Raw genomic sequence first — 113,143 nt, forward strand, 5'->3', positions numbered from 1 at the left:
ATGGTGCGCGACCTCGTCCCCGGGATCGTGCTCCTCGTCCTCGGCTTCTGGTTGGCGGCCAAGGGCTTCCGCCAAATGGGCGAGCATCGCGCCGAACCGGGGCAGGTGCGTGCGGGCTGACACGGTGTCCGGCTCGTGTCCAATTGGTGACACGAGACTTGCGAGCCGCGCTCGCGATGGCGTAGCGTGGCGCCCGTAAACGAATAAAACCCACGGGAGTCCGGTGCATCGGGCTGAGAGGGGACTTGGTAGTCCCGACCGTCGAACCTGATCCAGGTCATGCTGGCGCAGGGAGAAGGAGCTGCTGTGCGCGCTACTCGTCTACCTCGACTCCACGTCATCACCGACACCCGCGGCCCGTTCGCGCCGAACCCTCAGGCCCCGCCCGGGAACCCGGCCGCGCGCGTCAACGGCTTCGCCGGGTCGGCCCGCACCCAGAACGCCGCTGCAGTCGCTTCCGCTGCGCCGCTTCGCGACCCGCTCGCCGTAGTCGCAACTGCGCTGGCGGCCGGAGCGCGGCTCATCCAGGTCCGACCCGAAGACCACTACAACGACCGCGCGGCCTTCGACCTCGCCACCGCGATCGCCGCGCTGTGCGACGAGTACGGCGCGTTGTGCCTGGTGAACGACCGCGTCCACATCGCGCAGGCGGTCGGCGCCGACGGCGTGCACCTCGGCGCCGAAGACCTCCCGCTCGACGCCGCCCGGCGCATCCTCCCCGCAGCCTCGATCATCGGCGGCACCAGCCGCGACCCGGAATCGGCGCGAGCCGCCCGCCGCGCCGGGGCCACCTATCTCGGGGTCGGCCCCGTCTGGGGCACCACCACGAAGACCGGTCTCCCGCAACCGATCGGACTCGACGGTCTGGCCGCCGTATGCGAGGCGGTCGACCTCCCGGTGATCGCCATCGGCGGCATCACCGCCGAACGGGCGGCGCAGTGCCGCGAAGCGGGAGCCCACGGGGTCGCGGTCGTCGGCGCGATCGCCTCCGCCGGCGACCCGGGACAGGCCACGGTAGAACTCCTTGCGGCCGTGGGCGAAAGCCCGGCGACGACGCGACGGCCGAATCGGGCGGGAACGCCCGTGCGCGGCGGGGACCTCGGTGGGCGGGGCGACAGCGGTAGGCCCGCCGTGGGCGAGCAGTCCGCAGTCGGCCGCACCGATGACATCGCCGACCGCCGAAACGCCTCGGAACACGATGTCCGACAGGAAGATCAGGTGAGCGTCCTCAGCGCCTCGCCCGATACCGGCCCCCTGCGAGGGGTGGGCGAAGCCTGATGCGCATCGCCATCGTCGGCGCCGGTTCCATCGGGCTCGCCGTCGCGTGGCGGGCCGCCCAGGCCGGCGCCGAGGTCGTCGTCCACGACCCCGAACCCGGCTCGGGCGCTTCGCGCGTGGCCGCCGGCATGATCGCCCCCGTCACCGAAGCCCACTACGGCGAGGAAGCCCTGGGCCCCTTCATGGCCGAGTCGGCCGACGCCTGGCCCGACTTCGCCCGCGAGCTCGAAGCCGCCTCCGACCTGGAGATCGGGTTCCGCGACCTGCCCACGCTGCTCGTCGGCGTCGAGGACGGCGACCGGGCCGAGATCGACCGTCAACTTGAGCTCTATCGATACAGCGCAAGGAATGTCGAAGCGCTCACTGCGCGCGCCGCCCGGAAGGTCGAGCCGCTGCTGAGCCACCGCGTGCGCGGCGGCGTGCTCGCGCCGGAGGACCGCGCGGTCGACCCGCGCGCCGTTCATGCCGCGCTGCTGGTGGCGGCGGAACGGGCCGGTGTCGCGACAGTGGCGGAACGGGTCGAGGACCTCGCGACCCTCGACGCCGACCAAGTGGTCATCGCGGCAGGCTGCGGATCGGCGCGATTCGCGGGTGCCGCCGGCAGCCGCACTGGAACGTGCGACGAAGACGCCCTCGCCGGCAGTGCTCGGTGGACGCTTCCGGTCCGCCCCGTCCGCGGTGCGGTGCTGCGACTACGAGCGGTGGGCGACCAGCCGACCCCCCGGACCACGGTGCGCGGGTACGTGAAAGGTCACTCGGTCTACATCGTGACCCGCCAGAGCGGTGAGGTCGTGGTGGGAGCGACGAGCGACGAGCGGGGTTTCGATCGGCTGACCGGAACCGCCGGGGCGGTGCACGACCTGCTGCGCTGGTCGATCGAGCTAGTCCCGGAGATCGTCGAGTACCACCTGGAAGAGGTGAGCGTCGGCTTCCGGCCCGGAACTCCGGACAACCTGCCGCTCATCGGCCGCCTCGACGAGCGGACAGTCGCCGCTACCGGCCACTACCGCAACGGCATCGCACTCATCCCGGCCACGGCGAGATCAGTGGCGGCACTCCTCGCCGGCGAGGGGGCCGGACCGCCGAAGGCGTTCGACCCGCTGCGGTTCAGCGAAAACGGCGATCGATCGGTCGGGCGGATCGAGGGCATGGCACAGCGACCTGGGACGCCGTTCGCAGGCGCCCCCGAATCGATAGTGCCCGCCGGGTCCGACAGTCCGGACCCGCGCAGTGTGAGCGGCCCGAGTGATCCGGGCGACAAGCGACCGAACGGCAACCCTGAGGAGGGCGACTCATGAAGATCGAGCTCAATGGCGAAGCGCGCGAAGGCATCGCCACCGTCACCGACGCCGTCGCGGCCGTGACGTCCGCACCGCGAGGGATCGCCGTCGCCCTCAACGGCGAGGTCGTTCCCCGGTCCGAATGGGACCGTCCGCTCGCCGACGGCGACGCCGTCGAAGTGCTCACCGCGACCCAGGGAGGCTAGCCATGAACCAGCGCACCACCGGCCGGACCGGCGCCAACCGCGACGCCGAACTCAAGATCGCCGACAAGACCTTCACCTCACGCCTCATCCTCGGCACCGGCGGCGCCGCCAACCACGCCCAGCTCGCCGAGGCCATCACCGCCTCCGGCACCGAGCTCGTCACCGTCGCACTGCGCCGCGTCGACCCGGCCGCGTCAGGGTCCATTCTGGAAGTCATCGAACGCTGCGGCGTCGAGATCCTCCCGAACACCGCCGGATGCTTCACCGCCGAACAAGCCGTGCGCACCGCCAAACTCGCCCGCGAAGCCTTCGGCACCAACTGGATCAAGCTCGAGGTCATCGGCGACGAGGACACCCTCCTCCCCGACCCGGTGGAACTCCTCGACGCCGCCGAAACCCTTGTGGGCGAAGGCTTCACCGTGCTGCCCTACACCAGCGACGACCCCGTGCTCGCCCGCCGCCTCGAAGACGCCGGGTGCGCGGCGGTCATGCCCCTCGCCGCCCCCATCGGCACCGGCCTCGGCGTCCGCAACCCCCACAACCTGGCGCTGATCTGCGAGAACGCCGCCGTCCCCGTCATCTGCGACGCCGGCATCGGCACCGCCTCCGACGCCGCTCTAGCCATGGAACTCGGCTGCTCCGCCGTGCTCCTCGCCACCGCCGTCACCCGCGCCGCCGACCCGGCGCTCATGGCCGCCGCCATGCGCGACGCCGTCACCGCCGGACGCGCCGCCCGCCTCGCCGGACGCATCCCCAAGCGACACTTGGCCAACGCCTCGTCCAGCTTCGAGGGGATGGCCGACCTGTGAACCGCGTGAACCGCCCTCGGCGAAGCTTGCGGGACGTAGATTTGCACAGCCCGCCCGTCGCCCTCACCATCGCCGGATCCGACTCCGGCGGCGGCGCCGGCATCCAAGCCGACCTCCACACCTTCGCCGCGCACCACGTGTACGGCACCAGCGTCATCACCGCGATCACCGCCCAGAACACGCGCGGCGTGACCGCCGCCGAGTCGATCGGCGCCGATCTCGTTCGGGCCCAACTCGACGCCGTCCTCGGCGACTTCGCGGTCGCGGCAGTCAAGACCGGGATGCTCGGCGGCGCCGAGCTGCTCGCGCTCGTCGCCCGATACGGCGAGGCCGACCGGCTCCCGAACCTCGTCGTCGACCCGGTCATGGTCACGACGACCGGCGACCCGCTGTTCGCGGGCGACCCGGCCGCCTACCTCGCGCGCCTCGGCCCGCTCGCGACCGTCTTGACGCCCAACCTGATCGAAACCCGACAGCTGCTCGGCCGCGAGATCACCACCGTCGATGACATGCGGGAGGCCGCCCGCGCGCTGGCCACTTACGGGCCGCGAGCCGTGCTGGTCAAAGGCGGTCACCTCGAGGGCGAATCCGCCGGAGAGCCACACGAGGGCGGAGCGGTCGACGCCGGGGGAGTGCCGGGCGGTTCGGACTCGGCGATCGACGTACTGTGGTGCGACGGCCAGATGCTCGACCTCGCGGCGCCACGGGTCGCGACCCGCAACGACCACGGGACCGGCTGCACGCTCGCGTCGGCGATCGCGGCCCGGCTCGCGCTCGAACACCCGCTGCCGCAGGCGGTCGCGGGGGCGAAGGCGTACGTCACCGAAGCGCTGAAGGCGGCGGCAGAGTGGCGGCTCGGCCTCGGCCGAGGCCCGGTCCACCACCAGCACGGCCGCAAGAGCAACGCGCTGTGAGGAGCGGTGCCGAGAGTTCGCGGGCACGCCGAGGCGAAAGGCTGAATCGCGGCGCCCCCGATTCAAGAGTGCCTGCGGGGTACGACATTTCGGCTTCGCCCGCTTTTCGGGCACGCCGGAAGCGAAGAGGTGCCTATCCGCAGCGCCCCTGGCAACGACCCTGACAGCAGGGTCCGACATTTTCCGCGCCGCTTCTGTTCGGGGCGAGCGTGATTCGAATCATCGAACGTTACGAGGAGACACCATGAACGCCAGAACCAAGGTCTACGTCGAAGGGCCCCGGAGCGACATCCAGGTCCCGTTCACCCAGGTCGAGCTGAGCGGCGGGGAGCCGCCCGTCCGGCTGTACGACACCTCCGGGCCCGGCTCCGACCCCGAGGTCGGGCTCCCGAAGCTCCGTGAGGCCTGGATCGCCGAGCGGGCCGCCGCCGCGGCCAGCAAGATCGAGCACAACGGCACCGAGATCGACTGCCCGACCCAGCTGCACTACGCCAAGCAGGGCATCGTCACGCCCGAGATGACGTTCGTGGCCCTCCGCGAAGGCCTCGAAGCCGAGTTCGTGCGCGCCGAGATCGCCGCCGGCCGCGCCATCCTCCCCGCGAACGTCAACCACCCCGAGACCGAGCCGATGATCATCGGCAAGAACTTCCTCACCAAGATCAACGCCAACATCGGCACCTCCGCCGTCTCCGACTCCGTCGCCGCCGAAGTCGAGAAGCTCACGTGGGCCACCAAGTGGGGCGCCGACACCGTCATGGACCTCTCCACCGGCAAGCACATCCACGAGACCCGCGAGCACATCATGCGGAACTCCCCGGTCCCGATCGGCACCGTCCCGCTCTACCAGGCCCTCGAGAAGGTCAACGGCGACCCGGTGAAGCTCAACTGGGAGGTCTACCGCGAGACCATCATCGAGCAGGCCGAGCAGGGCGTCGACTACATGACCGTCCACGCCGGGGTCCTCCTGCGCTACGTCCCCCTCGCGGCCCGCCGCGTCACCGGGATCGTCTCCCGCGGCGGCTCGATCATGGCCGCCTGGTGCCTCGCCCACCACGAGGAGAACTTCCTCTACACGAACTACCGCGAGCTCTGCGAGATCTTCGCGAAGTACGACATCGCCTTCTCCCTCGGCGACGGCCTGCGCCCCGGCTCCATCGCCGACGCCAACGACGACGCCCAGTTCGCCGAACTCCGCACCCTCGGCGAACTCACCCACATCGCCTGGGAGTACGACGTCCAGGTCATGTGCGAAGGGCCCGGCCACGTGCCGATGCACAAGATCAAGGAGAACGTCGACCTCCAGCAGGAGCTCTGCGGCGAGGCCCCGTTCTACACGCTCGGCCCGCTCACCACCGACGTCGCCCCCGCCTACGACCACATCACCTCCGCGATCGGCGCGGCCATGATCGGCTGGTTCGGCACCGCGATGCTCTGCTACGTGACGCCGAAGGAGCACCTGGGCCTGCCCAACCGCGAGGACGTCAAGGAGGGCGTGATCGCCTACAAGATCGCCGCCCACGCCGCCGACCTCGCCAAAGGCCACCCCGGCGCGCAGGCCTGGGACGACGCGCTCTCCAAGGCCCGCTTCGAGTTCCGCTGGCAGGACCAGTTCAACCTCTCGCTCGACCCCGACCGGGCCCGCGAGTACCACGACGAGACCCTCCCCGCCGAGCCCGCCAAGACCGCCCACTTCTGCTCCATGTGCGGCCCGAAGTTCTGCAGCATGAAGATCAGCCAGGAACTGAAGGCGTACGCCGAGCAGGGCATGGCCGAGAAGAGCGAGGAGTTCGCCGCCTCCGGAGGCAAGGTCTACCTCCCGGTAGTGGACGCCAAGTAGCTGTAGCCGAGGTCACGGCGGCCGCCGTCAAGGGGGCCGCCACCACCGCGTAGAATAGGCAGCTGTTGTTCGAGTGCCTCCTGAGCGGGGCGCTGTCCAACGAATCCCACACCGGCCGCCTGGCGGCTGGTGCGCCATCTCAGGCCGAGGGGATTCAGGCGGTCCCGCCCTCATCTGCGGGATTCGTTCCACACCGACAACGAAAGCTAGGTAAACCTGTGCGCACGTACAGCCCTAAGCCGGGTGACATTGACCCGCAGTGGCTCGTGATCGACGCGACCGACGTGGTGTTGGGCCGGCTCGCGACGCACGCTGCCGATCTGCTCCGAGGCAAGCACAAGCCGACCTTCGCGCCGAACGCGGACACCGGTGACTACGTCATCATCGTGAACGCCGAGAAGGTCGTGCTGACCCGGAACAAGCTCCAGACCAAGAAGGCCTACCGCCACTCCGGCTTCCCGGGCGGTCTCAAGGAGAAGTCGTACGCCGACTTCATGGAGAAGGCCCCCCACAAGGTCGTCGAGAAGGCCGTCTTCGGCATGCTGCCGAAGAACAAGCTCGGTCGCGCCGTGTCCAAGAAGCTGAAGGTCTACGCGGGTCCTGGCCACCCGCACACCGCCCAGCAGCCGAAGCCGTACGAGATCAAGAAGATCGCGCAGTAGGCGCGGGCGGAAGAGGAGCAACCACCATGAGTGACGAAATCCAGGCCACCGAGGCCACCGAAGCCGCCGAGGTCGTCGAGACCGAAGCCCCTGAGGCCATTGAAGCCCCCGAGGCCATCGAGGCCCCCGTCGAGGTTCCCGAGGTTCCCGTCGAGGTCCCCGCTGACGTCGCCGCCGCGCCGTCCGTGCCGAGCATCCCCGTGGTGCCGTCCGACCGCGCGATCCAGACCGTGGGCCGGCGCAAGCGCGCCATCGCCCGCGTCCGCCTGGTCGCCGGCACCGGCAAGTACGTCGTCAACGGCAAGACCCTTGAGGACTACTTCCCGAGCAAGGTCCACCAGCAGACCGTCGCGGAGCCCTTCGTGACCGTCGAGGCCGGCGACAACTTCGACGTCCTCGTCAACATCAAGGGCGGCGGCGCCACCGGTCAGGCCGGCGCGCTCCGTCTGGGCATCGCCCGCGCGCTGCTCGAGGTCGACCCGAACATGCGCCCGGCCCTCAAGGCCGCCGGCTTCCTGACCCGCGACGCCCGCGAGAAGGAAAGCAAGAAGTACGGCCTCAAGAAGGCCCGCAAGGCGCCGCAGTACTCGAAGCGCTAGCACGCCTTCCCCGGCCACTGCGAAGCTTGCGAGCCGTAAGCTCGCACAGTCGGGGGACACGCTAGTCTGCAGAAGCGACGGGGCTGCCGAGGAGGACATCCTCGGCAGCCCCCGTTTTTTATGCCACAACGATGGGAAGCCACACCGTGTCACGACTGTTCGGCACCGACGGCGTACGGGGGCGGGCGAACGCCGACCTCACGCCCGACCTGGCGCTTCGTCTCAACATCGCCGCCGCGCGCGTGCTCGGGGCGTCGGACCGGCGCACCGTAGCCGTCATCGGCCGCGACCCGCGCGCCTCCGGGGAGATGCTCGCCGCGGCCAGCGCCGCCGGTCTCGCCGCCGCCGGCGTCAAGGTCATCGACCTGGGCATTCTTCCCACGCCCGCGGTCGCGCACCTGACGGCCCTGACCGGCGCCGACTTCGGCGTCATGGTCTCCGCCTCGCACAACCCCATGCCGGACAACGGCATCAAGTTCTTCGCGGCCGGCGGCCGCAAGCTTCCCGACGACGTCGAGGACACCATCGAGGCGGCCATGCAGGACCCGCTGCCGCTCCCGCAGGGCGACGGCGTCGGGCGCATCGCCCGCTCCGTCGATCCGGTCGAGGCCTACATCGAGCACCTGGTCGCGGTGTGCCCGAACCCGCTCGACGGCATCAAGGTCGTGCTCGACCCCGCCAACGGCGCGGCCACCGGCGCGGCCCCTGAGGCGCTGCGTCGGGCCGGAGCCGAGGTCATCACGATCAACGCGGACCCGGACGGCCTCAACATCAACGAGAACTGCGGGTCCACCCACATGGGCGGGCTGCGCGCGGCCGTCATCGAGCACGGCGCGCACGCCGGGATCGCGCTCGACGGCGACGCCGACCGCTGCCTCGCGGTCGACGCCGACGGCAACGACGTCGACGGCGACGCGATCATGGCGATCCTCGCGCTCGGGATGCGGGACGCGGGTCAGCTTCGCGGCGACACGCTCGTCACCACCGTCATGAGCAACCTCGGCCTGCACCAGGCCATGGGCGCGGCGGGGATCAAGCTGGAGGTCACCGGTGTCGGCGACCGCTACGTGCTCGAACGCATCGGTGAGGGCGGCTACTCGCTCGGCGGGGAGCAGTCGGGGCACATCATCATCTCCGACCACGCGACCACCGGCGACGGGACGCTGACGGCGATCATGCTGCTCGCGCGCATGGCGGCCACCGGGCGGACGCTCGCCGACCTCGCTTCGGTGTTCACGCCCGCGCCGCAGGTGCTCATCAACGTGCGCGTGGCCGACAAGTCCGTGATCGACCACCCCGACGTGCGCGGTGCGGTCGCCCAGTGGCAGGCCAAGCTCGGCTCTGACGGCCGGGTCCTGTTGCGCCCTTCGGGGACCGAACCGCTTGTCCGCGTGATGGTCGAGGCTTCCGAGGAACTGGTCGCGCAGTCGGTCGCGGCCGAGCTCGTGGCAGTGGTCGAGGGCGTGGCTGAGGGCGCTTTGTCCTAGATCTGACATTCGTCTCCATACGCGGGAGGGCACCTTGACGGGTGCCCTCCCGCTGGCATAGATGCACTAAGCTCACGCCCTATGGACAACCCAATCGTCTGGATCCTGATCCTCCTGTTGCTGATCGGCCTGATCCTGGTCTTCGCCGCTTTGGGCGGGCGAAACAAGCTGGTGCGCATGCGCAACATCACCCAGGAGTCTTGGGCGCAGATCGATGTCGAGCTGCAGCGTCGGTACGACCTGCTGGACAACCTGATGTACGTCGTGCAGCAGGCGGCCGGCTCGGAGAACGCCACGCTCCGCCAGGTCGCCGAGGCCCGCGCGATGGCCATGCAGACCCGCCAGGACCCGAACGCCGGCCACGGCCAGCAGGGTGCGGCCGAAGGCCAGCTCGGGAACGCCATCCGCGGCGTCATCCACATGCAGGAGTCGTACCCGGCCCTGCAGACCAACCAGAACTTCCTGCAGCTCCAGACGGAGATCACGGAGACTGAGAACCGCATCGCCGCCCCGCGTCGCTTCTACAACGCGAACGTGCGCGAGTACAACACGGCGCTGCAGGTCTTCCCCGGTTCGATCTCCGCGAAGATGGGCGGTTTCAAGCCCGAGGAGTACTTCGAGCTGGACAACCCGCAGGCCCGCACGGCTCCGAAGATGCGCGACATGGGGCAGCCCGCCTACATGCAGCAGCCTCCGGCCCAGCAGCAGCAGCAGCAGTTGCCGCCCCAGCCCGCTCCCGGCCAGATGCCCTACGGCCAGCCGCAGCAGCAGGTCGGCTACCAGCAGCAGCCTCCGCAGCAGCCCGGTTACGGCCAGCAGGCCCCCCAGCCCGGCTACGGGCAGCAGCCGCAGCAGCCCGGTTACGGTGCCCCGCAACCCGGTTACGGCCAGCAGCCCCAGCCCGGCTACCCGCAGCAGCCCCAGCAGCCGCAGCAGCCCGGATACGGCCAGCAGCCCTACGGCCGGTAGCAGCCGCTCGATCCCCCGACATTCCGCCCGTAAGAAGGAACCACCCCAGTGAACGAGACCCTGCTCGCGTCGAGCAGCAGCGGCGACATGCCTTGGTGGGCTTACGTCCTCTGCTTCATCGTCGTCGGCGCCGGCGCCTACTTCGCCTGGCGCGCTCGGCAGAAGAAGATCGCGATGTACCGGGCCTGGGCGGCCCAGTACGGCTTCCACTACGAGCCCAGTGACAACTCGGTCGTCGGACTCTCGAGTGAGGACCCGTTCAACAACGGCCACTCCCGCAAGGGCATCGACGTCTTCCGCGGCCAGTACAAGGGCACGCACATCGTGTTCTTCCAGTACCAGTACTCGACCGGCAGCGGCAAGGAACGGAAGACGTACAACCACCAGGTGGTGGCGATCGGCCTGCCGACCGCGCGGCCGCTGCTGGACATCAGCCAGGAGAACTTCCTGACCAAGCGGTTCGCGAAGGACATCGACTTCGAGAACCAGGCGTTCAACGACTTCTTCAGGATCAAGTCGCCGAACCGCCGCTTCGCGTACGACGTCATCCACGCCCGCACGATGGAGTGGATGCTGCAGGACCAGCGGGCCCGCTCGTACCCGTGGCGGTTCGAGGGCCCGTGGCTCATGACCCACCGGTCCGGGGGGCTCAAGCTCGAAGAGGTCTTCTTCTACGCGGACTTCCTCATCGACGTGCAGGCGCAGGTGCCCAGACACGTCTGGTCGAACAACTGACAACCCGCCGGGCCGCGTCGAACGACGCGGCCCGGCGGCGTTCAACCCCTCGGAACCACAGGAGGAGACACAGTGGACGTCTTCGCGGGCACGTTCGTCGGACTCTTGTTCTCGGTGCTCTGCCTCGGCGTCCCGGGCGTGGCCATCGGGTTGGCCGTCTACTATTCGCGGCGGGCGCGGCAGCGGCACATCGCCCAGATGGCGGCCTGGGCGGCGTACCACGGTTTCCAGTACTGGCCCGAAGAGCCGTCGGCCCTGGCGATCTCGCGGCAGGTGCCGTTCACGTACGGCAGCGGCCACCAGGCGCTCGACGTCCTGCGCGGCACCTTCCGCGACGTGCACCTGCACTGCTTCCAGCTCCGGTACCAGGTCAGCAGCGGCGAAAGCACGAGCACGCACGACTACCAGGTGGTCGCGATCAGCCTCCCCGCGATGCGGCCGCTCCTCGACATCGCGCACGAGAACTCGATGAGCCGCCGGTTCGACAAGGACATCCAGTTCGAGAACCGGGCGTTCAACGACAAGTTCAAGATCGCGTCGCCGAGCCCGCGGTTCGCGTACGACGTGATCCACGCCCGCACGATGGAGTGGATGCTCGCCGACGCCCGCGCGCACACGATCCGCTGGCGATTCGAGGGGGCATGGCTGCTGACCTTCCGGCGGGGGAAGCTCAATCCCCACGAGGTCTTCTACTACGCGGACTTCCTGCACCAAGTGCTCGCCCAGGTGCCCAAGCACGTGTGGTCCGATCAATAGCCAGGACGCATTCGCACCTGTGGTCGGCCTGAACACGTGCGGCGCGGCAGCCGCTCCGACCGCCGTTCGCTTACAGCCCTTCGATACCGGAGAGATCGATCTCGTTCCACGTCGGCGTCGACCAGACTTCGGGTTCGCACTCGCCGAGGTCGGTGCGGAGCGCGCCGTCGGGAAGATCGACGACCCGGCACGTGAAGTCGGCGTCGACCACCAGCGCCGAGGCGCTGCCCATGCCGTCAAGGGCCTCCAAGGGACGCACGCTGTAGAAGTCGCCCTCGCTCACCTGCGTCCAGGACTCGTTGTTGAGGCGCCACAAGCCCATCGGGGCGACTTCGGCGCACCCGTCGTACAGCTCGGCGAACACCGCGTACAAGTTGCCGCCGTTGAAGAACAGGTCCCAGGTGGCGACGCCGCCGCCGTGGCTCGCCGCCGGCAGCGCCGGCGTCTCGGTGGCGGTGAGGGCCGTGGTGTCGACGGTGGCGATGCTGTCGCTGACAGGGCAGCCGTCGGGGCTGTCGCCCTCGTACTCGACGGCCAGTTGCGTGCCGTCGGCGCTGAGCGCGGTCCGCTGCGTCCACAGGCCCAGCCCGGTGGGCAGGTCGCCGGTCGCGGCGGTCGTGCCGGTGGCCGGGTCGATCAGCCACAGGTCCACGGCGTCGGCGCGGGTCTCGGGACCCTCGTCGCCGACGAGGATCTTGCCGTCGACGCCGCCCCACACCCGGCCGCCGTGGGCCTCCGGGTCGGCGATCGTGACCGGTTCGGTCGTCGCCGACGTGTCGGCGGGGAGATGCTGGATCTCGTTGTCGTGGAACGAATAGAGCTGATCAGGATCGTCGGCGAGGTAGACGCCTTGGCAGCTGGTCCCGCATTCGTGGATGAGCGCGCCGTCGCTCTCGGGCCCGGTCCACTCCCAGAAGTCTTCGCCGGTGTTGACGGTCATGAGCGAGCCGTCGCGCGACCACAGGACCTTCTGGCCCGGTGTGGCGGAGGTGTCCTCGAGCGGGTGGGCCTGCCCGTCGGCGACGGCGATCACGGTGGTGTCCGGCTCGACGATGACGGCCCGGCTCGGCGGGGCGTCGACCGGCTCGGAGGAGGTCGGCTCGGCGGCGGTCGCTTCTGGGGCGGGCGTCGCGGAATCGGCGGCCTCGCGGCCGCCGCAGGCGGTCGCGAGGAGGAGGGCCGAGACGCCGACGACGGTTGCGGCCCAGCGACATTTGGTGCGAGTGTGCGGCATGCGGACACTCTAGGGGCCGGAGGCAAGCGCCGGAGGGCGACGGAGGCATCGGCCTCGACTGCTAGAATGGCTGCGCGCGGGCCGCCGACAGGTGTTGCCCGCGATGGCCCGTGGTGTAATCGGCAACACTACTGATTTTGGTTCAGTCATTTCAGGTTCGAGTCCTGGCGGGCCAGCCGGATTTACCCCTGCATCGCCATGCCCCGGCAAGTACAAAGTGGGGCATCGGCGATCAAATCGGGCGCTTTGTCAATTGACGGCTCGCAAGCTTCGCCGAGACCGGGACCCCCATTTCAGTGGTTCCCGCTGAGGCCGACAGCCATTGGTTCGAACAAGTCGCGAGCCCTCAACGCATCTGGTCGATGACCGCCGCGAATCCCGTCTCGGCCGCGCCCATGAGCGCGCCCTCGTCGCCCAGCACCGGCGTCCGCAGGCGCAGCTTCGACCGCAGGTGCGGCAGGGTCGTCTCCGCCAGCGCCGATCGGACGGGGGCCGCCGTCGACAGGTACAGCTCCCGCAGCCAACCGCCGAAGAGGATCTCGTCCGGGCCCGTCGCGGTCACGACCGCGCCCAGCGCCCGGCCGAGGTCCTGGCCCGAGCGTCGCAGCCGATCGCGTGCCGCCCCGTCGCCCATGCTGGCGGCGGCCGTGGCGTTCTCGATGTCCTCGGCGTACGCGAAGGCCTCCATCTCGGCCTCCAGACAACCCCGGAGCCCGCACTCGCATTCGCGGCCGCCGGGTTCGACCACGATGTGCCCCAACTGGATCGAGCCGCCGCGCTGCGCGCGGCCCTCGATCACGAGTCCGGCCGTCAGTCCCCGGCCGCCGTGCAGGTACAGGAGCTTCCGCGCTTCGTGGGCGTCGCCGCGCGACCATTCGCCGACCGCCGCGGCGGTCGCGGTGTCGACCACCTCCCACTCGCGGCCGGTCGCCGCCTCCAGGTCGGCGGCGACGTCGCGGTCGATCCAGCCCAGTTCCGTCGAATGCGCGACGGTGCCCTCGTCGACCAGCCCCGGCATCGCCGCGACGGCCCGCACCGCGCCGGCCGCGGTGCCGCCGGTGATCACCGCGACCGCCGCCATCGGGTCGGCGCCCTCCTCCAAAGCCGTCTCGGCCCGCTCCAAGACCTCGCCGCCGAGGCCCACGAGCGCGAACCGCAGCCGGTCGGCGCGGATCTCGACGGCCGCCACGGTGATGGACTTCGCGACACACTCCACCAGGGTCGAGGGCCGGCCCGCCGATCCGGTCGGCCGGCCCGTCGTCTCCTGGAGATGCCCCGATTCGGCCAGTTCGGTCGCGAGAGCGCCGATCGTGGACCGGTTGAGCCCCAAGGCCTCGGTGAGTTCGGCGCGCGTCTGGGGACCGTGCCGGTGCAGCTGTTCGAGCAGTGCGGCACGGTTGCGCCGACGCAGCTCCTCCGTGCCGGTCCGGGCCACCGGTCAGTGCCTGCCGAAGAGCTTGCCCCGGCCCCGGGACATGGCGTCGACGCCGGCCGCGAGCAGCAGCACCGCGCCGGTCACGCCGAACCGCACTCCGGCGCTCAGCCCCATCAGGCCCATGCCGTTGTTGATGATCGCCACCACCGCTCCTCCCAGCAGGGCCGCCCGCACCGTGCCCTTGCCACCGAAGAGGCTAGCACCGCCGATGACCGCCGCCCCCACAGAAAGCAGCAGCACATTGGACCCTCCCGTGTTCGGGTCCACCGAGGCCGCGCGCGAAGCGGCGACGATGCCGCCGATCGCGGCCATGCCCGAGCAGATGACGAACGCCGCGATGCGCACCCGGTCGACGTTCACGCCCGCGCGCACCGCCGCCTCCCGGTTCCCGCCCACCGCATACAGGTGGCGCCCGAACCTGGTGCGGTGCAACACGAACGTCCACACCGCGAACAGCGCCCCGAGGATCACGACCACCATCGGCACTCCGGTGAGCGAGATGATCTGCGGATTGGCCGAACGCTCCAGGTTGAGCAGGAACACCGTCGCCGTCAGCAACGCCCCCAGCGCCGCCACCCGCGCCACGACCACCGCGAACGGCTCGTGCACGAGCGAGCGGGCGACGCGCCGCCGCCACCGGTTCAACTGCAGCCCGGCGTAAGCGGCCACGGTCAGGACCAGCAGCGTCCAGCCCTGCCAGCGCTCCAGGTTCCCGCCCGCCACGGCCTTCACGGTGTCGTTGTGGATGGTGATGTTGCTGCCCTCTTCGAGGAGCATGAGCACGATCCCCTGAAAGGCCAGGAACGCCGCGAGCGTCACCACGAACGACGGGATGCCGAGCTTCACCACGAGCGTCCCCAGCAGCAGCCCGATCACCACACCGGTGGCGATGGCCGCGCCGATCGCGAGCGGCCACGGCATCCCCCAATCGGTGAGGATCACCGCCATGATCGCCGCGCACACGCCCGAAGCGAACCCCGCCGAAAGGTCGATCTCGCCGATGACCAGCACGAACACGAGCCCCATGGCGATGCACGCGACGGCCGCGCCCTGCCCGAACAGGTTCGCGAGGTTCCCCACGGAGAGGAACACCGGCTGCGAGATCCCGAAGAACACGCACAAGGCGATGATCCCGGCGACGGCCGGCAGCGCCCCGACCTCACCGGACCTGACCTCGGACCAGTAACCCCTGAGGTGCTCGGCGACGGCACGCACCGCCCCCGGCTCGGTCCCGGCCTCGGGCCGGCTCTGCACTTCTGTGGTCATGGCCGGGCTCCATTCGTGTCCGCGCCGAGCCCGAGTGACCCGGACCGGCCGCTGGTGATGAGTTCGACCACCTGCGACTGGGTGGCGTCGGCGGCGTCGAGCACGGCCGCCATGCGCCCCAAGTACAGGGCGGCGATCCGGTCGGCCACGGCGAAGACGTCGTTCAGGTTGTGGGAGATGTAGAGGACGGCCAGGCCCTGGTCGGCCAGGCGCCGGATGAGTTCGAGCACCTGGCGGGTCTGGGCGACGCCGAGCGCGGCGGTCGGCTCGTCGAGGATCACCAGGCGCGAGTTCCACAGCACCGCTTTGGCGATGGCCACGGTCTGGCGCTGGCCGCCGGAGAGGCTGGCGACGGGTTGGCGCAGGTTGCGGATGGTGCGGACGGCGAGCGAGGAGAGGGTCTCGGCGGCTAGGTGCTCCATGGCGTCGTCGTCGAGGACGAGGCCGCGCACCTTCTCGCGCCCGAGGAACAGGTTCTCGACGACGTCGAGGTTGTCGCACAGGGCGAGGTCCTGGTAGACCACCTCGATGCCGAGGGCCGCGGCGTCGCGCGGCCCGGAGATGGAGCGGGTCTCGCCGTCGACGGTGATGGCGCCCCCGTCGATGCCGTGGATCCCGGCCACGCATTTGACCAGTGTGGACTTTCCGGCGCCGTTGTCGCCGACCAGGGCGCAGACCTCTCCGGCGTCGATCGAGAGATCGACGTCGGAGAGGACCTCGACCGGTCCGAAGCGCTTCGAGAGTCCGGTGAGTTCGAGCAGCACGTGCGGCCCCTAACCGATCCCGTGCTCGGTGCAGAGCGCGGCGTAGTCGCCGGCGCAGAGCTCGGCGGGGTCGGCGAAGCCGTCGTCGACGACGACCTGGATGTTCTCGATGGTGATGGCGACCGGGTCGAGCAGCACGGAGGGCACCTCGGCCTCGGAGACCGGGTCGACGACGCTGGCGTCGGTTTCGGGCTTCTCGCCGTTCGCCAGGGCCACGGCCAGATCGGCGGCGGCGTTCGCCTCCTCCTCGATGGCCTTGTACACGGTCATGCACTGGTCGCCGGTGAGGATGTTCTGCAGGCCCTGGACGGTGGCGTCCTGGCCGGTGACCGGGACCGTGCCGTTGAGGTTGTTGCGCTCCAGGACGGTGATCACGGCGTGGGCGAGGCCGTCGTTGGCGGCGAGCACGCCGTCGACCTGCGTGCCGGTGTCGGTGAGCATCTGCTCGAAGAGCGTGCCGCCCTGGGCGTTGTCCCAGTCGGGCACCCATTCGTCGGGGCCCTTGGTGAAGGTGCCGGCGTCGTAGAGCGGCTGGAGGACGGAGTCGTAGCCGTTCTTGAACAGGGTGGCGTTGTTGTCGGTGGGGGAGCCGTTGAGTTCGGCCACAAGGGGGTTCGCGACGCCTTCGAGGCAGGAGACGAGCCCTTCGCCCTGGAGGACGCCGACCTGCTCGTTGTCGAAGCTCACGTAGTAGTCCGCGCCGCCGTCTTCGGTGAGGCGGTCGTAGTCGATGGTGGCGACGCCCTGCGACTTCGCCTTCTCGATCACGGTCTTGCCGGTGCCCGAGTCGAGGTTGACGGTGATGAGGACGTCGGCGCCCTTGGTGAGCATCTGGTCGGCGATGGTCTGGAAGTCCTCGCGGCTGCCTTGGGCGTTCTGGATGTCGTAGTCGATCCCGGCCGCCTCGAAGGCCGCTTCGAGGTACTTGCGGTCGGCGGTCTCCCAGCGGTCGGACGAGGCCGAGTCGGGGAGGATGACGCCGATGAGGGGGGCCTCATCGCCGCCGCCGCTGCCGTCGCCGGAACCGCAGGCGGTGAGGGTGAGTGCGAGGGCCGCGCCGGCGGCGGCGGCCATGACGAATCGTGGGCGTGAGCTGCTGAGAAGGTGCATGAGAGGTACCTCCGAGATTTGTTGTTGTCTGCAACATATGATGAGTGACGCAGGTCGCACAAGTATCAGGGCGATGGAGAACGTGTTCCATTCGTAACGATTCGGTGACGACGCTCTCCTGTGGCCCGGCCAGTTCACCCCTCGGCCACCGACTACCATGGCCCATCATGAGCAGTGAGCGTTCGGCGATCATCCTCGCCGCCGGCCTTGGCACCCGCATGAAGTCCGCGAAGCCCAAGGTCCTCCACGAACTCCTGGGCCGCACCCTGCTGGGGCACGTCCTCCGCAGCACCAAGGCCTTCCAGCCCGACCACCGCATCGTGGTCGTCGGCGCCGCGGCCGACCAGGTGACCGCCTTCCTCGACAAGGCCGCCCCTGACGCCGAGACGGTCCTCCAGACCGAGCAGCTCGGCACCGGCCACGCCGTGCGCACCGCGCTCGACGCCTACCCCGACCTGGAAGGCACCGTCGTCGTCCTCTGCGGCGACGCCCCCCTCATGCGCCGCAGCACCCTGACCGAACTGGTCGAGGTCCACGAGAAGGCCGGCCACGCCGTCACCGTCCTCACCGCCGAAGTCGACGACCCGACCGGGTTCGGGCGCATCGTGCGCGACGGCGCCGGCAACGTGCTCCGCAACGTCGAGCACCGCGACGCCGACCTCGACGAGCTCGCCATCCGAGAGATCAACTCCGGCACCTACGCCTTCGACGCCGCGGCGCTGCGCGAGCAGCTCGCCAAGCTCAACAGCGCCAACGACCAGGGCGAGCTCTACCTCACCGACGTCCTCGAGCTGGCCCGCGAGGCCGGGCACCCGATCGGGGCCGTCGTCGTCGACGACCCGACCGAGGTCCTCGCCTGCAACGACCGCGCCCAGCTCGCCGGGCTGCGCCGGATCCTCCAGGGCCGCATCAACACCAAGCTCATGCAGTCCGGGGTGACCCTCGACGACCCCGAGACCACCTGGATCGACGCCACCGCCAAGGTCGCCCCTGACGTGCTCATCCACCCCGGCGTCCAGCTCAAGGGCGCCACCGCCGTCGACTCCGGCGCCGAGATCGGCCCCGACACGACGCTCACCGACACCATCGTCGGCGCCGACGCCGTCGTCGTCCGGTCGCACGCCGACCAGGCCATGATCGGCGAAGGCGCCCACGTCGGCCCCTTCGCGCACCTGCGCCCGGCCTCGAAGCTCGCCGGGCAGTCCAAGATCGGCGCGTTCGTGGAGACCAAGAACGCCGACATCGGACCCGGTGCCAAGGCCGCGCACCTCTCCTACCTCGGCGACGTCACCGTCGGCGCCAAGGCCAACATCGGCTGCGGCGTCATCCTCGTGAACTACGACGGCGTGCACAAGCACCAGAGCGAGATCGGCGAGGGCGCGTTCATCGGCTGCGACTCGGTGCTCGTCTCGCCCGTCAACATCGGCGACGGCGCCTACGTCGCAGCCGGCTCGACCATCGTGAAGGACGTCGCCCCCGGCGACCTCGGCGTCGCCCGCGCCCGCCAGACCTCCATCGAGGGCTGGGTCGCCCGCAAGCGCCCCGGCACCGTCTCGGACAAAGCAGCAAAGCGTGCGAAGGGTGAGGCGGGAGTGTCGGAAGCGTGACGGGACACTAAACCCCCCGGTCCCCTCGCGCTTCGACGAGCGGCAAGGGACACTGGAACCGTCGAGGTTCAGGTGAGACGACCTACTGGGGGAGCCCACGTCATGGCGAGCATGTCCGCTGTCAACTCCAAGATGCTCATGCTGTTCTCCGGGCGCGCCTACCCGGAGCTGGCTGAGGAGATCGGCAAGCACCTCGGGGTCGCACCGACGCCGATGAGCGCCTACTCCTTCGCCAACGGCGAGCTCTTCGTGCGCTACCAGGAGTCCGTCCGCGGCTGCGACGCCTTCGTCGTGCAGTCCATGCCCGCGCCGATCAACGAGTGGGTCATGGAGACCCTCATCATGATCGACGCGCTCAAGCGCGGTTCGGCCAAGCGCATCACCGTCGTGCTGCCGTTCTACCCGTACGCGCGCCAGGACAAGAAGCACCGCGGCCGCGAGCCGATCTCCGCGCGCCTCATGGCCGACCTGCTCAAGACCGCCGGCGCCGACCGCATCCTCACCGTGGACCTCCACACCGCCCAGATCCAGGGCTTCTTCGACGGCCCCGTCGACCACCTCTTCGCGATGGGCACGCTCGCCCGCTACGTCGAGGAGAAGTACGCCGACCGCCAGATGGCCATCGTCTCGCCCGACACCGGCCGCGTGCGCCTCGCCGAGCGCTGGTCCGACCGCCTCGGCGGCTGCCCGATCGCGTTCGTGCACAAGACCCGCGACCCGCTCAAGCCCAACCAGGTCGTCGCGCACAAGGTCGTCGGCGACGTCGAGGGCCGCACATGCCTCCTCATCGACGACATGATCGACACCGCGGGCACCATCTGCTCCGCCGCCGAGATGCTGCACAAGTCGGGGGTCGAGGACATCGTCATCGCCTCCACGCACCCGATCATGTCCGGCCCCGCCGCAGAGCGCCTCGCCAAGGCCCCGGTCAGCGAAGTCATCGTCACCAACACGCTCCCGATCCCCAAGGAAGCCGCGGACCTCGAGAAGCTCACCGTCCTCTCCATCGCCCCGTTGGTCGCCAAGGCCATCTGGGAGGTCTTCAACGACGGCTCCGTCACGACCCTGTTCGGCGGCCTCTCCTAGGGTCTGCCCCTGGGGCAGACGCTTGTCACATATCGATGCCCGTGTCAAGCCTGATCTGACGCGCGTAGTACTCTGGTGGGGTTGCCGACGGCGAGGGTGTCCTCGAGAGGGCGCCGTAATCGACGCAAAGGCGTAGGTCTTTTTCAGGGCTGCGAGCCCTTCTGAATGCCGACGTGAGCGTCGAGCGCCGCATGAAATGTTGCTTAAAAAACAGGGGAGTATTTCCGTGTCCGAAGTTCGTATCAGCGCCGAGCCTCGCACTGACTTCGGGAAGGGCGGTGCCCGCCGTACGCGCCGGGCTGGAAAGGTTCCCGCGGTGGTCTACGGCCACGGCGAGAAGCCGCTCCACATCTCCCTTCCCTCGCTCGAGCTCGCCGCCGCCATCCGCAAGGGCGGCGCCAACCAGCTCATCGCCATCGAAGTCACCGACGGCACCCGCGAGCTGGTGATCCCCAAGGACATCCAGCGCGACCCGCTTCGCGACGACATCGTCCACGCGGACCTCATCATCGTCCGCCGCGGCGAGACCGTCACCACCGACATCCCGATCAACTTCGTCGGTGAGGTGGAGAAAGGCGGCCTCGTCGTGCACGAGCTCACCGCCCTGACCGTCGAGGCCGAGGCCACCCACATCCCCGAGTCGATCGAGGTCGACCTCGAGGGCCTGGCCATCGGTTCGCAGCGCTTCGTCCGCGAGATCACCGTGCCCGAGGGCATCGTCATCGTGACCGACGCCGACCAGGCCGTCGCCGCCGTCTCCGAGCCCCGCGCCGAGGCCGCCGCCGAGCCCGAGGGCGAAGAGGCCGCTGCCGAGGGCGAAGCCCCCGCCGCCGAGTAAGCACAAGACGATATGACCGACACCCCGACGATCGTGGTCGGCCTGGGCAACCCCGGGCCGAAGTACGCTGCGAATCGCCACAATGTCGGTTTCATGGTGGCCGACGCGCTCGCCCGGCGCGTCGGCGGCCGTTTCGCCGTGGCCCGCAAGGCCCGCGCCGAAGTCTGCGAGGCCCGCTTGGGGGTAGGCGGGCCTCGTGTCATTCTCGTCAAACCCTTGACGTTCATGAACCTCTCCGGCGAGGCCGTCGGGCCGCTCGCCCAGTATTTCGGCGTCGCACCCGAATCGGTGATCGCCGTCCACGACGAGCTCGACGTCCCGTTCGGGGAGCTCCGCCTCAAGCGCGGCGGCGGCGAAGGCGGCCACAACGGACTGCGCTCGCTCACGAAGGTCTTGGGCACCAAGGACTACGCCCGGGTGCGGTTCGGCATCGGCCGCCCGCCCGGCCGCCAGGACGCGGCAGACTACGTCCTCAAGGACTTCGCCAAAGCCGAACGCCCCGAGGTGGACCTCAACATCGAACTCGCGGCCGACGCGGTCGAGGCGATCATCGAAAAAGGCTTCGTGCTCGCCCAGAACACCTTCAACGCGCCGTCGTCCTGACGCCGTAGTTCCCGGGCAGCCGACCGGATCTCATGTACTCCGCAGTGTGACAAGCCCGTCACCCAATGTCCGTTCGGTCGTTAGATCGAACATGACAGTGGTTGCGGACTCGACGGCTTTCGATGGCGTGCAGGACAGCCCCGCGAAGGGGCGCGTCTACTCCATAGGGCCCCAGGCGACTCGGCCTTACAGCGGCCCACCGGCCTGGCAGCGCAAGTACTTCGCGGGCATCATCGGCTCCGATATCGCCGCCGGCATCCTCGGCGCGGCCCTGGCCTTCCTCGCCCGCTTCGGCCAAGTCGACGACGGCAGCCGCGTCTACGCGCTCGCCCTGATCGCCATGCCCGCCGTCTGGCTCGCGACCCTTGGCCTCTCCCGCACCTTCGAGAAGCGGTACCTGTTCGTCGGCACCGAGGAGTACCAACGCATCGTCCACGCCGCCGTGGCCCTAACCGCCGCCGTCGCCATTGTCTCCTATGGACTCGAACTGCCGACCTCGCGCGTGTTCGTCCTCATCGCGATCCCCACGGCCGCAGCCTGTTCCATCATCGCGCGCTTCGCCTGGCGTAAATGGCTGCACCACATGCGGCGCGACGGCAGATGCATGAAACGCGTGGTCCTGGTCGGCCACGAGTCCTCCGTCGCCGCGCTCATCGTGCAGCTGCGCCGCGAGCACTACCACGGCCTCAAGGTGGTCGCGGCCTGTCTGCCCACCGAACGGCCCCAAGGCGCACTGCTGGACTTCGACACCCGCGTCCGCGGCAGCTTCGACCGCATCGCCGAAGCCGTGTCCGCCGAACGCGCCGACACCGTGATCGTCCTGGGCTGCCCCGAAATCGACGGCCAGGCCCTGCGCCGCCTCTCCTGGAAGCTCGAACGCAGCGAGGTCGACCTCATCGTGGCCTCTGCCCTCGTCGACGTCGCCGGCGACCGCACCACCGTCCGCCCCGTCGACGGCCTCCCGATGCTCCACCTCGACCACGCCCGCCTCACCGGCGTCCGCCGCGTCGCCAAAGAAGCGGTCGACCGCGTCGGCGCCGCCCTCCTCCTTCTCGCCCTCTCGCCGCTCCTGCTCGGCGCCGCATTCCTCATCCGCTGCTCCTCGCCGGGCCCGGCCCTGTTCAAGCAGGAGCGCATCGGCAAGGACGGCCAGCCGTTCACCATCTGGAAGTTCCGCACCATGCACCTGGACGCCGAACGGCGCCTCGCGGAGATCGCGCACCTCAACGAAGGCGACGGCGTCCTTTTCAAGATGAAGGACGACCCGCGCATCACCGCGGTCGGGAAACACCTGCGCCGCTTCTCCATCGACGAGTTCCCGCAGCTCGTCAACGTCCTGCGCGGCGACATGAGCCTCGTCGGCCCCCGCCCGCCCCTGGCGATCGAGGTCGCCGCCTACGAGTCGGACATGCGCCGCCGCCTCGCCGTCAAGCCCGGCATGACCGGCCTGTGGCAGGTCTCGGGCCGCTCGGACCTGCCTTGGGAGGAGGCCGTTCGCCTCGACCTCCGGTACGTCGAGCACTGGAACCTCTCACTCGACTTCGTGATCCTCCTCCGCACGGTGACCGCGATCCTGCGGCCCCAAGGCGCCTACTGACGCACCACTCCAGCGCCCCGCCCGGTCGACGACCGAGGGGGCGCTTTCGCCTGCCTTCCTTCTCACCCGTCGCATTCGCGAAGCACTTCGACCCAGATCTGCTTGGCCTGCTCGATGATCGCCTCGCACGCATTCCCGTTCGCCGTCAAGGCGACACGCCGCGTGCGTCTAACCCGTCCAGGCGATTGCGCGAGAGCACCGCGATCACACGGTGTGGCGGCGAGCCGTTAAAATCGAGATGGTTTGCAGATGTTTTCGCCCAATACACCCCGGAGGTCCCCGCCGTGGCTCAGCGCATTCTTGATCCCGCCTACCTGGAGGCGTACCGCGACGAACTCGCACTGCGCTTCAACTTCGTGACGGAGAAACTCCAGATGCTCGCCACCGGCAACGAACTCGGCGTCGAGCCCGGGTTCGGCCTCCTGGACTCCTCGCAGCAGGCGCGTCTCGACTACGCAGCCGCTCACGAGGAGCTGTGGAACAACCTGCAGAAGCTCCGCGCAGACCTGTATGGAGCGATCGTCACGATCAACGAATCGCTTGGCGTGCATACCGACTCCGAGGAACTGAACCTCGCCGAGTTCAACGCCAGCCAATCCGATGTCGACAACAACTCCTAGGATTCCGGACCTGATGAAGCGCACACTCTTCAAGACCTTCGCCGCGACCGGCGCCGCTGCCCTCCTCCTGAGCGGCTGCAGCCTGCTTGAACGAGGCGAGGACACCGGAGACGACTCGAACGGCGAAGACGGCGGCAGCGACAACGCCGTTTACACCGAGATGACTTCGTGGGACGCCTGCGAGGTCCTCAACAATCTCCAGCCCATTACCGACGAAATGGGTATCGAGGGCTACGGCAGTCTCACCAGCGGCGGCGGTGAGCCGAGCACCGCCAAGATCGGCAACACATGGGACCCGGACTCGATCGGTTGCAACGATCTCATCTACCTCGGCCAGAACGAGGGCGCTGGAGGAAATGGCGAGATCAAGGTAAAGATCGTTCCTACCGAGAGCGAAGACCAGGCGGTGGCTGCATACGAGGACCGGGTCTCGGTCGCAGAATCGGAATCGGCTCAGTGGACCGAGGCCATGAGTGAGGAGTTCGGCGACCCCTGGGATCAGGGGACCATCGTCTCCTGGATCGGTGACACCAGCCAACCCTTCGTTCAGGTCATTGCCCGCGATGGGCAGTGGGTCTTCCACATCGAGCTGTACCACACCCAGGACTATGGAGTTCGGAACGGAGGCGAGCCTGCGTTCGTCTTCAACGATGAAGAACTCAACCAGTGGTTCGTTGACACCTATCTGCCTGAGGTGAACCAGATCGTCAACGACCGGATTGCGGAGGTTCAGTAGCCATGAGCGACATCGAGTTCCAGACTGAGGACTACGCCGGCAACGGCGACCTCGCGGGCCAAGAAGCGATCGACGGTCAACAGAGCAGCGCCGACGGCATGTATCTGTCCGGCGACCCGTGCCCGAACGGCGACTGCGAGAACACTCACAATCCCGCCGAAGATGCTTGGGTCAAGCTCGTCTCGGCTATCCCCGTCGCTGGTCAGCTCGGCACTCTCAAATGCATCGCTACCGGCGTCGCCGCACCCACCCAGGAGGAAGTTCAGTCCTTGGTCGGACAGATCAGGCCCTCCGACCCGGACAAGTACGCGCTGCAAACCATCGCTACCAAGTGGGGCGAGTTCAATAACGACTTTTCGACGAACCCTGACACTGCAGTCGAGCCGATTCTGAGCTCGAAGCTGGCGGAGTTGGCGAATGGCTGGCAGGGTAACGACTTCGATGCGTTTGCCGAGCAGATGGAGACCGTCTTCGCGAACTGCGAAAAGATCGCAAACGACATCGGCACCCCGACCACCGGCATGATGGGTCTCCTTAACCAAAAGTCTGAAGAGATCTATGCGCTCCAAGGCGGCGGTTCTGGAGAACTTCCTTACCCGGCGCCGCAGTACTGGGTAGAAGACAAGAAGAACCTCTTCTCCGACACCAAGATCCACATGCGTCCCCCATTCCACTCAGGCGAGTGCGAGATCTCCTCGGGCTGCTCCTGGAACGGCGACCAAGGTGCCGAAGAGGCCATGGAGTACGGCGGGTTCGACGCCGAGTACACCGACGAGCTGAACCAGTACGTCACTGACCAGACTGAATATCACTACACCCGGCTTAAGGCCGAGCAGGTCGGCTCCGTAGACACCGCTGGGATGACTGCCTCGGAAAAGACCGAGGCGACCACCTTGACCCCTGCGCAGGAATCCTCGATCCGAGCTGAGGCCGAACGCCTCGCCCAGCAGGATGCGAATGAGCGAGCCGAGCAAGACTACGACGCAGGCTCCCAGGACTACGAAGCGCGCGCGACTGAACAGAACGAGACCGTCACCGCCCGCTGGAACGATGCCGAGACCTCTACCTCGGAGTTTCATCCGACCGTAGAGCCCTCCGGTGACTCGACCTTCCGCGAGTCCGCTGGCGACCTGAGCGGCTCCGGCTACTCGCCGCCCGGCGGCGGCGACTTCAACGGTTCGCCTTCCGGCTCGGGGACCGCGGGGCTGACCCCGCCGTCCGACACCTCCACCTTCGGCCCCGGCGGCAACCTGACCGGCGGCAGCAACACCACTCCCGACACCGGGTCGAACCCCTGGGAGGGCACGACCGGCGACGATGACGAAAGCTCCGGCGGTCTCGCCTCCGGTGGCGGCCTCAGCGCCGGCTCGGGCACGCTGACCGGTCCGAACCTCGGCACGGGTGGCAGCGGCATGGGCGCTGGCGGAGGTGGACTCGGCCCGGGTTCGGGCCTCTTCGGCCCGGCCGCGGGCGGTGCGGGCAGCATGACCAGCGTCGGCGGCGGTGCAGGCGGTCGCGGAGCCGGTGCGGGTGGCGTCGGCAAGGGCCAAGGCCTCTTCGGCAAGACGGCCGGAGCCGGCGCGGGCGCTAAGGCCGGCGCGGGAGGCATGATGGGCGGCGGCCGCGGCGCAGGCGGCGTCGGCGACGACGAGGATGCCAATACCGGCACCTGGCTCACCGAAGACGAAGACGTCTGGGGCCTCGCCCGCTTCAACGACGAGAATGACCCCCTCGCCTAACTCTCGATACTGAACGGCGGCGGCCGGACCCCAACGGGACCGGCCGCCGTCCTATTTCCCAACCCCACCAAATGAACTCGTGCCCGCCCGGCTCCGTCGCAAACTCACGCCGGGCGGGCATGATGCATAGACGCATTCGCAAACCCGCCCCCGATCCCGAGTGACCGAAGCAGAGGAGCGCGAATGACGTACGACCCGCAGTTTCTGCCTGTCCCAACACAACCGGACCGAAAGCCCGCCCCCGTGGGGGTGGCCGCCCTCAAGGCCGGCCGCGCGACACTTACCGCCTAACAACCACACAGCGAATGCGCCCGGCAGGACCAAGAGTCCCGCCGGGCGCTTTTTCATCTCCCGCCCATGGATCAGAGTCCGAAGGGCTCATCGCCCCGCAGTGGGTCGGCGATGTCCTCCGGTGTGTCCGGAGACAGCTCGATCTTCCCCAGCAGCTCTTGAAAGAGCACCGTGTCCTCGGGAGCGACGACGATCCCTTCGAGAACGAGTGCGCCCGCAAGTTCAGCGACCGCGAGCCCCACCCCCCCTGCCGATAGGGCACTGTGGAAGCCGCGCAAAGCCGGGCTGAATCCGACCGCACTAGCTCTCGACGAGGCCTTCGACCTTCGACGCGTACTGTCCTGTCCGGACACTTTCGCCTACCCCGCTTCACCCCGAAGGAACCGCACGACCACCGCACGCAGGCCTTCCTCATCTAGGTCACCCGCATTCCGCAGTTCCGGGTCGCAACAGAAGACATCGACATCGGTGAACAGTCGATCGACCTCTTTCGTGGTGGGTACCCCGAGGTCCCGGTACCGCCTCCAGAGGTTCAGGTACGCACCTTCAAACGCGATCGCCGTCATCCTGCCCTGCGCGAACACCGCCCCCAGCGCTCGAAACTCGTTGTCGTGCAATCCGACTACACCCGCTTCAGCGAGTAGGCGACCGAATCTCCTGCCTTCAGCCGCACAGTGCCTCGGTCGAACGAAATCTCAACGCCCACAACCTCACCGACCTCGTTGCGGAGATCAGCAAGGCCACGGATCACGTCGAAACCCGGCGTTCCTAGCGGCGAGTCCACTTCCTCGTATCGCCAGCTTTCTGGCGGCCACGCCCAACTCGGTAGCGACGGCCAAGTGCCGGGCTCGATCTCAAGCGTCCAATCAGTGGCCGAGGTGACGGCGATTGAAGATGTGTCAGGGAGGATCAGGACGTACGAGTCAGGCGCGAAGTCCGTCGCACCTGACTCCGAGTCCGCATATGTCAGGGCTTTGAAGCCTTCCACACGCTGACCGATCTCAAGCGAGCTCATTCAACACCTCCGCTGCTCATTGAATCGTGGTGGCGCCTTGATACCACCCGTTGGGACTGTTCGGATCCATCGGGAACATGGTCACAAAGTCACCGTTGGGTTTCATGATGACCAGATCGTCTCCTTGCCTGAAGAAGACGTAGTCGGGTCCCCCGCCGCCGTTCGGATTGTACGGGCCCACTCGAACATCGTCCGGCGCATCGTGCACCTGAGTCGCGCGGTCTTGGAACCACTGGCGTGAGGCAGGATCGCCGGGATCGAGACCGTAGTCCTTGGCATGTTTGCCCCACTTCTTTCCGAACTGGCCAGGGCTGATCTTGAACGGCGGCAAGTCCGCTCGAGTCGGCAGCCCATTTCCGGTGACGTCGGGGTCGCCGTCTCCGTCGGTGTCTTGGGCTCGGCCGTCCTGGCTTTCCTTTTCTCCGGCTTTGAGGACGCCGTCGAAGTCGTCTTGGGCGCTGGTGCCCTTGTAGTCCGTGTCCTTCTTGCGCTGCTCATCGGTTTTGGCCTTGCCGGTGTTCGGATCGATGGTGTTGTCGCCGTTGCCGGGGGTGGGGCCGCTGCCGTCCTTGTTCCCCGCAAGGGCCAGACCGATGCCGAGGAGCAGGAGGAGTTTCAGAGTTCGTCGCATGATCCGCCTCAGAGCCCCAGGAGCACTTTGAGGTTCTGAAGGCTTTGGACCAGGGCCATGCCGTAGCCCAGGATGATCCCCGCCCATTTCACGACTGCGGCCACGATTTGTGCGGCGATGACCGGGATGGTGACCACGAAAATTGCCTCGATGGCCCACACGATGACGTGGGCGACCAGTTCCGCGATCAAGTCGCGCACCAGTTCATAGGTGACCTGCACCAGTCCGCCTGCGCCTTCGGTGGCTGCGGCAAGGGCTTCCGCGGTGGCGCTCATAGCGTTTGCCGCGTTCACGTTGTGCACCATCAAAGCCTGGTACGAGTCGGAGGCGTCGCCGCTCCAACCGGGCATGTCCGAGGCCAGGAAGGACTGCAGGTCCTCGGCGATGGACCTCAGCTCGGCGGACATGTTGGTCCAGGTCTGCGCATGCGACATCACCACATCGGCCTTGCCGGTGAGCTCTTCGAGCATTTCTCGAAGTGGCTCGAAGTACTCCATGGCCCAGCCGATGCCGTTTGCGAACAGGGCGCTGAAGGGGTCGAGCACCGAGCCGACGAATTCGAGGGCGAACCCGCTGACACCAAGTGCGTCGTCCACCCAGCCGTCGGACTTGAAGGCAGCGACCATGTCGAAGTAGCCTTCGACCAGGCCCGCGCCGTCGTAGGCGTTCCGGTCCGATTCGACCGGGGCGATCAATGAGTTGTCTGACATCGCCTACCCCATCCGGCCTTCGAGTTCGGAAAATGCGCCTTGGGATTCGGTGTCGCTCGTCTCGTAGTCGTCGGCGCAGGCACGCAGGGACTCGGCGGCGATCGTGAAGTTCTCGGCGAGATAGGCCGTGACCCTGTCCTGGTCCTGGTGACGCTGTTCCAGGCAACCGGAGATCCAACCGCAGAGCGTGCCGTAGGCCTCGTCGTCCTGCTCGATGTGGGTGCTGGCGTTCATGACCGCGTCGAAACGGCCCTTCAATTCTTCGAGGTGACCCGCGTGAGCGCGCAGTTCTTCGGGGTCGACGGTGAATCCGTTCCCCATGGCTACCACCGCTCTTCGGGATCGGCGGGCGGCATGAGCTGGCTGCGGACCCGTTCGGCGATGGCGCGGCCCGCGGCCGAGTCTCCGCCGAGGGTGGTCTCGATGATCACCTTGGCCTGCTCGGCCACCTGGGCCTTCGCCGCGCGGATCGTGTCCATGACCGCTTGCGAGACGTACTGGAGCTCGACGCGTCTGCTGCGTTCGGAGAGCTGGAGGTCGAGCAGGGTGCCGGTTGAGTCCACGGTCACTGTGACCATGTGGTTCGGGTCCGACATCGTCACGCGGAGGTCCTGCATCTGGTTACTCATTGCCTGTGTATCAGAGGCGAGCTGTTCGATCTTGCCCTTCCACGCGGCTAGGCGTTCTCGGGACTCCTCGGGACCCGGTATTGCTCCGACCATCGCATCTCCTTGGGGTTCGAGCGACACAAGGGGCTATGTGGCGCTCACGATCCGAGAGTCTATCGGGTTGGCGCAAACAGGATGGTTCACGCAATTAGCCTCAACACTTGACTGTTGAGTCAGCTGATCCATCTGAACTGAGCTATTGGGGCTGGCGGGAGGTCGAACAGGGCGGCCGATTCGCGGTAGTTAGGGGAATGCGGGGGGTTCCGTTGGTCGGGATCGGGTGGCCCAATATTTGGGCGGGGTTGTGCCGCAGCGTAGACTGGCCGACATGTTTGACGCCCCTGACTCCGCTTCGGTGACTGGAGTTCCCACCGCTACGCCCGAGGCCGCTTCTGCTGTTGATGTCGCGTTCGCGGCTGAGCTCGCGACCGGCGCGGGGGAGTTGCTGCTCAAGCTCAGGGGCGAACTCGGTTTCGCCGACCCCAAGGCGCTCAAGGCCGCCGGGGACCGGGAGGCCAATGACTACCTGCTCGGGCGCCTGGCCGCCGAGCGCGCCGGGGATGCCGTGCTCTCCGAGGAGGGCAAGGGCGAGGCCGGCCGTGTCGGGACCGCGCGGCTCGACGCCGACCGGGTCTGGATCATCGACCCGCTCGACGGGACTCGTGAGTACTCCGAGGAAGGCCGCGACGACTGGGCCGTGCACGTCGCTCTGTGGCAGCGGGGCCTCGGCCTCACCGCGTCGGCTGTAGCACTCCCCGCCCAGGCTGTGACGTTGCGCACCGATGAGACCTATGCGGTGCCGGCACTGCGCGAGGGGAAGCCCCTGATCGCCGTGTCCCGGACCAGGCCACCGGCCGAAGCCGAAGCGGTCGCCGCCGCTCTGGTCGCGGAACTCGTGCCCATGGGCTCCGCCGGGGCCAAGGTCATGGCCGTGGTCGCCGGTACAGTAGACGCCTATGTGCATGCCGGTGGGCAGTTCGAATGGGATTCCGCCGCTCCGGTAGCGGTGGCCCTCGCCTCCGGCTGGCACGCGACGCGGATCGATGGCGCCCCGCTGCAGTACAACAACGCCGACCCGTACCTGCCTGACCTGCTGGTCTGCCGCCCTGACCTGGCCGGGCCCGCGCTCGAGGCCATCAAGGGCACGCACTGACCACCCGGTCCCGACCGGATACGACGACAACACCCCGAACGGGGCGAGCCGAGAGGAGCATTGCGCCGGTGAGCGACTACCGCATCAGCCACATCGCCGCGCTGGAGGCCGAGGCGATCTTCATCTTCCGTGAGGTCGCCGCCACCTGTCAGCGCCCTGTGCTGCTGTTCTCCGGTGGCAAGGACTCCATCGTCATGCTGCATCTGGCGCAGAAGGCCTTCGCGCCCGCGCCGATCCCGTTCCCGGTGATGCACGTCGACACGGGCCAGAACTTCGCCGAGGTCATCGAGTACCGCGACAACCGCGTGGCCGAGACCGGCGTGCAGCTCATCGTCGCCTCCGTCCAGGACGCGATCGACCGCGGCATGGTCACCGAACCCCCGGACGGCACCCGCAACCGCATCCAGACCCCCGTGCTCCTGGAAGCGGCCGAGAAGTACCAGTTCGACGCCCTGTTCGGCGGCGCCCGCCGCGACGAGGAGAAGGCCCGCGCCAAGGAGCGCGTGTTCTCCTTCCGTGACGACTTCGGCCAGTGGGACCCCAAGAACCAGCGGCCCGAGCTGTGGAGCCTGTACAACGGCCGGGTCCACCCGGGCGAGCAGATCCGCGTGTTCCCGCTGTCGAACTGGACCGAGCTCGACGTCTGGCGCTACATCGGCGCCGAGGACATCCCGCTGCCCGAGGTGTACTTCTCCGCCGAGCGCGAGGTCGTGGACCGCGGCGGCATGCTCTACGCCGTCAACGAGTTCATCAAGCCGCGCGAGGGCGAAGAGGTCTTCTCCGAGAAGATCCGCTACCGCACCGTCGGCGACGCGACCCTGACCGCCGGCGTCCGCTCGGATGCCACGACGATCGACGAGATCATCGCCGAGGTCGCGGCCACCCGCATCACCGAGCGCGGCGCGACCCGCGGCGATGACAAGACCTCCGAGGCCGCGATGGAAGACCGGAAACGGGAAGGCTACTTCTAATGACGGACACCCTGACCTCCCGCGAGGACACGCACGAGCTGCTGCGCTTCGCCACGGCCGGCTCGGTGGACGACGGCAAGTCGACCCTCATCGGCCGCCTCCTGTTCGACTCCAAGGCGCTGTTCGACGACCAGTGGGACGCCGTGGAGGCCGTCAGCGCCGGCCGCGGCGACGAGTACACCGACCTGGCCCTGCTGACCGACGGGCTCCGCTCGGAGCGCGAGCAGGGCATCACGATCGACGTCGCGTACCGCTACTTCTCCACGCCCGAGCGCAAGTTCATCATCGCTGACACGCCCGGGCACATCCAGTACACGCGCAACATGGTCACCGGCGCCTCGACCGCCGACCTCGCGCTGATCCTGGTCGACGCCCGCAAGGGCCTCGTGGAGCAGTCCCGCCGCCACGCGTTCCTGTGCTCGCTGCTGCGCGTGCCGCACATCGTCCTGTGCGTCAACAAGATGGACCTGGTCGACTACGACGAGGCCGTCTTCAAGCGGATCGAGAACGAGTTCGCGGCCTTCGCCACCAAGCTCGAAGTGCCGGATCTGACCGTCATCCCGGTGTCGGCCCTCAAGGGCGACAACGTGGTCAACCGCTCCGAGAACATGCCGTGGTTCAAGGGCCCGAGCCTCCTCCACCACCTGGAGAAGGTGCACATCGCCTCGGACCGCAACCTCGTGGACGTGCGCTTCCCGGTCCAGCACGTGATCCGGCCGCACTCCAACGACAACCACGACTTCCGCGGCTACGCGGGCCAGGTCGCCTCCGGCGTCATGAAGCCCGGCGACGAGGTCATGGTGCTGCCCAGCGGCTTCACCTCGCGCATCGCCACGATCGAGACCGCAGACGGGCCTCTGGAAGAGGCCTTCCCGCCCTTGAGCGTCACCGTGCGCCTCGAGGACGAGCTCGACGTCTCCCGCGGCGACATGCTCTGCCGCCCCGGCAATCAGGCCCGTGTCTCCCAGGACATCGAGGCGATGATCTGCTGGATGGACGAGTCGCGGCCGCTGAAGCTCCGCGGCAAGTACGCCGTCAAGCACACGACTTCGGACGTGCGCGCGATCGTCAAGGACGTGCAGTACCAGCTCGACATCAACACGCTCCACCGCAACGAGACCGCGACCGAGCTGAAGCTCAACGAGATCGGCCGCGTCACGCTCCGCACGACCAAGCCGCTCCTGTGCGACGACTACCGCCGCAACCGCGCGACCGGCGGCTTCATCCTCATCGACGAAGCCGACAACCGCACCGTGGGCGCGGGCATCATCGTCTAAGCAGCACAACGTATTCGGGCCCGGCCGCTTTTGCGGCCGGGCCCGAATACGTTGTCCGCCTGGGTGTCAGGTGTCACAGCGATGCGGTTTCATGGCGGAGTGTCGAAACGCGAATCGCGTGCTGAGCTCCAATACCGTTTCATGTCATGGTCACCCATTCCCATGAGGTCCCCATCCGCCTGTTCCAGGCTCGTCCGGACCTCGCGGCAACGTTGCTTACCAAGACGCTCGGCGCCGCACTCCCCGCATACGCCAGCGCGATAGCCGAATCGGAGGCGCTCACCAACAACGATCCGCTCGAGCTCAACTGCGACAACGCGGCAGTTTTCCGCAACGAGGCCGGGGTGCCCGTGTTCGCGGTCATCATCGAGGTCCAACGCGGCCAAGACAATCGGAAGCACTACAGCTGGCCCATGTACCTGACGATCCTCCGCGCCCGTCTCAGGTGCCCGGTGCGGCTGCTGGCAGTTTGCACCGATGCGGTGACTGCGGACTGGGCGCGGCGGCCAATCGAAGTCGGACCGCCCGGATTCACACTGCTTCCAGATGTCATCAACCCGGAGGATCTCATGGAGATCGATGAGGACCAGAGCGCCAAAGAAGCGGTGGAGATTCTGATTCTCAAAGCGGCCTGCGGAGGACCACAGGCCGAACAGGTCGCCCACAGGCTCGGCCGGAGGCTCAACGAGCTTTCTGAGTCGGACCGCCAGCGGTATGCTGGGTGGGCGATGCAACTTCTCTCAACCGAAGCATGCAACGTCTTGGAGGACTACATGAGCATGACGTACCAGCAGTACCTCGAGAGCCCGGCCGGCAAGTTGGAGCTCAAGGGCGAGGCACGCGGTAAGGCGCAAGGCAAGGCAGAAGGCAAGGCAGAAGGCAAGGCCGAAGCGGTGCTCGAGATGTTCGAGCTCCGCGGAATCGAGGTGTCCGAGGTTGCGCGGGAGCGGATCCTGGCCTGCACCGACCTGGAAGAGGCCGACCGTTGGTTCACCAGCGCCTTCAGCGCCTCCCGCGTCGAGGAGATCTTCGACTGAGCGAATACCGTTGACTTCGTTGGGCCCGAGCCGCAAAGCGGCTCGGGCCCAACGCGTTTACCGCTGCTCGTAGGCTCTGCGGACTCTTGCCGGGGCCTTGAGGAGCCAGGCGTCTTCGATGAGTTCGGTGAGGCGCTGGGTGTCGATCTTGTCGAGGTCGACGAGGATCATCGCGTAGCCCTCGTAGTGGGGCGTGGTGTAGAACGCCGGGTCGGCGGAGGCGAGCAGGGCGGCCTTCTCGCCCGGTTCGCAGACGATGGCGAGGCCGCCTTCGGCCTCGGTGCGGAGGCGGGCGAAGAACTTGCCTTTGACCTTGAGGGATGGGGTCTGCCAGCTGGTGGTCTCCTCGACCTCGGGCATTCGGGAGGCGATGGCCACGACGTCGTCCCAAGTCGGCATTGAGGGCTCCTTCCGTCACCCCCATGGTCTCGCATGGGTACGACAAAACGGCCGAATCCGTGGTCTAGGGGTTGATCCAGTTGCCGATGGCGATGAGGCTGGCCGCTGAAGCCCCGAGGACCGCCATGGCGACCACGGCGGCGGCGAGGAGGCGCAGCGGTGTCTGGGTCCAGTCGGGACCGATCTGGTGGCGCATGGCGGGCATGGAGCCGGTGCCCGGTTCCGGTTGGGGCGCTTGCTCCGCGGGCGGGAGTTCCTCCTCCTGCGGGCGCATGAAGTTCGCGGTGGGAAGGAGCTGGGTGTCGCCGCTGGTGCCGCCGTGCATGCGGACGTGGTCGACCTGGACGGACACCGGTCCGACGGAGCCGCGGACGCCGTCGCCCACGCGGGCGAACTGGGCGGTGTCGCCGGGGCGGTAGCCCGCGTCGCTCGGTCGCGAGTGCTCGCCGGTGAGGCCGGAGCCTTCACGGCCGACGCGGGGCACGGACCAGCCGCTCGGTCCCGGTTCGGGGGCCGAGCCTTCGCTGCGCGGTTGCGAGAGGCTCTGGTACGGGTCCGGAGCGCTGAAGCCGGGCTCTGCGGGCCCTTGGCGCGGTTGCGAGAAGCCGCTGCGCGGCGCGGGGTCGTTCGGCGCCGAGGACTCCCAGCTGTAGCGGTAACGCGAGCGCGATTCCTGGCGGGGCGGCGGCTCGGCGACCGTGTCGACCTGGATCGTGCGCTGCTCGTCCGTGCGGCCGTCGCCGACCCGGGGGAGTTCACCGGTGGTCGGGTGCGACGGATCGCCGTATCGAGGTCCCCACTGGTCCTGGCTCACAGCGGCGTTCCTACTCTTCGACGGCGTTCAGGATGTTGTCGCGGTGGTTCTCGAGGTTCTCGATCTCGGCCTGCTGCTGGCTGATCGTGCGCCGGGCCGCGTTGACCACGAGTTCGTTGTCGGTGCGCTCGAGCGCGGCCTTGGCCATGTCGACACCGCCGATGTGGTGCGCGATCATCAGGTCGGCGAACATGACGTCCGCCTCGGCGCCGGTGAGGGACTTGAACTCGGTCATCTGCTCTTCGGTGGCCATGCCGGGCATGAGCCCGCCCGTGTCCTCGCTGTCGTGGGCGTGCTCGTCGCCCGCCCACGCCATCGGCTCGCCGCTGGAGAGCTCGACGCCCCAGTCGCGCAGCCACGTGCGGTACATGCCGATCTCGGTGCTCTGCGTCGTGGCGATGTCGTACGCGACGATCGTCATCGCCGGGTCAGCGCCGTTCTGCCACTCGTACATGGCCATCTCGACGGCCTGCTGGTGGTGCGTCTGCATGTCGCGCGCGAACCCGGCCTCGACCGAGTCGTTGCCGGGGGCGGAGGTGCCCACCACCCAGCCGACCAAGAGCCCCGCGGTGAGCATGAGCACCGCGGTGATCGCGATCAGCACTGCGGGCCTGCGCCACAAGCGGCTCATTCGTCGTCCTCTCCTGACGGGCGCTCCCCGATTGAGAGCGCCCGTTGTCTCACTTGCCTAACGAGCGTCGTCCCGAAAGGTTCGCGTCTGTCAGCCCGTGGGCATCTGCTGGTCGGCCGTGGTCGTGGTCAAACCGTTGGCGCACTGGGCGCCAGGCTCGGCCGCGTTGTCGGCGTTCTGGATGTAGAAGTCCATGAACTCGTCGATCTTCGGGTCGTTCAGCTTGTTGGTCTGGTATTGCACGCCCCAGGCCTGGACCGAGACCGCGACGCCCATCTCGGGGTACGGGCTCATCAGCGAGAAGTCGCGGCCTTCGACCTTCGAGGCGAGCTTCTCGATGCCGTCGCCGTCGACCAGCGCCGGGTCGTAGGTCAGCCAGACCGCGCCGTGCTCGAGGGAGTGGACGGCGTTGCCGTCCATGATCGGCGCGTCGTAGACCGAGCCGGTGCAGGTCTGCCACTGGCTGAGGTGGTCGCCGCCGGCGGGCGGGGTGATCTCGTACTCGGGGACCGCGGTCGGGTCCTCGCCGTCGATGTGGGTCTGCTGCACGACCCAGGGGTTCTCGAGGTCGTCCTCCTTGACGTCGCCGTCCTGGAGCGCCTCGGTGACCTCGGAGTAGTTCGCATACTCGCCGTAGAAGTCGGTGATGCCCTCCGGCGGCTGGCTGCGGTCCCAGACGACGAACACGGCGGCCCCGATCAGGCCGAGCGCGACGACGCCGACGCCGGTGAAGGTGAAGATCAGCCCCCACGGTTTCGGCTGCTTGACCTGGACGGCGCGGCCCTTCCGGGAGGCGGTGGGCGCCGAGGACTTGCTCAGGCCCGAGCTAATGCCCTTGCCGGAGTCCTTGGCCGGACCTTTTTCAACGACTGCGCCTTTGCCAGTGCTCTTGCCGGAGCCCTTGCTGGCGGTCTGCTTTTTCGATGCCATTCGCGGGGAGAGCCTTATTTGTCGAGGTCGGGATGAGCCGGAGCGGAGCCGGGGAGGGCCCGGTGTGATTTCCACTCGCGTACGCCACCTTACCCGGTCGCGCCGGGGCACTCCTTTAGAGCGCACCTCGAAACGGACGAACCGCGCCCCGCCTACTCGACGGTGGTCGTCACACCGCCCGCGCAGGTCGCATTCGGCTCCGGGTTGAACCGCTCGTTGAGGATGTACGAGTCCAGGTACTCGTCGATCTTCGGATCCGCCGGGTCCTCGGTCTGGTACCGGTTCCCCCACGACTGCAGCGAGACCGCGACGCCCTGACCCGGGTACGGACTCATCAGGCTGTAGTCGCGCGCGCTGATGACCTGCGCGAACGCATCGATGTCGGCCTGGTCGACCAGCTCGGGGTCGTAGGTCAGCCACACCGCGCCGTGCTCCATCGAGTGGACCGCGTTGCCGTCCACGATCGGACCGTCGTAGACCGAACCGGTGCACGTCTGCCACGCGGACAGGTGGTTCCCGCCCGCCGGCGGCGTCACGTCGTAGACCGGGTTCGTCCCGTCCCAGGTGTTCAGCACGTCCAGGTGCTCCTGCTGCGCCACGAACGGGTACTCCAGCTCCTCGGCCGTGACCTCGCCGTTCTGGATCGCGGCCATCACCGTCGTGTAGTCGCCGTACTCGCCGTAGAAGTTCTCCACGCCCTCGACCTCGCTCGGGGCCGCGGTCGTGGCGTCGGCGGCGGCCGAGCCGTCGCCGTCCTCACCCTCCGGTGAGGCGGTGCATCCCGCCAGCGCGCCGAGCGCGAGCGCGGCGGCGAGAGCGGTCCAGCGGTACTGAGGCGGGCGCATGTTCGAGGCCTTCCGTCGTGGTTGCACAGAAGCAACCTACCGGGGCAGGCCACAAGGGCGTTTATCACTCGCGGGCGGCGAAGCGCGGAGTCTACGATTACCCGGTGACTCCTGAGACGCTCGCAGAGAAAGTGCTGTCCGCTACGCGCGCCGCCTTCGAGGCCCTCGGCCTCGACACCGCCGTGCTGCCCGCCCATACGGCGGTCGAGCGACCCAGGGACCCCAAGCACGGCGACTACGCCTCCAACATCGCGCTGCAGACCGCCAAGAAGGCCGGCACGAACCCGCGCGCGCTCGCCGAGAAGATCGCCGAGCTGCTCGGCGCGACCGAAGGCGTCGTCAAGGTCGACATCGCCGGCCCCGGCTTCCTGAACATCACCCTGGACGCGGCCGCCGCGGGGGAGATCGCCGGGAAGATCGTCGTCGCCGGGACCACCTACGGCACCAACAACTCCATGGAAGGCGTGCTCGCCAATCTGGAGTTCGTGTCCGCGAACCCGACCGGGCCGATCCACGCGGGCGGCGTCCGCTGGGCCGCGATGGGCGACTCCCTGGCCCGCGTCATGCGCGCCTCCGGAGCGAAGCTCACCGCCGAGTACTACGTCAACGACGCCGGTGCGCAGGTCGACCACTTCGCCGGTTCGCTGCTGGCCCGCGCCAAGGGCGAGCCGACCCCCGAGAACGGCTACGTCGGCGAGTACATCGACGACATCGCCGCCGACGTGCTCAAGCGGCGCCCCGACGCGCTCGAGGCCGAAGACCCGTTCTCGGTCTTCAAGACCGTCGGCCTGGAGCTGATGCTCGAGGACATCAAGACCACCCTCGCCGACTTCCACACGCACTTCGACGTGTTCTTCAGCGAGAAGGGCCTGCACGAGCGTGGCGAGCTGGACAAGGCCGTCGAGCGGCTGTCGCAGCTCGGCCACGTCTACGAGGCCGACGGCGCGACCTGGCTGCGCACCACCGAGTTCGGCGACGACAAGGACCGCGTCCTCAAGAACTCCAAGGGCGCCTGGACCTACTTCGCCTCCGACTGCGCCTACTACCTCGACAAGCGCGAGCGCGGCTTCGACAAGCTCGTGCTCATGCTCGGGGCCGACCACCACGGCTACGTCGGCCGGATGCAGGCGATCAGCCAGGCCTTCGGCGATGAGCCGGGCACCCTGGAGATCCTCATCGGCCAGTTCGTGAACCTGCTGAAGAACGGCGAGCCCTTCCGGCTGTCGAAGCGGGCCGGGAACGTCATCACGCTGAACGACGTCGTCGAAGCCGTCGGCGTCGACGCCGCCCGCTACGCGATGACCCGCTACTCGGCGGACTCGACGATCGACCTCGACATCGAGGTGTGGACCAAGCACAGCAACGACAACCCGGTCTACTACGTCCAGTACGCGCACTCGCGGACCCACGGCGTACTGCGCAACGCCGCCGACCGCGGTGTCGTGAAGGGCGACTCCTACGACGCCTCGCTCCTGGCCGACCCGCGCGAATCGGACCTGCTCAAGGCCCTCGCCGAGTTCCCGGCCGTGGTCGCCACCGCCGCCGAGCTGCGCGAACCGCACCGGATCGCCCGGTACGCCGAAGAGCTGGCCGGGGCCTGGCACCGTTTCCAGAACAGCGGCCTCCGCATCCTCCCGTATCCCGACGAGGAAGCCACGCCCCTGAACATCGCCCGCCTCTGGCTCACCGACGCCACCCGCGTCGTGCTCGCCAACGCGCTCGGCCTCCTCGGCGTCTCGGCCCCGGAGCGGATGTAATGCGGACTCACGAAGCCGGTGCACTGCACGGCGACTTCGACTACTCCGCGCTGCGCCCCGGCTGGCTCGGCGTGCCCGACGACGTCAACACGCTCATGCCGCAGCTGTGGTCGGCGAACGTTGAACGCGCCGACGACGGCGTCCTCTACATCGGCGGCCTCTCCGTCGAGGAGCTCGCCGCCGAATTCGGTACGCCCGCGTACGTCTTCGACGAAGACGACTTCCGCGCCCGCTGCCGAGCCTGGATCGAGGCCTTCGAAGGCGCCGACGTCTTTTACGCCTCCAAGGCCTTCTGCTCCAAGGCCGTGCTGCGCGCCGCCGCCGAAGAAGGCCTCTTCGTCGACGTCTGCACCGCCGGCGAACTCGCCGTGGCGCTGGCCGCCGGGCTCGACCCGGCCCGCCTCGGCCTGCACGGCAACAACAAGTCGCTCGCCGAACTGCGCCAGGCCGTCGAGATCGGCGTCGGCCGGATCGTCGCCGACTCCTTCACCGAGATCGAGCGCATCGAGGCCCTCGCGGCCGAACTCGGCAAGCGCCCGAACGTGATGGTCCGCGTCAACGTCGGCGTCGAAGCCCACACGCACGAGTTCATCGCCACCGCCCACGAGGACCAGAAGTTCGGCTTCTCCCTCGCCGGAGGCGCCGCCTACGAGGCCGCCCGCCGCGTCATCGCCGCCGAGCACCTCGAACTCCTCGGCCTCCACTCGCACATCGGCTCCCAGATCTTCGACACCGCCGCGTTCGAGATCTCCGCCGCCCGCGTCGCCCGCCTCCACGGGAAGCTCCAGACCGACTTCAACGTCGTGATCCCGGAGATGGACCTCGGCGGCGGCTTCGGCATGGCCTACACCAGCCAGGACGACCCGCAGCCGCCCGCCGACATCGCCGCCTCGCTCCGCAAGATCGTCGCCGAGGAGTGCACGGCCGCCGGCATCGACCTCCCGCGCCTCTCCATCGAGCCCGGTCGCAGCCTCATCGGCCCGACGATGTTCACCCTCTACGAGGTCGGCACCGTCAAACCCGTCACGCTCTCCGGGGCCGCCGCGCGCCTCTACGTCTCGGTGGACGGCGGCATCAGCGACAACATCCGCACCGCCCTGTACGACGCCACCTATTCGGCGACGCTCGCCTCGCGTTCGTCGAAGGCGATCCCCGCGCTGGCCCGAGTAGTGGGAAAGCATTGCGAAGCGGGCGACATTGTTGTTAAAGATGAGTTCCTGCCGGCCGACATCGCGGCGGGCGACCTGATCGCGGTCCCCGGAACCGGCGCCTACTGCCGCTCCATGGGCTCGAACTACAACCACGTGCCCCGCCCGCCCGTCGTCGCCGTCCGCGGTGGCGAGGCCCGGGTGATCCTGGCCCGTGAGACCGTCGAAGACCTGCTCCGACTCGACGTCGGCTAGGCACTCGACTCCAAACCAAAAGGAAGAGGGACACCAGCGATGAAACTCGCGCTACTCGGATGCGGCACCGTCGGCAGTGAAGTCGTGCGCCTCATGCGAATGCGCGGGGAGGAGCTGGCGTCCCGGGTGGGCGAGCCGGTCGAGATCGTCGGGATCGCGGTGCGGCGCATCGACCGCGACCGCTCGCACCTGCCGGTCGAGAAGGAGCTCTTCACCACTGACGCGCTCGGCCTGGTCAAGCGTCCGGACGTCGACATCGTCGTGGAGGTCGCCGGGGGCATCGAGCCCGCTCGCACCTGGATCACCACCGCGCTCGCCGAAGGCAAGTCGGTCGTGACCGCGAACAAGGCCCTGCTCGCCGAGGACGGCCCGGCCCTGTCGGCCGCCGCGAAGGCCGGCGGCGCGGACCTGTACTACGAGGCCGCCGCCGCTGCGGCGATCCCGCTGATGCGCCCGCTGCGCGAGTCGCTGCACGGCGACACGATCAACCGCGTGCTCGGCATCGTCAACGGCACCACGAACTACATCCTCAGCCAGATGTCGCAGACCGGCGCCACCTTCGAGGAGGCTCTGGCCGAGGCCACCGAGCTCGGTTACGCCGAGGCCGACCCGACCGCCGACGTCGACAACTACGACGCCGCCGCGAAGGCCGCGCTCATCGCCTCACTGGCGTTCCACACCCACATCGACCTGGGCGAGGTCTACCGCGAGGGCATCCGGGGCGTCTCCGCCGCCGACATCGCCTCCGCGGCGGCCCAGGGCCGCGTCGTCAAGCCGCTGTGCATCGCCACCCGGGAGGCCGACGGCGTGTCCGTGCGCGTCCACCCGGCGATGATCCCGGCGACCCATCCGCTCGCGAACGTCAACGGCGCGTACAACGCGGTGTTCGTCGAGGCCGAGTCCGCCGGCCGCCTCATGTTCTACGGAGCGGGAGCGGGCGGCACCGAGACCGCATCGGCGGTGCTCGGCGATATCGTGGCCGTGGCGCGCAACAAGCGCGGAGGGATCACCGCCTTCCCGCCCGAGGCCGCCTACCAGGACCTGCCGGTGAAACCCATCGGCGGGGCCCACACCCGCTATCACGTGAGCCTCGACGTCGTCGATGAGCCCGGCGTGCTCGCCCGTGTGGCGGCCACCTTCGCCCACCACGGCGTCAGCCTCGCCACCGTCCATCAATCCGGCCAGGGCGACGAGGCCCGGCTCGTGGTCGTCACCCACACGGCCGCCGACAAGCAGCTGTCGGACACCGTGAAGGAACTGTCGCAACTGACCTCGGTGCACCAAGTCACCTCGGTCATGCGCGTCGAAGGAGAATAGGACGACATGTCCGCATCTGCCATGCCAATTTATGGCTCGCAAGCGTCGCCAAGCGGGCGCCCGGGGTGGCGCGGCCTCATCGAGGAATTCCGTGACCGGCTTCCGGTCTCCGACGCCACCCCCGTCGTGACCTTGCAAGAAGGCGGCACGCCACTGCTGCCCGCCCCGGTCCTCTCCGCGAAGACCGGCTGCGACGTCTACCTCAAGGTCGAAGGCCTCAACCCGACCGGCTCCTTCAAGGACCGCGGCATGACGCTCGCCGTCTCCAAGGCCGTCGAGGACGGTTCGAAGGCCGTCATCTGCGCCTCCACCGGCAACACCTCCGCGTCGGCCGCCGCCTACGCCGCGCGCGCGGGGATCACCTGCGCCGTGCTGATCCCGGCCGGGAAGATCGCCCTCGGCAAGCTCGCCCAGGCCCTCGTCCACGGCGCGAAGGTCCTCCAGATCGACGGCAACTTCGACGACTGCCTCATGATCGCCGACAAGCTGGCCCAGGACTACCCGGTCACGCTCGTCAACCACCTGAACTACAACCGCATCCTCGGGCAGAAGACCGCCGCGTACGAGGTCGTGCAGGTCCTCGGCGACGCCCCGGACATCCACTGCCTCCCGGTCGGCAATGCGGGCAACATCACCGCCTACTGGCTGGGCTACAACGAGGACCACACCGCGGGCAACTCGACGAAGCTGCCCCGGATGCTCGGCGTCCAGGCCGCAGGCTCGGCCCCGATCGTCGACGGCCACGTCGTGGAGCACCCGCAGACCATCGCCACCGCGATCCGCATCGGCAACCCGGCCTCCTGGACCAAGGCGCTCGACGCCAAGAAGGAGTCGAACGGCGACATCATCGCGGCCACCGACCGCGAGATCCACGCCGCCTACATGCTGCTGGCCCGTTCCGAGGGCGTCTTCGTCGAGCTCGCCTCGGCCGCCTCGGTCGCCGGTCTGCTCAAGCAGTCCGCGGCCGGTTGGGTCGAGAAGGGACAGACGATCGTCTGCACCGTCACGGGCAACGGCCTCAAGGACCCCGACTGGGCCGTCTCCACCGCGCCGCAGCCGCACACCGTCCCCGTGGACGTGGTCAAGACCGCCACCGCTCTGGGACTTTAATTGGAGGCCTTTGCAACCGGGCCCCGCGCCACCGTGCGCGTCCCGGCCACTTCCGCCAACCTCGGTCCCGGCTTCGACTCGCTGGGCCTCGCCCTCGACCTCTGCGACGAGGTCACCGCCGAGGCCACGAGCGGCACCGCCGTCATCGTCGAAGTACAAGGTGAAGGCGAGGGCACCGTCCCCCTCGACGAACGCCACCTCATCGCGGCCACGATGCTGCGCACCTTCAAGCACCTCGGCCTCTCGGCCCCGGGCCTGCACATCAAGTGCCGCAACAGGATTCCGCACGCGCGCGGTCTCGGCTCCTCTTCGGCTGCGATCGTCGCCGGGATCATGCTCGCCGACGCGCTCGCCGGCGCCGGCATGACCCGCACGGAGAAGCTGGTGCTCGCCGGCGAGATCGAGGGCCACCCGGACAACGTGGCCCCGTGCCTCCTCGGCGGCTTCACCATCGCGTACACCAGTGAGGACGGTGCCAAGGCCGTCAGCCTCACCCCCTCGCCGCGCGTCCACCCGTGGGCGTTCGTGCCGCAGTCCAAGGGTCTGACCGCGGTCGCCCGCGCGGCCCTGCCCGAGAGGGTCCCGCACGTCGACGCGGTGTTCAACCTGTCGCGGGCCGCGCTCATGGCCGCCGCGATCACGCACCATCCCTCGCGCCTCTTCGAGGCCACCGACGACCGGCTTCACCAGTCATATCGGGCGAAGGGAATGCCCGAGAGCACCCATCTGCTGAGAGCATTGCGTTCCGCCGGAATCGCCGCTGCGATCTCCGGTGCGGGGCCGACCGTGCTCGCCTTGACCGTCGACGACGCGCGCGTCCCCGAAGCCCCGCCGGGTTTCGAGGCCATGCGCCTCGAAGTGGCGGACGGGGCCGTCCAGGTCGCGAGCACCCCGAACGAGTGATCCTCGGGTCCGTTGTTGTGAATGGGAAGAGTGCGCTACCATTCCAGTTAGACGACCACCCGGTGTCGTGACTGCTCGAAGCCTTGCTTATGCTTGTGGTCACAACAGCTGCGGCGCATCCAGCGCACGCCTGATCTCTTGTTTGGGTCATCACCCTCAACCATGGATTTGTGACTTTGCATAGCTCCAGCGTGGCATGGCACGGTTTCGACCAAGGAACAGTCGCTGTCCGCTTGTGGCGCCGGGCCTTCGCCCGGATCGGATCGCAATGGCGAGGATCGCAATCAGCGGAGATCGCAATCACGTGTCTCAACGTGCACGATCATTCATCGCAAGCCGTCCAGTCGCAGGCCCAGAGGCTGTCACCACGATCAGGACCGTCTGCTCAGCGGACAGCCCAGGGGTGTTGCACCCAGTGTCAACCGTCGTCTTCCAACCGTCGAGGCCGCATCATGGCCGAAGACGGCCGAAGCGATGGCGGGACGCAGACCAGAACATCGGCATTGCGGCTATTTGAAAGACGCGGAAACTCCTCGAATCCATTTCGAAGTTCCGCCAGGGAAGGAATCCATTGAGCGACACCACCGGCACGACGTCGGACCGGATGAGCGATGCCGCTGAGGCTTCGGAAGAGATTCCGGAAGCCAAGAAGCGTCGTCGGGCAGGAACCGGTCTGGCCTCTATGCTGATGCCCGAGCTCCAGCAGATGGCGCAATCGCTCGGCATCACCGGCGTTGGCCGGATGCGCAAGAGCGAGCTGATCGCCGCCATCCAGGAACGGCAGGATGCGGGCTCGCAGCCCGGCGGTGCCAGCGCGGAAAAGGAGGCCCCGCCAGTGCCTGACTCTGACCAAACGCCCATCGCCGAAGCTCCGTCGACCACAGTCGACTCCGCGCCCGGCGACAACGGCACCGAGAGTGCAGAGGCCAAGGGCGGCACCGCCGCCCGTCGGGCTACCCGCCCGGCCGGTCCGCCGCAGCCGCGTCGTCGTGAAGAGCGTCAGACCGAAAGCGTTGAGTCCGAAAGCCAGTCGACCGTCATCGTGGCCGAGTCCGATGAGGACCGTCCGCAGCGTCGCCGCCGCACCCGTGAGAACGGGCGCGACGGCCGCGAAGGCGGTCGTGACAGCCGCGAGGGCGGCCGCCGCGAGGAGCGCGCCGAGCGCCCCGAGCGTGTGGAGCAGTCCGAGTCCCGGACCGAGACCCGGACCGAGCGTCGCAATGACGACGACTACGACGACCGCGGTCCGCGCGACGGCGACGGCGAGAACCGCCGCCGCAAGCGCCGCGACCGCTCCGACCGCCGCCAGCGCGGCGGCCGGGACGAGGTCGAAGGCCGCGGCGAGCAGCGCGGTGAGCAGCGCAGCGGACAGTCGCAGCAGAACGACGAGACGCTCGTGCCCGTCGCCGGCATCCTCGACATCCTCGACAACTACGCGTTCATCCGCACCACCGGCTACCTCGCCGGCCCGGACGACGTGTACGTCTCGATGTCGCAGGTCCGCAAGCACCGGCTGCGCCGCGGTGACGCCATCACCGGCGCCGTCAAGCCCAGCCGCGGCGAAGAGCCCGGCGGCAGCAACAACAGCAAGCAGCGCCGCGAGAAGTACAACCCGCTGGTCCGCCTCGACACCGTCAACGGGATGAGCCCGCAGGACGCGACGAAGCGCGACGAGTTCTACAAGCTCACACCGCTGTACCCGCAGGAGCGCCTGCGGCTGGAGACCGAGCCGAATGCGATCACCACGAGGGTCATAGACCTCGTGGCCCCGATCGGCAAGGGCCAGCGCGCCCTCATCGTCTCCCCGCCGAAGGCCGGTAAGACGATGGTGCTGCAGGCGATCGCCAACGCGATCACCACGAACAACCCCGAGTGCCACCTCATGGTGGTCCTCGCGGACGAGCGGCCCGAAGAGGTCACCGACATGCAGCGTTCGGTGAAGGGCGAGGTCATCGCCTCGACCTTCGACCGCCCGCCGTCGGACCACACCACGGTCGCCGAGCTCGCGATCGAGCGCGCCAAGCGCCTGGTCGAACTCGGCCACGACGTGGTCGTGCTGCTCGACTCGATCACCCGACTGGGCCGCGCGTACAACAACTCGTCGCCCGCTTCGGGACGCATCCTGTCCGGTGGCATCGACTCGACGGCGCTCTACCCGCCGAAGCGGTTCCTCGGCGCGGCGCGCAACATCGAGCACGGCGGGTCGCTGACCATCATCGGCACGGCGCTGGTCGAGACCGGCTCCATGGGCGACACGGTGATCTTCGAAGAGTTCAAGGGCACGGGTAACGCCGAGCTCAAGCTCGACCGCAAGATCGCCGAGAAGCGCACCTACCCGGCCATCGACGTTCACCAGTCGAGCACCCGCAAGGACGAGCTCATGATGAGCGCCGAGGAGCAGGCAGTGATGCTGAAGCTCCGCCGGGTCCTGTCTTCGCTGGACCCGCAGCAGGCGATCGATCTGCTCATCGACCGGCTCAAGAAGACCCAGACGAACGCCGAGTTCCTGATGCAGATCGTCAAGAACACGCCCGGCGAGTAGTCGCGCCGCCCGGAGCGAAGCGAAGGGCGCAGGAAAGCACAGTGCGTGAGGCCGCTCTGGTTGAGAGCGGCCTCACGCCTTAATATTGAAAGCTGGTGCGCAGGTCGCGCACTGACCGAGAGCCCTTTGGGGCCCGAACCGGTTCCGGTTCACGGCCGTTTCGACGGCCGACCCGGCGACCGACATGAAAGGGAAGTCATGAAAGACGGGATCCACCCTCAGTACGTCGTCACCGAGGTGACCTGTTCCTGCGGGAACGCCTTCACCACCCGGTCGACGGTGGCCAGTGGCAAGATCCAGGCTGCGACCTGCAACAAGTGCCACCCGTTCTACACCGGTAAGCAGCGCATCCTCGACACCGGCGGTCGCGTGGCCAAGTTCAAGGCCCGCTACGCCAAGACCCAGGAGAAGGCTCAGGCCGGTAAGTAGCTTTGCCGCGCAGCGCTCGTGTCGTATGACGCGGGCGCTGCGTTTTTTCGTATCGAATGTTCGCTGGCACTGCTCTCTTTAAGGAACCGCAATGACGACCGCTGCCGACAACCGACTGGATTCGCTGCTCGCCGAGTTCCGCGACCTCGAAGTCCAGATGGGCGACCCCGCGCTGCACGCCGACCAGGCCCAGGCCCGGCGGGTCGGTCGCCGCTATGCGGAGCTGTCCCCGATCGCGAAGACCGCAGCGGACATCGCGACCGCCAAGGACGACCTGGAGACCGCCGAGGAGCTCGCCAAGGAGGACTCGGACTTCGCCGAAGAGGCCGAGGGGATCCGCAAGCGCATCCCCGAACTGGAGTCCAAGCTCGCCGAGCTGCTCGTCCCGCGCGACCCCGATGACGCGAAAGACGTCATCATCGAGATCAAGGCCGGTGCGGGCGGCGAGGAGTCCGGCCTGTTCGCCGGGGACCTCATGCGCATGTACCTGCGCTTCTTCGAGCGCATGGGCTGGGCCGTCGAGACCTTGGAGATGGTGCCCACCGACCTCGGCGGCATCAAGGACTCCTCGATCGCCGTGCGCACCAAGGGCACGCCCGAGGGCGGCAACGGCGTGTGGTCCCGCATGAAGTTCGAGGGCGGCGTGCACCGCGTGCAGCGCGTGCCCGTGACCGAGTCGCAGGGCCGCGTGCACACGTCGGCCGCCGCGGTCACCGTCATGCCCGAGGCCGAAGAAGTCGACTTCGAGCTGAACATGAACGACGTGCGCGTCGACGTCTACCGGTCCTCCGGTCCCGGCGGCCAGTCCGTCAACACCACCGACTCGGCCGTGCGCCTCACGCACGTGCCCACGGGAGTCGTCGTGACGAGCCAGAACGAGAAGAGCCAGCTGCAGAACAAGGAAGCCGCGATCAAGGTCCTGCGCGCCCGCCTCCTCGCGAAGCAGCAGGAAGAGGCCGCCGCGGCCGCCGGCGCCGCCCGCCTCCTGCAGGTGCGCACCGCCGACCGCTCCGAGCGCATCCGCACGTACAACTTCCCGCAGAACCGGCTCACCGACCACCGCGTCGGCTTCACCGCCTACAACCTCGACCAGGTCATGGACGGCGCACTCGACGAAGTCCTGGACGCCCTCGCCGCCGCCGACCGGGCCGAGCGCATGGCTCGTGGAGCAGAATGACCTGGCCTCAGGCCATCGCCTCGGCGGCGAAGCGGCTCGAAGCGGCCGGCGTCCACTCCCCGCGGAACGACGCCGAGCTGCTGGCCGCCCACGTCTCCGGGCTCACCCGGACGCGCCTGCTCATCGCGGACGCGCCCACCGCTGATCAGCTCGCGGTGTTCGACGCGCTCGTCGAACGCCGCGCCGCCCGCGAGCCGCTCCAGCACCTGACCGGTTCGGCCGCGTTCCGCTACGGCGAACTCGCCGTCGGCCCCGGCGTCTTCGTGCCCCGGCCCGAGACCGAACTCCTCGTGGACTGGGCGCTCGAACACCTTCCCCAGGGCGGCACCGTGATCGACGCGTGCTCCGGCTCCGGAGCGGTCGCGCACGCCATCGCGACCGAACGTCCCGACGTCCGCGTCTGGGCGATCGAGATCGACCCCGACGCCTTCGAATGGCTCGAATCGAACCTCAACGGCACCGGCGCGATCCCGGTCAACGCCGACGCCACCGCGGCCGGGACCCTCGCCGAACTCGACGGCATCGTGGACCTCGTCACCGCCAACCCGCCGTACGTGCCCTTCGAGATCGAGGTCGCGCCCGAGGTCAAGTTCGACCCGTCCGGCGCGGTGTACGCCGCCGCATCCGGGCTCGCCGTGATCCAACCGCTCGCCTTCCGCGCCGCGGCCTGGCTCAAACCCGGCGGCTGGTTCGGCTTCGAACACGACGACACCCACCAGAAGGCCGCACCGGAGATCCTCAATGTCAGCGGATTCACCGAGACCGAGGACCACGACGACCTGGCGGGCCGACCGAGGTTCGCAACCGGAAGGCTAGGCTTGCTGCCGTGAGGCTGTTCAATTGCAGGAAGATCAAGGACCGCGCGACCGGGCTGAAGTCGGCCACCAGGGCCGTGACCGGCGGTCGGCTGGTCGTCATCCCGACCGACACCGTGTACGGCATCGGATGCGACGCGTTCAACCCCGCGGCGATCAAGGCGCTCCTGGCCGCGAAGGGCCGCGGGCGCGACATGGCGCCGCCGGTCCTCATCGGCTCGAAGCGGGCCCTCGACGGCATCGCCTCCGACATCCCCGACTCCGCCAAGGAGCTCATCGAGGCCTTCTGGCCCGGGCCGCTCACCATCGTCGTGCCCTACACCGCGTCCCTGACCTGGGACCTCGGTGACACCGACGGCACCGTCGCGGTGCGCATGCCGCTGCACCCGCTCGCGCTCGAACTGCTCAAGGAGACCGGCCCGATGGCCGTCTCCTCGGCGAACAAGCACGGCCAGCCCCCGGCCGAGTCCGCCGCCGACGCGAAGGCCCAGCTCGGCTCCGACGTCTCCGTGTACCTGGAGGCCGGGCCCAGCGAGGACAACCTGCCGTCGACCATCGTCGACTGCGTGGCCCACCCGCCGCAGATCCTCCGCGAAGGCGCACTGAGCCTGGAGCAGATCCGCAAGATCGTCCCCGAGACCCTCGACCGCGACGGCTACGGCCCCGGCCAGGGCCCCGAGGACGAGGAAGCTGCCGAGGAAGCGGTCGAAGAGCCCGAAACCGGCGAGACGGCCGAGCCGAAGGCCGACGAGGAGTCGGCGTGACCTCGCCGTTCTCCGTGCTCCACGTGTGCACCGGCAACATCTGCCGGTCGCCCATGTCGGAGCGCATCCTCGACGGGCTCACCGGCGATGACGTGTTCAACCACGGCGCCGGGACCGGCTCCTGGCATGTCGGCGACGACATGCAGGCCGGTTCGCGGCACGAGCTCGACACCCGCGGGTTCGTCTCCGCCGGGCACCGGGCCCGGCACCTCGAGCGCGCCCACGTCGAGGCCTCCGACCTCATCCTGGTCGCCACCGAGGACCATGTCGACTACATCACCGAACGGTTCCCCGAGGTGCTCGGCCGCACCTTCCTGGTACGCCAGTTCGGGTTCATCGTCGCCGACCTCATCGAGGAGGGCTTCGCGGCGCCCGCCGGCGGCGACGCCGCCGTGCGCGGGAAGGCCCTGGTGAATGCGGCCGCCGAGCGGACTGTCGATTATCCTCTTGTCGGCCTCAGCGACCCGTGGGGGATGGACCAGGCCACATACGCGCGCATCGCAGACCAGCTCGAAGAGGCGCTGAAGCCCGTCGCACTCGCATTGGAGTCGCGCCTGTGAAGATCGCCCGAGGTTTCCTGAAGCCGTGCTTCATCGTCGCGGGGATCGCGACGGTCTTGGCCGCCGTCATCGGCGGAATCACTTCCGGCGCCACCGCCGCTTGGGCCGCTCCGGCGGGAGTAGCGTTGGCGGCCTTGGGGTTCGCGGGTTCCGTGTGGGCGATCGCGCTGGCCGAGAAGTTTGACCTGCGTCTCACGTTGCCTATGGCGTTGATCACGTATTCGGTCAAGCTCGCGCTCGTTCTGACCCTGCTCACGATCGTGAATTCGGCCGTGCCGAATGCCTTGCTGCCCTTCGCGTACGGCATCATCGGCGGCGCCGTGGCGTGGCTCGCCACCCAGGTCGTCTGGGCATACAAGGCGAAAATCCCCTACATCGAGCTCGATCAGCGTTCTTGACGAAATCTTGACGCCCCTCGCGACACACGGTGTTTCTTGGAGGTTGACAACCCCGCACTGATGGCACTCATCTCAGCGAACCCGCTGGGCAGTTCCTGTGTAGTAGCTGTTAGAGTTCAGCTCGACATGGCCGACAAACACCCCCCTGACCACAAGCCGCAGCCGGATGGCTCGGATATGGGCTGGCGTGCGCTGGGGTACCTCATTTCCGGGATCGTCTTCTGGGGTGGTCTCGGATACCTCGTCGACCTGTGGCTCGATCTGCCCAGAGTCGGGCTCCTGGTAGGGATGCTTGTCGGTGCTGCAGCAGGGATGTACCTGCTGATCAAGCAGATGTCGCCGTAATTTTGACCGACACTGACTGAGAGGCGTGGCTCGCGTGACCGACTCAGCCATCGTGCTGGCCGAAGGGGAGTCCCACTTCCCGCCCGGTATCCACAGCTTTGACTTTGCCGACTGGTTCTCCGGGCTCAGCGAGACCGCCCTCGCCCACATGTTCACCACCCTCACGATGGTGGTCTGGGCGACGGTCGCGATCCTCATCGCCTTCTTCCTGTGGGCCAACCGGAAGCCCCAGATCGTCCCCACCAAGAAGCAGTGGATCGCCGAATCGGCCTATGGCTTCATCAGGAACACCGTCGCCATCGACCTGATGGGCAAGAAGGACGGCGTGCGCTTCGCCCCGTACCTCGCGACCCTGTTCCTGTTCATCGTCCTCATGAACTTCTGGGCCATCGTGCCCGGCATCCAGGTCTCCCCGAACTCCCACATCGCCTTCCCGGCGATGCTGGCGGTCCTCTCCTGGGTCATGTACGTCTGGGTCGGCATCAAGCAGCACGGCCTGGTGAAGTGGCTCAAGATCACCGTCGTCCCGCCGGGCGCCCCGATGTTCATCTACCCCCTGCTGATCCCGATCGAGATCCTGCAGAACATCATCCTTCGCCCGGTCACCCTCGCCCTGCGACTCTTCGCGAACATGTTCGCCGGCCACCTCATCCTCCTGGTGTTCATCCTCGGCGGGTTCGAGATGCTGAACTCGAGCAACCTCTTCATCCAGGGCCTGTCGGTCTTCTCGTTCGGCATGGGCATCGCGATGACGCTCTTCGAGCTCATCGTCATCCTGCTCCAGGCGTACGTGTTCACCCTGCTGACCGGCATGTACATCCAGGGGTCCCTCGCGGAAGAGCACTAGGCTCCCCGAGCTTCCACCCCACCCACAGATTTCGCAATTGAACAAACAACATGGCGTGACAGTCACGCCATGCTGACACCTAGGAGAAAGCCTGATGGAAGGCTCCGTCAACGTCATCGGTTACGGTCTCGCTGCGATCGGCCCCGGTATCGGTGTTGCCCTCATCTTCGCCGCGTGGATCACCGCCACCGCGCGTCAGCCCGAGTCGGCCGGCATCACCCGCCCGATGCTGTTCATGGGCTTCGCCCTCGTCGAGGTTCTGGCCCTGTTCGGCCTCGTTCTCGCCTTCGCCATCGGCGGCGGCAACTAACTAACCCTTCAAGGGAGTCATCATGATTCACGCCGCCGAAGGAGGGGCCGGGATCCTCTTCCCGATCTGGCAGGAAATGCTGATCGGTGCGATCGCCTTCGGTCTGCTGTGCTTCGTCCTCATCAAGTTCGTCTTCCCCGTCATGGAGAAGACCTTCGAGGCACGAGTGGACGCGATCGAAGGCGGTATCGAGCGGGCTGAGCGGGCTCAAGAAGAGGCCAATCAGACGCTCGAGGAATACCGCCGCAAGCTCGCCACCGCGCAGGAAGAGGCCGCCGCGATTCGCGACGAGGCTCGTGCCGACGCGGTAGCGGCCAAGGAGGAGATCCTCGTCTCCGCCCGTGAAGAGGCCAACCGCATCATCGCGGCCGGTCACGCACAGGTCGAGGCCTCGCGCCAGCAGCTCGTTCGCGAGCTGCGCAGCGAGGTCGGCAACCTGGCCGTCGACCTGGCCGGGAAGATCATCGGTCAGCGCCTCGCCGGCGACGCCGACACGACCGCGACCGTGGACCAGTTCCTGGCCCAGATCGCGGACGAGACGGCCGAGACGAGCGGAGCTCGCTGATGTCGACGACTGGACGCGAAAGCATCGAGGCCGGCCGTGAAGTGCTGGAGGCAGCCGCCTCCAGTGCCTCGGCCGAGCAGCTCACCGAGTGCGGCGATCAGCTGCTGGGAGTGACGCGGTTCCTCGTCGACCAGCCTCGGCTGCGTCGCGCCCTGTCCGACCCCGCCCGTACGGCGGACGACCGGGAGGGCCTGATCCGTGGGCTCGTCGCGGAGCAAGTGGGCGAGACCGCCGCTGACGTGGTGGCCACGCTCGTGCGCGGCCGCTGGGGCGCCCCGTCCGAACTGGTCGACGGCACCGAGCAGCTCGCCGTCAAGGCACTGCTGCTCGCCGCGGCCAAGGACGGCAGCCTGGCCAACGTCGAAGACGAGCTGTTTCGCTTCGGGCGGCTCGTCGACGGCGACGCCGACCTGGCCTCGGCTCTGGGCGCTTCGGGTTCCGACCCGAAGGGCCGGGCCGAGCTCGTCGAGCGCCTGCTCGACGGCAAGGCCGAGCCGGTGACGGTGAAGCTGGCCTCCGCCTCGTGCTTCGGCATCGGCGGGCGCAGCTTCCACGCCTCGCTGGCCTACCTGGTCGAGGTCGCAGCCGCGGCCCGCGACGAGGCCGTGGCCTACGTGACCGTTGCGAAGACCTTGGACGAGTCCGGGGAGCGCCAGCTCGCCGCCAAGCTCACCCTGGTCTACGGCCGCCCCGTGGCGCTCAAGGTCACGGTCGACCCCGCGATCGTCGGGGGCATCCGAGTGCAAGTCGGCTCGGAGCTGTGGGACGGTTCCGTCTCGCGCCGCCTCGACGAAGCCCGCCAAGCCTTGGCCGGACGCTGATCCAGCCGGTAACAACAGAAAGGTAAACGTTCAGATGGCTGAATTGACCATCTCCTCTGACGAGATCCGTAGCGCGCTCGACGCCTACGTCTCGTCTTACCGGCCGGAGATCACCCGCGAAGAGGTCGGTACCGTCACCTCCGCCGGCGACGGCATCGCCGTCGTCGAGGGCCTGCCCTCCGTCATGGCCAACGAGCTCCTGGAGTTCGAGGGCGGCGTGATGGGCCTGGCCCTGAACCTCGACGTCCGCGAGATCGGCGCCGTCCTCCTGGGCGACCCGGTCAAGGTCGGCGAGGGCCAGTCCGTCAAGCGCACCGGCAAGGTCCTCTCCGTGCCGGTGGGCGACAAGTTCCTGGGCCGCGTCGTCGACGCCCTGGGCAACCCCATCGACGACCTGGGCGAGATCGAGGCCGAGACCGAGCGCGAGCTCGAGGCCCAGGCCCCCAACGTCGTCAGCCGCCAGTCGGTGTTCGAGCCCGTCGAGACCGGCATCAAGGCCATCGACTCGATGACCCCGATCGGGCGCGGCCAGCGCCAGCTGATCATCGGCGACCGCAAGACCGGCAAGACGCAGGTCGCGATCGACACGATCATCAACCAGCGGGCCAACTGGGAGTCCGGCGACCCGAACAAGCAGCTGCGCTGCATCTACGTCGCAGTCGGCCAGAAGGGCTCCACCGTCGCCGGCATCAAGGGCATGCTCGAGGCGCACGGCGCGATGGAGTACACCACCATCGTCGCGGCGAACGCCGACGAGCCGGCCGGTCTGAAGTACCTGGCGCCCTACACCGGTTCGGCCATCGGCCAGCACTGGATGTACGGCGGCAAGCACGTCCTCATCGTCTTCGACGACCTGTCGAAGCAGGCCGAGGCCTACCGCACCGTGTCGCTGCTGCTGCGTCGTCCCCCGGGCCGCGAGGCCTTCCCCGGTGACGTCTTCTACCTGCACTCCCGTCTGCTGGAGCGCTGCGCGAAGCTGTCCGAGGAGCTCGGCGGCGGTTCGATGACGGGTCTGCCGATCATCGAGACCAAGGCCGGCGACATCTCGCAGTTCATCCCGACCAACGTCATCTCGATCACCGACGGCCAGGTCTACCTCGAAGAGGGCCTGTTCAACTCGGGTGTGCGTCCGGCGATCAACGTCGGTACGTCCGTCTCCCGTGTCGGTGGCGCCGCGCAGACCAAGGGCATGCGCTCGGTCGCCGGTTCGCTCCGTCTGGACCTGGCCCAGTACCGCGACCTGGAGGCCTTCGCGGCCTTCGCGTCCGACCTGGACGCCGCGTCCCGCGCGCAGCTGGACCGCGGTCTCCGCATGGTCGAGCTCCTCAAGCAGGGTGTGGCCGAGCCGCTCCCGATGGGCGAGGAGACCATCTCGATCTGGGCCGGCACCGCCGGCGAGCTCGACGACATCCCGGTCGGGGAGGTGCGCCGTTTCGAGGTCGAGTTCCTCACCTACATGCGCGCCAACCACAAGGACGTCGTCGCCCAGCTCACCGCGGGCAAGGACAAGGTCACCGGCGACATCGAGGACACCCTCAAGCGCGCCGCGGCCAAGTTCAAGAAGATGTTCAAGGCCGCCGCCGACGACCTGCACGTGACCGACACCGCTGAAGACGCCCTCGAGGGCGAAGTGGACGTCGAGACCGTCAAGCGCGTCAAGAAGGGTTAGCCATGTCAGCGCAGCTTCGTACCTTGCGTAAGCGGCTGAAGTCGACCCAGTCCATCAAGAAGATCACCAAGGCGCAGGAACTGGTCGCGACCAGTCGCATCGCCAAGGCTCAGGAGCGGGTGGCGGCTTCACTGCCGTACTCCCGCGCCATGACCAGCGTGATGACCTCGTTGGCTTCGAACGCGTCGATCAACCACCCGCTGCTGCAGCCGCGCAAGGCGGTTCGGCGTGCGGGCGTGCTGGTGGTCACGGCGGACAAGGGGATGTGCGGCGGCTACAACGCCAACGTCATCCGCACCGCCGAGCAGCTGGTCTCGCGCCTCGCCGAAGAGGGAAAGCAACCGATCCTGTACGTCGCCGGCCGCAAGGGCGTCGACTACTACAAGTTCCGCTCGCGTGAGATCGAGCAGTCCTGGATCGGGTTCTCCCAGCAGCCGAAGGTCGCGGACGCGCAGGAGATCACACGGACGCTGCTCACGGCGTTCATGTCCGGCGCGGACGACGAGGGTGACGACGCGGGAGCGGACGGTATCCTCGGAGTGGACGAGCTGCACATCGTGCACACCAAGTTCGTCTCACTGCTGACGCAGACCCCTGAACCGCGGCAATTGGCTCCCCTCGAAGTCGAAGAGGTGGAAGAGGAAGAGCTCGACGAGCACGTCCTCCTCCCGGACTACGAGTTCGAGCCGAACCCGGAGGCGCTGCTCGACGCGCTGCTGCCGAAGTACTTGACGACTCGCATCTACGCGGCGTTGATCGACGCGGCGGCAAGCGAGTCGGCGTCGAGGCGTCGCGCCATGAAGGCCGCGACGGACAATGCCGATGAAATGATCAAGACCCTGCGGCGGAGCGCGAACGCGGCGCGGCAGGCGGCGATCACGCAGGAGATCAGCGAAATCGTGGGCGGGGCTTCGGCCCTTTCCGCCGCAGGAAGAGAGTAACGATGACTGACACTCAAGGAGTGGGGCGCGTCGTACGGGTCATCGGGCCGGTCGTCGACGTCGAGTTCCCTCGAAACGCCATCCCGGCGATCTTCAACGCACTCCACGTTGACGTCGTCTACGGCGAGCACAACAAGACCCTGACTCTGGAAGTGGCCCAGCACTTGGGCGACAACCAGATCCGCGGCATCTGCATGGCCCCGACCGACGGCCTGGTCCGCGGTACCGAGGTCCGCGACACCGGCGGCCAGATCAAGGTCCCGGTCGGCGACGGCATCAAGGGCAAGGTCTTCAACGTGCTCGGCGAATGCCTCAACCTCGCCGAAGGCGAAGTGCTCGAGGCCGACGACTACTGGGAGATCCACCGCCACGCCCCGGCGTTCGCGCAGCTGGAGCCGAAGACCGAGATGCTGGAGACCGGCATCAAGGCCATCGACCTCCTCGCCCCGTATGTCAAGGGCGGCAAGATCGGCCTGTTCGGCGGCGCCGGCGTGGGCAAGACGGTGCTCATCCAGGAGATGATCATCCGTGTCGCCCAGAACTTCGGTGGTTCTTCGGTGTTCGCCGGTGTCGGCGAGCGCACCCGTGAGGGCAACGACCTCATCGCCGAAATGGCCGAGGCCGGCGTTCTCCCGAAGACCTCGCTGGTCTACGGCCAGATGGACGAGCCGCCGGGGGTGCGTCTCCGCGTCGCCCTGTCGGCCCTGACGATGGCCGAGTACTTCCGCGACGTGAAGAACCAGGAGGTGCTGCTCTTCATCGACAACATCTTCCGGTTCACGCAGGCCGGTTCGGAGACCTCCGCGCTGCTGGGCCGCATGCCCTCGGCCGTGGGTTACCAGCCGACCCTGGCGGACGAGATGGGTGAGCTCCAGGAGCGCATCACCTCGCTGCGCGGCAAGGCCATCACCTCGATGCAGGCCGTGTACGTCCCCGCGGACGACTACACCGACCCGGCGCCGTTCACCGCGTTCACCCACCTGGACGCGACGACGAACCTCGAGCGGAAGATCTCCGACAAGGGCATCTACCCGGCGATCGACCCGCTCGCCTCGAACTCCCGCATTCTGGAGCCCGAGGTCGTCGGTGCGGAGCACTACGCGGTGGCGTCGACGGTGAAGCAGATCCTGCAGAAGTACAACGAGCTGCAGGACATCATCGCGATCCTCGGCATGGACGAGCTTTCCGAAGAGGACAAGCTCGTCGTGGGCCGCGCGCGTCGCATCGAGCGCTTCCTGTCGCAGAACACCTTCGCGGCGAAGCAGTTCACCGGCGTCGAGGGCTCGTTCGTCCCCGTCAAGGAGACCGTCGAGGCCTTCAAGAAGATCGCTGAGGGCGAGTACGACCACTTCCCCGAGCAGGCGTTCTTCATGTGCGGTGGCCTCGAGGACCTGCACAAGAACGAAGAGGAGCTCCGCAAGAAGGGCTGACCTTCCTGCAGCGCTTAATGAAAGCGGCCCCGGAACCGAATGGTTCCGGGGCCGCTTCCTTTCCCCTGTTCTCCCCAGGTGGTCAGTCGCAAGGGCCTCAGTCGTCGGCGTCGTCGTCGCCGGATCGGAGTGCCGCGGCGGGCACGCCGTCGACGCATGTGACCTTGTAATCGAGGCCGTCATCGTCGTCATCGTCGGCGGTGAACCCGAACGTGGCCGCAGCGGCGGGGCCGGGTTCGACGGCGGTGGCGCGCCAGCCCTGCGCGGGGACCCACCACACCAGCTCCACTTCGCCGCCGCTGCAACGGGCCAGGACCGTCCCGCCGTCGGTCGCGATGAGTTCTTCACCGGAAGCGGCGTCCCCGGTCGGGACCTCTTCCAGCGGGCCGGTGGGCGCGGCCGAGGAGGGTACGGCGCTCGTGTCGGCCGATGCGTCGGTCGTCGGCGTCGCGTCGTCGGCCGCCTCGTCCAACGCCGCCCGGACGCTCTCCTCGGACATCGGCTCGGTCGGCGGCGCGAGGGAGCCGCCCTGCGCCAGCGCCACCGCGCCGATCCCCGCACCGACGGCCACCACCGCGGCGGCCACCCAGCCGCTCACTACCAGGTTCCTCTTCATGGTCACCACTCTGCCCGGCGGAACCTTAAGGGCGCGTTAAGGCCGGTCTAAGGCTCACGGAGGGACCCACGCGATTGGTCCCTCCGGCGTTGCGCCGCATAGAGTGCCCGCATGGCCCACCTGCTCCTGATCGAGGACGACGAACGCGTCCGCACCGCGCTCCTGCGGTCCCTCAGGGACCTCGGACACCAGGTCGCCCCCGCCCCCGACGCGATGACCGGACTGCGCGCCGCGGTCGACCACCGGCCCGACCTGGTCGTGCTCGATCTCGGGCTGCCCGACCTCGACGGCGGCGAGATGCTGCGGATGCTCCGCGGCGTCTCGGACGTGCCGGTGATCGTGGCGACCGCCCGCGACGACGAGAACGAGATCGTCCGCATTCTCGGCGCGGGCGCCGACGACTACGTGGTCAAGCCCTTCACCGCGAAGCAGCTCGACGCCCGCATCCAGGCGGTGCTGCGCCGTGCCGGGGCCGGTGCGCCGGTCGATCAGACCGTGACGGTGGGTCCGTTGCGGATCGACCCGAAAGGCCGCATGGCAGTGCTCGACGGCAGCCCGCTCGAGTTGAGCCCCAAGGAGTTCGACCTGCTGCACTTCCTGGCCTCGCGCGCGGGGGAGGTGGTCGCGAAGCGCCAGTTGCTCACCGAGGTGTGGGACCTGCCGTTCGGCGGCGCGGACAAGACCGTGGACGTGCACCTCGCCTGGTTGCGCCGCAAGCTGGGCGAGACCGCGCAGACGCCGCGGTTCCTGCACACTGTGCGCGGCGTGGGCGTCAAGCTCGTCAATCCCCTGGAGGACGCATGAGGGCCCGCCTGACGCTTCTGGTGGTCGCGGTCGCCACCCTCACGCTGCTCGTGTTCTCGATCCCGCTGGCGATCCTGCTGCGCAACGCCGCGGCCGAACGCGTCGTCTCCGCCGCGGAGCAGGAGGCGCAGGTCCTGTCCTCGATCGTCGCGACCACGCCGAAGTCCGACATGGAGAACAGCGTCGAGCAGCTGAACGCCACGAGCCCCTACCTTGTGACGGTCTTCTGGCCCGACGGGAGCGTCATCGGGGTCGAGGCGCCCCGCTCCTCGGCCGTCGATCTTGCGGCCCAGGGCCATTCGCTGACCGCGGCGACCGCTGACGGGCGAGAGATCCTCTTCGGCGTGCGCATGCCCGACGACGGTCACGCAGTGGTCAGGGCCTATGTGGACGACAGCCAGTTGACAGCCGGCGTCGGCCGCTCTTGGCTGCTGCTCGGCGCGATCGCCTTGGTGCTCTTGGGCTTCGGTCTGCTCCTGGCCTCGCGCCTGGCCCGCGTCCTGCTCGTGCCGCTCGCCGACCTGGCCGCCGTCTCGAACCGCCTGGCCGACGGCGACCTCGACGCCCGTGCGAGCGCTGAAGGTCCGCCCGAGATCAAACGTGTCGGCACCGCCCTGAACGCCCTCGCCGACCGCATCCGCGACCTCCTCGAGGCCGAACGGGAACGCGAGCGCGAACGCGTCGCCGACCTCTCGCACCGGCTCCGCACCCCGCTCACCGTGCTCCGCCTCGAAGCCGAGGCGATCACGAACCCGACCGAGCGAGCCACAGTCGACGAAGCCGTCGGCGAGGTCGAGCGGGCGGTGAACGCCGCGATCCGGGACGCCCGCAAGCCCGGTCGCGGCGCGACCGAGTGCGACGCGGTCGCCGTCGTGGCCGAGCGCTTCGAGTTCTGGTCGGCGCTCGCCGAGGACACCGACCGCGCGTGCAGTGTCTCGCTGGCGCCGGGTCCGCTGCCGGTGAAGGTGTCGGCCGAGGATCTGGCGGCGGCGATGGACTCGTTGCTGGCCAACGTCTTCGCACACACCCCGGACGGGACCGCGTTCGAGGTCCGGCTCTGGGCCAGGTCCGACGGCGGCGCGATCGTCGACATCGCCGACGAGGGCCCGGGACTGCCGGACGCGGCCGTGTTCGAACGGGGCCGTTCCGACGGCGGTTCGACCGGGCTCGGCCTTGACATCGCGCGCCGCGCCGCCGCGGCCTCGGGCGGCCAGGTCGTGTTCGGCGCCGGCCCCGGCGGCAAGGGCGCGCTCATCAGACTCGAACTCGGCTGAGGCCGAAGCACTCCTTGTACGCACGCGCCCAAGGGTTCGCGCCCAGCCACGGGTAGAGCGCGGCGGCGGCGAGGCAGTACTTGCTGACCGACACCGGCCGCGCCCCCGACCGCCACAGCATCCGGTCGACGGGTCCGCCCGCCCGCGCCGACTTGACCTCGACCAGGCACAGCGGCCGGGCCGCCGCCGAACCTGTTGCGCCGCTGACGCGGAGCTCCTCGTCGCAGGTGATCCGGGTGGCCGCGTCCAGGTCCACGAGCGTGTGGCGGCGGTAATCGGTCCGCACTCGCGGGGCCATCCCCAGCGGCACCGCCATGCCGTAGGCGCGGTGCAGTGTGGCGGCGAGGAAGTCGGCGGCGTCCGGCGCGAGCCGTCCGGCGTCCGCGGCGCGGTAGTCCATGCGCTCCTTCACCGTGTCCGCCCGCGCGCCTTTGAGTTTGACCTCGAACGCGCAGGCCCCGGAGTCGGCGTAGGTGCGCGAGCGCACCTTGAACCGGAGTCGGCGCCCCTGGCGGTGCTGCCGGTAGGTGAGCAACTCGGGGGTGTCGAAGTAGATCGACTCGTACGCGAATCGGCGGCGGCCGTCGATCTCCAGGCACCGCCAGTCGCCGACCAGCGCGAGCCGGTCGCGGAAGCGCCCGTACGCATCCGGGGTCAGCAGGTACTTCGAGTCGACGCGCGTCTGCAGGTTCGCCGAGTCGACGACGCTCGCGAGGTCGATGGGCGCGAACCGGTCCAGTCCAGCGGTGCGCATCAGACCCTCGCGATCGGGTAGGTGCGGTCGGGGGTCGCCGCAGCGGCGCTCTGCGCGTCGCCGAGGCCCGGCTGCGGTCGGAAGCGCACGTCCACGGTCATCGTCTCGCGCACGTAGTCGGTGTCGACCACCTCGAACTTGCGCACCGTCCCGCCAAGGCGCCGTTCGAGATCCGCCTGCAGCGCGGCCTCGTCGCGGTGCACGGTGTCGAGCACGACCATGCGGTGCCGGGAGCGGTTGGCGAGCCTGGGGTGGTCGGCGATGTACATCGTGAGCACCAGCAGCACGCTGAGCCCGATCATCACCGCCGGGCGCGAGGCCCCGATCCCGTTGATGAGGCCCAGCGCCAGCGCCGTGAAGTAGTAGCCGACGTCGCGCTGCGAGATCTGGTCGGACCGCAGCCGCAGGATCGACAGGACCCCGAAGAGGCCGAAGGCCAGGCCGAGGCTCACCTGCTGGGAGAGCATGAGCGCCGAGACGGCGAAGACGCCCACGTTCAGCGCCACGTACCCGAGCGCCAGGTCGGTGCGGTGGTGGCGGCGGTAGTAGATCGCGCACGCGAGCACGGTGATCGCGAACAGGTTGACGGGCAGTGCCAGGGCGAGTGCGAGACCCACGGTGTTCCTCCTCGGTGACGGGCTCTTGAGCTTGCCGCTCAAGCGGTCTGAGCAAGAAGGTATTGCCGCGGGCGTTAAGGCACCGCTAAGGCGTGAATAAAGCGGGGACAAATGCTGAACGCGCGGTTACCGCGGTTCAGATGCCGCGGCCGCGGCGGTGCAGGGCCGCCATCACCGCGGGGACCCCGACGATGCCCGCCGCCGCCGCTGCGGCGACGGCCGCGCGTGGTTCGCTCGGGTTCGCCTTGGTCGCCCGCACCGCCCATCGCAGAGCCTCTTTGCGGTCGCCGATCGCGGCGTGCCAGCAGGCGATCTGCCCGTAGACGCGCGCGGCGCCCTCGGGGCTGCCGTGGATCTCCGGGTGCCGGTCGAGTATCCACCGCAGCGAGGAGATCTTGGTGTCCCAACGGGTCTCGAAGTGCGAACCGGCCCAGTTGACGAGCGCGTACGGCACGTCGACGTGCGCGATCGGGCGCCGCCGCGAGGCGCGCAGGAGCATGTCCCAGTCCTCGTTCTGGCTCCCGGGGGCGTCCTCGGCGACCATCCCGAGCCCGCCGAGCAGCGCCGAGCGGCGGAACAGGAACGTCGAGGAGTGCAGCATCATCATCCGCGACCGGAGCAGGTCCGAATGGCGCACCATGGTCTTCTGCGCCAGCCGCGAGTTCCGCCTGCCGCGGTAGTCGACCTCGATCGCGGTGGTGCACAGCTCGGCCTCGGTGCCGAGCGCGGTCACCTGCGCGGTGAGCTTCCCGGGGAGCCATTCGTCGTCGTCGTCGAGGAACGCCACGAGGTCGGTGTCCAGTGCGGTGATCCCGGTGTTGCGGGCCCCGGAGAGGCCCGGGGTCCGGTCGTTCTTGACGACCCGCACGGGCCGCTTGCCGTCCGCGGCGAGCTCTTCGTCCACTTTGGCTCGGTCGAAGACCACGACCACTTCGATCTCGCCGGGGTAGAACTGGGTCAGGACCGAGCGGATCGCCGCGCGCACCTGCTGGGGGCGGTTGTGGGTGGGGATCACGATGCCCACCGAAGGCCAGTCAGTCACGGGCGATCACTTCCTCGAGCAAGGGTTCGTCCACGGGGGCTTCCTCTTCGTCGAGGTAGCCGTAGCGGTTCAGGAGGGGCCGGGTCAGGGTGGAGACCATTCGCCGGGTGCCGTCGGGCAGGTCCGCGGTCCAGGCCTCGTCGGGGTAGATCGGGATGCGCCCCACGGTGAACCGCATGGGGTTGCCCGCCGCCGAGTGGCTCGGGCCGAGGTCGGCCCAGCCGTCGCCGATGAAGTTGTAGTCCGACTCGGTCAGGTCGAGCCCGCAGAAGCGGCCGAGCGAGGCGATCACCTTGCGGGGGCGCTGGATGATCCGCTCGTACCGGACCCGGCGCACCGGCACGCCGCGGCGCGCCAGCAGGCTGAACGCGGCGTTCTGCGCGTTCCACAGCATCGCGGCCTTCGCGGGGGAGTAGCGGGTCATCTGGTCGCCGTTGGGGGACTCGGGGCGGGCCACCTTCTTGGTCCACGAGTAGGCGACGCCCCGCGAGTCGCGCACGACGTGCAGCACGCGCAGGTCGATCTTGGGGGACCAGCGCAGGCAGTACGCGAGCGAGGCGTGCTTGGAGGAGTCGACCACGACCTGCGCGCGCGTGTCCCGCGCGGCGGCGGTGTAGATCTTCTCGAAGTACTCGGCGTACTCGGTGACGAGCTGGTGCTGCGCGGGCGCGAGGCGCTTGGCCGCGAGCGCCGGGATGTGCCGGGTGCGGTCCACGGTGGCCTTCAGGGCGTTGAGGCGCTCGACGTCCACGTCCTCCCAGGAGCCGAAGGCGCGCTTGCCGATCCGCTGCCAGAACTCGCAGTACGAGAAGGTCGCCCCGCAGGCGCACATCTCGTTGCCGACCAGGTCCCGTTCCCACAGGTGGGTGATCTCGCCGAGCGGTACGACGCCCGGTAGCTGGCCGAGCAGGCGTTCGAGGAGCGTCGTGCCGCTGCGCCCGAGACCTCCGATGAACACCACTTTCACGCGGTTCTCGGACTGCTCGGCCGTGTCGGCGATCTTGACGCTCACTGATCCCTCGCTCACCCTGGTGCTGTACTGCGATGGGGGACGTGATCCGAGTCGAACTCGGAAACCTGCACATGCCCCTTGATGATTCGTATAACGACTCGGGGTGGGGTGGGGGACACGCCCTGCGATGAAAAATCCCGGAAAATCGCACGCCGACCTCTAACGTCTGATCGCATGGAGCGTTTGGGCCCTTCGCGCGCGGACACGGGCGACGCGTTCGCCAGCCTCGAGACCGGCGCGCCGTCGCCGCGTATTCGATTGGGCGGCATCGGCATCGACCCGGTCACCGAACTGGGGGCGGTGGCACGGGTGCTCGACGCGCTCGAGAGCGGGCGCGGCGGCCAGATCATCACGCCGAACGTCGACATCGTCGCCGCCGCCAGGAAGAGCCGGGAGCTGCGCGCCATCATCGCCGCCTCCGACCTCGTGGTCGCCGACGGCGCGCCTCTCGTGTGGGCCTCCAAAGTGGCCGGCAACCCGCTCCCCGCCCGCGTGGCGGGCTCGGACCTGGTCTGGAGCCTCTCCGCCGCCGCCGCGTCGCGCGGCCTGCGCGTGGCGCTCCTGGGCGGCACCCCGGACGGGGCCGCGCGCCCGACCGAGCGCGCCGCCGAGATCCTCGAATCCCGTTACCCGGGCCTGAAAGTGGTCGGGGCCTGGTGCCCGCCGATGGGCTTCGACAAGGACGACTCGCAGTGGCGGGCGCTGGTCGAGCGCGTCGAGGTCGCCGCCCCCGACCTCGTGTACGTGGGCCTCGGCTTCCCCAAGCAGGAGCACGTGATGGTGCGCCTGCGGGCGGTCGCCCCGAAGGCCTGGTTCCTCGGCTGCGGCGCGAGCATCGACTTCATCGCCGGATACCGCCGTCGCGCCCCGAAGTGGATGCAGCGCACCGGTACCGAATGGCTCTTCCGGATGCTCTCCGAACCGCGCCGCCTCGCCCGCCGCTACCTCAGGGACGACGTGCCCGAAGCGGTGCGCCTCCTCGCGGAGGCCTACCGCGAACGCCGAAGCGAGGCATGAGGCGACGCCGTCCCCGGGCCGCCTCGGCCCTACCGCCGCCGGGCGATGTAGACCACGTCCGTGGCCCACTTCGACATCGGCGAAGCGAAAGCGGCGTCGGCGGCCTTCGCGGCCCAACCCCACGGCGCCCGGTAGCACCCTTGCGTGAACAGCGTGAAGCCCTGCATGCCGACCAGATCGAACCCGTGCCGGGCGAACAGGTCCCGCATCTCCTGGTGCGACAGCTCCTGGAACCAGGTGCTCACGTCCAGGCGCCCGAAGGTCTTGCGCAGGTGCCGCAGCGAGGACGCGTTGCCGTGGTTCTCCACCAGCAGCAGGCCCGCGTCCGCGTCCGGCAGCGCCGCCGACGCGAAGTCCATCAACTGGTCCCGCAGATGCAGGTCCACATTGAGCACGAACCGGAACGCCGTCACCAGCGCCGGCCGCCCCGGGTCGACCTCGGGCGCGGCCAGGCCCGGCCGCACCAGGTGCGCGTACCCGGGCGTGCCCAGCTCGCGGCCCTTCTGCAGCATCGCCTCCGAGGTGTCGTAGCCGTGCGAGCCCGCGACCATCCCCGCCAGCATCCGCGCCACGCGCCCGGTGCCGCAGGCGAAGTCGTGGTGGACCGGCTTGGTCCCGAACGCGTTCGGCACGAACCCGCGCAGCCAACAGGCCTGGCGGCTGGAGATGATCGAGGAGAACGTCCCGGGTGCGTACGTCCGCTCGGCGTACTTCTCTACCGCGGTCGGGTCCTGGAACACCTCGGTGTAATTGCTGGCCACGAAGTCCCCTTCAAGTTCAGATCCTGGTCCGGTAGCGCAGCAGCGCCACCGCCCACGCGAGGCCCGCGGCCGCGAGCGCGGCCGTTGTCCATAGTGGTCCTAGCGGCATGACCGCCGGCGGCAGCACCCCGAATCCGAGACCGGTCGCAAGCAGCGCCCGCCTCGTCAACGCCCCGAACGGGTGCAGGCCGAATGTGCGCCACAGTTGCGCGAGTGGAATCAAATTATTGACCAGAACGGCCGCCGACCACGCGATCGCCGCGCCGACGACCCCCATGGAAGGGATCAACGCCAGGTTCAACCCCACATTGACCAGGAGTGAAATCGAGACGTCGATCAGCTGCCACGAGGTCTTCCCCGCCATCGCCAGCATCGAGTCGACCACCCCGCACGCCGAACTGAACATCATGGCCGGCACCAGGATCCACACCACCAGCCGCGCGTCCCCGTTCACGTACTCGCCGCCGAACAGCCGCAGATACCAGTCCGCCAGGAGCCCGACGCTCATGTACACCGGCCACGTCAACGCCACGATCCACGCCGTCGAGGCCTGGTACAGCGCCCGCGCAGACGCCGGCTCCCCGGCGGCCATCGCCGCCGCCGCCCGCGGCTGCACCGACTGGCCCACCGCGCCCGAGACCATCTGGCCCACGATCACGAACCGCGTCGCCACCGTGTACACCGCCGCCGGGCCCAGCCCGGCCAGCGCCGCCACCATGATGATGTCCAGCCGCTGCAGCCCCAACTGCGCCACACCGGCCGCGGCCCGCGGCGCCGTGAACCCCCAGAACGCCCGGGCCGAGACCCGGTCGGGGAACCCCGGATCCGGACGCGACCTCCGATGGCGCCGCAGCAGGTACCAACCCGCCGCCAGCGCCGCGGGCAGATACGGCACCACCCACGCGAACGTGATCGTCAAAGCCGAAGCCGTGCCCGCCAACGCGATCGCCGCGAGCCCGATCAGCTGCGCCGCGGTGCGCCCGAGCTTGTCGATGACCACGGAGGGACCCATGAGCCGGTAGCCGCGCGTGGCCGCCAGCAGGGCCTCCATCGCCACCGACGCGGGCAGGAACACCGCGAGCAGCCGCACCAGATCCGGGTGCGTGAACATCGGCGCCGCCAGCAGCAGCCCGAACGCGGTCGCCGTCGACACGATCGCCGCCGGCCACAACCCGAGCCGCAGTACCGAACCGACCGCACCGTCCCGGCCGTTCTTATGGAGCCGCGCCACCCAGTACACCAGGCCTGTGGGCGTGCCCAGGCGCGCGATCGCGCCCGCCAGCAGGAATACCGACGTGGCCGCGAAGAACGCGCCCGCCTCGGCGGGGGAGAGTGCCACGGCCGCCAGCCAGGTGACCGCCAGGCCCCCGAGACCGGAGACCGCCGCGCCGACGAGGTTGACGAGCCCGCCGCGCGCGGTGCCGCGCAGCTCCTCCCGACCCGACTGCTCCGCAACGGCCGAGGTCGTCAGCGACGCCAACTGGGCACGTCCCCAAGCCATTCGGCGAGCCGCTCGTCATAGGGCCCGTAATGCGCCGTCAACCGCTCCCGCAGGCCGGCGGACATCGGGGACGGACGCCCCCGCGCGTTGTGCCGCGCGAAGGCGAACTCCCCGAGCCACGGCAGGCCCAGGAACCGCAGCACGCGCTCGAACGCGTCCTCCGGCCTGGAGAAGAACTCCCCGGAGTCCAGCACCAGCACCCGGTCCCGGCCCACCTGCTCCGCAAGAGGCTCAAGGTAATCCGTGTACCGGCCCCGAGCCGTGTACGCATGGTGCTGGTGGTCGAAGTCGTACAGCGAAGGATCGGCCCGGAGCCGCGCTTCCTTCCCGGCCAGCCGCGACGCCTCGGCCGCCACCGCCTCCTCGAAGTCCCCGATCGGCTCGAAACCGCGCGCCACCTCGTGCGCGTGGTGCGACCACGCCCGCTCCACCGGGTCGCGCACCAGCACGATCACCTTGACCCCCGGCAGGTCCCGCGCGAAGCGCATCGCCGCCAGCGGGTGGTACAGGTAGTACGGGCTCGACTCGAACGCGACCGGCGCCAGGCCGGTGTGGTCGGCGATCCGCCGTGCGGCCGCCTGCGTCGGGAAATGCCCCCGGTACCAGGCCATGCCCTTGTCGTAGTCGGTGTCGAAGTAGTGCACGCCCTTGTGGAACACGGGCTTCAGGATCGCCGGGTGCTGGGCCAGGGCCCGGTACAGGGACGTGGTGCCGCAGCGCTGGCCGCCGCACACGAGCAGGCCCGGCAGGATCCGCGAGTTGGCGGTCAGGCGCCCGAACGTGCGGGACGAACGCCCGACGACGGTTTTCAGCTGGCTCGGGAGGCGCTCGTGAAGCGCCCGCCGGCTCACGGCTGGCCCCCCGTCTCGGTGGCGGTGCTGCGCTGGCGGGCGATGTGGCGGAGCAAGGTGGGCAGGAGCCAGCGGCCGAGGGCGCCGAGGGCCGCGCCGGCGCGTTCGGCCTGGTCGCCCATGTAGCGAGCGGCGAGGTCCACGAGGTACAGCAGCGCGGTCGGCTCGGCCTCTGCGGGCGCGATCCCCATGGGCGCCAGTACGACCGGGGCGTCGGCGACGAGGCCGAGCACGGCCGTGGTCGGGTCGGCGCCGTGGGTGACGATGTGGTCCTGGAGCCGGTAGTGCGCGGCGTCGAAGCCGTAGGGCACGCCGGTCTCGAAGCGCTCGAGGTCCCACAGGTAGACGATCGCCTCGGCCTCGCGGGTGTTCCACGGGGACCAGTCGCCGTGCCAGGCGCCGAAGGTGAATTCGGTGGCGGCGTAGCGGTCGAGGAGCGTCTCGCCGGCGGTCTGGAGCATGTCGGCGTCGGGCTCGCCGCGGTCGGTGAGGTTTTTGAGCCGCGAGCGAAGCCTTGCGGCGTAGTCGGATTCGCCGAGCGGGGAGCGGACGGTGCCGCAGGCGTCGGCGAGTTCGCGCATGGCGGCGGTGCGGCGGGTGGATCCGAGGTCGGCCGGGGCGTCCCAGGACGGGAGCGCGGAGGTCACCATGAGGTTGTGGCCGTTCCAGTTCCCGGCGTGCAGGAGCTGCGGCACCCGCAGCAGCTTGAGGTCGCAGAACTCGCTGAGGCGCCTCGTGGCGTTCGTCTCGGCCGCCACGAGTTCGCGGGTGAGCGGGTTGACGCCGAGCTTGGCGAAAGCGACCGTGTTCGCGTCCCCGTCGAGGATCTGCAGGACCGGCTTGCGGTTCGCCCGCGCCGGTCCGATGTGGATACTCAGGTGGACCTCGTGGCCGAGCACCGACGCGAGGTGGTCGTCGATGCCCTCGCTGCCGCCGACTTTGACGCGGTGGGGCAGCAGCATCCGGTCGAGTCCCAGCCGCAGAGCCCATACGGCGGCGTCGCGTTTGAGGCGGGCGCCTCGCGCGGCGGGCCGGGCGTAGCGCGCCAGCGCGGCCGCGGCGACCTTGCGGTCGGCGGCCGGGATCAGCACGCGCGGTTTGCGGCGGCCGGGCACGACGATGTAGGGCCGTAGCGCGTCGTCTTGCGCCGTTCCGGGATAGAGCTGATCGACCACCTCTGCGAGATAGGTCGCCCGCCTTCTCAGATCGTCGGCGGATTGCAGGGCTCGACTCATCGGTTCTCCGTCTCTGGGCCTTGGTGTGACACCTCGGGCATTCGATTGGCTGCGAGGAGGACGTAACTGAGCAGGGTGAGGAGGAGGGGCGTGACGAGGGCGTTGTAGTAGAACATCGAGATCAGCGAGAAGCCGACGACGGCGCTGCCGGCGATGCCGACCGCGGAGTGGTCGCCTCGGAACCGCCACAGCACGGCGAGCGTGAACCCGAGGTACGTGATCGTGCCGAGGAGTCCGTGGGCGAACATGACCTGCCAGAGCTGGCCGTTCCCGCCGAGGGTGCGCCCGCCGCAGCGCGGGCACTCGGGCGTGGGGCCGACGGCGATCGATTCGCCCGAGCCGAGGGTCTTCCTCGTGGAGCCGAAGCCGATCACGGGGGAGTGCTCGACCACGAGTTCCGTCGCGGTTTCGGAGGAGAAGGCCCGGCCGTCGTCGGAGTGGCCGTTGTCGAGCCTGGTCTGCACCACCGTCCCCAGTGGTGTGAGGATCACGAGGAGGACTGCGGCGCAGCCGGCCCCGCCGAGGGCGAGCATGCCGCCCGGCCGTCCGGAGATGAGCAGGCGGAGGGCCGCGAAGACGGCGATGGCGGCGAGGCCGAGCCACAGGCCGCGGTTCATCGAGTACACGGCGGGCACGAGCGAGGCGACGAGGAGCGCGACCGCGACGACCCGCCATCTGGTACGCGTCGGCGTGCAGAACGCGGCGACGACGAGCCAGACCGAGGTGATCGCGAAGTTGTTGCCCCAGGTGTTGGTGTAGCCCCAGGGCGCGGCCGGGCGCGGGGTCTCGTAGCCGAGGAAGTCCATGGTCTGCGCCGCGGCCGGGTGCACGAGCGACTGGACGAAGCCGTCTTCGGCGACGGCCTTGGGCAGCAGCGCCTCCACCGGCGACGTGTACTCGAAGTGACCGGCGACGGTGCCGAGGAACCCGCCCGCGACGGTGACGACGAAGAGCCAGGCGAGGAGCCGGACGAGCTTGTCCCGCTTGAGCTCGCCTTCGACGACCAGGTTGTAGGCCCACAGTGCGATGAGCGTGCAGCAGCAGTAGAAGCCGAGCCGGAAGGTCGCGCCGGGCAGGCTCGAGAACCAGGTCTCGGCGACGGTGCCCGGCGGGTCGACGCCGAGGTTCGCCAGGCTCAGCGTGACCGCGAGGAGGAACAGCAGCCACCACCCGAACGCGGGCGGGACGGCGATCGACCTGCGGCGCACCAGTTTCACGGCCGCGACGGCCGCGACGAACGGGATGACCAGCACGCCCATGCCGAGCGCCCACCACAGTGGGAACCCGGCGAGGAGCCAGGTGAGCGAGGCGCCTTCGCGCGCGCCTTGCAGAGAAGGGGCGATCCGGCCGCGCCCGGCGGAGCGGGCGGCCGCGAGGAGCGTCATCTCGGCTCAGCGGCGGGGACGACGGGCAGCACCAGCGTGGTCGCCTCCTGCCCGCGGTCCTCGACGGGTTCGAGCGAGTCCGTGGGGGTCTCGTCCTCGGAGATCCTGTCGCGACCGCGCGCGTCCGCGGCCGTGAGTTCACGGCGCGCCGCCGGCAGCGGCACGGTGTTCATCGGCCCGAGCACGGCCGGGAGCAGCATCGCCCCGAGCAGCGGGGTGTCGATCTGGCGCATGGCGAGTGCGGCGGCGGCGGTCTCGGCGATCGAGTCGCGCCCGGACTGGACGGCGAGGATCACCGCGTCGGCGTGCCCGGCGAGTAGCTGGGCATCGGCCGAGCAGGACAGCGGCGGGGCGTCGACGATGACGAACCGCCCGGCTTCGGCGAGCTTCGAAAAGGTCTCGGCGGCGGCCTCGCTGGTGGGGCCGGTGGCCCTGGCTGCGGCGCCGGGGCCGATCACGTTGAGGCTCGGCTGCCTCGGCGCGGCGTGCGTGGCCACGGCGAGGTCGACGCGGCCGGACCAGACATCGGCCAGGCCCGGCACCGAGTCCGTGCCGAACAGTTCCGGCAGGCCCACAGTGGTGCTCGGGTTGGCGGCCACGGCGGTGGCGCGGTCGCCCGCGCGGGCCATCGCGGTGGCGAGGTTGGCGGCGACGACGCTCGCGGCGGGCCCGGGGGCCACGCCGGCGACGACGATGACCCGCTGCTCGTGCGTGAGCTGCGAGACGACCACGTTGCGGAGCTGGGAGAAGACCCGGCCGCCGGGGCTGTAGGCCCCGAAGACCTCGCGGCGCTGGAACTTCACGGCCGGGGGCACGGAGGCGAGCACGTCGAGTTCGCATCGATCGACCAGGTCGGCCGGGTAGGCGATCCTGCGGGCCAGGCGGTGCCGGGCCCAGGCGAGGATGAGGCCGAGCGGCAGGCCGACGCCGAGCGCGGCGGCGAGGTTGAACATCGCGTTCGGGCTCACCGGGGCCTTCGGCACCGAGGCCTGGTTGATGACCCGGCCGGGCGAGATCGCGCCTCGCTGGGCCTCGATGCCGGCGATCTCGACCTCGATCTTCTCGGCCTGCTGCCGCAGCCCGTCGAGTTCGGATTCGAGCCCGGACCGGCCGTCGTCGCCCGAATCCATCCCGGACAGTTCGTCCTCGGTCGATGCGATGCCGGCGTTGACCGCGTCGAGTCCCACGGTTGCGGTGGCGATCGCGCTCTCCAGCGAGGCGGTCGCCCCGGACCGGCGGTGGTCGAGGTACGCCTCGCTGAACGCCACGGACCCGGCCCGTGCGGACTCGGCGTCTCCGGCGCGGAAGGTGACTTCGAGGACGGCGGTGTTGGGCGGCACGGTGACCGACACGCGCGAGACGAGGCCGTCGGGATCAGCCGAGCCGAGCGCTTCGGCGGCGGCCACGGCCACTTCGGTGGACTTCACGAGCTGGGCCTCGGTGTCGAGGTTGACCTGTCCGGCCGTGCGGGCGCCGGCGACGGCGGTGTCGCTCGCGGTCGGCAGCACCAGGATCGCGGACGTGGACTCGTAGACCTCTTCGCTCTGCGCGGTGTAAGCGAACCCGCCGGCCAGAGCCGCGGCCACCGTTCCGATGATGAGCCACCAGGAACGGCGGACGATGACGCCGTAGTCGGCGAGCGTGCGGGCGGCAGGGGTCCTCAACGCGAAGGCCTTTCTCGTTCTAGGGATCTCAACTGAGTAACGAGCGGCGCGAGGTATAGGTGACGGGTGCGGCACGCCCAGGGCCTGTTCACCGCGAGGTGGGGGTTGTGTTTGCGAGAGCAGACAAGTAAAAACCATTTTGTTCGCTAATATGGTGGATCGCTGCATTTGAGCGCGGATCACATTGGACGGAGGAAGGTGGGCGATGAGCGACACCGACGTGCGCCGAAGTCTCCGGGCTGGGCGCGGCATCGTGACCATCCTGGCGGTGCTTCCACTCGTATTGGTGGGCTTCGTCATCGGGTACGGGGTCGGCGGGGGCGGGGACCGCCTCGACGGCACCGTCGACGAAGCCTGGCTGGACGGGAACGGCACTTACGACCACAAGCCGCTCGCGGCCTCGTTCACGGCCACCGCCTTCACGAATCCGGCGCCCGATTCGCCCGTCGTGCTGCCCGTCGGCTTCTCCGCCGACCTCGGCATCGCCGTCACGCACCTCCAGTTCGTCCTCGACGAGTCCACGGTCCGGCCCGACCACACCGCCGAGCTGCGCCTGCCCGTGGCCGTCCCGCCCGACAGCGAGGCCATGATCATCGAGGTCGCCTCCGTGCGCCCGGTGGCCTGCCTGTGCGCGCTGACGGCCGACAACGCCCCGCCCTACGGCACCGTGTGGGACTCGGTCGAGGTCGACGCGGGCACGACGGAGGTCGTCTTCGACGTGACGGGCGCGATCAACGCGCCAGGCCGCTACGGATTCGCGGTGACCACCCCTGAGCGCGATGCGTACCTCGAACTCGCGGGCCCCGATTACGGCGAGGGGCCGAGCCTGCGCACCGTCTCGGCAGTGCCGCCGGTGGGCCCCGTGTCGCCGAGCCCGGACCCGGCCACGTCGCCGCACTCGCCGGACCCGAACGGCGCGCTCGACCCGACCGCCGCACCGGGACTCACGGCGCCTTCTGGTCCGACGCTCCCGTCCGATCCCGGCTCCGACCAGTGGCCGACCCCGTCCGCGTCCGGCCCGCCGTTGCAGCCGGAGTCCGGCCAGGCCGCGGACACGCTGACCGAATGCGTCACGAACGAGAAACTCGTGCCCGACTGCGGGGCCTTGATCGGCGCCGCGGCCGGAGGGAAGACCAATCTGGACAAGGAGGACGCCTTCCTCGATTTCGAGGCCACAGTGGAGCGAGCGCAGCAGATCTACCACGCGTATGAGCGAGCCGATGCGCGGTTGTTCCCGACCGATGAGCAGATCGCGCTGACCGAGGACCCGGAACGCCCGCGGACCCTCTTCATCAACTGGAAGCCGCAGATGGCGAAATGGGCCGAGATCGCCGCAGGCGACCCTGAGGTGGACGCCTACCTGGACCGGCTCGCCGCGCACATCAACCAGAACTTCGACAAGCCGTTCTTCTTCACCGTCCACCATGAACCCGAGAACGACGTCGTCCAGCGGCCCGGCTCGGGCATGGAGGCCGAGGACTACGCGGACATGTACCGCTACGTCATCGAACGCCTGCGTGCGAACGGCGTGGACAATCTGGTGTCGGTCATGAACTACATGGGTTATCTCAAGTGGGTCGAGGTGCCGTGGCACGCGGCGCTGTATCCCGGCGACGACGTGGTCGACTGGGTCGGCCTGTCGGGCTACGGCCAGACCCTCAAGGACGACGGCCGGTTCGACTTCGGTGAGCTCCTGGACACGGCCCATGCCCCATCCGGCTGGCCCGGCTACTACCACTGGGTCGCCGAGCAGCATCCGCGGAAACCGATGATGCTCGCCGAATGGGGCGTCTTCACCGACGACGATCATCCAGGCCATCAGCAGACGGTGTTCGAGGCCGCGATGGACCAGATGGCGCACTATCCGCGCTTGAAGGCGATCGTCTACTTCTCGTCCCCGAACGCCGAGGGCCGCAACTCCGAAGTGGATCAGGATGCGGAAGCGCTGGAGTCCTTCCGGGCCTTGATGCGCTCGCCGTATCTCAATGTGCGGCTCGATCTGGATCACGCCGAACCACCGAAGTAGACGCAGAGCGGTGGTGTGACGATGCCGACGATCGCATGCCGGGAACCGGCTTTTCGTCGGACCAGGGAGGGATGCTGGTGGGGAACCCACCCGCCCTGGACGGGCAGATCAGCTCTCGGCCGGCGGGGCCTTCGGGTGGCGCTTGTACGCGGACACGAACCGGTCGCCCGGAATCCAGAAGCGCCAGGCCGTGTCGGCCGCCTTCGTGATCCCGGTCCTCGGCCCCGCGAGCACCGCGGCCGCTCCGCCACTCTGTCGCACTGAGCCGATCATGTCCCGTCCGTCGTCCCCGCGGTCCCAGCCCATCGCCTGGGCCAGCCGCGCCGGACCCCGCGCCAAATCCCGGTCCGTGACGCGCTCGCCGCGTCGCTCGCGCGCCGCCTCGAGCCCGTCCACGACCTCCCCGGCCCGCAGCAGCACCGCCGCCCCCGAACCGTCGGGGCCGCACACCAGGTTGGCGCAGTAATGCATCCCGTACGTGAAGTAGACGTACAAGAACCCCGCCGGGCCGAACATGACGGCCGTCCGGTTCGTCTTGCCGCGGAAGGAATGCGAGGCCGGATCGTCCTCGCGGTACGCCTCGACCTCCGTCAACCGCACCGTCACGCCGTTCGCGGTCACCAAGCAGCCCAGCAATTCCGGGGCCACCCGCACCGAATCACGTGAAAAGAACGAGCGGTCCAGAACCCCGCCGCTTCGCGCCGGGGCAGAGCGGGGGTTCCCTTCGCTCACGCGCACCCGGTCGGCGACTCCGCCGAAGCCGGGACCTTGTCGGCGATCACCGTGGACAGGTCGTTGAGCACATCCACCGGCTGCTCGTTCGCCTCCGGGACGCTCACGCCCACCGGCACCTGCCGGTCGAGCGTCGTCCACTCCAAGCCCGCCTCGTCCGAATACCAGCAGACCCCGTTGAGCTTGTAGACCAGCGCCGTGTCCTCCACCGCGACCGGCTCGACCCCGCAGGTCGCCACCGTCGCCGGATCCCCGTACGCCATGACCGCCTCGGCCGCCCCGGCACCGCCCTCGACCGGCCGTGCATGCAGCCCGCCCGCAGCATCCGGCGCAGTCGCCGTGAGCGCCAAGCACACCACGGCCGCGTCCTCACTCAGCTCGGGCACCGTCACCGACACCGGCGACAGATCCTCCCGCGCCGGGTCCGCATCCGCCTCGGGCGCGATCGCATTGAACACCGCGATACCGGCGACGACCGCGACCGGCACCGCCACAACGGTCGCCACGATCGCCGGCAGCCGCGACTTCTTCTCGGAACCCACCAGGACCCCGCTCCTCAGGCGTTGAGAATCGAACAGGTCAACGTGCGGGTAATGCCCGCCACCCGCTGGACTCTACTCACCACCAGCTTCCGCAAATGCTCGCTGGAGGCGGCCTCGGTGAGCACGACCACGTCGTAAGGGCCGGTGACGATGTGGACCCGGACCACGCCATCGATCGCCGACACGCCCTCGGCGACCTCATCGGCCATGCCGACCTCGGTCTGGACCAAGATGTACGCCTGCACCATCACAGGCCTCCTCAGGAATCGGGCAGAGCGGCGATTCGGTGGCAGAACCCGACACGTGCCGGGCCTGACCGCTTCGCGAACCCCGTTGAGCGAAGATTACCCAGTGATCCACCGACCTTCAAATGCCCGAGGAATGATCCTCACGTGAGCGAGACCGTCGCCGAAGTGGGCGAATTCCGCCTCATCGAACGCTTCACACGCCACTTCGCCACCACACCCGCCGTCGTACTCGGCCCCGGGGACGACGCCGCCGTCGTCACCGCCCCCGACGGCCGAGTGGTCGCCTGCACCGACATGCTCGTCGAAGGCAACCACTTCCGCCGCGACTGGTGCTCCGCCGCCGACGTCGGCCACAAGGCCGCCGCCGCCAACCTCGCCGACATCGCCTCCATGGGCGCCAAGCCCACCGCGCTCCTCGCCGCCGTCGCCGCCCCGCAGGACATGCCCGCCGAATGGCTCGAAGGCCTCGCCTCCGGGCTGGCCGCCGAAGCCGCCGCCGTCGGCGCGGCCGTGATCGGCGGCGACACCACCCGCGGCGAGCTGCTCACCGTCACGGTGACCGCCCTGGGCGACCTCGAAGGCCGCGAACCGGTCACGCGAGGAGGGGCGAAACCCGGCGACGTGCTCGCGCTGGCGGGCCGGATCGGCTGGGCCGCAGCCGGCCTCAACGTCCTCACCCGCGGCTTCCGCTCCCCGGGCGCACTCGTCGGCGCCTACCGCAGGCCGCAACCGCCGTACCAGGCCGGACGTGACGCCGCCCTCATGGGCGCGCACGCCATGATCGACGTCTCCGACGGACTCCTCGCCGACGTCGGCCACATCGCCACCGCCTCAGGGGTCGCGATCGACGTCGACACCGCGGCCCTGCCGGTTCCCGAGACGATGCGCAACGCCGCCGAGGCCCTGGGCGCCGACGCCCGCGGATGGCTCTTGACCGGCGGCGAGGACCACGCCCTGGCGGCGGTCTTCCCGCCCGACGTGATCCTGCCCGAAGGCTGGCGGCGCATCGGCGCGGTCGCCGAAGGCAGCGGCGTCACGGTCGACGGCCGCCGCTGGACCGGCCCGACCGGCTGGGACCACTTCGCCAACCCGAAGTAGCCGGGCGCGACAGCGCCGCAGACACGACCGCGTCGCAGAAACGACAAAGCGCCGCCGGGGCGAAGCCCCGGCGGCGTAAGTCTTTCGCGGCGTCAGCCCCTAGCGGGTGACCTTGCCGGCCTTGATGCACGAAGTGCAGACCTTGGCGCGGCGCTTGTTGTCGCCGGAGCCAGTCGCGATGCGGATGGTCTGCAGGTTCGGGTTCCAACGACGACGGGTCTTCTTGTGGGACCACGGGACGTTGTTGCCGAAGCCGGGGCGCTTCGCGCAGACTTCACACACGCTCGACATAATCCAAAACTCCTGCATTGACGTTCATTCGGCCCACCCCGACGGCGGGCAACCCGGTAATTCTAACGGACCCGGCGGAGCGCCGGCCATCCAGGTCGCGGGACCTGCGCCACAGGCGCCGGAAGCGTCGCCTCCGGCAGTCGCGCGGACCCGCGGACGGGTCCGGTCCTCCCCGGGTGGAACACTGGCGCGGCATGCGACAGATCTTCTGTGCCGCAACCGGGTCTGAGCCCGGATCGCGCCGGTTCGTCGGTCCTCCCAGGACGTTCCGCGGCGGCACTGTGCTGTGGTGGCTGCCGCGGTCGGCTACCGTCGGTGACTCTAGGATGGGTGCGGATCCCGTAGGCTAGCCGCATACACATGATGTGCCGATGCCCATATCTTCTTTGGTGAGTCGAACATGAGCCACACCCCGCAGCAGCCTGCCGACGGCTGGCAGCCGCAGCAGCAACAGCCCCCGGTGTACCGCCCGAACGAGCAGCCTCCCCAGGAGGACCCGCCGCCGTGGTCACCGGAGAGTCAGCGCATGGCGCAGTCGGGCCAGCAGGGCCCGGTCGAGGAGGACGGGACCGTCAAGTACGTCGGCGGCCCCGGTCAGCCGTCGCCGCAGCAGTTCGGGCCGCCTCCGGGTGTCCCGGTCTCCCCGTTCGACGCGCCGCCGCAGCAGGCCTTCCAGGGCCAGCAGCCGTTCGCCTCTCCTCCTCAGCAGCAACCGCAGCAGCCGTTCCAGGCGAGCCCGCCGCCGCCTCAGGCCGCGGACCCGTTCGGCCCCTCCGGCGGTTTCCCCGTCTCGGGCATGCCGGTCTCCGGGATGCCGCCCGTGTCCTCGATTCCCGCCTCCGGGATGCCGGTTTCGGGCATGCCCGTCTCCGGGATGCCGGGCGGTCCCGGCCAGCCGCCGTTCGGCGGCGGCCAGTTCGGCCCCCAAGGCGGCCAGCTCGTCCCGGTGTCCGGCGGCGGCGCCCAACCCTGGGGCGCCCCTGACACGATCCAGCGCAGGAACAAGAAGAAGGGCGGCAAGGGCCCGATGTGGCTCCTCGTCGCCGGGATCGTGGTCATCGCGGCGGCACTCGGCGTCGGCGGCTTCATCCTCTTCAACCCGCAGGACGAGCCGAAAGACGAGCAGACCGGCACCATCGAGAGCAACGAGGCCACGCAAGAGGCCTCCGAGGCAGCGCCTTCGGGCGAAGCGTCCGCCGAGCCCGAGGCCCCCGCGGCGACCACTGTGGTCGCCAACGAGGCCTCCGGCCTGAGCATCGCGGCCCCCGAAGGCTCGACCGAGGCCGCGACCCCGCCCGCCGGGATCACCTCGCCCACCGGCCTGGTCCTGGGCGGCACGGGCCCGACGGTCTTCTACGGCGCGCTCGACGCCGCCGCGATCGGCGCCGGCGAGGACGTCAAGATCAAGGACCTCGGCACGAACCTGCAGAACCTGGCAGCGACCTGGGCCGGCGGCGCCGCCGAAGGCGCCCAGGGCTCCCAGTACCGCGTGGACGCCCGCTCGGCCTTCTTCAACACCTTCACCGTCGGCGAGCTGACGGTGATGACCGCGGTCATCGAGAACGGCAGCGGCTACGTGGGCTTCGTCGGGTCGGCCACCGCCGACCAGGTCGACGCGCTCACCGCGGCCCGCAACAGCCTCAGCTTCGGCGCTTAAAGAAATATCGGCATCGACCGGCCCGCACGCGGAAGCGTGCGGGCCGGTGCGCGTTCCAAAGGGCCGACACCGCTCGCGCGACCGCGTTGGGGCGTATTCTCATGACCCGTGGTGGATATCCCTGAGACTGGACGCCAGCTCCTCGACGCCGGCATCATGCGCGAGTGGGCCGCGCGCGGCATCGACACGTTGACCCGCCACCGGCGCGGCGTCGACGAACTGAACGTGTTCCCCGTCGCCGACTCCGACACGGCGACGAACATGGTCGCGACCCTCCAGGCCGCCTTCCAAGGCGGTACGCCCGGCCTCGGCCTCGAAGCGCTCCTCGACGAGGCCTCCGATCGGGCGCTGCTCTCGGCCCGCGGCAACTCCGGCGTGATCCTCGCCCAGATGCTCCGCGGCCTCGCCGACGTCTGGAACAGCGACGCGATCGACGCGAAGGGCTTCGCCGCCGGCCTGCGCGCGGCCACCGACGCCGCCACAGCGGCCGTCGCCGTCCCGACCGCCGGCACGATCCTCACCGTCGCCGAGGCCGCCGCCTCAGCCGCCGGCAAGGCCGCCTCCTTCGGCCTCGTCTCGGCCGCCCGCGCCGCCGCGGAGGCCGCCGCCGCGGCCGTCGCGGCCACGCCGGGCCAACTGCCCGCGCTCGCCCGCGCCGGGGTCGTGGACGCCGGGGGACTGGCTCTCACCGTGCTCCTCGAGGCGCTCGTGGAGACCCTCACCGGTTCGGTGTCGACCGGCGCGCTCGACCTCCTCGAACGCCACCGGGTGCGCGCGGTCTCGGAGGTCGAGGAGGTCCCGCGCGAGACCGGCTCGGAGCTCTACGGCTACGAGGTCCAGTACCTCCTCGAAGCGAACGCCGCGGCCGCGGCCGACCTGCGCCACAGCCTCACCGCCCTCGGCGACTCGGTGGTCATCATCGGCTCCCGTGCCGCCATGGACGTCACCATGTTCAACGTCCACGTGCACGTCAACGACATCGGCGCGGCGATCGAGGCCGGCATCGAACGCGGCCGCGTCCACCGCATCTCCGTGACCCGCTTCGACGACTCCGCGCACCGTGAGCCCCCGCCGGTCGCCGATGCCGCCGAGACTCCGAAGCGCGCCGTCATCGCGGTCACCGAGACGGGCGCCGTCCGCGGCTTCCTCGAAGGCGAGGGCTGCCGCACCGTCGTGCTGGAGGGCACCGTCCTGTCGGAGAGCCCCGTCGTGGTCAAGAGCACCGCCGCCGCCGAGAGCCATACCGGCTTCCTGCGAGCGGTCGAGCGCATCACCGCCGAACTCGCGGACCTCCGCGCCGCCGGTCGCCCGAACGCCGTGGTGATCGCCGACGGCACCGAGGCCGCCCGTGCCGCGCGCAAGGCCGCGCAGCACACACGCGGCGACGGCTTCCGGATCACGGTGGTCCCCACCGCCTCGGTGATGCAGAGCATCGCGGCCTTCGCCGTCCACGACCCCGACCGGCGCTTCGACGACGACGTCATCGCCATGGCCGAAGCCGCAGCCGCATGCCGCACCGGGGAGCTCCGCGCGGCTGCCGACGGCGTCACCGTCGCCATCGGCGCAGAGATCGTCCACGCCGCCGAGGAGCCTCTGGCGGCCGCCCGCGACCTCGCCGACCGGTTCTGCAACGCCGGCGCCGAACTCCTCACCGTCCTGCCCGGTCGCGGTTCGAACGCCGGGATTGTCACAGCCTTGAGCGATCATGTCCACGAGGCGTGGCCGCTCGTGGAGATCCAGCAGCTGCCCGCCTCGGAAGACGAGCCGCTGCTGTTGATCGGAGCCGAATGACCATTGGGCTGGACACCCGGCTGCGCGAGGTCCTGGGGAAGAAGACCGGGGACAAGCTCAGCGAGGGACTGGGTCTGGAGACCGTCGGGGACCTCCTGGGCCACTACCCCTTCCGCAACGCCACCCGCGGCGAGAGCACCGACCTCGGCTCGCTCCGCGTGGGCGACGAGGTCACCGTCGCCGCCCAGGTCCGCGCCGCGACCGTCAAGAAGTTCTACCCCAAGGCCGGCCGCGCGGGCTCATACGGCCGCAAGCCCCGCGAGAAGCCGCGCGAACTCCTGGAGGTCATCGTCTCCGACCAGTTCGGGCGCACCCTCTCCCTGACGTTCTTCAGCCAGAGCTGGCGCGCCAAGGAACTCGTCGCCGGACGCTGGGGCCTGTTCGCGGGGAAAGTGGCCGACTTCCGCGGCCGCCTGCAACTCAACTCCCCGCAGTACCAGCTCCTGGCCGAGGACGCCGCCGACCCGTCGAGCGCCATCGAGGAGTTCGCCGGGGCCCTCATCCCCGTCTACCCCGCCACCGCCGACCTGCCGTCCTGGAACATCGCCAAGGCCGTCAAGACCGTCCTCGACCTCGTCACGGACCTGCCGGACCCGCTGCCGCGGTCGATCCGCGCCGAGCGGCACCTGATGGGCTACACGACAGCCCTGCGCCAGATCCACCGCCCCGAATCGCACGAACTGAACGGCGCGGCCAAGAAGCGCCTCAAATGGCAAGAAGCCCTGGTGATGCAGGCCGTGCTCGTACGCCGAAAAGCCGAATCCGCCGGCGAGGCCGCCACCGCCTACGCCCGCGGCGGCGCCCTCCCCGACGCCTTCGACGCCCGACTCCCCTTCACCCTCACCGAAGGCCAGCGGCAGGTCGGCGACGAGCTCGCCGGCGAACTCGCCGGGGTGCACCCGATGCACCGCCTCCTCCAAGGCGACGTCGGCTCCGGCAAGACCCTCGTGGCCCTCCGCGCGATGCTCCAAGTCGTCGCCCACGGCGGCCAGGCCGCGCTCCTCGCCCCCACCGAAGTCCTCGCCGCCCAACACCACCGGTCGATCGTGGACATGCTCGGCGACCTCGCCAAGGGCGGCGAGCTCGGCGCCCCGCCCGAAGCCACCCGCGTCGCGCTCCTCACCGGCTCCGCCACCGCCGCCCAGCGCCGCACCTTCCTCGACGAGGTGAAGACCAACACGGCCGGGATCGTCATCGGCACCCACGCGCTCCTCTACGACGGCGTCGACTTCGCCGACCTCGGCTTCGTCGTCGTCGACGAGCAGCACCGCTTCGGCGTCGAACAGCGCGACGCCCTGCGCGCCAAGGCCGACCGGACCCCGCACACGCTCGTCATGACCGCCACCCCGATCCCGCGCACCGTCGCGATGACCGTCTACGGCGACCTCGAGACCAGCCGCCTCACCGAGCTCCCGGCCGGCCGCATCCCCATCGCCACCCACGTCGTGCCCTACACCGACAGCCGCTGGATGACCCGCGCCTGGAACCGGGTCCGCGAAGAGGTCGCCGCCGGACGCCAGGCCTACGTCGTCTGCCCGCGCGTCGGAGGCGAAGACGCGGAAGAGAAAGAGGGCGACAAGCGCCCGCCCCTCGCCGTCACCGACGTCATCGAGCAGCTCCAGAACGGCGCCCTCCAGGGACTGCGGCTCGCCCTCCTCCACGGCCGCCTCGACGCCGACGAGAAGGACCGCGTCATGCGCGCCTACGCCGCGGGCGAGATCGACGTGCTCGTCGCCACCACCGTCATCGAAGTCGGTGTCAACGTGCCCAACGCCACCGCCATGGTCGTGCTCGACGCCGAGCGTTTCGGCATCTCCCAGCTCCACCAGCTGCGCGGCCGCGTCGGCCGCGGCGCCCACGCGGGCCTGTGCCTGCTCGTGAGCGAAGCCCCCGAAGGCTCCTCGTCCCGCGAGCGCCTCGACGCGGTCGCCTCCACCACCGACGGTTTCGCGCTGGCCGAACTCGACCTCGAGCAGCGCCGCGAAGGCGACGTGCTCGGCGCGGCCCAGTCCGGCATGAAGTCGCACGTGAAGCTCTTGTCCCTGCTCAAGGACGCCGACATCATCGAGGCCGCCCGCGCCGAGGCCGCGGCGCTCATCGAGGCCGACCCGACGCTCGCGGGCGAGCCCGCCTTCGCGGCGCTCGTCGACGACCTCGCCGCCGACCGAGGGGACTACCTGGAGAAGGGCTGACCGCCGCGGCAGGTCTGCCGAACGCGCCGCACCGGATTATTGTTGTGGCAAATGACTAGGATCATCGCCGGCAGCCTCAAGGGCCGCCGCCTCGCCACGCCTCCGGGGGACCGCACCCGGCCCACCTCCGACCGCGTCCGAGAAGCGCTGTTCAACTCGCTCGCCCCCGGCGGCGACCTCGACGGCCTGCGCTTCGCCGACCTCTACGCCGGGTCCGGCGCGGTCGGTCTCGAAGCGCTCTCGCGCGGCGCCTCCGCCGCCCTCTTCGTCGAGTCCCATGCGCTCACCGCGAAGCTGTTGCGCCGCAACATCGCCGATCTCGGTGTCACCGGCGCGGACGTGATCTGCGCCCCTGTCGAGAAGGCGCTCCAGACCAACCCGGCCGAGCCGTTCGACATCGTCTTCGCCGACCCGCCGTACGCCGTCACCGACGCCGCCATCGCCGAGGTGCTGGAAGCGCTGGTCGGGCAGGGCTGGCTCGCTGAGGACGCCGATGTGGTGGTCGAACGCGGCGACAAGGCCGCCGCGGTGCCGTGGCCGGAGAAGATCGCAGAAGACCGCGTCCGTCGTTACGGCGGCACGGCACTTTGCTACGGTCACGCCCTGTGAAACCTGAAGCTCGCATCGCCGTGTGCCCCGGTTCATTCGATCCGGTGACCTACGGTCATCTCGACATCTTCGGACGCGCCTCCCAGCTGTACGATGAGCTGTGGGTCGCGGTCTTCCACAACGCTTCCAAGAACGCGATGTTCAGCGTCGAGGAACGAGTGGAGCTCCTCCGCGAGACCACCGCGGACATCCCCAACGTGCGAGTGGCCTCCTTCCAGGGCCTCGTCGTCGACTTCTGCCAGAAGCACGGCGCCGGAGTACTCGTCAAGGGCGTCCGCGCGGTCTCGGACTTCGACTACGAACTGCAGATGGCTCAAATGAACTACGGGTTGCGAGGCATCGAGACCGTCTTCATCCCGACCAACCCTCTCTACTCCTTCCTGTCGTCTTCGATGGTCAAGGACGTGGCGAAATGGGGCGGCGACATCTCGCCCTACGCGCCTGAAATCGTCCAATCGCGACTGATCGAGCGTTTGGGACAGGATTAGCCACGTTTCAGACCCTCATCCGGGACAATCGTCCCCATGAATGACATCGACGGGAGCAAATCGGTGGGTGCGCTCGACCGGATCGAAGAGATCATCGCCTACGTGGAGCAGGCCAAGGCCGTTCCCATGTCCCGGGCCTGCAAGGTGGACCGGGCCGAGATGATCGGCATGCTCGAAGAGCTCCAGAACGAACTCCCCGGCGACCTGCGCCGTGCCGAGGCCATGCTCCAGGAGCGCGACAAGATCATCGACGCCGGCGAGCGCGAGGCCGAGCGGATCATCACCGAAGGCGAGACCGAGCACGCGCGGCTCGTCTCCCGCCACGAGATCACCGTCTCCGCCGAGCACGAGGGCAACCGCATCATCGCGGAGGCCCGCGGCGAGGCCCAGCGCCTGCGCGACGAGGTCGACGAGTACGTCGACACCACCCTCGCGAACTTCGAGCAGTTCCTGCACCGCGCCCTCTCCGGCGTGGAGCGCGGCCGCGACAAGATGAGCACCCTCCGGGAGATCGGCAGCTTCGCGCCCTCGCAGCAGGAGTCCGTCGAAGAAGAGAAGCCGCTGCCGCAGCTCTGACGCCGGGTGGCGGGCGGTCGACCGGGTGCCCGGCCGACCCACCCGCCCAGGGCGGGTAAGCGACCCTGCCCGCCAAGCCTCGCGCCCGGGTACGACAGAAACGGCCCGGTCGAGAGCCGGGTGTCGGTGAAATCACTCCGCCGCCGCGTCCCCGCACTGCCCGCTACCTGGGTTGGGGCCGCTTCCGTCGCTGATGTAGCATTACCGGTCGGCCTCGATCGAGGCGCACCTCCCTATCGAAGGACCGCAGTACACCCATGACGACGACCGCTCTGGATCCCACCGCGCCGCTGGTGTTCGACACCGCGGAGCTGCGTGGCGCGGGCACGACGATGCACGTCGCCCGCGAGATCCCCGCACCCGAGGCCTACGGCCTCGAAGCGGTGTACGCGGTCCCCAAGGGCGCGGTCCTCGACATCGACGTCCACTTGACCGGCGTCAGCGAAGGCGTGCTCGCAACCGGGCAGGTCGAAGCGGTCGCCGAGGGCGAGTGTGCGAGGTGCCTCGCACCGGTGCAGGACGCTCTCAGCGTCCAGGTGCAGGAGCTGTACGCTTATGAAGGCTCCGTCACCGAAGCGACCACTGAAGCCGATGAGATCATGCGGCTCCAGGGGGACCTGCTCGATCTGGAGCCCGCGGTCCGGGACGCGCTGGTGCTGGCGATGCCAGTCACCCCGCTGTGCCGACCTGACTGCCCGGGATTGTGCGCCGAATGCGGCGTCCCCTGGGATGAACTGCCCGACGACCACGGCCACGAGGTCGTGGACCCCCGTTGGGCGGGCTTGGAGAAGCTTCGACTCGCCGATTCTGACGGCGAATCGAAATAGCACAGCGTAAGCGTATAGGTATGGAGTTCTGAAGTGGCTGTTCCGAAGCGTCGTATGTCGCGCAGCAACACCCGGCACCGTCGGTCGCAGTGGAAGGCTGTGGCGATCCAGCTGGTCGAGTGCCCGCAGTGCCACGCCAAGAAGCGCGGCCACCAGGTCTGTGAGGTCTGCGGCACGTACAGGGGCCGTCAGGTCCTCGAGGCCTAAGTCCTCCCGCGCATGGGCGACAAGGCAGTTCAACATTTCGAAGCGGTGTTCGGGGTCCGAGATATCGACCCCGAACTGCTGCGTCTCGCCCTGACGCACCGGTCCTACGCCTACGAGCACGGCGGACTGCCCACCAACGAGCGCTTGGAGTTCCTCGGGGACTCCGTGCTCAGCCTGGTGGTCACCACCGCGCTCTACCAGGAGCACCCCGACCTGCCCGAAGGGCAGCTCGCGCGCTTGCGCGCGTCGGTGGTGAACATGAAGGCGCTGGCCGGTGTGGCGCGCCGCATGGGCGCGGGCGGTATCGGTCCGCATCTCCTGCTCGGCAAGGGCGAGGAGACCTCGGGTGGCCGCGGCAAGAACTCGATCCTCGCCGATGCGGTGGAGTCGCTGCTCGGCGCCGTCTACCTGCAGTACGGGATCGAGACCGCCAAGAGCGTGGTCCACCTGTTCTTCGACCCGCTCATGGAGGCCGCGGCCGGTCAGGGCGCGGCCCTGGACTGGAAGACGAGTCTCCAGGAGCTGACGGCCGACTCCGGTCTCGGCGTGCCCGAGTATCGGATCTCCGAGTCCGGCCCCGACCACGCCAAGCAGTTCACGGCGTGGGCGGTCGTGGCGGGCGAGGAGTTCGGCGAGGGCTCCGGCGGTTCCAAGAAGGACGCCGAGCAGATCGCCGCCAAGCTCGCTTGGCAGGTGCTCTCCGAGCGCTTGGGCGTCAAACAGCGATAAGAGCTTTGCGAAAGGGCGGAACCGGGTCCCCGGCTCCGCCCTTTCGCGTTTGCGTTGCCGCCGAAGGCCGTCCACAAACCCCCACCCACCACGAGAGGGGAACGGTAGCGTCCATCGTTTCGCGGGGGTCCGACAAGACAGGGGTCCCGCGGCGCTCGTGTCACCCGAAAGCGTGGCTCAACACCGGCATTTCGGGCATGGGCGTGATCAGCGCTGGCATTTCGGGCAGTAGTGCGCGGACCTGTCGCCGATGACCTCGCGTTTGATCGCCGTGCCGCAGCGCTTGCAGGGTTGGCCCGCTCGGCCGTAGACCGCGAGCTCCCGCGCGAAGTACCCGTTCTCGCCGTTGGTATCGACGTACAGCTTGTCGAACGAGGTCCCTCCCACTTCGAGCGCCTCGGTGAGCACGTCCTTGACGTGGCCGAGCAGCTCCAGGGCCTTGCGTTTCGAGAGCGATTCCCCGCTCCTCCTGCCGCGCAGGCGCGAGCGCCACAGTGCTTCGTCGGCGTAGATGTTCCCGACGCCGCTGATCCAGCCCTGGTCGAGCAGGGCCTTCTTGACCTCGATGCGCCGCCGCAGGAGCTTCGCGGCGCTGGCTTCCGCGTCGAACTCGTCCTCGAACACGTCGGGGGCAATGTGCGCCAAGGTCTTCGGCACGGGTCCGTCCATGTCGGCGAGATCCAGGAATCCGAAGGTGCGCTGGTCGATGAACCACAGCTCGCGTCCGTCGTCGAAGCGCAACCGGACCCGCAGGTGTTTGTGGGCTTCGCGGCCGTCCGTGACGATGAGGAAATGGCCGCTCATGCCGAGGTGGCAGACGAGCGAGCGGCCGTCGTCGAGTTCGAGCCACATGAACTTGCCGCGCCGACCGCTCCCGGTGATCCGGAGGCCCTTCAGGTGGGTCTGGAAACTGGCGGCGCCGGGCGCGTGGCGGCGTACGGCCCGCTGGTTGTAGACCTCGACGGTACTGATGCATCCGCCGCGAAAGGCCTCGTCGACCCCGCGGCGGACCGTCTCTACTTCGGGAAGTTCTGGCACGCCTCAAGTATGAGCCCTCAGACGTGCCCGCTCCCGCTCCGGTGCCTCAGCTGAGCTGCGGGTGCTTCTCCCTGACCGTGTCGAGCCCGTAGTTGATGGCGAACGCGATGGCCGCGAGCCGCGAGTTCACGCCGAGCTTGCCGAGCACGTTCTGCACGTGCGACCGCACTGTGGAGACCGAGACGCCCATCTGCGTGGCCATCTGGGCCGTCGGCTCGCCGCGCACGATGCGGCGCAGCACGTCGTCCTCGCGCGGTGTCAGGTGATGCGCCAGTTCGAGCGCGTCGTCGTCACCGAGCAGCGGCGCCGGTTGGAGGGCCGCCCGCAGCAGCTGCGGGTCGTAATAGGGCGGGCTGAGCAGCCCGCGGTCGATGGCCCGGAGCAGCTCGCCCGGCATGATGTGGGTGTTCGCTATGCCGGCGGCGGAGACCGAGACGGCTTTGCGGAGGACCGAGCCGTCGTCGCGGTCGGTGATGAGGAAGACCGGTCGCTTGCAGTCGGTCAGGACCCGGTTCCGGGAGACCGCTTCGAGTGCGACCAGGCAGCAGTCGATCTGCGCATCCGCCGCCAAGAGCGCCTTGGCGCTCCTGGCCTCGATGGGGAAGTCACCGCGTCGGTGAAGCAGGGGTCGAATGCTGGCGGAGAAGACCTGATTCGGGTCGTACAGCATGACACGCACGGTTGGCACCTCGTCCTTCAGGTTTTTTGGTCGCCTCCCCAGATGCGCGCCTCAGCAGGCGGCCATACCAGCATGACTGTTGGTAATCGCCCAGTCCAGCGTTGAGTCGGATGGACGACAGTAAGAGGTTCCAGCGCCTTTCACCTGCGATAATGCAGGACCTTCAGCGGCCTGCCCGGTCTTGGCGAAGCTTGAATCGGCGAAGTGTCGACTACCCGAAGTTCTGGACCCAGTAGAGCGTGCCGTCGCGATCGGCCACGCCGATGCCGATGACGCTGTAGTCGCAGTTGAGGATGTTGGCGCGGTGGCCTTCGGAGTCCATCCAGCCCTCCATCACGGACGCGGCGTCCGGGTAGCCCGCGGCGATGTTCTCGCCGACGCCGCCTTCGTAGCCCTGCTCGGCGGCCCGGTCGGTGGGGCTGCGGCCGTCCTGCGAGGTGTGGTCGAAGTAGTCGTTGACGGCCATGTCCTCGGCGTGGAGCCGCGCCGCCGCGTCGAGTCGCGAGTCGCGTTCCAAAGAGCCGCAACCGGCTTCGGCGCGCTCGCCGGCCACCAGGTCGGCCACGGCGGCTTCCACGTCGGCGTAAGGGCTCGATTCGGCCTCGTCCTCGCCGCCGCCGGATCCGCCCCCGTCCTCTTCGGCCGGCGCCTCGGTGGTCTCCTCGGGCTCCTCAGTGGTGGGAAGCTCCTCCGGCTCCTGCGTGCGGAGCCCGGCCTCGCCGGTCGCGAGGTCCGACAGGGCCTCGGCGGAGGTCGACTCTTCCGGTCCGGTGGTTTCGACCGTCCTGGTGGTTGGTGCGTCGTCCGATACCGCGAGTCCGTCGAGTGGCGATCCGAGCGCCCACAGTGACGTCGCGGCGGCCGTGAGGCCGAAGACCGCCGGGATGAGAAGGAGCATCCGTCGGCGTTGCTCGATGCGGTCGCGGTGGCGCCCGCCCTGGAGTCTTCGCATGGGGGTACGGCCTCGTCACGTGGGGTTACGTGGAAATCATTCGGATTTGCGGGGACCCTATCAGGTTTGCGCGCCTCGTGCACGGAGCAGCAACCGCCGCGGCGACCGTGAGGGACCCCCACGGGTGTGACCCCCGTCGAATCCAGTGGGCAAAGCATGTGCAAAGCTTGACGAAGACCGTCGATCAGGCGGATGATGTCTAGAGACGGCCAGTGTTCACGAGCCGTGCTCCACTGGTCCGGCGAGGGGCAATCGGCCCCAGCGGCTAAAAGAATTCACTCAGAAAATGCGACGTTATTCATGGTGCGTAGCCAACGCCACCAGACGACGTGATCGCAAGGAGAAACCATGGCGAAAGCCCTCTATGGCCACATCGGCCAGGCACCCGACAAGCGCCTGCTCGAAGAAGTGGTCCAACTACGCGCGCGAGTACGTAACCTCGAATCCGAGCTCGCCGAGCTTCGGGCCCGGGAGGACGAGATCGAGCACGATCATGTCGAGGAGTTGATGCGGCTGCACGAGCCCGCGTTGACCTAGTTCGTCACTCGCGACAACGAAACATCAGCGCGCCTGCTGCACGACAGCCGGCGCGCATTGCCATGTGTGGGCCCTGAACGCCCTGCGACTGCCGCCGATCCCTCCCCGGTTCGCCCCCTTTGGGGCCTTTGATATGCCCCTCTTCCGCATGACGGCCTTGTAGGCTGGGACGGTCCCGCACCCTAACCGACGTACACCAGCCCGGAGCGACCGTTGTACCTGAAGAGCCTCACACTGAAGGGCTTCAAGTCCTTCGCCTCGGCCACGACCCTGCGCTTCGAACCGGGGATCACCTGCGTCGTGGGTCCCAACGGCTCCGGGAAGTCCAATGTCGTCGACGCCATCGCCTGGGTCCTCGGCGAGCAGGGCGCGAAGTCCCTGCGCGGCGGCAAGATGGAGGACGTCATCTTCGCCGGCACCACCGGCCGCCCCGCCCTCGGCCGCGCCGAGGTCACCCTCACCATCGACAACTCCGACGGCGCCATCCCCATCGACTACTCCGAAGTCTCGATCACCCGCCGCATGTTCCGCTCCGGCGAAGGCGAATACGAGATCAACGGCGACCGCTGCCGCCTCCTCGACGTCCAGGACCTCCTCTCCGACGCCGGCATCGGCCGCGAGATGCACGTCCTCGTCGGCCAGGGCAAGCTCGACTCCTATCTGCACGCCCGCCCCGAAGACCGCCGCGCGTTCATCGAAGAGGCCGCCGGCGTCCTCAAGCACCGCAAGCGCAAAGAGAAGGCCCTCCGCAAGCTCGAAGGCATGCAGGGCAACCTCGACCGCCTCGCCGACCTCACCGGCGAACTCCGCCGCCAGCTCAAGCCCCTCGGCCGCCAGGCCGAACTCGCCCGCCGCGCCCAGACCATCCAGATGGACCTGCGCGAGGCCCGCCTGCGCCTCCTCGCCGACGACCTCACCTCCCTGCGCGGCAACATCGCCAAGGACCTCGCCGACGAAGAGGCCCTGAAGGAACGCAAGGACGTGCTCGCCGACGAGCACGAGCGCCTCTCCCTCCAAGTCAACGAGATCGAAGCCGCGCACACCGCCGACAAGCCGCGCCTGGCCCGCCTCCAGGAGACCTGGTACCGGCTCCAAGCCGTCGCCGAACGCCTCCGCTCCACCGCGCAGCTCGCCGCCGAACGCCGCCGCTACCTCTCCGAGGGCACCGGCGACGACCGCGCCGGACGCGACCCCGAAGTCCTCGAGACCGAAGCCGAACGCATCCGCGAGCAGGAGATCGAACTCCGCGAGTCCATCGCGGAGGACTCCGAACGCCTCGCCTCCGCTGTAGAGGCCCGCGAGGAGACCGAGACCGCGCTGGCCGACGCCGAGCAGCGGATCGTCACCGCAGTCAAGGCCGCCGCCGAGCGCCGCGAAGCCCTCGCCACCCTGCGCGGCCGCGTCGACTCCCTCCAGACCCGCACCGCCGCAGCCGCCGAAGAGCTCGAACGCGCCGCCGTCGCCCTCGCCGAAGCCCGCGAACGCGCCGAGACCGCCGCCGAGGCCTACGCCGAGGCCGAGGCCGAGAACGAAGCGGTCGAATCCAACACCGAGTTCGACGAGGCCGTCACCGAAGCCAAGGCCCGCGTCGCCGCCGCCAAGGCCGAAGTGGACCGCCTCCAGGCCGCCGAACGCGAGGCCGACCGCGAAGCCTCCCAGTGGGCCGCCCGCGAAGAAGCCCTCGCCGTCGGACTGCGCCGCAAGGACGGCGCCGCCTCCCTCCTCGCCCGCGACGACGTCGTGCCCGGCGTCCTCGGCTCCGTCGCCGCCCTCCTCACCGTCGAACCCGGCTTCGAGCCGGTGCTCGCCGCCGCGCTCGGCCGCCTCGCCGACGCCATCGCCGTCACCGGCCCCGCGACCGCCGCCGGTGCGCTGCAGCTACTCCGCGACGAAGACGGCGGCCAGGCCTCGTTCCTCATCGCCGGCGCGCAAGCCCACGCTGACGTCCCGCCGGGCCTCAAAGCCGTCGCCGACACCGTCGCCGCCCCCGGCGAACTCGCCTCCACAGTGCGCGCCGTCCTCGCCGGCATGGTCGTCGCCGACGACCTCGACGCCGCCCGCGCCATCGTGGACGCCCACCCGCAGCTCACTGCCGTCACCCGCGACGGCGACGTGCTCGGCGCCGCCACCGCCCACGGCGGCTCCGCCAAAGGCCAGTCCTACATCGAGATCCAGGCCGCCGTCGACGAGGCCCGCGACCGCAAGGTCGCCGCCGAATCCCTTGCCGCCGGGCTCCGCGAGCAGTTCGAGGCCGCACGCGAGGCCCACGCCGAAGCCGAGACCGCCGCCGAGGAGGTCCGCAACGCCCAGCGCCAGGCCGAGGCCGCGCGGAGCGTCGTCGCCCGCCGCCTCGCCGAACTCGGGGCCGCCGCCCGCAGCGCCGAAGCCGAGGTCGCCCGCCTCCAGCAGGCCAAGGACCGCGCCCAGACCGCCCGCGAGACCGACACCGCCGGACTCTCCGACCTCGAAGCCCGCCTTGAGGAACTCGAATCGCTCCCCGCGATCGAGGAGCCCTCCACCGACGAGCGCGACGTCCTCTCCCGCGAACTCGAAGCCGCCCGCCAGAACGAGATGGAGACCCGCCTCTCCGTCCGCACCGCCGAGGAGCGCGCCTCCGCGCTCGCCGGACGCGCCGACGCCCTCGCCCGCCAGGCCCAGTCCGAACGCGCCGCCCGCGCCCGCGCCGAGGCCCGCCGCGACGCCCGCGCCCGCGGCGCCACCGTCGCCGCCCTCGTCGCCGAGGCCGCCGCGAACGCCGGCGTCGAGCTCACCGACTCCCTCGAAGCCGCCGCGATCGAACGCGACCGCGTCGCCGCCGAGCAGACCCGCCGCGAAGCCGCCCTCGCCGACCTGCGCAACCGCGCCGGCGCGACGGCCGCCGAGCTCGAACGGATCACCTCCGCCGCCCACCGCGACGAGGTCGCCCGCGCCGAGCAGCGCATGCGCATCGAGCAGCTCGAAGAGAAGGCCGGCGCCGAGTTCGGCGTCGACATCGAGACGCTCCTCGCCGAATACGGTCCCGACCAGCCCGTGCCGCCCACGGCCGAAGAGGTCGACGCCGCAGCGGAGAAGGGCAAGGGCGAACCCGAGCCGTACGAGTTCGACCGCGCCACCATGGAGAAGCGCGCCGCCCGCGGCGAACGCGAACTCAAACTCCTCGGCAAGGTCAACCCGCTCGCGCTCGAAGAGTTCGCGGCCCTGGAAGAGCGCTACAAGTTCCTCAACGAGCAGCTCGAAGACGTCAAGAAGACCCGTGCCGACCTCACCACGGTCGTCAAGGAAGTGGACGACCGGATCCAGCAGGTCTTCGCCGAGGCCTTCGCCGACACCGCCCGCGAGTTCGAGAACGTCTTCCAGACCGTCTTCCCCGGCGGCGAGGGCCGCATCCTGCTCACCGACCCCGACGACATGCTCCACTCCGGTGTCGAGGTCGAGGCCCGCCCGCCCGGCAAGAAGGTCAAACGGCTCTCGCTGCTCTCGGGCGGCGAGCGGTCCCTGACCGCGCTGGCGCTGCTGGTCGCGATCTTCCGGGCCCGCCCCAGCCCGTTCTACCTGATGGACGAGGTGGAGGCGGCGCTCGACGATGTGAACCTCGGCCGCCTGCTCGACCTCCTGCGCCAGCTCCAGGAGAACTCGCAGCTGCTCATCATCACGCACCAGAAGCGCACGATGGAGATCGGCGACGCGCTGTACGGCGTGACGATGCGCGCGGGTGTCACGCAGGTCATCAGCCAGAAGTTCTCCCGCGAAGAGGACTGAGGGCCTCCCAGTACAGTGGTTGTCGGTCGACAACTCGTGGAGGACTTTCCTGTGGACAACCTGTGGATCTGGCTGGTCGCAGCCGTCGTCGCTATTGCGGCTGTCGTCGGCATCGCTCTCGCGGTGCGCGCGTCCAGGTCGAAGTCGGCGCCGGTCGCGACCGTCGAGCCGAAGCCGCAGGTCGAGGCGGAGACCGAGACCGCTGAGCCCGAGGCAGTACCCGCGGTACCGACTATCGAGAAGCCCGAGCCCGTCGAGGGCCGTCTCGTGCGGCTGCGTTCGCGCCTGGCCCGCTCGAACAGCGCGCTCGGCAAGGGCCTGCTGGCCCTCCTGGCGAGCGACAAGCTCGACGACGACGTGTGGGACGAGGTCGAGGAGACGCTCCTGACCGCCGACGTCGGCATGGCCGACACGACCGCCGTGGTCGAGAGCCTTCGCGAGCGCGTCAAGGTCCTCGGCACCCGCGACCCCGAAGAGCTGCGCCGCCTGCTCAAGGCCGAGCTCACCGCCGTCCTCGAGCCCGGGCTCGACCGCTCCATCGCCACCGTCTCGCCCTCGGGTGAGGGCCCGGCCGTGATCATGATGGTCGGCGTCAACGGCTCCGGCAAGACCACGACCTGCGGCCGCGTCGCCCGGGTGCTCATCGCCGAAGACAAGACCGTGCTCATGGGCGCGGCCGACACGTTCCGCGCCGCCGCCGCCGAGCAGCTGGAGACCTGGGGTTCGCGCGTGGGCGCCAAGGTGATCCGCCGCGGCGAGGGCGCCGACCCCGCGTCCGTGGCCTTCGACGCCGTGAAGGCCGGGGCCGAGGAGGGCGCCGACATCGTCCTGATCGACACCGCCGGGCGGCTCCAGAACAAGGCCGGGCTGATGGACGAGCTCGGGAAGGTCAAGCGGGTCGTCGAGAAGCAGGGCCCCGTGGCCGAGACGCTGCTCGTGCTCGACGCCACGACCGGCCAGAACGGACTCCAGCAGGCGAAGGTCTTCGGCGAGGTCTGCGACGTCACCGGCATCGTGCTGACGAAGCTCGACGGCAGTGCCAAGGGCGGGATCGTGATCGCGGTTCAGCGGCAGTTGGGGGTACCGGTTAAGCTGGTCGGACTCGGGGAGGGGCCGGACGACCTGGCCCCGTTCGAGGTCGAAGCGTTCGTCGACGCGATTGTCGACGGCGCCGAGTCCTGACGACCCCCTTTCATCGAGACGGCAGGCACAGCGGGGACCGGTGAGCCAAGACGAGATTCCGCTGATCGGCGGTAACACGAGCACGGTCATCCGGCTGGGGGACACGGTCCGCCGGAACACGGGACCCTGGACTCCCGCGGTCCATGCGCTGCTGCGGCACCTCGACGGTGCCGGATTCACGGGTTCGCCGAGGGTGCTGGGCATCGACGAGCACGCCCGGGAGGTGCTCTCGTTCGTCGAGGGCGAGCCGGGCAAGTATCCGCTGGCGCCGCACTGGACGACCGACGAGACCATGGTCGCGGTGGCGAAGATGCTGCGGATGTTCCACGACGCGCAGTTCGGTTTCCGGCCGCCTCCGGGCGCGACCTGGCGGTCCTTCGGGCCGCCGCCGCCGGACACCGAGGTGATCTGCCACCACGACGCCGCGCCGCACAACGTGGTCTGGCGGCCCGACGGGACGCTCTCGCTCATCGACTTCGACCTGGCGAGCCCCGGCGCGCGGATCTACGACGTGGCGTACGCGGCCTGGACCTGGGTGCCGGTCTTCACCGACCGGGACTCGATCACGTTGGGCTGGAAGAAGCCCGACCGCGCGCGGCGGCTGCGGATGTTCGCCGACGCCTACGGGCTCTCCGACCGCGACCGCCAGCGCTTCATCAAGGTGATCCGCAAGCGGATCGTGGACCACATCGAGGGGATCCGGCGGATGGCCCAGGCGGGCGATCCGGCTTTCGAGCGGATCGTCGAGAAGGGACACCTGCGCCGTCCGGCGCGGGACCTGCGTCTGCTTGACGCCGAGCGCTACATCCTCGACGAGGCGCTGCGCTAATTTACGTCTCCGCAAGCGTTCGACGAGGGTGCTAATTTACGTCTCCGCAAGCGTTCGACGCGGCTGCTAATTTACGTCTCGGCAGGCGTTCGACGAGGCGGCGTTAGCCAAGGAGTCGATCCTCCGCGACGAAGACCCGCCGACGAGCCGGGAGCCGGGGGTCTTCGTCTGTCCGCAAGGCCTTCAAGGGAAGGCTGGAGCGGCACCGCAGGAATGGAGCGCTCCCAGTGACGGCGGACCTGGTCGGTCGCCGTTCGCGGATGGGTGGTGCGCCGCCGAGGTGCGGCTTCTCGATGGATTTGAGGGAAGTGAAGCAAACGTACCGTGCGAGCGCTTGCCTGTCAATAGATAGGCAAATGTCAATATCCAGAGTATTCGGGCGCCCCGGCCTGCCTGCACAACATGGCGCGTGCCAGGTCGCATACGCCCGGTGCGGTCGGACTCGGGTGTCAGGCCGCGGTCCAGCGCAGTTCACGGGAGGCCAACGGACCGTACGGGGTCACCGCCGCGATGTCGGCCCGGTGCTCACCCGGGTCTCGGTCGAGGGCCCGAGCGAACCGACGCTTGCCCTGCGGCCCTTGCACCACGATCATCTCGCCGTCCCAGGTGCCGCCGATCGCGAACGGGTGCACCGGCTTCAGCTCCACCGCCGGAACGCCGTCCAACGCCGTCACACCGACCGCGAGATCCGACAGCCGCGGATAGGCCTCGGCGCTGTCGCGCACGAGCCGCTCGGTGGCGAGCACTTGGCCGTCCTGGAACACCGGCACGAAACCCGCGGGCTCCCAGGCGATCCCGGTGACCGAGGCGTGCGCGAAGTACGCCGCCCACAGTCCCGGGTCCCTCATAGGCGCGCGCGGCCCCACGTGCACCGGCCGCGCGGGACGTTCGCGCGCCTGCAGTTCCGGCAGGCTCAGCGGCCTCGCGTGCTCGTCGGCCCAGTACGCCCCGTGCTGGCCGTCGAGCAGCACCCACTGGTCGAGGTCGTCGATCCAGGCCTCGGCGACGGCGTGGCCCTGGCCCACCCCGTCGTGGTAGTCCCCGCGCCGCAGCCAGACCCGCCGCGCCGGGATCCGCAAGGCATTGAGCCCCTGGGCGAGCACGATCGAGTATTCGACGCACGAGTAGCGCGCGCCGTTCGCGACCTGCTCCAGCACGTCGAGCGCGTCACCGGCGTTGATACGGGCGTTGGCGTGCCGCCACAGACCCGCCGTCCACCCCAGCAGCGCCTTCGCGGTCTCCCAGGCCCCCGCGGCGGGCCGCGGGAGGCGCGGCAGCAGTTGCGGCTCGCGGTGGGCCTCGGCGCGGTCGAGTCGCAGCGGTGCGGCCGGTCCCGGCTCGGGCCAGGCCGTCAGCCGCAGCGCCGGCCGGGGCACGTTCGTCCGGGCGCGTTCCAGCACGAGCGCCCAGTCCGGGTCCGTGCCGAACGCGTTCGAGAGCTCGGGCTCGAACAGGTCGATCTGGTGGAATCCGGCCTCGATCGCCTCGTCGAGCCGCGACCGCGCGTTCTTGAGCCCCACTTTTTGGGCGGCGATCGCGAGCGACGGCGCCCAGAGGTCGCGCCAGAACTCGGTGTCGGCGCGCAGGGTCCGTTCGAGGTCCAGGAGCGTCCACCAGCGGGCGCCGCGCATGGCGTCCTGCGCGACCGTGCGGACGCGCGCGAGCTTCGCGGGGCTGTGCGGCGGGCCGGCCTGCGAGGGGCGCCGACTGGTCTGGGTCATGCGTATGAGGGTAGTCACCGGTTCGCGACGCGCAAAGCCCGTTGTGCCGGGGACGCGCAGACGCTAGAGTGGGCGGCATGATCCTTTAGAAGAGATTCGGCCGCCCTCTACGATGGGGCCGCCAATACGACTGAGTGCCAAGTTCTCGAGACGTCGAGTTTGACTCCGTTTCGCGCTCACGTCTCTTCACTCTCTACCCGAAAAGGGGAAGCGTATGACCGCCGAAGCTCCCGAGCCCCAAGAGGCCGAAGAAGAATCCGCCGCTGAAGAGCCCTTGAACCGCGAGCAGCGCCGTGCGCTCGCCCGCGGCAAGAAGGCCTCCAAGACCACCGGCCACCAGCCGATCGCCTCCAAGAAGGGGAACGTGCGTTCCCAGATGGCGAAGGGCGGGCCGGCCAAGTTCCAGCTCCCCACCAAGAACGGCTGATCTGACAGCGCAATGGGCGGCGGACCACTTGGTCCGCCGCCCGTTTTCATGCTCTGACTAGATCGCTTCGCAGGTCACGGCCGGGGTTCCGGTCGGGCCGGACGCGATGAAGCCGAAGACCTCGCGGCTCTGGCCGCTGGCGACGGTGGCGTTCCAGCCCACGTCCTCCGCGGTCACGTTCGCTCCCGACGTCGTGAGGTCGGCGTTCCAGCTGCTCGTGATCGTGGTGCCGCCGGCCCACGTCCAAGTGAGCCGCCAGCCGTCGACCGCCGCGCCGGTGGCGGTGATGACGGCTTTGCCCTGCCAGCCCGAGCCCCAGGTGCTGACGACGCTGACGGCCGCCGCGCAGTCGCCCTCGGCAGGACCGCCCGTGGTCGGGTCCTCAGAGGGGCTCGTGGTCGGGTCGGTCGGGTCCGGGTCGTCGCCGTAGACGCTCGCACGCTCGGCGGTGTTCCCGATGCCGTTGGCGGAGTTGAAGATCCGCTCCCCGTAGGTGGTCATCTGGTTCGGGTCGAAGTTGAGCACCTGGTCGAGGATCGGGTCGGTGTTGCCCGAGTAGGACCAGCCGATCCAGCCGATGCCGCGCGCCTGCGCCTCCGACTGGATGGTCTCCCAGGCGACGACCTGGCCCTGGTGGGTGTCGGCGTACTCGCCGACGATGAGCGGCAGGTCCATCGCCTCGAAGGCGTCGAAGTAGTCGATCACCGACTGCGCGGTGCCGTAGACCTGGTACATGTGCACCGAGAACAGCGTGTTGCCGAGCGGGTCGGCCGCCGCCACAGTGGGTGCGTTGTCGCGCATCACGTAGGCCCAGTCCTGGCCCCAGGACGGCGCGTCCACGACGAGGGTGTGCTCGAAGCCGATCGAGCGCATCCGCTCGACCGCGTCCACGGTCGCCTGCGTCCACTGCTGCGGGTTGGTGTTGCCGATCGGTTCGTTGCCGATGTTGATGAGGGTGTAGGCCTCTTCGCCCTCCAGGACGCTGAAGACGCTCTCCCAGTAGTCGACGGCCTGGTCGAGGGTGGCCGCGGCGGCGTCCTCGCCGTATCCGGTGGTGTCGTGGACCTCCAGGACGCAGATCAGTCGCTGCGCCTTGCATTCGTCGACGATCTGCTGGAGCCGGGCGGCGCTGGTGGCGCCCCAGGAGCGGTGGCCGGAGCCGAGGACGACGCGGACGGTGTTGGCGCCCAGGTCGCTGATCTCGCCGAAGCTCGCGAACTCGCCTTGGTACCAGACGTCGGGGTGGGTGGAGCCGCGCATGACGAACGGGTTGCCGTTGGCGTCGATCAGCTGCGTGCCGTCGATCGAGAAGCCGCCCTGCTGCTGCGCTCCGGCGGGGACGAGCTGCCAGACGCCCGCGAAGACGATCGCGAGCGTGGCGGCGGCCGCCATGAGCCACTTGCGCATTCGGCGGCGGTGTGACAGTCGACGCCGTGCCGGGGCGGCGTCGGTCGTGTCAAGTTCCATGTCGATCCCATCTGTAGGTTCGGGTCTGAGGTGAAGCGGTTAATCCCTACCTCAACATAGAGAACCATAAATATCGATGGGGTTCAAGACGTGTCGTGGGTTCGTCCTGAGGGGCGAGTTGAAACCGATGCTGGAGCGTCGATCGTGACGTGTTGGGGCCCTAAGCTGGAGCCGGCCCCGTCGAACCGCGTGGGGACAGCTGCGCGGGCGCGCACTGAACCGCGAAAGTTCGGGGTTCGGCACCCGCGGGCTCGCTCGCCTTGTTGGCGCCGATCAGCGTCAGCAGCACTTCGGCGCACTTGGAGCCGTACGCCGGTATGTCCCGCGTCAGCGAGGTGAGCGCGGGGTGGGTCAGGCGGCACAGGGGCGAGTCGTCCCAGGCCACGATCGAGAGCTGCTCGGGGATCTCCAGGCCGAGCTCGTGGGCGACGCCGAGTCCGGCCACGGCCATCACGTCGTTGTCGAAGATGATCGCGGTGGGGCGCTTGGCAGAAGAGAGCAGCCGCCTTGTGATCTGGGCGCCCTGCTCACCCGTGTAGTCACTGTGGACGGTGGTGAGCGATTCGAAGTCGAGGCCTGTCGCGGTGTCGACGTAGGCCTTGTCGCGGATCGCGGTGTGCAGCAGCCCGGGGATGCCGGCCACGCGGGCCACGCGCCGGTGTCCCAGCGTGTACAGGTACTCGAGGATGTCCTGGGACGGTTCGGCGTCGTCGTGCCAGACCGCCGGGATCCGCGCGCCCTCGATGGGGCCGCCCACGGCGACGGCGGGCAGGCCCAGGTCGGCGACGAAGTCGAGCCGCCGGTCCGAGGTGCCCACGTCGCACAGCAGCACGCCGTCGACGCGCCGCTCGGCCCACCAGCGCCGGTAGACCTCCAGCTCCTCCTCGACGGTGCCGACGATCTGGAGGGTGAGGCCGAACGATCCGGCCGACAGCGTGGCCTCGATGCCGCTGATGAGCTCCATGAAGTACGGCTCGATGCCGATGGTGCGCGCCGAGCGGCGCAGCGCGATCCCCACCGCCTGCGCGGACGCGACCGACAGGGACCTGGCGGCCCGGTTCGGGACGAAGCCCATCTCGGCGGCGATGGCGAGGATCTTGGCCCGCGTGGCCTCCGAGACGCCGGGTCTTCCGTTGAGCGCGTAGGAGACCGCGCCTTTCGACACGCCGGCCGCTGCGGCGATGTCGGCGATGGTCACTCGCCTGGTCATCGGCGGTCCTCTCTGGGCTCGATCTCGGTTTCCAGACTGTAGCGCACGACGCAAGCGAACCGGTTCAGCCACAGTCGTTCGAGACATCGACATGCATGATTTCAATTCGGTCACGGTGCGGTCAAGGGATTGACTGACTGTGATCTGGGATATAGGTTCGGGTCACTTATCCGGTTAAGCACTGCGGCCTCACGAGGCCCATGGGACCCGCCGTGCGCGCCGGTGAACCCCTTCCCCTGAACGGAGTGAACGTCACCGTGATCTCGAGAACCAAGCGTTTCAGCGCGGCCGCCGCGGCGGCCGCGATCGCGCTCACCGCAGCCGCCTGCTCCGACGGCGGCGGGGGCGGCGGCGGCACCACGATGGAAGAGGAGAACGTCGACTCGATCACCATCTGGCACACCGGCGACGCCTCCCAGCAGCCGATGATCGAAGCCGTCGGCGTCCTCTTCGAGGCCGAGCACGACGTCAAGGTCGAGGTCGAGATCGTCGACTGGGCCGACGCCCACACCAAGTTCCTCACCGCCATCCAGAGCGGCGACGGCCCCGACATCTTCACCGGCGGCCTCTCCTGGGGCATCGAGTTCGGCGAGCTCGGCGGCCTGGTCGACCTGCGCCAGTACGACACCCAGAACCTCGAGGACAACGTGATCGAAGGGCTCTGGCAGTCCATCGAGTCCCCGGGCGGCGAGCTCTACGGCGTCCCGCTCAACATGACGACCTACTCGATGTTCTACCGCTCCGACATCCTGGAGGCGGAGGGCATCGCGGTCCCGGCCACGTGGGACGAGATGGACGCGGCCATCATCAAGCTCCAGGCCGCCGGCTACGAGACCCCCTTCGCCGCCACCTGGGAGCCCATCGGCTGGCTCGACTGGTTCAACTACATGCACCAGGCCGGCGGCAGCCTCTACAGCGAGGACTGCTCCGAGATCACCATCGACTCGCCCGAGGTCGTCGAGGGCACCGAGTACTGGGCCAAGCGCTTCAGCGAGCAGAACGTCCCCACCGACCAGCCCGACCTCGGCGTCGGCATGTCCGCGGGCGAGTACGTGTTCGCCACCGGCGGTTCCTGGAACTACGACACCCTCACCGTCGGCTTCCCCGAACTCGAAGGCAAGTGGACCTCCGCCCCGCTCCCGGCCGGCCCAGCCAACGCCGGTTCCTTCATCGGCGGCAACGTCATCGGCGTCATGGGGCAGTCCGAGGCACCGGGCACCTCCGCCGCGTTCATCGACATGGTCTACTCCGACGAAGGCGTCGCCGCGATGCTGGCGACCGCCGCCGAGAACAACGTCCTGTGGCTGCCCCCGCGCACCGACAAGGTCATGGACACCCACCTCGACGACGCCAACAAGACGACCCTGACCTCGATCTTCGAGACCTCCGTCGGCCCGCCCAACTGCTCCGGCTGGGAGCCGTCGTCCCCCGACGTCCAGCTCGCCCTGCAGTCCATTGTGCTCGACGGTGTCCCGGTCAAGGAGGCCCTCGCCGCCGCCAAGACCGCGATGGAAGCCAACCAGAAGTAGCAGTCTCCCGGGTGGGGCGCGGCGCCGAAGCGCTGCGCCGCCCCCGCCCGCCTCACCGCCTCGGAGAACTCCCTTGACCCTCAAGCAGACCGCAGGCCCCGAGCGGGCCGAAGCGCCCGGCCCGGACGCCGGGCCCGCACCGCGCCGCGGCCGACCGTCCCACCGCCTCCAGCGCTACGGCCCCGCCTACGCCATGCTGCTGCCCTTCGCGCTGCTGTTCACCGTCTTCCTGATCTACCCGCTCGGCCGCTCGTTCTACTACTCGCTCACCGACTTCAACGGCATCAAGGCCCCCGAGTTCGTCGGCTTCGACAACTTCACCGAGCTGTTCCGGGGCGACGACCGCTTCCACAAGGCCATCTGGAACACCCTCAAGTACGTCGTCTTCTCGGTGGTCCTCACCATCGCCCTCGGCCTGGTCCTGGCCGTCGCCTTCAAGACCACCTCGATGCGCGACCGCCTGATGCGCACCATCCTGTTCCTGCCCTCGGTCTCCGCCGGCGTCGGCGTGATCCTGGTGTGGCGCTGGATCTTCATGGTCGACTCCTGGGGCCTGGGCAACACCGTCGTCCGCTTCTTCGGCGGCGAGAACCGCGCCTGGCTCGCCGAACCGGCCGTGAGCATCCCCGTCCTGGTCGCCATGGCCGTCTGGGGCGGCGCGGGCTACGCGATGGTCCTCTTCGTCGCCGGCATCAACGCCATCCCCGACGAGCTGTACGAGCAGGCCTCCATCGACGGCGCCTCCAAGGGCCGCCAGTTCTGGCACATCACGCTGCCGCTGCTGCGCCCCGTGCTCGTCTTCGTCATCATCACCTCGACGATCGGCGCGTTCCAGATCTTCGAGCCGGTCTACCTGCTGTGGCGCCGCTCCGCCTCGATCGTCGGCGGCCCGCTCGACAGCGCCCTCACGATCGTCCCCTACCTCTACGACATGGGCTTCAACCGGTTCCAGCTCGGCTACGCCTCCGCCATCGCCTGGGTCCTGTTCCTCATCATCTTCCTGGTCACCCTGGTCCAGTTGCGAGTCACGAAGACCTTCAAGGAGTTCGAGAAGTGAGCGCCAAGACCCTCGCCGCAGCAGATCAAGTCTCTCAAAAGCCCGATACCAAGCGGCCCAGGAAGTTCAACCTCGCCGCCGAACTGGTCCGCCTCCCGCTCTACCTGTGGGCCGCCGTGGTGCTCATCCCGTTCTGGTGGATGATCATCGCCGCGTTCAAAACCGTGCCCGAGCTGATGCAGAACCCGCCGACGTTCTACCCGAAGGACCCGTCCCTGGACTCCTTCTACGACCCGTCCCTCGGCGACAAGGACAGCGTGCCCGGCGTCTTCCAGCGCTGGGAGGAGGTCGCGGGCGGCTTCTTCCGCTTCGCCGCCAACACCTTCGGCATCACCGTGGTCGTCACCGTCCTGAGCCTGCTCATCGCCTCGCTCGCGGCCTACATGCTCACCAAGACCCAGGCCCCCGGCCGCCGCGTCGTGTTCGTGGTCATCATCTCCTCGATGATGATCCCCTGGCAGGTCAGCCTCATCCCGAACTACCTGCTCACCTCCGACCTCGGCATGACCGACTCCTACCTCGGCTACATCATCCCCGGGCTCGCGAAATCCTTCGTCGTGTTCTTCCTGGTGCAGTACCTGCGGTCGATCCCCGACGACCTGGTGCACGCCGCGCGCGTTGATGGGGCCAGCGAATGGCGGATCTGGTGGCAGATCGTCCTGCCGCTGCTGCGCCCCGCGCTGGCGGCGATGGCGATCTTCGTCGCACTGGGGGAGTGGAACAACTTCCTGTGGCCGCTCATCATCATCCGCACCGACGAGCTGTTCAACCTGCCTGTGGCGCTGTCGAACCTGAACAACACGATCGTCTCCAGCCCGGGGTCGATGGGCGTGGCGATGGCCGCCTCGATGCTGGCTACGCTGCCGACGGTGGTGTTCTTCTTCCTGTTCCAGAAGCACTTCATCAAGGGCATCGCCCTCTCGGGAATCAAGGCGTGAGCAACGCGGCGATGCCCTTGATGAAGCAGCAGCGCAGCATCATGGGCGAAGCCCATAAGGGCATCGCCCTCTCGGGAATCAAGGCGTGAGCAACGCGGCGATGCCCTTGATGAAGCAGCAGCGCAGCATCATGGGCGAAGCCCATAAGGGCATCGCCCTGTCCGGTATCAAGGCATAGGAGTCTTTTTGATCGCCAAGCGAACCCTGCACGAGGGCTGGAAACTCTCCGGCGACATCGAGGCGCCCGTGAACGTCGGGGGCCGCACCGTCACCGGAGACGACGACTCGCCGGTGAACGTCGAGTGGATCCCCGCCACGGTCCCCGGGGAGGTCGTCGCCGATCTCCTCGCGGCCGACCTCATCGACGACCCGTACGTCGACGACACCGAGCGCGAACTGGCCTGGATCGGCAGGACCGACTGGACCTACCGCACCGTCTTCGAGTACGAACCCGAGGCGTGGGACGGGATCGACCTCGCCTTCGACGGGCTCGACACGATCGCCCGGATCAGCCTCAACGGCACCGTCCTCGGCGAGACCGCCAACATGCACCGCCGCTACCGCTTCGACGCCCGCGAGGCGATCCGCGAGGGCGCCAACGAACTCGAAGTCGCCTTCACGTCGCCGTACGCCTACGCCGAGGTCCAGCGCGACCGCCTCGGCGACCGGCCCAACGCCTACCCCGAGCCCGGCAACTTCATCCGCAAGGCCGCCTGCAACTTCGGCTGGGACTGGGGACCGAACCTCGCCGGGGCCGGGATCTGGCGGCCGGTGCGCCTGGAGTGCTGGAACACCGCGCGCATCGCCGAGGTGATCCCGCGCGTCGACGTCGTTGACGGGCGCGGCATCCTCGATCTCGCCGTGCGCCTTGACAAAGCGGCCGACACCGACCTCGAACTCGTCTGCATGCTCGAGGGCCGGGGCCACGTGGCCGCGGTGCCCGCCGGAGCGGACAGCGCCGAGATCCGCTTCGAGGTCGACGACGCCGAGCTGTGGTGGCCGCGCGGGTACGGGAAGCCGCGCCTCTACCCGGTCAGCGTCGACCTGGTTTCGCGGCCCGATGTGCTCGACAACTGGCACAGCCGGATCGGTTTCCGCACTGTCGAACTCGACACCGAACCCGACGAGCACGGCCGCCCGTACCAGCTCAAGGTCAACGGCGAACCGATCTGGGTCAAGGGCGTCAACTGGATCCCCGACGACGTCCTGCCCAGCCGGGTCGACCTCGACCGCTACGGGCGCCGCCTCTCCCAAGCCGCGGCGGCCAACATCAACTGCATCCGCGTGTGGGGCGGCGGGATCTACGAATCCGACGACTTCTACGCCCTCTGCGACCACCTCGGCCTCCTCGTCATGCAGGACTTCCTGTTCGCCTGCGCCGCCTACCCCGAAGAGGAACCGTTCTGGTCCGAAGTGGAGGCTGAAGCCCGCGACAACCTCGCCCGCCTCGCCCCGCACCCCAGCCTGGTCACCTGGACCGGCAACAACGAGAACATCTGGGGCTGGCACGACTGGGACTGGCAGGGCGACCTCGGCGACCGCACCTGGGGCGCCGGCTACTACCACGACCTGCTGCCGAAGCTCGTGGCCGAAGTGGACGGCACCCGGCCGTACTGGCCCGGCAGCCCCTACTCCGGTGAGCGCGAACTGCATCCGAACGAGCAGGCGCACGCGTCCGTCCACATCTGGGACGTGTGGAACGACGAGGACTACACCCGCTACCGCGACTGGAAGCCGCGCTTCGTCGCCGAATTCGGCTACCAGGCCCCGCCCGCGTGGGCCACGGTGCGGCACATGGTGACCGATGAGCCGCTCGAGGCCGAGACCCCGGCGATGCTGTGGCACCAGAAGGCCCAGAACGGGCAGGGCAAACTCCAGCGCGGCCTCGACGCCCACCTGCCGCCGGTGCGCGACTTCGACGACTGGCTCTACTTCACGCAGGTCAACCAGGCCCGCGCGATCCGCCTCGGCATCGAGTACTTCCGCTCGCTCCAGCCCTATTGCACCGGCGCGATCGTGTGGCAGCTCAACGACTGCTGGCCTGTCACCTCCTGGGCCGCGATCGACGGCGAAGAGCGCCTCAAGCCGCTGTGGTACGCGCTCAAGGACGTCTACGCCGACCGCCTCGTGACCTTCCAGCCCGAGGGCGACGGCCTGAACATGGTGGTCGTCAACGACTCGGCCGACGCCTGGGCCGGCGTGATCGGCTTCTGGAAGTGCAACGCCGAGGGCCGCATCATCGGGCGCGCGCTCGTCCAGATGGCGATCGACCCGCGAGACAAGGCGGTGCTGGAACTCGAGCCCGGCTCCATCCCCAAGGACGGGGAGTTCCTCCTGACCGGCCGCGAGGACTTCCCCCGCGCGACTTGGTTCACCAAGGAGGACAAGGACATGGACTGGCCGACGGCCCGGTACACGACCGAGGTCGCCGTCTTCGACGGCGGCGTGGCCGTCACCGTCACCGCCGACAGCGTGCTGCGCGACCTGTGCCTGTTCGCCGACCGGCTCGACCCGGACGCGTTGGTGGACAAGGCCCTGATCACGCTGGTCCCCGGCGAGACGGTCACGTTCATCGTTCGCAGCAGGGCGATCGCCGCCTCGCCCGAACTCCAGCAGGCGCTGGTCGCCAAGCCCGTCCTGCGGGCGGTCAACGACTGACCGAGCCGGCGCGCGGGTGGAACGGTGAGACCGCCCGCGCGCCTCTTTCCATGCCTTAAGGCGGCCACACTTTGGGAATCAGATTCCCAACAGCCGGTGGGCGAGTAGAGTGTCAGCCGTCCCGCGTCCGTCCGCCACCCCTCGCTCCCCTGCTCAGAGGCAACGACGTCCCAAGCGGTCCAAGCAGAAAGCGACTCCCCCTGATGTTGAAACGGATCAGCGACCTCACCGGAACGTGGCTGCCCGCCATCGTGTTCGCGGCGGCGGCGGTCGCCTTCGCGACCCCGAGCACCTTCGCCCCGCTCGGCGCCATCGTCCCCCACCTCCTCATGATCATCATGCTCGGCATGGGCATGACATTGCAGCCCAAGGACTTCGCGATCATCGGCAGGCGGCCCTGGCCCGTGGTCATCGGCGTCATCGCCCAATACCTGGTCATGCCCCTCGCCGGGTACGGCCTCGCGGTCGCCTTCGACATGGAGCCGATGCTCGCGGTCGGCATGATCCTGGTCGGCTCCGCTCCCGGCGGCACCGCCTCGAACGTCATGGTCTACCTGTCCAAAGGCGACACTGCGCTTTCCGTTGCCATGACCTCGGTCTCGACCCTGCTCGCCCCGCTGCTGACACCGGTCCTGGTGCTGTGGCTCGCGGGCGAGTTCCTGCCGGTCGACGCGGGCGACCTGTTCGTCTCGATCATCCAGATCGTGCTCGTCCCCGTCGTGATCGGCCTGCTGCTGCGCCGCTTCGTCCCGCGCCTGATCGACAAGGTCCTCGACGCGCTGCCGCTCATCTCGGTCCTCGGCATCACCCTCGTCGTGATGGCGGTCGTCGCCGGCAGCGCCGGCTCGCTTCTCAAGGTCGGTGCACTCGTGGTCCTGGCCGTGGTGCTGCACAACGGCTTCGGACTCGCGCTCGGGTACACGCTCGCGAGGCTGGGCCGCCTCCCGGTGACCGGTCGACGCGCGGTGAGCATCGAGGTCGGCATGCAGAACTCCGGCCTCGCCGCCGCGCTCGCCACGGCCCACTTCAACCCGGTCGCGGCCCTGCCCGCGGCGGTGTTCTCGGTGTGGCACAACATCTCCGGCTCGCTTCTGGCGGCCTACTGGTCCCGTCGCCCGACCAAGGACGCTCCGGAACCGGACCGCGAAGCGGCCGAGGCCTGAGGTTCGGACTCCAGCGGCCCGGCGGCTTTCGCTGCGGGGCCGCTTTGTGCTGCGCTCCAGCAAGATCGACCCATAGAAGGTCTTGAATGTAATGAGGCAATCGGTTACCGTGATCGAGGTAAGCGCTGTCACACATCCTGAAAGGGTTGACATGGCCCCTCCCCTCACCCGCCGACTCCTGCTCACCGCTGGCGCCGCCACGGCCGCCGCTACAGCGATCCCCATTGCGGCACACGCGAATCGCGGCACCTTCGGCCGCTACGGCTCACCAGACGACCGCCTCACCCCGGACACCCTGTACGTCGACGCGAACGGCCGAGGCGACCACACGACAGTGCAGGCGGCCGTGAACGCGGCCGTCCCCGGCGCCACCGTCGTGATCGCCCAAGGCACCTACCGGGAGCTGGTCCAGGTACCGGCCGCCCAGACCGACCTCCGGTTCATCGGCGCGACGAACGACCCCCACGACGTCGTGATCGTCTACGACCTGGCCGCAGGCACCCTCAACCCCGACGGCACCACCGTCGGCACCGCCGGATCGGCCACGGTCAAACTCGACGCCGCCGGTTTCACCGCCCACGCCATCACCTTCGCCAACGACTGGCTCCGCGCCGACCACCCCGGCACGAGCGGCACCCAGGCCGTGGCCTGCCGCGTCCGCGGCGACCGCACGGCCTTCTACCACTGCCGCTTCCTCGGACACCAGGACACGCTCTACGCCGACAGCTCCGCGGTGACCGCGGCCGCCCGCCAGTACTACCGCCGGTGCCACATCGAAGGCGACGTCGACTTCATCTTCGGCCGCGGCACGGCAGTCTTCGACCGCTGCGAGATCCACTGCGTCGAACGGGACGTGACCTTCACCCCCAAAGGCATGCCCTGGGCCCCTTCGACCTCCCGCGAGTTCGAATACGGCTACCTGGCCACCGGCTGCCGCGTCACCTCCGCGGCCGGCGACGCCGAGTACAAGCTCTCCCGGCCTTGGGTCCCCGGCTCCAACACGACCGCCTGGCCCTCCCTCACGATCCGCGACAGCTGGCTCGGCCCCGGCATCGACGCCGCCGCGCCGTACACGGTGATGAGCAGCGGCTACCCCTGGCAGGATCAGCGGTACGCCGAATACGCCAACATCGGCCCCGGCGCCGCGATCATCGACCCGACCACCCGGCCGCGCCAACTTGCCGAAGACGAAGCGGCCGAACACACCACGGAGGCCTACTTGGGCGACTGGACCCCGCAGAACGAACCGGACGCGCCCGCGCCGAAGACCCGCGACTTCACCATCTGGGTGGCCGGAGACTCGACGGCCTCGACCTACGCCGAATGGCGCTCGCCGAGGGCAGGATGGGGCCAGGCCTTGGAGGTCTTCACGACTCGCGATGTCGCGGTGGAGAACCGGGCCTGGTCGGGGGCGAGCTCCAAGAGCCACACGGACAAGGGCGTCCTCGACGCGATCGCAGCGAAGATCCAGCCTGGGGACTGGCTCCTCATTTCTTTCGGCCACAACGACTCGAAGATCGAGGACCCGAACCGCGGCACCGACCCTTACACGACTTACCAGCAATACCTCCGCGGCTACATCGATGCCGCCAGGCTCCACCGCGCAAACCCGGTCCTGGTCACCTCGGTCGAACGCCGCAGGTTCAAGGACGGCAAGCCCGTCGAGACGTTGGGGGAGTACCCCGAGGCGATGCGAGCGCTGGCGGAGGAAGAAGACGTCCCGCTTATCGACCTGCAGGCGGACAGCCTCGGCCTCTGGAACCGCCTGGGCGAGGAGGAAACGAAGGACTACTTCCTCTGGATCGAAGCGGGCCACGAGAACTACCCCGACGGCATCCAGGACAACACCCACTTCCAGGCGAAGGGCGCCATCGAAGTGGCGCGACTAGTTGCGAAGGCGGCGGCAAGACAGCAGCTGATGAGGGGCGGCCTCGAAGGCCTCCACCAGAACCCGGACCCAGACGAGATCACCTGGCCCGAGGAAATCAGCGAGCCCCCGCTCTGACCGCAATGGATTCGGGCAGGGGTTGGGCCGTGTTTGAGAATTGAGGAAGCCTCCGGTTGAATCTATTGTGTTGCAACAAGGTTCATCCGGGGGCTTAGCAGTCGCCGGTACCCTCGGCGGCAGTGGACGGGGCGTCGGCAAGCTCGGCAGCCCACCGCCGCGACCACTCGATGACCGGCCCGAGGGACTCGCGGGCGTCGTGGCCGAGCGGGGTGAGGGTGTAGCTGCCGTCGCGCAGCACCTCGGCGAGCCGAGCCTCTTGGAGTTCTGTGAGCCGTTGCTGCAGGACGCTTGACGACATGTCGTCGCAGCGCCGCTGCAGGAGCCGGAAGCCGAGCGGCTCGTTCCCCAGCTCCCAGATGATGCGCAGCGTCCAGCGGCGCCCGAACAGGTCCAGTGCCGCCATCAGCGATCGTCCCGTGGTGGAACCGCGGACCGGCCGGCCCGGCATGGGCGTCGGCGACGCGTTCATAACTCTCCGTCAACTCTTGTGCTTCGGATTCCGAAACGGTAGTCTCGCACATCGCAGCAGTGCTTCGGAATTCGAAGCACCCATTTCAACACTGGAGGTTCCATGCCCATGGGCTACTGGGTCAGCGTCTACCCCGCCATTACCGACCCTGAGGGGCTCGTCGTCTACAACGAACTGGCCGGTATAGCCGTCAAGGCCTCAGGCGGGCGGGTGCTCGCCAGCATCGGCAGCCGGGTCGTCGCACACGAAGCCGGAATCGCCGAGCGCGTCGTCCTGATCGAGTTCGACAGCTTCGAACAGGCGGTCACCGCATACGAGAGCGCGGCCTACCAGGAGGCGCTGGCCGAACTCCCCGACGGCTTCGAACGCGACTTCCGCATCACCGAAGGCCTCGCCTGACGATCGAGGCTGCGTCGGCGATGGACAACGCCTCCGAACATGAGCGCCAGCGCCCCCAGCGCTGGTCGGATCAGGGGGCTTGCCGCGGCCTGAGCAACAGTGGTGCCCCCGGTGCTATTGGGCTTGGTCGGCGCTTCTCCAGGTGTGGACGGTCTCAGCATCGATTATCAGGAGTGCGTCCCGGGCGAGGCTGCGTCGGTGCAGATCGGCGAACACTTCGTGGTAGCGCTGCTTGAGGCGGTCCGCGTCCTCGAATGCCTCGAAATGGCCTTCACCTGCGTCTTCGGTCCAGAGCAGCTCTCCGTGTCCGACGCCGTCGCGGCGAGGATCCCAGGCTCCGCGGACCAGCCCTGCCCATCCCTCCTCGCCCCACACCGAGCGCAGCAGATCCGTTGGCGTCGGGGTCGACTCCGGCTTGAACCCGAAGACTGTGCCCGAGGGGCCTTCGATGTAGATGCGGCCGCGTTCCTCGCACTGCCGGTCGCCGCGAATGGCCGGGCCGGTGCCGGTTGGCGTAGCTTCCACGATCGCGCGTGGCTGGCCGACGATGCCCGCGCAGCCTCCGGGGCGGTGTCGGTAGTCGGTTCCCGCTCGGCCGCAATTCGGGCAGGCTTCGAGCCGTCAGCGACAGCGAGGCGGGGGCTGACCGGGGAGTTCGCGGCCTGGCTGTGGTCGGGCGGTGTTGGGTCCGAGCCGAATGGGCAGTGCCGGTCGGCAGCGCCTCTCGGTCTCACTGTGCTTGCGCCGCAGGCGGTCAGCGACGGCCAGGTCGGATCCGGGCCTGGGTCGTGTCCCCGGTGCCGGGGCGGTCGATGCCGATGCTTGATTAGGTGCGCAGCTGTGGTCACTGGTGCCATCGATCTCGATTCGATTGCGCCACAAGCGGCGAGCGACAGCGACAGCGGCGCCGGATCGGGCCCTGGGTCGTGTGCTCGGGGCCGGGTCGGTCGTTGCCGCCGCCGGGCTGGGTGTGTGTCGGTCGGTGCGGCCTGTTCGGACCCGTTCCGGTTGGGTCGCAGCCAGTTGGCGACGGTCCGGTCAGAACCGGTCCCGATGTTCGGGGCGGCGGTGATGGCCGCCGCGCCCTCCCCGGTGCCAGTCGCCGCGCTCAGGGCAGCCCGGCTCGCCGTGGCGGTGCCAAACGGTGCCGCCTGCCCGGTTGGGCGGGTTCGTTCCCGCCGCCGAGCACCCGGCGGGGTCGTGTCGGTCGCATCAGTCATGGTCATGGTGTGTTCACCTCCTTCGTGCATGGTCGATTCGGGTGTCGGGCCTGGTAGGTCGGGTCGCTGTTGATCGTGGTCGCGAACCCAGGGATCGTCGTGCCGTTGGCGGCCTGCTCCATCAGGCGCCCATGTTCTTGCTGTCGTTGTCGTGACCGGCCGGATTGCCACGGGCCGTTCGTGTCCGGCAGGGAACCACACCCACCGGTCGCCGTCGGCCGGTCCATACCTGCGAGGACCCGTCACCTAAAGCAATGGCACAAGCAAGGAAGCAGATCTGTCCAGCTCCCAATCTGGCTGGCGCAACTTGGCTTCTACGAGGTGAACGGAGTATCTGGCCAGAGGCTCATGTCGTAGTCTGCTTACCACCAGACTCTACGTTCATCTGCTCGGATTTCGCATCCTTGTACGTATCTTCAATTATCCGCAACCCCAGACCACACGGCAACACCCACACGGCGCGAAAACATTCACGTTTCCCGCCCCCACCACCACCAGAACCGCTGCGCCCCAACCCAAACCGACCCGCCACCCGAGAACCGACCCTACCCATCCACCTCCTCGTCGCCGCCCGCTCGAACACCGGGCCGTCCTAACCGCAATGCCGGTGCGCAACCGCCAGCCCGGCTTTTCCACTCCCGCATAAGGATCGAGTCGAGGGCTCTCAGTGCACAGAGCCGCCATGCGGCACATACGCCATACAGCCGGTTCGGCGGGCTTCAACGGCCAGGTTGAGACGAGGCCCGTTGGTGGCGTGGAACCTGGATGCGGCCTCGTCGGCGGGTAGGAACGCGAAGGCCTCGAGCTCGTCTTCCTGCAGGCGGATCCGATCTGGGTCGTCGACCGTGCCGCAGTCGAAGATGTAGATCGTCATTGGGGCCGAGACGAATGCGTGGTCCGGGACGTAGTCCAGCACCAGCAGGTCGCCAACAGTGAGGTCGATGCCGATCTCCTCCTTGACTTCCCGCGCGCATGCCTCGTGCGGGGATTCGCCCCGGTCGACCATGCCGCCCACGAACTGCCATTCGTGCCTGTAGGTCGGCTTGACGATGAGCGCGCGGCCTTCGGGGTCGGTCGCGAATGCGCACGCCACGGCGTAGCTGGCCGCGAAGCCGTCGAGTACTTCTTGGGGGAGATGGGTCATGTGCAGACGCTATCGGCTGCAGGCGGTCTTGTGGGAACGCGTTTGCCGGGGGGTTTGGTGGTCCGTAGCATCGGGCGCATGACGTTGCTGATGATGGATCTGGACAACACGCTCATCGATCGGGATGCGGCTTTCCGGATGGGGGTTGTCGAGTTCTTGGCCGCGCATGAATTGCCTGCTGAGGACGTTGAGTGGGTAATGTCCGTCGATGGTTCGGGCTATGTCTCGCGAACCGTTGTCTCGAAGGCGATCATCGAGCGGTATCCGATTGGGATCGATCAGGGCGAGGTCATCGACTTCTTGCGGCGTGGGGCGCGGGAACACGCGCGGGTCGCACAGGCGACGGTGGACGCGCTGCGGGAGGCTCGGGCGGCCGGGCATCAGCTGGTGATCGTCACCAATGGCGCTGTGCCGCAACAGACCGGCAAGGTCATTGCCTCTGGGTTGGATCGCCTGGTCGATGCGACCGTGGTCAGCGAGGGTGTGGGGTCGCGCAAACCCGAGGCCGGGATCTTTCGTGCGGCTGCTGACTCTGTCGGCGCTTCTCTTGACGGGGCTTGGATGATCGG

Annotated in this window: 111 protein-coding genes, 1 tRNA gene, 2 pseudogenes and 1 riboswitch (2 of these 115 cut by a window edge); of the genes and pseudogenes, 73 read left to right on the plus strand and 41 right to left on the minus strand. The window is 69.0% G+C overall.

What is annotated here, in order from left to right; all coding sequences use genetic code 11:
* From ACFO8M_RS01840 to ACFO8M_RS01900, 13 genes and pseudogenes are all read left to right on the plus strand, one after another.
* Positions 1-120 carry the end of a DnaJ C-terminal domain-containing protein gene (locus tag ACFO8M_RS01840; RefSeq protein WP_387969709.1) on the plus strand. The gene continues 765 nt to the left of window position 1, outside the view, so the window shows 120 of its 885 coding nt (coding positions 766-885); the start codon falls outside the window, past its left edge; it ends in the stop codon at positions 118-120.
* An 84-nt stretch (positions 121-204) separates the two neighbouring features.
* A riboswitch (TPP riboswitch) is annotated at positions 205-311 on the plus strand.
* Between the two features lie 154 nt (positions 312-465).
* A pseudogene (thiE, locus tag ACFO8M_RS01845) lies at positions 466-1,035 on the plus strand (thiamine phosphate synthase); the annotation flags it as partial.
* Positions 1,036-1,277: 242 nt separating this feature from the next.
* Positions 1,278-2,576 (plus strand): glycine oxidase ThiO, encoded by a 1,299-nt coding sequence (thiO, locus tag ACFO8M_RS01850; protein ID WP_387969711.1) that lies wholly within the window; start codon positions 1,278-1,280, stop codon positions 2,574-2,576.
* Entirely contained in the window at positions 2,573-2,764 is a 192-nt protein-coding gene (gene thiS / locus ACFO8M_RS01855; protein WP_387969713.1) for a sulfur carrier protein ThiS, read from the plus strand. Before thiO ends, thiS begins: the two co-directional genes overlap by 4 nt.
* Positions 2,765-2,766: 2 nt before the next feature.
* Positions 2,767-3,573, plus strand: coding sequence for a thiazole synthase (locus tag ACFO8M_RS01860; protein ID WP_387969716.1), 807 nt, complete (start codon positions 2,767-2,769; stop codon positions 3,571-3,573).
* Between the two features lie 41 nt (positions 3,574-3,614).
* On the plus strand, positions 3,615-4,487 hold the full coding sequence (gene thiD / locus ACFO8M_RS01865; RefSeq protein ID WP_387969719.1) for a bifunctional hydroxymethylpyrimidine kinase/phosphomethylpyrimidine kinase: 873 nt from the start codon (positions 3,615-3,617) through the stop codon (positions 4,485-4,487).
* A gap of 244 nt (positions 4,488-4,731) precedes the next feature.
* A complete protein-coding gene (gene thiC, locus ACFO8M_RS01870; protein ID WP_387969721.1) occupies positions 4,732-6,324 on the plus strand; it encodes a phosphomethylpyrimidine synthase ThiC in 1,593 nt (530 codons plus the stop codon).
* A gap of 218 nt (positions 6,325-6,542) precedes the next feature.
* Positions 6,543-6,986, plus strand: a complete 444-nt coding sequence (gene rplM / locus ACFO8M_RS01875) for a 50S ribosomal protein L13 (protein ID WP_208495357.1) — start codon at positions 6,543-6,545, stop codon at positions 6,984-6,986.
* A gap of 26 nt (positions 6,987-7,012) precedes the next feature.
* On the plus strand, positions 7,013-7,585 hold the full coding sequence (gene rpsI, locus ACFO8M_RS01880; protein WP_387969725.1) for a 30S ribosomal protein S9: 573 nt from the start codon (positions 7,013-7,015) through the stop codon (positions 7,583-7,585).
* A gap of 146 nt (positions 7,586-7,731) precedes the next feature.
* Positions 7,732-9,072, plus strand: a complete 1,341-nt coding sequence (gene glmM / locus ACFO8M_RS01885) for a phosphoglucosamine mutase (protein WP_387969728.1) — start codon at positions 7,732-7,734, stop codon at positions 9,070-9,072.
* Positions 9,073-9,153: 81 nt separating this feature from the next.
* Positions 9,154-10,041 carry a LemA family protein gene (locus tag ACFO8M_RS01890; protein ID WP_387969731.1) on the plus strand — a complete coding sequence of 296 codons (888 nt, stop codon included), beginning with the start codon at positions 9,154-9,156 and terminating at the stop codon, positions 10,039-10,041.
* A gap of 48 nt (positions 10,042-10,089) precedes the next feature.
* Complete coding sequence (locus ACFO8M_RS01895) at positions 10,090-10,776, plus strand: hypothetical protein (protein WP_387969734.1); 687 nt, start codon at positions 10,090-10,092, stop codon at positions 10,774-10,776.
* 72 nt (positions 10,777-10,848) lie between these two features.
* Positions 10,849-11,532 (plus strand): hypothetical protein, encoded by a 684-nt coding sequence (locus tag ACFO8M_RS01900; protein ID WP_387969736.1) that lies wholly within the window; start codon positions 10,849-10,851, stop codon positions 11,530-11,532.
* Between the two features lie 70 nt (positions 11,533-11,602).
* Here ACFO8M_RS01900 and ACFO8M_RS01905 read toward each other — a convergent pair whose 3' ends face one another.
* Positions 11,603-12,766, minus strand: coding sequence for a hypothetical protein (locus ACFO8M_RS01905; protein WP_387969738.1), 1,164 nt, complete (start codon positions 12,764-12,766; stop codon positions 11,603-11,605).
* Positions 12,767-12,870: 104 nt separating this feature from the next.
* On the opposite strand from ACFO8M_RS01905, the gene ACFO8M_RS01910 reads away from it, so the two are divergent.
* A tRNA-Gln gene (locus ACFO8M_RS01910) sits at positions 12,871-12,942 on the plus strand.
* A 170-nt stretch (positions 12,943-13,112) separates the two neighbouring features.
* Here the strand turns inward: ACFO8M_RS01910 and ACFO8M_RS01915 are convergent.
* From ACFO8M_RS01915 to ACFO8M_RS01930, 4 genes are read right to left on the minus strand one after another with little or no spacing between them, the layout of a single operon-like run.
* Positions 13,113-14,201 carry an ROK family protein gene (locus tag ACFO8M_RS01915; protein WP_387969741.1) on the minus strand — a complete coding sequence of 363 codons (1,089 nt, stop codon included), beginning with the start codon at positions 14,199-14,201 and terminating at the stop codon, positions 13,113-13,115.
* A 3-nt stretch (positions 14,202-14,204) separates the two neighbouring features.
* A complete protein-coding gene (locus ACFO8M_RS01920; protein ID WP_387969744.1) occupies positions 14,205-15,467 on the minus strand; it encodes a sugar ABC transporter permease in 1,263 nt (420 codons plus the stop codon).
* Positions 15,464-16,231, minus strand: a complete 768-nt coding sequence (locus ACFO8M_RS01925) for an ATP-binding cassette domain-containing protein (protein WP_387969747.1) — start codon at positions 16,229-16,231, stop codon at positions 15,464-15,466. The genes ACFO8M_RS01920 and ACFO8M_RS01925 overlap by 4 nt, the downstream gene beginning before the upstream one ends.
* 9 nt (positions 16,232-16,240) lie before the next feature.
* Positions 16,241-17,341, minus strand: a complete 1,101-nt coding sequence (locus tag ACFO8M_RS01930) for a sugar ABC transporter substrate-binding protein (protein WP_387969749.1) — start codon at positions 17,339-17,341, stop codon at positions 16,241-16,243.
* Between the two features lie 167 nt (positions 17,342-17,508).
* Here ACFO8M_RS01930 and glmU point away from each other — a divergent pair, with 167 nt between their 5' ends.
* The 8 genes from glmU to ACFO8M_RS01970 all read left to right on the plus strand — a co-directional run bounded on the left by glmU (position 17,509) and on the right by ACFO8M_RS01970 (position 26,167).
* Positions 17,509-18,948 (plus strand): bifunctional UDP-N-acetylglucosamine diphosphorylase/glucosamine-1-phosphate N-acetyltransferase GlmU, encoded by a 1,440-nt coding sequence (glmU, locus tag ACFO8M_RS01935; RefSeq protein ID WP_387969752.1) that lies wholly within the window; start codon positions 17,509-17,511, stop codon positions 18,946-18,948.
* Between the two features lie 102 nt (positions 18,949-19,050).
* On the plus strand, positions 19,051-20,034 hold the full coding sequence (locus ACFO8M_RS01940; protein ID WP_387969755.1) for a ribose-phosphate diphosphokinase: 984 nt from the start codon (positions 19,051-19,053) through the stop codon (positions 20,032-20,034).
* 196 nt (positions 20,035-20,230) lie between these two features.
* A complete protein-coding gene (locus ACFO8M_RS01945; protein ID WP_387969757.1) occupies positions 20,231-20,872 on the plus strand; it encodes a 50S ribosomal protein L25/general stress protein Ctc in 642 nt (213 codons plus the stop codon).
* A gap of 12 nt (positions 20,873-20,884) precedes the next feature.
* Entirely contained in the window at positions 20,885-21,475 is a 591-nt protein-coding gene (pth, locus tag ACFO8M_RS01950) for an aminoacyl-tRNA hydrolase (RefSeq protein ID WP_387969759.1), read from the plus strand.
* 91 nt (positions 21,476-21,566) lie between these two features.
* Entirely contained in the window at positions 21,567-23,072 is a 1,506-nt protein-coding gene (locus tag ACFO8M_RS01955) for a sugar transferase (protein ID WP_387969762.1), read from the plus strand.
* 284 nt (positions 23,073-23,356) lie between these two features.
* Positions 23,357-23,692 carry a hypothetical protein gene (locus ACFO8M_RS01960; RefSeq protein WP_387969765.1) on the plus strand — a complete coding sequence of 112 codons (336 nt, stop codon included), beginning with the start codon at positions 23,357-23,359 and terminating at the stop codon, positions 23,690-23,692.
* Between the two features lie 13 nt (positions 23,693-23,705).
* On the plus strand, positions 23,706-24,428 hold the full coding sequence (locus tag ACFO8M_RS01965) for a hypothetical protein (RefSeq protein ID WP_387969767.1): 723 nt from the start codon (positions 23,706-23,708) through the stop codon (positions 24,426-24,428).
* A gap of 2 nt (positions 24,429-24,430) precedes the next feature.
* The gene (locus tag ACFO8M_RS01970; RefSeq protein ID WP_387969770.1) at positions 24,431-26,167 is read left to right on the plus strand and encodes a hypothetical protein; all 1,737 of its coding nucleotides are present in this window, start codon (positions 24,431-24,433) and stop codon (positions 26,165-26,167) included.
* A 362-nt stretch (positions 26,168-26,529) separates the two neighbouring features.
* Here the strand turns inward: ACFO8M_RS01970 and ACFO8M_RS01975 are convergent, their stop codons facing one another.
* The 7 genes from ACFO8M_RS01975 to ACFO8M_RS02005 form a co-directional block, all read right to left on the minus strand.
* A complete protein-coding gene (locus tag ACFO8M_RS01975) occupies positions 26,530-26,700 on the minus strand; it encodes a hypothetical protein (protein WP_387969771.1) in 171 nt (56 codons plus the stop codon).
* Between the two features lie 117 nt (positions 26,701-26,817).
* The gene (locus tag ACFO8M_RS01980; RefSeq protein WP_387969774.1) at positions 26,818-27,075 is read right to left on the minus strand and encodes a colicin immunity domain-containing protein; all 258 of its coding nucleotides are present in this window, start codon (positions 27,073-27,075) and stop codon (positions 26,818-26,820) included.
* Between the two features lie 5 nt (positions 27,076-27,080).
* A complete protein-coding gene (locus ACFO8M_RS01985; protein WP_387969777.1) occupies positions 27,081-27,473 on the minus strand; it encodes a hypothetical protein in 393 nt (130 codons plus the stop codon).
* Positions 27,474-27,489: 16 nt separating this feature from the next.
* On the minus strand, positions 27,490-28,104 hold the full coding sequence (locus ACFO8M_RS01990; RefSeq protein ID WP_387969780.1) for a hypothetical protein: 615 nt from the start codon (positions 28,102-28,104) through the stop codon (positions 27,490-27,492).
* Between the two features lie 8 nt (positions 28,105-28,112).
* Positions 28,113-28,814: a WXG100 family type VII secretion target gene (locus ACFO8M_RS01995; protein WP_387969783.1), complete on the minus strand. Its 702-nt coding sequence runs from the start codon at positions 28,812-28,814 to the stop codon at positions 28,113-28,115.
* Positions 28,815-28,817: 3 nt separating this feature from the next.
* Positions 28,818-29,135: a type VII secretion target gene (locus ACFO8M_RS02000; RefSeq protein WP_387969786.1), complete on the minus strand. Its 318-nt coding sequence runs from the start codon at positions 29,133-29,135 to the stop codon at positions 28,818-28,820.
* A gap of 2 nt (positions 29,136-29,137) precedes the next feature.
* The gene (locus ACFO8M_RS02005; protein ID WP_387969789.1) at positions 29,138-29,536 is read right to left on the minus strand and encodes a YbaB/EbfC family nucleoid-associated protein; all 399 of its coding nucleotides are present in this window, start codon (positions 29,534-29,536) and stop codon (positions 29,138-29,140) included.
* 274 nt (positions 29,537-29,810) lie between these two features.
* On the opposite strand from ACFO8M_RS02005, the gene ACFO8M_RS02010 reads away from it, so the two are divergent.
* From ACFO8M_RS02010 to ACFO8M_RS02025, 4 genes are all read left to right on the plus strand, one after another.
* Entirely contained in the window at positions 29,811-30,635 is an 825-nt protein-coding gene (locus tag ACFO8M_RS02010) for a 3'(2'),5'-bisphosphate nucleotidase CysQ (protein ID WP_387969791.1), read from the plus strand.
* Between the two features lie 59 nt (positions 30,636-30,694).
* Entirely contained in the window at positions 30,695-31,606 is a 912-nt protein-coding gene (gene cysD, locus ACFO8M_RS02015) for a sulfate adenylyltransferase subunit CysD (protein WP_387971154.1), read from the plus strand.
* Positions 31,606-32,883 carry a sulfate adenylyltransferase subunit 1 gene (locus tag ACFO8M_RS02020; RefSeq protein ID WP_387969793.1) on the plus strand — a complete coding sequence of 426 codons (1,278 nt, stop codon included), beginning with the start codon at positions 31,606-31,608 and terminating at the stop codon, positions 32,881-32,883. Before cysD ends, ACFO8M_RS02020 begins: the two co-directional genes overlap by 1 nt.
* Positions 32,884-33,029: 146 nt before the next feature.
* Complete coding sequence (locus tag ACFO8M_RS02025) at positions 33,030-33,920, plus strand: hypothetical protein (RefSeq protein WP_387969795.1); 891 nt, start codon at positions 33,030-33,032, stop codon at positions 33,918-33,920.
* A gap of 57 nt (positions 33,921-33,977) precedes the next feature.
* Here ACFO8M_RS02025 and ACFO8M_RS02030 read toward each other — a convergent pair whose 3' ends face one another.
* From ACFO8M_RS02030 to ACFO8M_RS02050, 5 genes are all read right to left on the minus strand, one after another.
* Positions 33,978-34,319 (minus strand): MmcQ/YjbR family DNA-binding protein, encoded by a 342-nt coding sequence (locus ACFO8M_RS02030; RefSeq protein WP_387969798.1) that lies wholly within the window; start codon positions 34,317-34,319, stop codon positions 33,978-33,980.
* Positions 34,320-34,383: 64 nt separating this feature from the next.
* Positions 34,384-35,133, minus strand: a complete 750-nt coding sequence (locus tag ACFO8M_RS02035; RefSeq protein ID WP_387969800.1) for a hypothetical protein — start codon at positions 35,131-35,133, stop codon at positions 34,384-34,386.
* A 10-nt stretch (positions 35,134-35,143) separates the two neighbouring features.
* Complete coding sequence (locus tag ACFO8M_RS02040) at positions 35,144-35,764, minus strand: DUF305 domain-containing protein (RefSeq protein WP_387969803.1); 621 nt, start codon at positions 35,762-35,764, stop codon at positions 35,144-35,146.
* A 90-nt stretch (positions 35,765-35,854) separates the two neighbouring features.
* Positions 35,855-36,694 carry a DUF3105 domain-containing protein gene (locus ACFO8M_RS02045; protein WP_387969805.1) on the minus strand — a complete coding sequence of 280 codons (840 nt, stop codon included), beginning with the start codon at positions 36,692-36,694 and terminating at the stop codon, positions 35,855-35,857.
* Between the two features lie 152 nt (positions 36,695-36,846).
* Positions 36,847-37,539 (minus strand): DUF3105 domain-containing protein, encoded by a 693-nt coding sequence (locus ACFO8M_RS02050; protein WP_387969808.1) that lies wholly within the window; start codon positions 37,537-37,539, stop codon positions 36,847-36,849.
* A gap of 104 nt (positions 37,540-37,643) precedes the next feature.
* On the opposite strand from ACFO8M_RS02050, the gene argS reads away from it, so the two are divergent.
* The 20 genes and pseudogenes from argS to atpD all read left to right on the plus strand — a co-directional run bounded on the left by argS (position 37,644) and on the right by atpD (position 57,642).
* Positions 37,644-39,296: an arginine--tRNA ligase gene (gene argS / locus ACFO8M_RS02055; RefSeq protein WP_387969811.1), complete on the plus strand. Its 1,653-nt coding sequence runs from the start codon at positions 37,644-37,646 to the stop codon at positions 39,294-39,296.
* Positions 39,296-40,699: a diaminopimelate decarboxylase gene (lysA, locus tag ACFO8M_RS02060; RefSeq protein ID WP_387969814.1), complete on the plus strand. Its 1,404-nt coding sequence runs from the start codon at positions 39,296-39,298 to the stop codon at positions 40,697-40,699. Before argS ends, lysA begins: the two co-directional genes overlap by 1 nt.
* Before the next feature lie 39 nt (positions 40,700-40,738).
* A complete protein-coding gene (locus ACFO8M_RS02065) occupies positions 40,739-42,016 on the plus strand; it encodes a homoserine dehydrogenase (RefSeq protein ID WP_387969817.1) in 1,278 nt (425 codons plus the stop codon).
* 21 nt (positions 42,017-42,037) lie between these two features.
* Positions 42,038-43,126, plus strand: a complete 1,089-nt coding sequence (gene thrC / locus ACFO8M_RS02070) for a threonine synthase (RefSeq protein WP_387971157.1) — start codon at positions 42,038-42,040, stop codon at positions 43,124-43,126.
* Positions 43,127-44,029 carry a homoserine kinase gene (gene thrB / locus ACFO8M_RS02075; protein WP_387969820.1) on the plus strand — a complete coding sequence of 301 codons (903 nt, stop codon included), beginning with the start codon at positions 43,127-43,129 and terminating at the stop codon, positions 44,027-44,029.
* 604 nt (positions 44,030-44,633) lie between these two features.
* A complete protein-coding gene (gene rho / locus ACFO8M_RS02080) occupies positions 44,634-46,571 on the plus strand; it encodes a transcription termination factor Rho (RefSeq protein ID WP_449267466.1) in 1,938 nt (645 codons plus the stop codon).
* A gap of 198 nt (positions 46,572-46,769) precedes the next feature.
* Positions 46,770-47,000, plus strand: a complete 231-nt coding sequence (gene rpmE, locus ACFO8M_RS02085; RefSeq protein WP_205325217.1) for a 50S ribosomal protein L31 — start codon at positions 46,770-46,772, stop codon at positions 46,998-47,000.
* Between the two features lie 91 nt (positions 47,001-47,091).
* Positions 47,092-48,177: a peptide chain release factor 1 gene (prfA, locus tag ACFO8M_RS02090; protein WP_387969825.1), complete on the plus strand. Its 1,086-nt coding sequence runs from the start codon at positions 47,092-47,094 to the stop codon at positions 48,175-48,177.
* Entirely contained in the window at positions 48,174-49,007 is an 834-nt protein-coding gene (prmC, locus tag ACFO8M_RS02095; protein WP_387969828.1) for a peptide chain release factor N(5)-glutamine methyltransferase, read from the plus strand. The genes prfA and prmC overlap by 4 nt, the downstream gene beginning before the upstream one ends.
* Positions 49,004-49,639 (plus strand): annotated as a pseudogene (locus ACFO8M_RS02100) (L-threonylcarbamoyladenylate synthase); the annotation flags it as partial. The gene prmC and the pseudogene ACFO8M_RS02100, both read left to right, overlap by 4 nt.
* Positions 49,640-49,752: 113 nt before the next feature.
* Entirely contained in the window at positions 49,753-50,316 is a 564-nt protein-coding gene (locus tag ACFO8M_RS02105) for an arsenate reductase/protein-tyrosine-phosphatase family protein (protein ID WP_387969830.1), read from the plus strand.
* Positions 50,313-50,714: a hypothetical protein gene (locus tag ACFO8M_RS02110; RefSeq protein WP_387969833.1), complete on the plus strand. Its 402-nt coding sequence runs from the start codon at positions 50,313-50,315 to the stop codon at positions 50,712-50,714. The genes ACFO8M_RS02105 and ACFO8M_RS02110 overlap by 4 nt, the downstream gene beginning before the upstream one ends.
* A 126-nt stretch (positions 50,715-50,840) precedes the next feature.
* On the plus strand, positions 50,841-51,059 hold the full coding sequence (locus tag ACFO8M_RS02115; protein ID WP_387969835.1) for an AtpZ/AtpI family protein: 219 nt from the start codon (positions 50,841-50,843) through the stop codon (positions 51,057-51,059).
* A 34-nt stretch (positions 51,060-51,093) separates the two neighbouring features.
* Positions 51,094-51,906: a F0F1 ATP synthase subunit A gene (gene atpB / locus ACFO8M_RS02120; protein WP_387969838.1), complete on the plus strand. Its 813-nt coding sequence runs from the start codon at positions 51,094-51,096 to the stop codon at positions 51,904-51,906.
* Positions 51,907-52,000: 94 nt separating this feature from the next.
* Positions 52,001-52,216 (plus strand): F0F1 ATP synthase subunit C, encoded by a 216-nt coding sequence (locus tag ACFO8M_RS02125; protein ID WP_153024113.1) that lies wholly within the window; start codon positions 52,001-52,003, stop codon positions 52,214-52,216.
* Positions 52,217-52,238: 22 nt separating this feature from the next.
* On the plus strand, positions 52,239-52,781 hold the full coding sequence (locus ACFO8M_RS02130; RefSeq protein ID WP_387969841.1) for a F0F1 ATP synthase subunit B: 543 nt from the start codon (positions 52,239-52,241) through the stop codon (positions 52,779-52,781).
* The gene (locus tag ACFO8M_RS02135) at positions 52,781-53,602 is read left to right on the plus strand and encodes a F0F1 ATP synthase subunit delta (protein ID WP_387969844.1); all 822 of its coding nucleotides are present in this window, start codon (positions 52,781-52,783) and stop codon (positions 53,600-53,602) included. The genes ACFO8M_RS02130 and ACFO8M_RS02135 overlap by 1 nt, the downstream gene beginning before the upstream one ends.
* Positions 53,603-53,636: 34 nt before the next feature.
* The gene (gene atpA, locus ACFO8M_RS02140; RefSeq protein ID WP_387969846.1) at positions 53,637-55,271 is read left to right on the plus strand and encodes a F0F1 ATP synthase subunit alpha; all 1,635 of its coding nucleotides are present in this window, start codon (positions 53,637-53,639) and stop codon (positions 55,269-55,271) included.
* 2 nt (positions 55,272-55,273) lie between these two features.
* Positions 55,274-56,212 carry a F0F1 ATP synthase subunit gamma gene (locus ACFO8M_RS02145; protein WP_387969849.1) on the plus strand — a complete coding sequence of 313 codons (939 nt, stop codon included), beginning with the start codon at positions 55,274-55,276 and terminating at the stop codon, positions 56,210-56,212.
* A 2-nt stretch (positions 56,213-56,214) separates the two neighbouring features.
* Positions 56,215-57,642 (plus strand): F0F1 ATP synthase subunit beta, encoded by a 1,428-nt coding sequence (gene atpD, locus ACFO8M_RS02150; RefSeq protein WP_387969852.1) that lies wholly within the window; start codon positions 56,215-56,217, stop codon positions 57,640-57,642.
* A 97-nt stretch (positions 57,643-57,739) separates the two neighbouring features.
* On the opposite strand, the gene ACFO8M_RS02155 is transcribed toward atpD, so the two are convergent.
* A complete protein-coding gene (locus ACFO8M_RS02155; RefSeq protein WP_387969854.1) occupies positions 57,740-58,258 on the minus strand; it encodes a hypothetical protein in 519 nt (172 codons plus the stop codon).
* 111 nt (positions 58,259-58,369) lie between these two features.
* Between ACFO8M_RS02155 and ACFO8M_RS02160 the strand changes: the two genes are divergently transcribed.
* Positions 58,370-59,062 carry a response regulator transcription factor gene (locus tag ACFO8M_RS02160; RefSeq protein ID WP_387969857.1) on the plus strand — a complete coding sequence of 231 codons (693 nt, stop codon included), beginning with the start codon at positions 58,370-58,372 and terminating at the stop codon, positions 59,060-59,062.
* On the plus strand, positions 59,059-60,336 hold the full coding sequence (locus tag ACFO8M_RS02165; RefSeq protein WP_387969860.1) for a HAMP domain-containing sensor histidine kinase: 1,278 nt from the start codon (positions 59,059-59,061) through the stop codon (positions 60,334-60,336). Before ACFO8M_RS02160 ends, ACFO8M_RS02165 begins: the two co-directional genes overlap by 4 nt.
* Here ACFO8M_RS02165 and ACFO8M_RS02170 read toward each other — a convergent pair.
* The 4 genes from ACFO8M_RS02170 to ACFO8M_RS02185 form a co-directional block, all read right to left on the minus strand.
* Positions 60,317-61,090, minus strand: a complete 774-nt coding sequence (locus ACFO8M_RS02170; RefSeq protein ID WP_387969863.1) for a polyphosphate polymerase domain-containing protein — start codon at positions 61,088-61,090, stop codon at positions 60,317-60,319. The genes ACFO8M_RS02165 and ACFO8M_RS02170 overlap by 20 nt on opposite strands.
* On the minus strand, positions 61,090-61,707 hold the full coding sequence (locus ACFO8M_RS02175) for a DUF4956 domain-containing protein (protein ID WP_387969866.1): 618 nt from the start codon (positions 61,705-61,707) through the stop codon (positions 61,090-61,092). Before ACFO8M_RS02175 ends, ACFO8M_RS02170 begins: the two co-directional genes overlap by 1 nt.
* 136 nt (positions 61,708-61,843) lie before the next feature.
* Positions 61,844-62,749, minus strand: coding sequence for a glycosyltransferase family 2 protein (locus tag ACFO8M_RS02180; protein ID WP_387969867.1), 906 nt, complete (start codon positions 62,747-62,749; stop codon positions 61,844-61,846).
* On the minus strand, positions 62,742-63,776 hold the full coding sequence (locus ACFO8M_RS02185; protein ID WP_387969870.1) for a sulfotransferase: 1,035 nt from the start codon (positions 63,774-63,776) through the stop codon (positions 62,742-62,744). The genes ACFO8M_RS02180 and ACFO8M_RS02185 overlap by 8 nt, the downstream gene beginning before the upstream one ends.
* Before the next feature lie 159 nt (positions 63,777-63,935).
* Here ACFO8M_RS02185 and ACFO8M_RS02190 point away from each other — a divergent pair, with 159 nt between their 5' ends.
* Entirely contained in the window at positions 63,936-64,778 is an 843-nt protein-coding gene (locus tag ACFO8M_RS02190; protein WP_387969871.1) for a WecB/TagA/CpsF family glycosyltransferase, read from the plus strand.
* A gap of 29 nt (positions 64,779-64,807) precedes the next feature.
* Here ACFO8M_RS02190 and ACFO8M_RS02195 read toward each other — a convergent pair whose 3' ends face one another.
* The 6 genes from ACFO8M_RS02195 to ACFO8M_RS02220 are packed head-to-tail and all read right to left on the minus strand — an operon-like array spanning position 64,808 to position 72,175.
* Complete coding sequence (locus tag ACFO8M_RS02195) at positions 64,808-65,539, minus strand: SAM-dependent methyltransferase (protein ID WP_387969873.1); 732 nt, start codon at positions 65,537-65,539, stop codon at positions 64,808-64,810.
* Between the two features lie 16 nt (positions 65,540-65,555).
* Positions 65,556-67,040, minus strand: a complete 1,485-nt coding sequence (locus ACFO8M_RS02200) for an MATE family efflux transporter (protein ID WP_387969876.1) — start codon at positions 67,038-67,040, stop codon at positions 65,556-65,558.
* Positions 67,007-67,891, minus strand: coding sequence for a sulfotransferase family protein (locus ACFO8M_RS02205; RefSeq protein ID WP_387969878.1), 885 nt, complete (start codon positions 67,889-67,891; stop codon positions 67,007-67,009). Before ACFO8M_RS02205 ends, ACFO8M_RS02200 begins: the two co-directional genes overlap by 34 nt.
* Positions 67,888-69,126, minus strand: a complete 1,239-nt coding sequence (locus ACFO8M_RS02210) for a hypothetical protein (protein WP_387969882.1) — start codon at positions 69,124-69,126, stop codon at positions 67,888-67,890. Before ACFO8M_RS02210 ends, ACFO8M_RS02205 begins: the two co-directional genes overlap by 4 nt.
* The gene (locus ACFO8M_RS02215) at positions 69,123-70,511 is read right to left on the minus strand and encodes a hypothetical protein (protein ID WP_387969884.1); all 1,389 of its coding nucleotides are present in this window, start codon (positions 70,509-70,511) and stop codon (positions 69,123-69,125) included. Before ACFO8M_RS02215 ends, ACFO8M_RS02210 begins: the two co-directional genes overlap by 4 nt.
* A complete protein-coding gene (locus tag ACFO8M_RS02220; protein ID WP_387969887.1) occupies positions 70,508-72,175 on the minus strand; it encodes a Wzz/FepE/Etk N-terminal domain-containing protein in 1,668 nt (555 codons plus the stop codon). The genes ACFO8M_RS02215 and ACFO8M_RS02220 overlap by 4 nt, the downstream gene beginning before the upstream one ends.
* Positions 72,176-72,380: 205 nt before the next feature.
* Here ACFO8M_RS02220 and ACFO8M_RS02225 point away from each other — a divergent pair, with 205 nt between their 5' ends.
* Complete coding sequence (locus ACFO8M_RS02225; RefSeq protein ID WP_387969890.1) at positions 72,381-74,201, plus strand: glycoside hydrolase family 26 protein; 1,821 nt, start codon at positions 72,381-72,383, stop codon at positions 74,199-74,201.
* 108 nt (positions 74,202-74,309) lie between these two features.
* Here ACFO8M_RS02225 and ACFO8M_RS02230 read toward each other — a convergent pair whose 3' ends face one another.
* The 3 genes from ACFO8M_RS02230 to ACFO8M_RS02240 form a co-directional block, all read right to left on the minus strand.
* Positions 74,310-74,834 (minus strand): DNA-3-methyladenine glycosylase, encoded by a 525-nt coding sequence (locus ACFO8M_RS02230; RefSeq protein WP_387971160.1) that lies wholly within the window; start codon positions 74,832-74,834, stop codon positions 74,310-74,312.
* A gap of 95 nt (positions 74,835-74,929) precedes the next feature.
* Positions 74,930-75,475, minus strand: coding sequence for a DUF3515 family protein (locus tag ACFO8M_RS02235; RefSeq protein ID WP_387969893.1), 546 nt, complete (start codon positions 75,473-75,475; stop codon positions 74,930-74,932).
* A gap of 14 nt (positions 75,476-75,489) precedes the next feature.
* A complete protein-coding gene (locus ACFO8M_RS02240; RefSeq protein WP_387969896.1) occupies positions 75,490-75,723 on the minus strand; it encodes an Lrp/AsnC family transcriptional regulator in 234 nt (77 codons plus the stop codon).
* Positions 75,724-75,867: 144 nt separating this feature from the next.
* Between ACFO8M_RS02240 and ACFO8M_RS02245 the strand changes: the two genes are divergently transcribed.
* Complete coding sequence (locus ACFO8M_RS02245) at positions 75,868-76,821, plus strand: thiamine-phosphate kinase (RefSeq protein WP_387969899.1); 954 nt, start codon at positions 75,868-75,870, stop codon at positions 76,819-76,821.
* A gap of 99 nt (positions 76,822-76,920) precedes the next feature.
* Here ACFO8M_RS02245 and rpmB read toward each other — a convergent pair whose 3' ends face one another.
* Positions 76,921-77,112, minus strand: coding sequence for a 50S ribosomal protein L28 (gene rpmB / locus ACFO8M_RS02250; protein WP_030157716.1), 192 nt, complete (start codon positions 77,110-77,112; stop codon positions 76,921-76,923).
* Between the two features lie 400 nt (positions 77,113-77,512).
* On the opposite strand from rpmB, the gene ACFO8M_RS02255 reads away from it, so the two are divergent.
* The 9 genes from ACFO8M_RS02255 (at position 77,513) to rnc (ending at position 86,188) form a co-directional block, all read left to right on the plus strand.
* A complete protein-coding gene (locus tag ACFO8M_RS02255) occupies positions 77,513-78,769 on the plus strand; it encodes a hypothetical protein (protein ID WP_387969902.1) in 1,257 nt (418 codons plus the stop codon).
* A 108-nt stretch (positions 78,770-78,877) separates the two neighbouring features.
* Positions 78,878-80,560 (plus strand): DAK2 domain-containing protein, encoded by a 1,683-nt coding sequence (locus ACFO8M_RS02260; protein WP_387969905.1) that lies wholly within the window; start codon positions 78,878-78,880, stop codon positions 80,558-80,560.
* Positions 80,557-82,752, plus strand: a complete 2,196-nt coding sequence (recG, locus tag ACFO8M_RS02265) for an ATP-dependent DNA helicase RecG (protein ID WP_387969907.1) — start codon at positions 80,557-80,559, stop codon at positions 82,750-82,752. Before ACFO8M_RS02260 ends, recG begins: the two co-directional genes overlap by 4 nt.
* Positions 82,753-82,803: 51 nt before the next feature.
* Positions 82,804-83,361: a 16S rRNA (guanine(966)-N(2))-methyltransferase RsmD gene (rsmD, locus tag ACFO8M_RS02270; protein WP_387969909.1), complete on the plus strand. Its 558-nt coding sequence runs from the start codon at positions 82,804-82,806 to the stop codon at positions 83,359-83,361.
* Entirely contained in the window at positions 83,358-83,849 is a 492-nt protein-coding gene (gene coaD / locus ACFO8M_RS02275) for a pantetheine-phosphate adenylyltransferase (protein ID WP_387969912.1), read from the plus strand. The genes rsmD and coaD overlap by 4 nt, the downstream gene beginning before the upstream one ends.
* 63 nt (positions 83,850-83,912) lie before the next feature.
* Positions 83,913-84,425: a hypothetical protein gene (locus tag ACFO8M_RS02280; protein WP_387971162.1), complete on the plus strand. Its 513-nt coding sequence runs from the start codon at positions 83,913-83,915 to the stop codon at positions 84,423-84,425.
* A gap of 257 nt (positions 84,426-84,682) precedes the next feature.
* Positions 84,683-85,252 (plus strand): YceD family protein, encoded by a 570-nt coding sequence (locus ACFO8M_RS02285; RefSeq protein WP_387969915.1) that lies wholly within the window; start codon positions 84,683-84,685, stop codon positions 85,250-85,252.
* A 33-nt stretch (positions 85,253-85,285) separates the two neighbouring features.
* Positions 85,286-85,459, plus strand: coding sequence for a 50S ribosomal protein L32 (gene rpmF, locus ACFO8M_RS02290; RefSeq protein WP_387969918.1), 174 nt, complete (start codon positions 85,286-85,288; stop codon positions 85,457-85,459).
* Between the two features lie 12 nt (positions 85,460-85,471).
* Positions 85,472-86,188, plus strand: a complete 717-nt coding sequence (rnc, locus tag ACFO8M_RS02295; RefSeq protein WP_387969921.1) for a ribonuclease III — start codon at positions 85,472-85,474, stop codon at positions 86,186-86,188.
* Positions 86,189-86,395: 207 nt separating this feature from the next.
* Here the strand turns inward: rnc and mutM are convergent, their stop codons facing one another.
* The 3 genes from mutM to ACFO8M_RS02310 form a co-directional block, all read right to left on the minus strand.
* Entirely contained in the window at positions 86,396-87,226 is an 831-nt protein-coding gene (mutM, locus tag ACFO8M_RS02300) for a bifunctional DNA-formamidopyrimidine glycosylase/DNA-(apurinic or apyrimidinic site) lyase (RefSeq protein WP_387969923.1), read from the minus strand.
* A gap of 46 nt (positions 87,227-87,272) precedes the next feature.
* Positions 87,273-87,896, minus strand: coding sequence for a helix-turn-helix transcriptional regulator (locus ACFO8M_RS02305; RefSeq protein WP_387971165.1), 624 nt, complete (start codon positions 87,894-87,896; stop codon positions 87,273-87,275).
* 220 nt (positions 87,897-88,116) lie between these two features.
* On the minus strand, positions 88,117-88,857 hold the full coding sequence (locus ACFO8M_RS02310; RefSeq protein WP_387969926.1) for a CAP domain-containing protein: 741 nt from the start codon (positions 88,855-88,857) through the stop codon (positions 88,117-88,119).
* Between the two features lie 348 nt (positions 88,858-89,205).
* Between ACFO8M_RS02310 and ACFO8M_RS02315 the strand changes: the two genes are divergently transcribed.
* The 4 genes from ACFO8M_RS02315 (at position 89,206) to ACFO8M_RS02330 (ending at position 95,164) form a co-directional block, all read left to right on the plus strand.
* A complete protein-coding gene (locus ACFO8M_RS02315) occupies positions 89,206-89,394 on the plus strand; it encodes a hypothetical protein (protein ID WP_387969929.1) in 189 nt (62 codons plus the stop codon).
* A 213-nt stretch (positions 89,395-89,607) separates the two neighbouring features.
* The gene (smc, locus tag ACFO8M_RS02320; protein WP_387969931.1) at positions 89,608-93,153 is read left to right on the plus strand and encodes a chromosome segregation protein SMC; all 3,546 of its coding nucleotides are present in this window, start codon (positions 89,608-89,610) and stop codon (positions 93,151-93,153) included.
* Positions 93,154-93,204: 51 nt separating this feature from the next.
* Positions 93,205-94,335, plus strand: coding sequence for a signal recognition particle-docking protein FtsY (gene ftsY, locus ACFO8M_RS02325; protein ID WP_387969933.1), 1,131 nt, complete (start codon positions 93,205-93,207; stop codon positions 94,333-94,335).
* Between the two features lie 40 nt (positions 94,336-94,375).
* Positions 94,376-95,164 (plus strand): phosphotransferase enzyme family protein, encoded by a 789-nt coding sequence (locus ACFO8M_RS02330; RefSeq protein ID WP_387969936.1) that lies wholly within the window; start codon positions 94,376-94,378, stop codon positions 95,162-95,164.
* A 449-nt stretch (positions 95,165-95,613) separates the two neighbouring features.
* Here ACFO8M_RS02330 and ACFO8M_RS02335 read toward each other — a convergent pair whose 3' ends face one another.
* The gene (locus ACFO8M_RS02335) at positions 95,614-96,885 is read right to left on the minus strand and encodes a transglutaminase domain-containing protein (protein WP_387969939.1); all 1,272 of its coding nucleotides are present in this window, start codon (positions 96,883-96,885) and stop codon (positions 95,614-95,616) included.
* A 214-nt stretch (positions 96,886-97,099) separates the two neighbouring features.
* On the opposite strand from ACFO8M_RS02335, the gene ACFO8M_RS02340 reads away from it, so the two are divergent.
* Complete coding sequence (locus ACFO8M_RS02340) at positions 97,100-97,312, plus strand: hypothetical protein (RefSeq protein WP_387969942.1); 213 nt, start codon at positions 97,100-97,102, stop codon at positions 97,310-97,312.
* A 57-nt stretch (positions 97,313-97,369) separates the two neighbouring features.
* Here the strand turns inward: ACFO8M_RS02340 and ACFO8M_RS02345 are convergent, their stop codons facing one another.
* On the minus strand, positions 97,370-98,779 hold the full coding sequence (locus tag ACFO8M_RS02345; RefSeq protein ID WP_387969945.1) for a cellulase family glycosylhydrolase: 1,410 nt from the start codon (positions 98,777-98,779) through the stop codon (positions 97,370-97,372).
* A gap of 160 nt (positions 98,780-98,939) precedes the next feature.
* Entirely contained in the window at positions 98,940-99,989 is a 1,050-nt protein-coding gene (locus ACFO8M_RS02350; protein WP_387969948.1) for a LacI family DNA-binding transcriptional regulator, read from the minus strand.
* 257 nt (positions 99,990-100,246) lie between these two features.
* Between ACFO8M_RS02350 and ACFO8M_RS02355 the strand changes: the two genes are divergently transcribed.
* The 6 genes from ACFO8M_RS02355 (at position 100,247) to ACFO8M_RS02380 (ending at position 109,339) form a co-directional block, all read left to right on the plus strand.
* Positions 100,247-101,518, plus strand: a complete 1,272-nt coding sequence (locus ACFO8M_RS02355; RefSeq protein ID WP_387969951.1) for an extracellular solute-binding protein — start codon at positions 100,247-100,249, stop codon at positions 101,516-101,518.
* Between the two features lie 73 nt (positions 101,519-101,591).
* On the plus strand, positions 101,592-102,575 hold the full coding sequence (locus ACFO8M_RS02360) for a carbohydrate ABC transporter permease (RefSeq protein ID WP_387969953.1): 984 nt from the start codon (positions 101,592-101,594) through the stop codon (positions 102,573-102,575).
* Positions 102,572-103,513 (plus strand): carbohydrate ABC transporter permease, encoded by a 942-nt coding sequence (locus tag ACFO8M_RS02365; RefSeq protein WP_387969956.1) that lies wholly within the window; start codon positions 102,572-102,574, stop codon positions 103,511-103,513. Before ACFO8M_RS02360 ends, ACFO8M_RS02365 begins: the two co-directional genes overlap by 4 nt.
* 186 nt (positions 103,514-103,699) lie before the next feature.
* The gene (locus tag ACFO8M_RS02370) at positions 103,700-106,171 is read left to right on the plus strand and encodes a glycoside hydrolase family 2 protein (RefSeq protein ID WP_387969958.1); all 2,472 of its coding nucleotides are present in this window, start codon (positions 103,700-103,702) and stop codon (positions 106,169-106,171) included.
* Positions 106,172-106,374: 203 nt separating this feature from the next.
* Positions 106,375-107,334: a bile acid:sodium symporter family protein gene (locus tag ACFO8M_RS02375; protein ID WP_387969959.1), complete on the plus strand. Its 960-nt coding sequence runs from the start codon at positions 106,375-106,377 to the stop codon at positions 107,332-107,334.
* A gap of 151 nt (positions 107,335-107,485) precedes the next feature.
* Entirely contained in the window at positions 107,486-109,339 is a 1,854-nt protein-coding gene (locus ACFO8M_RS02380) for a pectinesterase family protein (RefSeq protein ID WP_387969962.1), read from the plus strand.
* Between the two features lie 94 nt (positions 109,340-109,433).
* Here the strand turns inward: ACFO8M_RS02380 and ACFO8M_RS02385 are convergent, their stop codons facing one another.
* Positions 109,434-109,745: a winged helix-turn-helix transcriptional regulator gene (locus ACFO8M_RS02385; protein ID WP_387969965.1), complete on the minus strand. Its 312-nt coding sequence runs from the start codon at positions 109,743-109,745 to the stop codon at positions 109,434-109,436.
* 168 nt (positions 109,746-109,913) lie between these two features.
* Between ACFO8M_RS02385 and ACFO8M_RS02390 the strand changes: the two genes are divergently transcribed.
* Complete coding sequence (locus tag ACFO8M_RS02390; RefSeq protein WP_387969967.1) at positions 109,914-110,210, plus strand: DUF1330 domain-containing protein; 297 nt, start codon at positions 109,914-109,916, stop codon at positions 110,208-110,210.
* Between the two features lie 114 nt (positions 110,211-110,324).
* On the opposite strand, the gene ACFO8M_RS02395 is transcribed toward ACFO8M_RS02390, so the two are convergent.
* Positions 110,325-110,735, minus strand: coding sequence for a hypothetical protein (locus tag ACFO8M_RS02395; RefSeq protein WP_387969970.1), 411 nt, complete (start codon positions 110,733-110,735; stop codon positions 110,325-110,327).
* Positions 110,736-112,094: 1,359 nt separating this feature from the next.
* Positions 112,095-112,574, minus strand: a complete 480-nt coding sequence (locus tag ACFO8M_RS02400) for an NUDIX domain-containing protein (protein WP_387969973.1) — start codon at positions 112,572-112,574, stop codon at positions 112,095-112,097.
* A 78-nt stretch (positions 112,575-112,652) separates the two neighbouring features.
* Between ACFO8M_RS02400 and ACFO8M_RS02405 the strand changes: the two genes are divergently transcribed.
* On the plus strand, positions 112,653-113,143 hold the 5' portion of the coding sequence (locus ACFO8M_RS02405) for an HAD family hydrolase (RefSeq protein WP_387969976.1). 160 nt of this gene lie beyond the right edge of the window; the window shows 491 of its 651 coding nt (coding positions 1-491); it begins with the start codon at positions 112,653-112,655; its stop codon lies beyond the right edge, outside the window.

The organism is Glycomyces rhizosphaerae (assembly GCF_042647865.1).
Taxonomy (GTDB): Bacteria; Actinomycetota; Actinomycetes; order Mycobacteriales; family Micromonosporaceae; genus Glycomyces; species Glycomyces rhizosphaerae.

Excerpts from the sequence above, each read along its gene's own strand:
- ACFO8M_RS01890 (WP_387969731.1), top strand. The coding sequence starts at position 9,154 with ATGGACAACCCAATCGTCTGGATCCTGATCCTCCTGTTGCTGATCGGC.
- lysA (WP_387969814.1), top strand. The coding sequence starts at position 39,296 with ATGCGGACTCACGAAGCCGGTGCACTGCACGGCGACTTCGACTACTCC.
- ACFO8M_RS02000 (WP_387969786.1), bottom strand. The coding sequence starts at position 29,135 with ATGGGGAACGGATTCACCGTCGACCCCGAAGAACTGCGCGCTCACGCG.
- ACFO8M_RS02145 (WP_387969849.1), top strand. The coding sequence starts at position 55,274 with ATGTCAGCGCAGCTTCGTACCTTGCGTAAGCGGCTGAAGTCGACCCAG.
- ACFO8M_RS02155 (WP_387969854.1), bottom strand. The coding sequence starts at position 58,258 with ATGAAGAGGAACCTGGTAGTGAGCGGCTGGGTGGCCGCCGCGGTGGTG.
- ACFO8M_RS01990 (WP_387969780.1), bottom strand. The coding sequence starts at position 28,104 with ATGCGACGAACTCTGAAACTCCTCCTGCTCCTCGGCATCGGTCTGGCC.
- ACFO8M_RS02310 (WP_387969926.1), bottom strand. The coding sequence starts at position 88,857 with ATGCGAAGACTCCAGGGCGGGCGCCACCGCGACCGCATCGAGCAACGC.
- rsmD (WP_387969909.1), top strand. The coding sequence starts at position 82,804 with ATGACTAGGATCATCGCCGGCAGCCTCAAGGGCCGCCGCCTCGCCACG.
- ACFO8M_RS01930 (WP_387969749.1), bottom strand. The coding sequence starts at position 17,341 with ATGCACCTTCTCAGCAGCTCACGCCCACGATTCGTCATGGCCGCCGCC.
- ACFO8M_RS02135 (WP_387969844.1), top strand. The coding sequence starts at position 52,781 with ATGTCGACGACTGGACGCGAAAGCATCGAGGCCGGCCGTGAAGTGCTG.
- ACFO8M_RS02170 (WP_387969863.1), bottom strand. The coding sequence starts at position 61,090 with ATGCGCACCGCTGGACTGGACCGGTTCGCGCCCATCGACCTCGCGAGC.
- thiS (WP_387969713.1), top strand. The coding sequence starts at position 2,573 with ATGAAGATCGAGCTCAATGGCGAAGCGCGCGAAGGCATCGCCACCGTC.
- atpD (WP_387969852.1), top strand. The coding sequence starts at position 56,215 with ATGACTGACACTCAAGGAGTGGGGCGCGTCGTACGGGTCATCGGGCCG.
- ACFO8M_RS02315 (WP_387969929.1), top strand. The coding sequence starts at position 89,206 with ATGGCGAAAGCCCTCTATGGCCACATCGGCCAGGCACCCGACAAGCGC.
- ACFO8M_RS02165 (WP_387969860.1), top strand. The coding sequence starts at position 59,059 with ATGAGGGCCCGCCTGACGCTTCTGGTGGTCGCGGTCGCCACCCTCACG.
- ACFO8M_RS01985 (WP_387969777.1), bottom strand. The coding sequence starts at position 27,473 with ATGAGCTCGCTTGAGATCGGTCAGCGTGTGGAAGGCTTCAAAGCCCTG.
- ACFO8M_RS01920 (WP_387969744.1), bottom strand. The coding sequence starts at position 15,467 with ATGACCACAGAAGTGCAGAGCCGGCCCGAGGCCGGGACCGAGCCGGGG.
- ACFO8M_RS02255 (WP_387969902.1), top strand. The coding sequence starts at position 77,513 with ATGAGCCACACCCCGCAGCAGCCTGCCGACGGCTGGCAGCCGCAGCAG.
- ACFO8M_RS02335 (WP_387969939.1), bottom strand. The coding sequence starts at position 96,885 with ATGACCCAGACCAGTCGGCGCCCCTCGCAGGCCGGCCCGCCGCACAGC.
- atpA (WP_387969846.1), top strand. The coding sequence starts at position 53,637 with ATGGCTGAATTGACCATCTCCTCTGACGAGATCCGTAGCGCGCTCGAC.
- rpsI (WP_387969725.1), top strand. The coding sequence starts at position 7,013 with ATGAGTGACGAAATCCAGGCCACCGAGGCCACCGAAGCCGCCGAGGTC.
- ACFO8M_RS02065 (WP_387969817.1), top strand. The coding sequence starts at position 40,739 with ATGAAACTCGCGCTACTCGGATGCGGCACCGTCGGCAGTGAAGTCGTG.
- recG (WP_387969907.1), top strand. The coding sequence starts at position 80,557 with ATGACCATTGGGCTGGACACCCGGCTGCGCGAGGTCCTGGGGAAGAAG.
- rpmE (WP_205325217.1), top strand. The coding sequence starts at position 46,770 with ATGAAAGACGGGATCCACCCTCAGTACGTCGTCACCGAGGTGACCTGT.
- ACFO8M_RS01965 (WP_387969767.1), top strand. The coding sequence starts at position 23,706 with ATGAAGCGCACACTCTTCAAGACCTTCGCCGCGACCGGCGCCGCTGCC.
- ACFO8M_RS02030 (WP_387969798.1), bottom strand. The coding sequence starts at position 34,319 with ATGCCGACTTGGGACGACGTCGTGGCCATCGCCTCCCGAATGCCCGAG.
- ACFO8M_RS02385 (WP_387969965.1), bottom strand. The coding sequence starts at position 109,745 with ATGGCGGCACTGGACCTGTTCGGGCGCCGCTGGACGCTGCGCATCATC.
- prmC (WP_387969828.1), top strand. The coding sequence starts at position 48,174 with ATGACCTGGCCTCAGGCCATCGCCTCGGCGGCGAAGCGGCTCGAAGCG.
- ACFO8M_RS01955 (WP_387969762.1), top strand. The coding sequence starts at position 21,567 with ATGACAGTGGTTGCGGACTCGACGGCTTTCGATGGCGTGCAGGACAGC.
- ACFO8M_RS02340 (WP_387969942.1), top strand. The coding sequence starts at position 97,100 with ATGACCGCCGAAGCTCCCGAGCCCCAAGAGGCCGAAGAAGAATCCGCC.
- thiC (WP_387969721.1), top strand. The coding sequence starts at position 4,732 with ATGAACGCCAGAACCAAGGTCTACGTCGAAGGGCCCCGGAGCGACATC.
- ACFO8M_RS02200 (WP_387969876.1), bottom strand. The coding sequence starts at position 67,040 with ATGGCTTGGGGACGTGCCCAGTTGGCGTCGCTGACGACCTCGGCCGTT.
- ACFO8M_RS02400 (WP_387969973.1), bottom strand. The coding sequence starts at position 112,574 with ATGACCCATCTCCCCCAAGAAGTACTCGACGGCTTCGCGGCCAGCTAC.
- ACFO8M_RS01860 (WP_387969716.1), top strand. The coding sequence starts at position 2,767 with ATGAACCAGCGCACCACCGGCCGGACCGGCGCCAACCGCGACGCCGAA.
- pth (WP_387969759.1), top strand. The coding sequence starts at position 20,885 with ATGACCGACACCCCGACGATCGTGGTCGGCCTGGGCAACCCCGGGCCG.
- ACFO8M_RS02345 (WP_387969945.1), bottom strand. The coding sequence starts at position 98,779 with ATGGAACTTGACACGACCGACGCCGCCCCGGCACGGCGTCGACTGTCA.
- ACFO8M_RS02390 (WP_387969967.1), top strand. The coding sequence starts at position 109,914 with ATGCCCATGGGCTACTGGGTCAGCGTCTACCCCGCCATTACCGACCCT.
- ACFO8M_RS02115 (WP_387969835.1), top strand. The coding sequence starts at position 50,841 with ATGGCCGACAAACACCCCCCTGACCACAAGCCGCAGCCGGATGGCTCG.
- thiO (WP_387969711.1), top strand. The coding sequence starts at position 1,278 with ATGCGCATCGCCATCGTCGGCGCCGGTTCCATCGGGCTCGCCGTCGCG.
- ACFO8M_RS01970 (WP_387969770.1), top strand. The coding sequence starts at position 24,431 with ATGAGCGACATCGAGTTCCAGACTGAGGACTACGCCGGCAACGGCGAC.
- ACFO8M_RS02040 (WP_387969803.1), bottom strand. The coding sequence starts at position 35,764 with ATGAGCCGCTTGTGGCGCAGGCCCGCAGTGCTGATCGCGATCACCGCG.
- rpmB (WP_030157716.1), bottom strand. The coding sequence starts at position 77,112 with ATGTCGAGCGTGTGTGAAGTCTGCGCGAAGCGCCCCGGCTTCGGCAAC.
- ACFO8M_RS02160 (WP_387969857.1), top strand. The coding sequence starts at position 58,370 with ATGGCCCACCTGCTCCTGATCGAGGACGACGAACGCGTCCGCACCGCG.
- ACFO8M_RS02190 (WP_387969871.1), top strand. The coding sequence starts at position 63,936 with ATGGAGCGTTTGGGCCCTTCGCGCGCGGACACGGGCGACGCGTTCGCC.
- thrC (WP_387971157.1), top strand. The coding sequence starts at position 42,038 with ATGCCAATTTATGGCTCGCAAGCGTCGCCAAGCGGGCGCCCGGGGTGG.
- ACFO8M_RS02350 (WP_387969948.1), bottom strand. The coding sequence starts at position 99,989 with ATGACCAGGCGAGTGACCATCGCCGACATCGCCGCAGCGGCCGGCGTG.
- ACFO8M_RS02210 (WP_387969882.1), bottom strand. The coding sequence starts at position 69,126 with ATGAGTCGAGCCCTGCAATCCGCCGACGATCTGAGAAGGCGGGCGACC.
- ACFO8M_RS02285 (WP_387969915.1), top strand. The coding sequence starts at position 84,683 with ATGACGACGACCGCTCTGGATCCCACCGCGCCGCTGGTGTTCGACACC.
- ACFO8M_RS02050 (WP_387969808.1), bottom strand. The coding sequence starts at position 37,539 with ATGCGCCCGCCTCAGTACCGCTGGACCGCTCTCGCCGCCGCGCTCGCG.
- ACFO8M_RS01945 (WP_387969757.1), top strand. The coding sequence starts at position 20,231 with ATGTTGCTTAAAAAACAGGGGAGTATTTCCGTGTCCGAAGTTCGTATC.
- glmU (WP_387969752.1), top strand. The coding sequence starts at position 17,509 with ATGAGCAGTGAGCGTTCGGCGATCATCCTCGCCGCCGGCCTTGGCACC.
- rnc (WP_387969921.1), top strand. The coding sequence starts at position 85,472 with ATGGGCGACAAGGCAGTTCAACATTTCGAAGCGGTGTTCGGGGTCCGA.
- ACFO8M_RS02375 (WP_387969959.1), top strand. The coding sequence starts at position 106,375 with ATGTTGAAACGGATCAGCGACCTCACCGGAACGTGGCTGCCCGCCATC.
- ACFO8M_RS02025 (WP_387969795.1), top strand. The coding sequence starts at position 33,030 with ATGGTCACCCATTCCCATGAGGTCCCCATCCGCCTGTTCCAGGCTCGT.
- ACFO8M_RS02005 (WP_387969789.1), bottom strand. The coding sequence starts at position 29,536 with ATGGTCGGAGCAATACCGGGTCCCGAGGAGTCCCGAGAACGCCTAGCC.
- ACFO8M_RS02125 (WP_153024113.1), top strand. The coding sequence starts at position 52,001 with ATGGAAGGCTCCGTCAACGTCATCGGTTACGGTCTCGCTGCGATCGGC.
- ACFO8M_RS02225 (WP_387969890.1), top strand. The coding sequence starts at position 72,381 with ATGAGCGACACCGACGTGCGCCGAAGTCTCCGGGCTGGGCGCGGCATC.
- ACFO8M_RS02215 (WP_387969884.1), bottom strand. The coding sequence starts at position 70,511 with ATGACGCTCCTCGCGGCCGCCCGCTCCGCCGGGCGCGGCCGGATCGCC.
- ACFO8M_RS02045 (WP_387969805.1), bottom strand. The coding sequence starts at position 36,694 with ATGGCATCGAAAAAGCAGACCGCCAGCAAGGGCTCCGGCAAGAGCACT.
- rho (WP_449267466.1), top strand. The coding sequence starts at position 44,634 with ATGAGCGATGCCGCTGAGGCTTCGGAAGAGATTCCGGAAGCCAAGAAG.
- ACFO8M_RS02130 (WP_387969841.1), top strand. The coding sequence starts at position 52,239 with ATGATTCACGCCGCCGAAGGAGGGGCCGGGATCCTCTTCCCGATCTGG.
- ACFO8M_RS01995 (WP_387969783.1), bottom strand. The coding sequence starts at position 28,814 with ATGTCAGACAACTCATTGATCGCCCCGGTCGAATCGGACCGGAACGCC.
- ACFO8M_RS02240 (WP_387969896.1), bottom strand. The coding sequence starts at position 75,723 with ATGGTGCAGGCGTACATCTTGGTCCAGACCGAGGTCGGCATGGCCGAT.
- ACFO8M_RS02020 (WP_387969793.1), top strand. The coding sequence starts at position 31,606 with ATGACGGACACCCTGACCTCCCGCGAGGACACGCACGAGCTGCTGCGC.
- ACFO8M_RS01940 (WP_387969755.1), top strand. The coding sequence starts at position 19,051 with ATGGCGAGCATGTCCGCTGTCAACTCCAAGATGCTCATGCTGTTCTCC.
- ACFO8M_RS01905 (WP_387969738.1), bottom strand. The coding sequence starts at position 12,766 with ATGCCGCACACTCGCACCAAATGTCGCTGGGCCGCAACCGTCGTCGGC.
- ACFO8M_RS02010 (WP_387969791.1), top strand. The coding sequence starts at position 29,811 with ATGTTTGACGCCCCTGACTCCGCTTCGGTGACTGGAGTTCCCACCGCT.
- ACFO8M_RS02380 (WP_387969962.1), top strand. The coding sequence starts at position 107,486 with ATGGCCCCTCCCCTCACCCGCCGACTCCTGCTCACCGCTGGCGCCGCC.
- ACFO8M_RS02305 (WP_387971165.1), bottom strand. The coding sequence starts at position 87,896 with ATGCTGTACGACCCGAATCAGGTCTTCTCCGCCAGCATTCGACCCCTG.
- prfA (WP_387969825.1), top strand. The coding sequence starts at position 47,092 with ATGACGACCGCTGCCGACAACCGACTGGATTCGCTGCTCGCCGAGTTC.